The 105,728-nt window shown below is 58.5% G+C and carries 107 protein-coding genes and 2 pseudogenes (1 of these 109 running past the window's edge); 53 read left to right on the top strand and 56 right to left on the bottom strand.

The annotated features are described in order from the left end of the window. Positions 1–256 (bottom strand): hypothetical protein (locus tag GV827_RS23360; protein WP_204325768.1); only part of this gene is annotated, 256 nt, incomplete at its 3' end. A 214-nt stretch (positions 257–470) separates the two neighbouring features. Between GV827_RS23360 and GV827_RS07710 the strand changes: the two genes are divergently transcribed. Next, positions 471–2,183 (top strand): adenylate/guanylate cyclase domain-containing protein, encoded by a 1,713-nt coding sequence (locus GV827_RS07710; RefSeq protein WP_164353202.1) that lies wholly within the window; start codon positions 471–473, stop codon positions 2,181–2,183. Between the two features lie 76 nt (positions 2,184–2,259). On the opposite strand, the gene GV827_RS07705 is transcribed toward GV827_RS07710, so the two are convergent. Further along, positions 2,260–2,673: a cupin domain-containing protein gene (locus tag GV827_RS07705; RefSeq protein ID WP_164353201.1), complete on the bottom strand. Its 414-nt coding sequence runs from the start codon at positions 2,671–2,673 to the stop codon at positions 2,260–2,262. A 234-nt stretch (positions 2,674–2,907) separates the two neighbouring features. On the opposite strand from GV827_RS07705, the gene GV827_RS07700 reads away from it, so the two are divergent. The 4 genes and pseudogenes from GV827_RS07700 to GV827_RS07685 all read left to right on the top strand — a co-directional run bounded on the left by GV827_RS07700 (position 2,908) and on the right by GV827_RS07685 (position 5,100). Beyond that, positions 2,908–3,291, top strand: coding sequence for a cupin domain-containing protein (locus GV827_RS07700; protein ID WP_235930270.1), 384 nt, complete (start codon positions 2,908–2,910; stop codon positions 3,289–3,291). Between the two features lie 171 nt (positions 3,292–3,462). Further along, the gene (locus GV827_RS07695) at positions 3,463–4,305 is read left to right on the top strand and encodes a cation transporter (protein WP_164353200.1); all 843 of its coding nucleotides are present in this window, start codon (positions 3,463–3,465) and stop codon (positions 4,303–4,305) included. A 307-nt stretch (positions 4,306–4,612) separates the two neighbouring features. Continuing rightward, positions 4,613–4,777: pseudogene (locus GV827_RS07690) on the top strand (IS256 family transposase); the annotation flags it as partial. Between the two features lie 32 nt (positions 4,778–4,809). Next, positions 4,810–5,100 (top strand): adenylate/guanylate cyclase domain-containing protein, encoded by a 291-nt coding sequence (locus GV827_RS07685; protein WP_164353199.1) that lies wholly within the window; start codon positions 4,810–4,812, stop codon positions 5,098–5,100. Positions 5,101–5,141: 41 nt separating this feature from the next. Here GV827_RS07685 and GV827_RS24090 read toward each other — a convergent pair whose 3' ends face one another. Both GV827_RS24090 and GV827_RS07680 read right to left on the bottom strand, forming a co-directional pair. After that, positions 5,142–5,375, bottom strand: coding sequence for a DUF6455 family protein (locus GV827_RS24090; RefSeq protein ID WP_386334109.1), 234 nt, complete (start codon positions 5,373–5,375; stop codon positions 5,142–5,144). A gap of 882 nt (positions 5,376–6,257) precedes the next feature. Further along, the gene (locus GV827_RS07680; RefSeq protein ID WP_164353198.1) at positions 6,258–7,544 is read right to left on the bottom strand and encodes a tyrosine-type recombinase/integrase; all 1,287 of its coding nucleotides are present in this window, start codon (positions 7,542–7,544) and stop codon (positions 6,258–6,260) included. A 339-nt stretch (positions 7,545–7,883) separates the two neighbouring features. On the opposite strand from GV827_RS07680, the gene GV827_RS07675 reads away from it, so the two are divergent. Then, the gene (locus GV827_RS07675) at positions 7,884–8,429 is read left to right on the top strand and encodes a CIA30 family protein (RefSeq protein ID WP_164353197.1); all 546 of its coding nucleotides are present in this window, start codon (positions 7,884–7,886) and stop codon (positions 8,427–8,429) included. 80 nt (positions 8,430–8,509) lie between these two features. On the opposite strand, the gene GV827_RS07670 is transcribed toward GV827_RS07675, so the two are convergent. Beyond that, complete coding sequence (locus GV827_RS07670) at positions 8,510–9,079, bottom strand: calcium-binding protein (RefSeq protein ID WP_164353196.1); 570 nt, start codon at positions 9,077–9,079, stop codon at positions 8,510–8,512. Between the two features lie 569 nt (positions 9,080–9,648). Then, positions 9,649–11,268, bottom strand: a complete 1,620-nt coding sequence (locus tag GV827_RS07665; RefSeq protein ID WP_164353195.1) for a long-chain-fatty-acid--CoA ligase — start codon at positions 11,266–11,268, stop codon at positions 9,649–9,651. Between the two features lie 108 nt (positions 11,269–11,376). Between GV827_RS07665 and GV827_RS07660 the strand changes: the two genes are divergently transcribed. Together GV827_RS07660 and GV827_RS07655 are read left to right on the top strand one after the other, a co-directional pair. After that, positions 11,377–11,859, top strand: coding sequence for an acyl-CoA thioesterase (locus tag GV827_RS07660; RefSeq protein ID WP_164353194.1), 483 nt, complete (start codon positions 11,377–11,379; stop codon positions 11,857–11,859). Positions 11,860–11,863: 4 nt separating this feature from the next. Next, entirely contained in the window at positions 11,864–12,310 is a 447-nt protein-coding gene (locus GV827_RS07655) for a GNAT family N-acetyltransferase (RefSeq protein ID WP_164353193.1), read from the top strand. A gap of 41 nt (positions 12,311–12,351) precedes the next feature. Here GV827_RS07655 and pgi read toward each other — a convergent pair whose 3' ends face one another. Genes pgi through zwf form a run of 3 tightly spaced genes read right to left on the bottom strand, consistent with a single transcriptional unit; the run spans position 12,352 to position 16,078 of the window. Beyond that, entirely contained in the window at positions 12,352–13,947 is a 1,596-nt protein-coding gene (gene pgi / locus GV827_RS07650) for a glucose-6-phosphate isomerase (protein WP_164353192.1), read from the bottom strand. After that, positions 13,944–14,615, bottom strand: a complete 672-nt coding sequence (gene pgl / locus GV827_RS07645) for a 6-phosphogluconolactonase (protein WP_164353191.1) — start codon at positions 14,613–14,615, stop codon at positions 13,944–13,946. The genes pgi and pgl overlap by 4 nt, the downstream gene beginning before the upstream one ends. Beyond that, positions 14,612–16,078, bottom strand: coding sequence for a glucose-6-phosphate dehydrogenase (gene zwf / locus GV827_RS07640; protein ID WP_164353227.1), 1,467 nt, complete (start codon positions 16,076–16,078; stop codon positions 14,612–14,614). Before zwf ends, pgl begins: the two co-directional genes overlap by 4 nt. Before the next feature lie 195 nt (positions 16,079–16,273). On the opposite strand from zwf, the gene GV827_RS07635 reads away from it, so the two are divergent. Next, a complete protein-coding gene (locus GV827_RS07635) occupies positions 16,274–17,233 on the top strand; it encodes a radical SAM protein (protein ID WP_164353190.1) in 960 nt (319 codons plus the stop codon). Here the strand turns inward: GV827_RS07635 and GV827_RS07630 are convergent. The 3 genes from GV827_RS07630 to GV827_RS07625 form a co-directional block, all read right to left on the bottom strand. Continuing rightward, positions 17,230–18,072 carry a DUF2855 family protein gene (locus GV827_RS07630; protein ID WP_328823121.1) on the bottom strand — a complete coding sequence of 281 codons (843 nt, stop codon included), beginning with the start codon at positions 18,070–18,072 and terminating at the stop codon, positions 17,230–17,232. The genes GV827_RS07635 and GV827_RS07630 overlap by 4 nt on opposite strands. An 11-nt stretch (positions 18,073–18,083) precedes the next feature. Next, the gene (locus GV827_RS23575; protein ID WP_235930268.1) at positions 18,084–18,296 is read right to left on the bottom strand and encodes a DUF2855 family protein; all 213 of its coding nucleotides are present in this window, start codon (positions 18,294–18,296) and stop codon (positions 18,084–18,086) included. Positions 18,297–18,376: 80 nt separating this feature from the next. Next, positions 18,377–18,646, bottom strand: coding sequence for an usg protein (locus GV827_RS07625; protein ID WP_164353189.1), 270 nt, complete (start codon positions 18,644–18,646; stop codon positions 18,377–18,379). Positions 18,647–18,885: 239 nt separating this feature from the next. Between GV827_RS07625 and gyrA the strand changes: the two genes are divergently transcribed. Next, complete coding sequence (gyrA, locus tag GV827_RS07620) at positions 18,886–21,591, top strand: DNA gyrase subunit A (RefSeq protein WP_204325789.1); 2,706 nt, start codon at positions 18,886–18,888, stop codon at positions 21,589–21,591. A gap of 103 nt (positions 21,592–21,694) precedes the next feature. On the opposite strand, the gene GV827_RS07615 is transcribed toward gyrA, so the two are convergent. The 4 genes from GV827_RS07615 to GV827_RS07600 all read right to left on the bottom strand — a co-directional run bounded on the left by GV827_RS07615 (position 21,695) and on the right by GV827_RS07600 (position 25,702). Further along, positions 21,695–22,000: a hypothetical protein gene (locus GV827_RS07615; protein WP_164353187.1), complete on the bottom strand. Its 306-nt coding sequence runs from the start codon at positions 21,998–22,000 to the stop codon at positions 21,695–21,697. 158 nt (positions 22,001–22,158) lie between these two features. After that, the gene (locus GV827_RS07610; protein WP_164353186.1) at positions 22,159–23,634 is read right to left on the bottom strand and encodes a carboxypeptidase M32; all 1,476 of its coding nucleotides are present in this window, start codon (positions 23,632–23,634) and stop codon (positions 22,159–22,161) included. Next, a complete protein-coding gene (ctaA, locus tag GV827_RS07605; RefSeq protein WP_164353185.1) occupies positions 23,634–24,785 on the bottom strand; it encodes a heme A synthase in 1,152 nt (383 codons plus the stop codon). The genes GV827_RS07610 and ctaA overlap by 1 nt, the downstream gene beginning before the upstream one ends. 164 nt (positions 24,786–24,949) lie before the next feature. After that, positions 24,950–25,702, bottom strand: coding sequence for an RNA methyltransferase (locus tag GV827_RS07600; protein ID WP_164353184.1), 753 nt, complete (start codon positions 25,700–25,702; stop codon positions 24,950–24,952). Positions 25,703–25,806: 104 nt separating this feature from the next. On the opposite strand from GV827_RS07600, the gene GV827_RS07595 reads away from it, so the two are divergent. After that, positions 25,807–26,427 carry a thiamine phosphate synthase gene (locus GV827_RS07595; RefSeq protein WP_164353183.1) on the top strand — a complete coding sequence of 207 codons (621 nt, stop codon included), beginning with the start codon at positions 25,807–25,809 and terminating at the stop codon, positions 26,425–26,427. Between the two features lie 13 nt (positions 26,428–26,440). Here GV827_RS07595 and GV827_RS07590 read toward each other — a convergent pair whose 3' ends face one another. Next, positions 26,441–27,631 (bottom strand): HupE/UreJ family protein, encoded by a 1,191-nt coding sequence (locus GV827_RS07590; RefSeq protein WP_164353182.1) that lies wholly within the window; start codon positions 27,629–27,631, stop codon positions 26,441–26,443. Between GV827_RS07590 and GV827_RS07585 the strand changes: the two genes are divergently transcribed. From GV827_RS07585 to GV827_RS07570, 4 genes are all read left to right on the top strand, one after another. Then, entirely contained in the window at positions 27,630–28,442 is an 813-nt protein-coding gene (locus GV827_RS07585) for a DUF4198 domain-containing protein (protein WP_164353181.1), read from the top strand. The genes GV827_RS07590 and GV827_RS07585 overlap by 2 nt on opposite strands. A gap of 42 nt (positions 28,443–28,484) precedes the next feature. After that, complete coding sequence (locus tag GV827_RS07580) at positions 28,485–29,369, top strand: PfkB family carbohydrate kinase (protein ID WP_164353180.1); 885 nt, start codon at positions 28,485–28,487, stop codon at positions 29,367–29,369. Continuing rightward, on the top strand, positions 29,366–30,286 hold the full coding sequence (locus GV827_RS07575; protein ID WP_164353179.1) for a pseudouridine-5'-phosphate glycosidase: 921 nt from the start codon (positions 29,366–29,368) through the stop codon (positions 30,284–30,286). Before GV827_RS07580 ends, GV827_RS07575 begins: the two co-directional genes overlap by 4 nt. A gap of 106 nt (positions 30,287–30,392) precedes the next feature. Continuing rightward, entirely contained in the window at positions 30,393–31,160 is a 768-nt protein-coding gene (locus tag GV827_RS07570; protein ID WP_164353178.1) for a DUF502 domain-containing protein, read from the top strand. Between the two features lie 14 nt (positions 31,161–31,174). On the opposite strand, the gene GV827_RS07565 is transcribed toward GV827_RS07570, so the two are convergent. Both GV827_RS07565 and GV827_RS07560 read right to left on the bottom strand, forming a co-directional pair. Continuing rightward, entirely contained in the window at positions 31,175–32,209 is a 1,035-nt protein-coding gene (locus tag GV827_RS07565) for a patatin-like phospholipase family protein (RefSeq protein WP_164353177.1), read from the bottom strand. An 11-nt stretch (positions 32,210–32,220) separates the two neighbouring features. Continuing rightward, positions 32,221–32,994 carry a 3-hydroxybutyrate dehydrogenase gene (locus GV827_RS07560; RefSeq protein ID WP_328823122.1) on the bottom strand — a complete coding sequence of 258 codons (774 nt, stop codon included), beginning with the start codon at positions 32,992–32,994 and terminating at the stop codon, positions 32,221–32,223. Between the two features lie 307 nt (positions 32,995–33,301). Here GV827_RS07560 and GV827_RS07555 point away from each other — a divergent pair, with 307 nt between their 5' ends. The 3 genes from GV827_RS07555 to GV827_RS07545 are packed head-to-tail and all read left to right on the top strand — an operon-like array spanning position 33,302 to position 36,286. After that, a complete protein-coding gene (locus GV827_RS07555) occupies positions 33,302–35,125 on the top strand; it encodes an extracellular solute-binding protein (RefSeq protein ID WP_204325767.1) in 1,824 nt (607 codons plus the stop codon). Between the two features lie 25 nt (positions 35,126–35,150). Continuing rightward, complete coding sequence (locus GV827_RS07550) at positions 35,151–35,627, top strand: arsenate reductase ArsC (protein WP_164353175.1); 477 nt, start codon at positions 35,151–35,153, stop codon at positions 35,625–35,627. Next, positions 35,624–36,286, top strand: a complete 663-nt coding sequence (locus tag GV827_RS07545) for an aquaporin (protein WP_164353174.1) — start codon at positions 35,624–35,626, stop codon at positions 36,284–36,286. Before GV827_RS07550 ends, GV827_RS07545 begins: the two co-directional genes overlap by 4 nt. 8 nt (positions 36,287–36,294) lie before the next feature. On the opposite strand, the gene GV827_RS07540 is transcribed toward GV827_RS07545, so the two are convergent. Then, positions 36,295–36,918, bottom strand: a complete 624-nt coding sequence (locus GV827_RS07540) for a helix-turn-helix domain-containing protein (RefSeq protein WP_164353173.1) — start codon at positions 36,916–36,918, stop codon at positions 36,295–36,297. Between the two features lie 65 nt (positions 36,919–36,983). On the opposite strand from GV827_RS07540, the gene GV827_RS07535 reads away from it, so the two are divergent. From GV827_RS07535 to GV827_RS07515, 5 genes are all read left to right on the top strand, one after another. Continuing rightward, positions 36,984–38,483, top strand: a complete 1,500-nt coding sequence (locus tag GV827_RS07535) for a class I adenylate-forming enzyme family protein (RefSeq protein WP_164353172.1) — start codon at positions 36,984–36,986, stop codon at positions 38,481–38,483. Further along, positions 38,480–39,115, top strand: coding sequence for a DsbA family oxidoreductase (locus tag GV827_RS07530; RefSeq protein WP_164353171.1), 636 nt, complete (start codon positions 38,480–38,482; stop codon positions 39,113–39,115). The genes GV827_RS07535 and GV827_RS07530 overlap by 4 nt, the downstream gene beginning before the upstream one ends. A gap of 123 nt (positions 39,116–39,238) precedes the next feature. Beyond that, positions 39,239–39,430 carry a hypothetical protein gene (locus GV827_RS07525; protein WP_164353170.1) on the top strand — a complete coding sequence of 64 codons (192 nt, stop codon included), beginning with the start codon at positions 39,239–39,241 and terminating at the stop codon, positions 39,428–39,430. Then, on the top strand, positions 39,430–39,852 hold the full coding sequence (locus GV827_RS07520; protein WP_164353169.1) for an adenylyltransferase/cytidyltransferase family protein: 423 nt from the start codon (positions 39,430–39,432) through the stop codon (positions 39,850–39,852). Before GV827_RS07525 ends, GV827_RS07520 begins: the two co-directional genes overlap by 1 nt. Positions 39,853–39,977: 125 nt before the next feature. Beyond that, complete coding sequence (locus tag GV827_RS07515) at positions 39,978–41,180, top strand: MFS transporter (protein WP_164353168.1); 1,203 nt, start codon at positions 39,978–39,980, stop codon at positions 41,178–41,180. A 79-nt stretch (positions 41,181–41,259) separates the two neighbouring features. Here the strand turns inward: GV827_RS07515 and mfd are convergent, their stop codons facing one another. Next, positions 41,260–44,736, bottom strand: coding sequence for a transcription-repair coupling factor (gene mfd / locus GV827_RS07510; RefSeq protein WP_164353167.1), 3,477 nt, complete (start codon positions 44,734–44,736; stop codon positions 41,260–41,262). Positions 44,737–44,767: 31 nt separating this feature from the next. Next, on the bottom strand, positions 44,768–45,295 hold the full coding sequence (locus tag GV827_RS07505; RefSeq protein WP_164353166.1) for a component of SufBCD complex: 528 nt from the start codon (positions 45,293–45,295) through the stop codon (positions 44,768–44,770). A 119-nt stretch (positions 45,296–45,414) separates the two neighbouring features. Here GV827_RS07505 and hemB point away from each other — a divergent pair, with 119 nt between their 5' ends. Both hemB and GV827_RS07495 read left to right on the top strand, forming a co-directional pair. After that, the gene (gene hemB / locus GV827_RS07500) at positions 45,415–46,413 is read left to right on the top strand and encodes a porphobilinogen synthase (protein WP_164353165.1); all 999 of its coding nucleotides are present in this window, start codon (positions 45,415–45,417) and stop codon (positions 46,411–46,413) included. A 134-nt stretch (positions 46,414–46,547) separates the two neighbouring features. Then, the gene (locus GV827_RS07495; protein ID WP_164353164.1) at positions 46,548–47,114 is read left to right on the top strand and encodes a lipid-binding SYLF domain-containing protein; all 567 of its coding nucleotides are present in this window, start codon (positions 46,548–46,550) and stop codon (positions 47,112–47,114) included. Positions 47,115–47,238: 124 nt separating this feature from the next. On the opposite strand, the gene GV827_RS07490 is transcribed toward GV827_RS07495, so the two are convergent. Next, on the bottom strand, positions 47,239–48,111 hold the full coding sequence (locus GV827_RS07490) for an NAD(P)-dependent oxidoreductase (protein ID WP_164353163.1): 873 nt from the start codon (positions 48,109–48,111) through the stop codon (positions 47,239–47,241). A 104-nt stretch (positions 48,112–48,215) separates the two neighbouring features. Between GV827_RS07490 and GV827_RS07485 the strand changes: the two genes are divergently transcribed. Beyond that, positions 48,216–50,684, top strand: coding sequence for a penicillin acylase family protein (locus GV827_RS07485; protein ID WP_164353162.1), 2,469 nt, complete (start codon positions 48,216–48,218; stop codon positions 50,682–50,684). After that, positions 50,681–51,244, top strand: coding sequence for a pseudouridine synthase (locus GV827_RS07480; RefSeq protein ID WP_164353161.1), 564 nt, complete (start codon positions 50,681–50,683; stop codon positions 51,242–51,244). Before GV827_RS07485 ends, GV827_RS07480 begins: the two co-directional genes overlap by 4 nt. 8 nt (positions 51,245–51,252) lie before the next feature. Here GV827_RS07480 and GV827_RS07475 read toward each other — a convergent pair whose 3' ends face one another. The 5 genes from GV827_RS07475 to trkA all read right to left on the bottom strand — a co-directional run bounded on the left by GV827_RS07475 (position 51,253) and on the right by trkA (position 56,371). After that, a complete protein-coding gene (locus GV827_RS07475; RefSeq protein WP_164353160.1) occupies positions 51,253–51,654 on the bottom strand; it encodes a DUF2177 family protein in 402 nt (133 codons plus the stop codon). Positions 51,655–51,749: 95 nt separating this feature from the next. Next, entirely contained in the window at positions 51,750–53,048 is a 1,299-nt protein-coding gene (gene hflX, locus GV827_RS07470; RefSeq protein WP_164353159.1) for a GTPase HflX, read from the bottom strand. Then, positions 53,045–53,284 (bottom strand): RNA chaperone Hfq, encoded by a 240-nt coding sequence (gene hfq / locus GV827_RS07465; protein WP_007119530.1) that lies wholly within the window; start codon positions 53,282–53,284, stop codon positions 53,045–53,047. The genes hflX and hfq overlap by 4 nt, the downstream gene beginning before the upstream one ends. A gap of 156 nt (positions 53,285–53,440) precedes the next feature. Continuing rightward, positions 53,441–54,979, bottom strand: a complete 1,539-nt coding sequence (locus GV827_RS07460; protein WP_164353158.1) for a TrkH family potassium uptake protein — start codon at positions 54,977–54,979, stop codon at positions 53,441–53,443. A gap of 15 nt (positions 54,980–54,994) precedes the next feature. Next, the gene (gene trkA / locus GV827_RS07455; RefSeq protein ID WP_164353157.1) at positions 54,995–56,371 is read right to left on the bottom strand and encodes a Trk system potassium transporter TrkA; all 1,377 of its coding nucleotides are present in this window, start codon (positions 56,369–56,371) and stop codon (positions 54,995–54,997) included. Positions 56,372–56,513: 142 nt separating this feature from the next. On the opposite strand from trkA, the gene GV827_RS07450 reads away from it, so the two are divergent. After that, complete coding sequence (locus GV827_RS07450) at positions 56,514–56,987, top strand: hypothetical protein (RefSeq protein WP_164353156.1); 474 nt, start codon at positions 56,514–56,516, stop codon at positions 56,985–56,987. A gap of 87 nt (positions 56,988–57,074) precedes the next feature. On the opposite strand, the gene ntrX is transcribed toward GV827_RS07450, so the two are convergent. From ntrX to dusB, 5 genes are all read right to left on the bottom strand, one after another. Next, the gene (ntrX, locus tag GV827_RS07445) at positions 57,075–58,490 is read right to left on the bottom strand and encodes a nitrogen assimilation response regulator NtrX (RefSeq protein WP_164353155.1); all 1,416 of its coding nucleotides are present in this window, start codon (positions 58,488–58,490) and stop codon (positions 57,075–57,077) included. Next, positions 58,483–60,732: a sensor histidine kinase NtrY-like gene (locus GV827_RS07440; RefSeq protein WP_328823120.1), complete on the bottom strand. Its 2,250-nt coding sequence runs from the start codon at positions 60,730–60,732 to the stop codon at positions 58,483–58,485. Before GV827_RS07440 ends, ntrX begins: the two co-directional genes overlap by 8 nt. Positions 60,733–60,844: 112 nt before the next feature. Further along, complete coding sequence (locus GV827_RS07435) at positions 60,845–62,218, bottom strand: response regulator (RefSeq protein ID WP_164353154.1); 1,374 nt, start codon at positions 62,216–62,218, stop codon at positions 60,845–60,847. A gap of 3 nt (positions 62,219–62,221) precedes the next feature. Beyond that, the gene (locus tag GV827_RS07430) at positions 62,222–63,307 is read right to left on the bottom strand and encodes a two-component system sensor histidine kinase NtrB (protein WP_164353153.1); all 1,086 of its coding nucleotides are present in this window, start codon (positions 63,305–63,307) and stop codon (positions 62,222–62,224) included. After that, positions 63,304–64,290 (bottom strand): tRNA dihydrouridine synthase DusB, encoded by a 987-nt coding sequence (gene dusB, locus GV827_RS07425; RefSeq protein WP_386332634.1) that lies wholly within the window; start codon positions 64,288–64,290, stop codon positions 63,304–63,306. The genes GV827_RS07430 and dusB overlap by 4 nt, the downstream gene beginning before the upstream one ends. 194 nt (positions 64,291–64,484) lie before the next feature. On the opposite strand from dusB, the pseudogene ispF reads away from it, so the two are divergent. The 4 genes and pseudogenes from ispF to GV827_RS07405 all read left to right on the top strand — a co-directional run. After that, positions 64,485–64,967: pseudogene (gene ispF, locus GV827_RS07420) on the top strand (2-C-methyl-D-erythritol 2,4-cyclodiphosphate synthase); the annotation flags it as partial. Beyond that, positions 64,964–65,455, top strand: a complete 492-nt coding sequence (locus GV827_RS07415) for a phosphatidylglycerophosphatase A family protein (RefSeq protein WP_164353150.1) — start codon at positions 64,964–64,966, stop codon at positions 65,453–65,455. The pseudogene ispF and the gene GV827_RS07415, both read left to right, overlap by 4 nt. Next, positions 65,456–65,938 (top strand): CinA family protein, encoded by a 483-nt coding sequence (locus GV827_RS07410; RefSeq protein WP_164353149.1) that lies wholly within the window; start codon positions 65,456–65,458, stop codon positions 65,936–65,938. Between the two features lie 137 nt (positions 65,939–66,075). Then, positions 66,076–67,257, top strand: coding sequence for an ammonium transporter (locus GV827_RS07405; RefSeq protein WP_164353148.1), 1,182 nt, complete (start codon positions 66,076–66,078; stop codon positions 67,255–67,257). Here the strand turns inward: GV827_RS07405 and GV827_RS07400 are convergent. Beyond that, positions 67,239–68,522, bottom strand: a complete 1,284-nt coding sequence (locus GV827_RS07400) for an MmgE/PrpD family protein (RefSeq protein WP_164353147.1) — start codon at positions 68,520–68,522, stop codon at positions 67,239–67,241. The two genes, GV827_RS07405 and GV827_RS07400, sit on opposite strands and share 19 nt — an antisense overlap. A 5-nt stretch (positions 68,523–68,527) precedes the next feature. Next, the gene (locus tag GV827_RS07395; protein ID WP_164353224.1) at positions 68,528–68,980 is read right to left on the bottom strand and encodes a type II toxin-antitoxin system RatA family toxin; all 453 of its coding nucleotides are present in this window, start codon (positions 68,978–68,980) and stop codon (positions 68,528–68,530) included. Between the two features lie 78 nt (positions 68,981–69,058). Here GV827_RS07395 and hpt point away from each other — a divergent pair, with 78 nt between their 5' ends. From hpt to GV827_RS07380, 4 genes are all read left to right on the top strand, one after another. Continuing rightward, entirely contained in the window at positions 69,059–69,595 is a 537-nt protein-coding gene (gene hpt, locus GV827_RS07390) for a hypoxanthine phosphoribosyltransferase (protein WP_164353146.1), read from the top strand. Next, positions 69,592–69,765, top strand: a complete 174-nt coding sequence (locus GV827_RS23355) for a hypothetical protein (protein ID WP_204325765.1) — start codon at positions 69,592–69,594, stop codon at positions 69,763–69,765. Before hpt ends, GV827_RS23355 begins: the two co-directional genes overlap by 4 nt. 116 nt (positions 69,766–69,881) lie before the next feature. Beyond that, entirely contained in the window at positions 69,882–70,349 is a 468-nt protein-coding gene (locus GV827_RS07385; protein WP_204325764.1) for a c-type cytochrome, read from the top strand. A 3-nt stretch (positions 70,350–70,352) separates the two neighbouring features. Further along, positions 70,353–71,234 (top strand): cytochrome c, encoded by an 882-nt coding sequence (locus GV827_RS07380; RefSeq protein WP_164353144.1) that lies wholly within the window; start codon positions 70,353–70,355, stop codon positions 71,232–71,234. On the opposite strand, the gene lipA is transcribed toward GV827_RS07380, so the two are convergent. The 3 genes from lipA to GV827_RS07365 all read right to left on the bottom strand — a co-directional run bounded on the left by lipA (position 71,231) and on the right by GV827_RS07365 (position 74,241). Next, on the bottom strand, positions 71,231–72,184 hold the full coding sequence (gene lipA, locus GV827_RS07375; protein ID WP_164353143.1) for a lipoyl synthase: 954 nt from the start codon (positions 72,182–72,184) through the stop codon (positions 71,231–71,233). The genes GV827_RS07380 and lipA overlap by 4 nt on opposite strands. 114 nt (positions 72,185–72,298) lie before the next feature. After that, positions 72,299–72,907, bottom strand: coding sequence for a hypothetical protein (locus tag GV827_RS07370; protein ID WP_164353142.1), 609 nt, complete (start codon positions 72,905–72,907; stop codon positions 72,299–72,301). A gap of 206 nt (positions 72,908–73,113) precedes the next feature. After that, a complete protein-coding gene (locus GV827_RS07365) occupies positions 73,114–74,241 on the bottom strand; it encodes a DUF6456 domain-containing protein (RefSeq protein WP_235930267.1) in 1,128 nt (375 codons plus the stop codon). Positions 74,242–74,491: 250 nt separating this feature from the next. Here GV827_RS07365 and GV827_RS07360 point away from each other — a divergent pair, with 250 nt between their 5' ends. Beyond that, the gene (locus GV827_RS07360; RefSeq protein ID WP_164353141.1) at positions 74,492–74,785 is read left to right on the top strand and encodes a DUF6477 family protein; all 294 of its coding nucleotides are present in this window, start codon (positions 74,492–74,494) and stop codon (positions 74,783–74,785) included. Between the two features lie 2 nt (positions 74,786–74,787). Here GV827_RS07360 and GV827_RS07355 read toward each other — a convergent pair whose 3' ends face one another. Continuing rightward, positions 74,788–76,326 (bottom strand): trimethylamine methyltransferase family protein, encoded by a 1,539-nt coding sequence (locus GV827_RS07355; protein ID WP_164353140.1) that lies wholly within the window; start codon positions 76,324–76,326, stop codon positions 74,788–74,790. 229 nt (positions 76,327–76,555) lie between these two features. Here GV827_RS07355 and guaA point away from each other — a divergent pair, with 229 nt between their 5' ends. The 9 genes from guaA (at position 76,556) to GV827_RS07310 (ending at position 84,611) form a co-directional block, all read left to right on the top strand. Beyond that, a complete protein-coding gene (gene guaA, locus GV827_RS07350; protein WP_164353139.1) occupies positions 76,556–78,130 on the top strand; it encodes a glutamine-hydrolyzing GMP synthase in 1,575 nt (524 codons plus the stop codon). Continuing rightward, positions 78,121–78,399, top strand: a complete 279-nt coding sequence (locus GV827_RS07345; RefSeq protein WP_164353138.1) for a putative quinol monooxygenase — start codon at positions 78,121–78,123, stop codon at positions 78,397–78,399. The genes guaA and GV827_RS07345 overlap by 10 nt, the downstream gene beginning before the upstream one ends. Next, positions 78,396–79,259 carry a DMT family transporter gene (locus GV827_RS07340; RefSeq protein ID WP_164353137.1) on the top strand — a complete coding sequence of 288 codons (864 nt, stop codon included), beginning with the start codon at positions 78,396–78,398 and terminating at the stop codon, positions 79,257–79,259. The genes GV827_RS07345 and GV827_RS07340 overlap by 4 nt, the downstream gene beginning before the upstream one ends. Positions 79,260–79,301: 42 nt before the next feature. Continuing rightward, the gene (locus GV827_RS07335; RefSeq protein WP_235930266.1) at positions 79,302–80,213 is read left to right on the top strand and encodes a DMT family transporter; all 912 of its coding nucleotides are present in this window, start codon (positions 79,302–79,304) and stop codon (positions 80,211–80,213) included. 32 nt (positions 80,214–80,245) lie between these two features. Further along, complete coding sequence (locus GV827_RS07330; protein WP_164353136.1) at positions 80,246–81,100, top strand: ATPase; 855 nt, start codon at positions 80,246–80,248, stop codon at positions 81,098–81,100. 87 nt (positions 81,101–81,187) lie between these two features. Then, on the top strand, positions 81,188–82,108 hold the full coding sequence (gene metA / locus GV827_RS07325; protein ID WP_164353135.1) for a homoserine O-acetyltransferase MetA: 921 nt from the start codon (positions 81,188–81,190) through the stop codon (positions 82,106–82,108). Positions 82,109–82,121: 13 nt separating this feature from the next. Then, positions 82,122–83,081: an alpha/beta fold hydrolase gene (locus GV827_RS07320; RefSeq protein WP_164353134.1), complete on the top strand. Its 960-nt coding sequence runs from the start codon at positions 82,122–82,124 to the stop codon at positions 83,079–83,081. 50 nt (positions 83,082–83,131) lie between these two features. Continuing rightward, positions 83,132–84,001: a polyphosphate kinase 2 gene (gene ppk2, locus GV827_RS07315; protein ID WP_164353133.1), complete on the top strand. Its 870-nt coding sequence runs from the start codon at positions 83,132–83,134 to the stop codon at positions 83,999–84,001. Then, entirely contained in the window at positions 83,994–84,611 is a 618-nt protein-coding gene (locus GV827_RS07310; RefSeq protein WP_164353132.1) for a TetR/AcrR family transcriptional regulator, read from the top strand. The genes ppk2 and GV827_RS07310 overlap by 8 nt, the downstream gene beginning before the upstream one ends. Before the next feature lie 3 nt (positions 84,612–84,614). On the opposite strand, the gene GV827_RS07305 is transcribed toward GV827_RS07310, so the two are convergent. The 4 genes from GV827_RS07305 to GV827_RS07290 all read right to left on the bottom strand — a co-directional run bounded on the left by GV827_RS07305 (position 84,615) and on the right by GV827_RS07290 (position 88,422). Continuing rightward, positions 84,615–85,607: an LLM class flavin-dependent oxidoreductase gene (locus tag GV827_RS07305; RefSeq protein ID WP_164353131.1), complete on the bottom strand. Its 993-nt coding sequence runs from the start codon at positions 85,605–85,607 to the stop codon at positions 84,615–84,617. 257 nt (positions 85,608–85,864) lie between these two features. Next, positions 85,865–86,368: a 30S ribosomal protein S9 gene (rpsI, locus tag GV827_RS07300; protein WP_164353130.1), complete on the bottom strand. Its 504-nt coding sequence runs from the start codon at positions 86,366–86,368 to the stop codon at positions 85,865–85,867. Between the two features lie 2 nt (positions 86,369–86,370). Further along, complete coding sequence (rplM, locus tag GV827_RS07295; protein ID WP_164353129.1) at positions 86,371–86,832, bottom strand: 50S ribosomal protein L13; 462 nt, start codon at positions 86,830–86,832, stop codon at positions 86,371–86,373. A 159-nt stretch (positions 86,833–86,991) separates the two neighbouring features. Continuing rightward, positions 86,992–88,422 carry an aminotransferase-like domain-containing protein gene (locus GV827_RS07290; RefSeq protein WP_164353128.1) on the bottom strand — a complete coding sequence of 477 codons (1,431 nt, stop codon included), beginning with the start codon at positions 88,420–88,422 and terminating at the stop codon, positions 86,992–86,994. Positions 88,423–88,520: 98 nt separating this feature from the next. Here GV827_RS07290 and GV827_RS07285 point away from each other — a divergent pair, with 98 nt between their 5' ends. Further along, complete coding sequence (locus tag GV827_RS07285) at positions 88,521–88,751, top strand: DUF1127 domain-containing protein (RefSeq protein ID WP_164353127.1); 231 nt, start codon at positions 88,521–88,523, stop codon at positions 88,749–88,751. A gap of 63 nt (positions 88,752–88,814) precedes the next feature. On the opposite strand, the gene GV827_RS07280 is transcribed toward GV827_RS07285, so the two are convergent. Then, entirely contained in the window at positions 88,815–89,243 is a 429-nt protein-coding gene (locus tag GV827_RS07280; protein WP_164353126.1) for a PaaI family thioesterase, read from the bottom strand. Positions 89,244–89,302: 59 nt separating this feature from the next. Here GV827_RS07280 and GV827_RS07275 point away from each other — a divergent pair, with 59 nt between their 5' ends. The 4 genes from GV827_RS07275 (at position 89,303) to gluQRS (ending at position 93,154) form a co-directional block, all read left to right on the top strand. After that, positions 89,303–90,088, top strand: a complete 786-nt coding sequence (locus GV827_RS07275) for an enoyl-CoA hydratase (RefSeq protein ID WP_164353125.1) — start codon at positions 89,303–89,305, stop codon at positions 90,086–90,088. Between the two features lie 250 nt (positions 90,089–90,338). After that, the gene (gene trmFO, locus GV827_RS07270; protein WP_164353124.1) at positions 90,339–91,691 is read left to right on the top strand and encodes a methylenetetrahydrofolate--tRNA-(uracil(54)-C(5))-methyltransferase (FADH(2)-oxidizing) TrmFO; all 1,353 of its coding nucleotides are present in this window, start codon (positions 90,339–90,341) and stop codon (positions 91,689–91,691) included. A 9-nt stretch (positions 91,692–91,700) separates the two neighbouring features. Further along, entirely contained in the window at positions 91,701–92,309 is a 609-nt protein-coding gene (locus GV827_RS07265) for a class I SAM-dependent DNA methyltransferase (RefSeq protein WP_164353123.1), read from the top strand. Then, on the top strand, positions 92,306–93,154 hold the full coding sequence (gene gluQRS / locus GV827_RS07260; RefSeq protein ID WP_164353122.1) for a tRNA glutamyl-Q(34) synthetase GluQRS: 849 nt from the start codon (positions 92,306–92,308) through the stop codon (positions 93,152–93,154). Before GV827_RS07265 ends, gluQRS begins: the two co-directional genes overlap by 4 nt. A gap of 27 nt (positions 93,155–93,181) precedes the next feature. On the opposite strand, the gene hisI is transcribed toward gluQRS, so the two are convergent. Continuing rightward, positions 93,182–93,538, bottom strand: a complete 357-nt coding sequence (gene hisI / locus GV827_RS07255; protein ID WP_164353121.1) for a phosphoribosyl-AMP cyclohydrolase — start codon at positions 93,536–93,538, stop codon at positions 93,182–93,184. Between the two features lie 79 nt (positions 93,539–93,617). Between hisI and GV827_RS07250 the strand changes: the two genes are divergently transcribed. Further along, a complete protein-coding gene (locus tag GV827_RS07250; protein ID WP_164353120.1) occupies positions 93,618–94,079 on the top strand; it encodes an iron-sulfur cluster assembly scaffold protein in 462 nt (153 codons plus the stop codon). 215 nt (positions 94,080–94,294) lie between these two features. On the opposite strand, the gene GV827_RS23860 is transcribed toward GV827_RS07250, so the two are convergent. The 5 genes from GV827_RS23860 to sciP form a co-directional block, all read right to left on the bottom strand. Further along, positions 94,295–94,423: a hypothetical protein gene (locus GV827_RS23860; protein ID WP_268895725.1), complete on the bottom strand. Its 129-nt coding sequence runs from the start codon at positions 94,421–94,423 to the stop codon at positions 94,295–94,297. A 97-nt stretch (positions 94,424–94,520) separates the two neighbouring features. Further along, positions 94,521–96,611, bottom strand: coding sequence for an ATP-dependent DNA helicase RecG (recG, locus tag GV827_RS07245; RefSeq protein WP_164353119.1), 2,091 nt, complete (start codon positions 96,609–96,611; stop codon positions 94,521–94,523). Beyond that, the gene (gene ligA, locus GV827_RS07240) at positions 96,608–98,893 is read right to left on the bottom strand and encodes an NAD-dependent DNA ligase LigA (RefSeq protein ID WP_164353118.1); all 2,286 of its coding nucleotides are present in this window, start codon (positions 98,891–98,893) and stop codon (positions 96,608–96,610) included. Before ligA ends, recG begins: the two co-directional genes overlap by 4 nt. A gap of 92 nt (positions 98,894–98,985) precedes the next feature. Beyond that, entirely contained in the window at positions 98,986–99,693 is a 708-nt protein-coding gene (gene ctrA, locus GV827_RS07235; RefSeq protein ID WP_164353117.1) for a response regulator transcription factor CtrA, read from the bottom strand. Between the two features lie 96 nt (positions 99,694–99,789). Continuing rightward, the gene (sciP, locus tag GV827_RS07230) at positions 99,790–100,068 is read right to left on the bottom strand and encodes a CtrA inhibitor SciP (RefSeq protein WP_164353221.1); all 279 of its coding nucleotides are present in this window, start codon (positions 100,066–100,068) and stop codon (positions 99,790–99,792) included. A 124-nt stretch (positions 100,069–100,192) separates the two neighbouring features. Here sciP and mnmA point away from each other — a divergent pair, with 124 nt between their 5' ends. After that, positions 100,193–101,335, top strand: a complete 1,143-nt coding sequence (gene mnmA / locus GV827_RS07225) for a tRNA 2-thiouridine(34) synthase MnmA (protein WP_164353116.1) — start codon at positions 100,193–100,195, stop codon at positions 101,333–101,335. Positions 101,336–101,421: 86 nt separating this feature from the next. Here the strand turns inward: mnmA and lpxB are convergent, their stop codons facing one another. From lpxB to bamA, 6 genes are all read right to left on the bottom strand, one after another. Then, entirely contained in the window at positions 101,422–102,573 is a 1,152-nt protein-coding gene (gene lpxB / locus GV827_RS07220) for a lipid-A-disaccharide synthase (RefSeq protein ID WP_164353115.1), read from the bottom strand. Continuing rightward, the gene (locus tag GV827_RS07215) at positions 102,570–103,370 is read right to left on the bottom strand and encodes an LpxI family protein (protein WP_164353114.1); all 801 of its coding nucleotides are present in this window, start codon (positions 103,368–103,370) and stop codon (positions 102,570–102,572) included. The genes lpxB and GV827_RS07215 overlap by 4 nt, the downstream gene beginning before the upstream one ends. Next, the gene (gene lpxA / locus GV827_RS07210; protein WP_164353113.1) at positions 103,367–104,149 is read right to left on the bottom strand and encodes an acyl-ACP--UDP-N-acetylglucosamine O-acyltransferase; all 783 of its coding nucleotides are present in this window, start codon (positions 104,147–104,149) and stop codon (positions 103,367–103,369) included. The genes GV827_RS07215 and lpxA overlap by 4 nt, the downstream gene beginning before the upstream one ends. Then, the gene (gene fabZ, locus GV827_RS07205) at positions 104,146–104,607 is read right to left on the bottom strand and encodes a 3-hydroxyacyl-ACP dehydratase FabZ (RefSeq protein WP_164353112.1); all 462 of its coding nucleotides are present in this window, start codon (positions 104,605–104,607) and stop codon (positions 104,146–104,148) included. The genes lpxA and fabZ overlap by 4 nt, the downstream gene beginning before the upstream one ends. A 68-nt stretch (positions 104,608–104,675) precedes the next feature. After that, positions 104,676–105,326 carry an OmpH family outer membrane protein gene (locus tag GV827_RS07200; RefSeq protein WP_164353111.1) on the bottom strand — a complete coding sequence of 217 codons (651 nt, stop codon included), beginning with the start codon at positions 105,324–105,326 and terminating at the stop codon, positions 104,676–104,678. 18 nt (positions 105,327–105,344) lie between these two features. Then, positions 105,345–105,728 carry the 3' end of an outer membrane protein assembly factor BamA gene (gene bamA / locus GV827_RS07195; RefSeq protein ID WP_204325786.1) on the bottom strand. The gene runs 1,965 nt beyond the window's last position, so the window shows 384 of its 2,349 coding nt (coding positions 1,966–2,349); the start codon falls outside the window, past its right edge — the gene reads right to left on this strand; its stop codon occupies positions 105,345–105,347.

Below are 105,728 nucleotides of genomic sequence, written 5' to 3'. Positions count from 1 at the left end.
TTGCAGCGATTTTTCGCACCCCCCTGGCCACAAGATCGGGATTTCCGGCACTGGAACATGTCACGAAGGCCCGCAAACCGTATCCGGTCTGAACAAGAAACTTCCGGGTGGCATCCGGGGGCGCAGGTTCCTCAACCGAAAAAGCCAGCGCTCGCACATCTGCACCTGAATCAATCAGCTCTGACTGCTCTTTCAATTGAGACAGAAGATGAAATTGATTGTGCTGAGTGCCCATATCGAGGCCAAAACTTTTCAACGATCAGATCCTAGCATGGCGCCGTTCTCCAAACACGTTATCAGGTGAAACCCGAACCTGCCATAGACTGAACCCGAATGATCCACGGCGAGGAAACATCACCGCTCGTTTCTGCTGAAATGTGCTTTCTGCTTATCCACGCTTTTCAAAATCCGTCTAACGAGCTGACAGACCTAACACACAAAGCTAACATTGCAGAGATCAGGAGAGGTGCATGGAACGAAGGCTTACCACGGTAATGGCGGCTGATATTGTCGGCTACTCAGCCCTCATGGATCATGATCGAATTGGGACAATCGCCGCGCTCAAGGTGTTCCGCGAAGAAACTCTTCTCCCGATACTGGCAGAGCACAATGGTTCATTGATTAAAAGCATGGGGGACGGTTGGATTGCCGAGTTTCCCTCAACATCTGAAGCGGCGGAATGCGCAATCGCAGTTCAGTCCTCTCAGAAACCCGGTCAAATTAAGCTACGCATTGGGGTTCACACAGGGGAAGTCGTTACCGATGGCGATGACATATTTGGCGATGGCATCAATGTTGCCTCGCGTCTCGAGGCCCTCGCCCAACCAGATCAGGTGCTCATCTCGGATACATCGCATAACAGTCTTGATCGAGGTGATGCAGCATCTTTCGACGGCGGGGAGCAAACAGAACTAAAAAACATCACGCGCCGCATCGGAGTTTGGCGCTGGCCAAAAGGAACGACAGCCGGTTTTGCCGAAAACAAGGATGTCAGGCCGGGAATTGCGGTGCTTCCATTCGACAACATGTCCGGTGATCCGGATCAGGAATTCTTTGCGGATGGCATCACCGAAGATATTATTACAGAGTTGTCGCGGTTCCGATGGCTCATGGTCGTCGCGCGGAATTCGTCCTTTACCTTCAAGGGAAAAAGTACTGACATCCGCGAAGTTGGCCGCGCCCTTGGAGTCCGGTATGTTCTCGAAGGCTCTGTACGGCGCGCTGGCCAGCGCGTTCGCATCACTGGACAGCTCATTGATGCTGAAAATGGCAGCCATTTGTGGGCGGACCGTTTCGACGGTGTGTTAGACGATATTTTCGATCTTCAAGACCAGGTCACGCTGGACGTGGTGACGGCCATTGAACCGTCTTTGCGGCACGCTGAAACGATCCGCGCGCGCGCCAAACCCACGGAGGATTTGCAAGCTTACGAACTTTACCTAAGGGCGGTCTCGCATTTTCACCTGCTGACCGACGAAGACAACAAAGAGGCGATACGGTTAACAAAGCTGGCTTTGGATCGAGATCCGGAATATGCCGCCGCGGCAGGTTTGCTAGCATGGCTTCACATCCAACGTCTCGTGCAAGGCCTGGAACCTGTCGATGAAGGCCCAGGATCAGCCGTAGCGGCGGCAGAGCGGGTTCTTCGGAATGATCGCGCGGATGGCATCGCAAAGGCATATGCCGCGCACTCTATCTCTATGTTGGCACGAGACTTGTCCCGCGCAAGGGCAGCCTTCAAGGAAGCTTTGTCGGAAAATCCCAACGCAGCGACGGTTCACATGCTGGCATCTATCAATCTCTTTCTTCTGGATCGTCCAGAGAAAGCGTTGGAGCATGCGACCCGGTCGGTAGAACTCAGTCCGCGTGATCCTTTGCGCCACGCCGCTTTCCTGGCGCAGGGCAGCGCTTTGTTTCACCTGGGGCGCTATCAAGAGGCCGTGCAGGCCTTTCGCCAAGCATTGTCAGTGCGTTCAGCCTTCCTGATCAGCCACCTGATGCTTATTGCTTCGCTCGCCGAACTTGGCGACATAGATGCAGCAAAAGTAGCAGTCGCTGATTTGAGAGCAACCGCTCCGGACGAGACTTCTATTGCCGAGACCACCCGGTTGCCCATTTTCTCAATTCCAACCTGTGCTGACCGCTGGCGCGACGGGTGGTCAAAAGTTGGGTTGGCAGTGTGAGCGCAAAAAGTGCCAGGCCGCTTGAAATCTCGTGCCCATCCAACTGTCGGTCTGTGCAAAGGCTTGGTTCGAAGGATCAGTCGCCAACCAAAATCCTGCCGGGTTCCCCCGCCTCATGAACCCGGAACACCAAGATGGTTGCTCCTTCTTTTCCTGATCGGGCTGTATGAACTTTTTTCAGCGGTACGACGCCCACGTCGCCCGCAAAGGCTTCGTGCTCACCTTCTTCCTCTAAGATGAGGGTCACACTTCCTTGCAATATGTAGGCAAATTCTTCTCCGGGATGCCAATGCATGGGCAAGGTTACATCGGCCGGTAGGGCGACATGGCTTACGATCACCTCGAGACCCTCGGCGCTTTCCAACGCAGTCGATAGCAAGTCCCGTATGTTCGGTTTTTGGAGCGTCGCCGGGTCCTGCACATCGTGCGACAACGCTGTTGCGACGCTGCCTGCGACAAATACACAAGCCACTACAAATGGTTTCCACATCAGCTATCCTCCCTCGTTTAGAGGATTATGACATTTGTACTTTCTCTCAATCAACGCTGGAGTAGATTGAGTTTAAAATGGTGCGCAATAATCGCCAGTTGCCCCCTCCATGCCAAGAGCTGGAAAGTCCGCAAAACTGGCGGTCAACTCAAGCTGGCGGATGACCGCTGCGCGCCCTAGTTGCGCATTCGCGCAACCGGGCTTTCGATGATACAAAGCCCGAAGGTTCCGCAGATGGAGGCAAAAATGATAACCTCGGATCGTGAAGTCATTACTCCCATCGATGTTGCGCTGGAGGACCATTGGTTTCCCCGTGTCGTGGGTCAGGTGAATGACCAACTCATTAAGGTGGCCATTTTGGAGGGCGAGAATGTTTGGCACAAGCACGACGATGAAGACGAGATGTTTCTGATTGTCTCCGGCAGTTTGAGAATGGAGTACGAAGATCGCACGGTTGGCCTGAAAGCAGGCGATATTCATGTTGTCCCGCGCGGGGTCATGCATAATCCAGTCGCTGATGAGGAATGTCGCATCGTCTTGATCGAACCTGCATCAACGAAACACACCGGCGATGTCATCTCGGAAAGAACCAGAAGCCTTGAAGAGCAAATGAGATAGATCTTGGATGCTGGCGAGGTCCGTTTTGTCCGCATGGCCGTCGTTCGCAGCCTTTCAAAGCGTGATGCACCGCCGCGAGACTGCTCTGGGCCCATACCTACCGGAGCTACGCTCGCGACCAAAGGTCGCTCACATATTGGCTGTCGACTGCGCCGTGTCTAACTTCCCTCTATGACGAACAATCAGGTCTCTGACGATATACCCATTCGCTACCGTGTCTCGGGCATGGACTGCGCCAAGGATGCTGCGCGGATCGAACGTGCAGCCCAGACCACAGGAATTGCGCCAGACGCGGTGAAGGTGTCGGCAGCTACGCATATCATGACCCTCAAAGTACCTGAGGCACGGCTTCGGGCGATTGAAAAAGCAGTCGCGACAACGGGCTACGGATTTGATCGCATCAAGGGCGACTCGGACACTCAGCCTGGTGCAGCGCACCAAGACCCGGCCTACCGTCTGGCTCTCTGGATCGTCGTCCTTCTCAATGTTAGCTACGGCCTGTTAGAGATGGTCGGTGGTTTTCTTGCAGGGTCTCAGGCCGTCAAGGCGGACGCACTCGACTTTATTGGCGACGGCCTCATCACGTTTCTTGGACTTCTCGCAATCGGTTGGAGCCTTGCGTGGCGGGCACGCTCTGCATTGATCCAAGGCTTCTTCCTCAGCTTGCTTGGTCTTTGTGTGCTTGCAACAACGGTCTGGAGAGTATTCACCCAGACTATGCCAGACGCGAGCCTGATGGGGGTGTTCGGGATCGTCGCTCTTATCGTGAATGTTCTCGCCGTACTGCCACTCATGAAGTTCCGTAAAGGGGATGCCAATATGCGGGCTGTTTGGCTGTTCTCCCGCAACGACGCTATCGGCAATGCCGCCGTCGTTGTGGCGGCTGGTCTTGTCGCGTGGCTCGGCAGTGGTTGGCCGGATTTGCTCGTTGCCTTCGGGATTGCCGGACTATTCCTACACTCCTCTTGGTCGATCATCCGCGATGCGAAGGCTGATCTGACAATTGCTAACTAAAGCGCGCTCCAAAGTGGACGTTCAGTTTGTGTTGGCCAAAGCCAGCTTTGTCGCGCAAGCGGTCGCCCTCCCTCTCAGTGATGCCTGTAACTCGGTGAGTTCAACATATCGAGTGAGCACAGTCCGGGTGCAGCTGCAATCACGTCTGGGATGCGATTTACGAGCGTCGAACAGGTCGTGAAGCGGTAGTTCGCGTCTTCGCAATTGAGTTGAAGATTTGGTTCTCCGCGCACCTTCCAGAGAGTGTCCGATCTTCTGTGTATGAGTAATTTGGCCGATGCTTCACCAACGAAGGAGCATGACGACAATGACGATTTCCAAGGAACTTTTAGACGAGCTGCTTAACGGCGTTAAGAACGCGGATGATTTGCTGGGCGATCAGGGCTTGATGAAGGAGCTCAAGGTTCGCCTGATGGAGCGGATGTTGGGCGCGGAACTGACCGAACATCTCGGCTATGAGTTGGACACCCAATGGCTCTCGACATGCAAAGGACTGTGGCTGAAATGGCAGACGAATTCCCGGACGGGCTTGAGGTAAGGATTGGCCTTCATGCAGGGCCCGCAGTCGCAGGCGTCATAGGCAACAAAAAACTATTCTACGATGTTTGGGGTGAGACGGTTAACACAGCCAGCCGGATGGAGAGCCATGGGGAGCCGGGACGTAAACAGGTGACAGGGCCCGCCCATGAGGAATTGGCAGAAGACTACCTCTTCGAGCCTCGGGGCACGGTGGAGGTGAAAGGCATGGGGGAAGTCGAGACTTGGTGGCTTGTGGGGAAGAGGACCTCTGCATAACCTCATAAGTACCCATACCCTTTGGATACATTAGGAAGGCTCTAATGGACGCTAGCCATTTCTGAAAGCCGTATGAACCTCTCTCGGTTCGGGCAAAAGAATGGTGGTGGTGTGCCCTGAGCTGCGTCTGCCAGCCACAGTCTACAGGCCCTGGTAGCAGAACATTCATGGCAAGTGATGATGCCCTTCCGAATGTCCTCCTGTACGTCTTTCGAGTGACGGCCATAGGGTAACTCTGCACCTGTCACACTTCGCATACTGCGCCAAAGTGCCATCCGTTCGTCGAACCCTCTAATCCAATCTTCGGACATACTCATTCCCGTCACATACTGCCTTGCTGCCTCGAGGCCTTGAAATAGCGAAGTATGCCATTGCTTCCTTGATCTAGCACAATCTCAGCAACTCCGGTTTGGCTCCACATCGGGCTTTAGGAGTGACTTACTGCGCTGCCTTCGCAGAGTGAATACGGTATGAGCGTGCTTCTGCATCACAACCGTCACAACCCCTCATCCCCCCACACCCGTTCCACCCGTTCTAAGCCTCCCGGGTAGGGTCTCCCTTCCTTCCTGGTACCTTCTACTGCTTCCATTACCTATACCTAATTCCTGGGTATGACCTTCCCGTCCTTACCCCTAAGAGAGACCCTCTCAGCCACTCCCGTAGGACCCGTATGGCTTCTGTCACTGCGACAGCCTGATATCGGACACGGGTCCGACATCCCTGAGTGAAACTGTTAGATGACGGCTGTGAGCGAGATATAGCTAAAAGTTGGTGATGGCCCCTGAGGGGCGGCATATCATGGCGTTGTTCACGCGCCTCTTGAATATAGGCTTCAACGGTCCTCACTCCGACGCCAAATTCTTTAGCGGTATCTTGCTTTGCCGCAAGCGTTCGGCGGGGTCCGTATTCATTTACCAGTCGCTCATAATGCGCAACAATTCTGACAGCCTCGGAGTGGCCGGGGCCTCTTCGCGTCGGCCTACCTTTGGGCATTCGCATTTGACCTGTGACGAGTTCCGCAAGCAAATCTCGCTCGTTTTCCCCAATTTCACCGCCACTTCTCAGCCAGTCTGCAAGTTCTTTCCCCTCAATCTCAGGGTTCTTACCCTTTGCCGCGACAAATGCCCTTCCAGCCTTGTAGACAATGTCTGTAATACTCATCTTGCGGCCTCCATCTTCAACACCTTCGCACCGCCTTCGCCGCGCAAAAACCGCCCCCATGCTGCCATCATCGCCCGTCGTTTTTCAATCATGTCCGAACGGTCGTAAGCCTGCCTAACCTTGCTCCCCACCTTGTGCGCCAAGGCTATTTCGGCCATGTCACCATCAAATTCCGTGCGTTCTGTAACCCACACGCGAAAGCAGCTTCGCAGACCATGTGGCACAGCTTGCACCTTGGTTCTGGCGTCCAGATAGCCCGCGTTGCCGCGCTCAATATCAGCCTCATGCATTGATCGCATCACCTTCCCCAAGGTCGCATCAGACAAGACGCCGCCACGCGGGGAAGTGAACAGCAGATCACCCATGCGGGGTAAATTCGTTAGTAACTCAATCATCGTGTCAGTGAGTGGGACGCGGTGCGGTTTGCCCGTTGGTGAAATTTTACTTGCTGCGCGTCCCGGCTGGATTGTCCAGAGCCGCGCATCTAAGTCGATTTCATCCCATGTAGCGAAACGAACGGCCCCTGAACGTGAAGCAGTCAAAGCTTGAAAGGCCAAAGCCGTTGCCCCAATTCCTTCGCGCGATTGCAAGTCAATCCACCATCGCTCAACATCATCAAGTTGCAACGCAGGAAAATTCTCTTTTGGCGCAATCTTATTCGGTGCAGAAAGCTCCAGCTCAAGATTTCCGCGCCATGCAGCCGGATTGTCGCCAACTCGATGCCCCGCGGCTTTGGCATAATCCAGCGTTTTTTCCACTCGCTGGCGTACTTTGGTGGCCGTTTCAGTTTTGTTATTCCAAATAGGATGCAGAACACGAAGAATATCTTCGCGCGTAATGTCGTGTACCATCATTTCCCCTAGTTCGGGAAAAGCATACTTTTCAACGGTCGCACGCCACTGCGCACGGTATCGGTCAGTTCTGAGTTCTGGCAGCTTCTTCGCAGCGTATTTTTCAAAAGCCTTGATAAAAGTCAGCCCTTGCCGTTGTGACGTCAATAGAGCCGATCTAGCGGCCTTGCGCGCCTCTACTGGGTCAACCCCCATGCGGATCGCTTCCTTCGTTTCTCCGGCCTTCTCACGTGCCTTTGCAAGGCTCACCTCCGGAAATGCGCCTAGCCCAATCTCACGCCGCTTATCGCCTACCCTCACCCGTAACAGCCAAGATCGCGCCCCGCTGTCAGTAACCTGTAGCAACAGGCCAGCTACTCCACCTACATTGTGAACGCCCCTGCCTAACCGTCTAACCTCAATTGCTGAAAGCTCCTTAGCTCGCTTAGGCATGCAAACCCCACATACAACCCGCCCAAAATATCGTTAACTATTGTTACTGCTAGTTGCACCATGAAACAATCGTTCTTGCAAAATCACATATTTATTAGGTAAATTGATCTGAGACGGGGTTGGATGATACTAGGGAATGGAGTTCGTTACCCGCTCCAACATCCGACGATTTTACGGTGCGATCTGTGCTGTAGAATGGAAAAAAGCCCTATGGGACAGACTGGTCATGTCCGTTTTCGACCATGACCGGCAAGGAGGCCGTTATGGTAGTCTTTCGCGGGCTTGCGAAATACCGTGTCCCATTTATCCTCACCTTTCCGGCCTATGGAGTTTGTTGTCATGCGACGCCTTCTTGTCCTGCTATTTTTTCTTGTCGCGCCGATAAGGGCGCTTGCCGGTGACATGGTGATCGAGAACTTTGAGCTTCAGCCAGAAACCAGGTGGCGTTTTTTCACCGATAGCGTGATGGGGGGCGTTTCCTCTGGTCAAGTCGCCTTCGTTCAAGAGAACGATCAGGCTCATGCGCGCATGACAGGTAGTGTCAGTACAAAAAATAATGGCGGCTTCATCCAGATGCGGATGGAGCTTCCCGATGGAACTGCTGAGAACGTGACCGGCGTCCGTTTGATCGTTCGAGGTAATGACCAACGATATTTCGTGCATCTTCGCACCAGTGGAACAATGCTGCCGTGGCAGTACTATCAGGCCAGTTTTGAGGTCACCGGAGACTGGGCAGAGGTGCGAGTGCCGTTAGACAGATTTAAGCGGTCTGGCGGCTTGTTAAGAGCCGTCCCCATTGCCGACAGACTCAGGTCCATTGCTGTCGTTGCCTATGGTCGGGACCATGAGGCAGCAATTGATGTGCGCGAGATAGGGTTCTACTAGCCATCCGTATTACTACGGAGACGTTTTCAGGCGATTTTAAAACTTCGTTATTCAGTAGCAGGCAGTTCAGCCAACACCCGTTACCCCGGTTCGGCCACTATGACGCCCGAGACTTGCTCATCAGTCAGTGTCGCCAGACCATTGAAGGTGAGAACGTCGAACTCGCCGTTCTGAAAGATGCTTGCACCCGTTTCAAAGGTCAGCTTCTCGAGATTGCTGACTGTATCGGTGCCTTCTCCGTTTGTGGCCCGATCTTCCACGACGGCGCTGCCATCGCTCAAGAACTGAACTGTGAAACGGCTCACCGCCGCCTCAGAATGCGCGAGATCCTCGTCGCCCTCACCACCATTGATTGTGTCATTGCCAGCTCCGCCAATGATGACGTCCTTTTCCGAGCCCCCATTCAGGCTGTCGTTTCCTCCCATCCCGAAGAGAACTTCCATGGCAATGCCACCATCGAAAGTGTCACCTTCATCGGACAGGAAAAACCAATCGCCGTGCTCAGAGCCTGAAATAGCGCTTCCTTGAGCGACAACGAAACTTGGGTCAGAATTTGGGGAACCGATTATCAAGTCGTCAAACGCGCCGTTGAAGCCGCTAACCGAATTCTCAAGGAAGCTCAGGGTTTCCGACCAGACAGAGCTGTCCAATGGAGTGTCCGGCGCGTTCTCGTCGGTCTCTTGTGCCCCTATCCGTTGTAGGGTCTCGAAGACAGTCGGTGCGCGCGATGAAGCTATGAAGGGCGGCGTCGAAATCCGCCTCTGTCGCCCCGGTTGCTTCGTTTATGCGAAATACCGGGGAGTTATGGACGCCATCAGAACCGTTCCAAAGCAAAGAACCAAGCTGGGTTTCATAGTTGGACAGACTGGTCTCTATCGACGCAATGATCTCTGTTGCCGTTGGTGCGCCGCCCGTGTCACCGCCGCCTTTGAAACTTTCCGGCAACGTACCAACAGCCAGTTCTCCACCGTCCTGAGCGTGATACCTGCAAGCCCAACCAAATCGACCTCTGCTTTCACTCGACGCAAAAGCGGCAAAGTCACGCTCCGGGCTGAAGGCGTTGAAACCATCTCGCTATTTCGACGTCACAATAGTGCGCGAGTTGTTTGGCCTTTCCAAACAACTTGATCTCTTGTGCTCAAGCCGAAACGCAATTGAACATGCGACACTCACAGATATGCGAAACAACTGATCCCGTTCAGTATCTGCAAGCCCCGCTTCAGCCAATCAGGACCTCGCCGAATTCGTCCCGCAGGTTCCGCTTCAGCACTTTGCCGGTCGCGTTACGGGGCAGAACGTCGGTGAACACGACACGGTCTGGCACCTGCCACTTCGCGATCTTGCCCTCAAATATCTGCAGGATGTCCTCTTCGGAGGGGTTCTGCCCCTCGGCCTTGACCGCCACCAGCACGGGCCGTTCGTCCCATTTCTCGTGACGTGCGCCAATCACGGCGGCATCGGCCAATTGCGGATGAGCGATCGCGATGTTCTCAAGCTCGACCGAGCTGATCCATTCGCCACCGGATTTGATGATATCCTTGGAGCGGTCCTTGATCGTCACATAGCCGTCCGGGTCCATGGTGGCGACGTCCCCTGTGTCGAACCAGCCGTTCGTCAGGGTTTCCTCGCGGGTTGTCTTGAAATAGCTGTCAAGTATCCAGTGACCACGGGTCACCAGATCACCCTGCGCCTTGCCATCGTGCGGCAATGGATTGCCTTCGTCATCAAGGATCTCGAGTTCCACGCCAAAGACCGGCCGTCCCTGATTTTCGCGCAGGCGTTGCTGCTCCTCAATCGGAAGATCCCGGTGTTTTGCCAGTGGCTTGTTCACCGATCCCAGCGGTGACATCTCGGTCATGCCCCATGCGTGAACAGTATCCACGCCATATTCCTCGCGGAAGGCTGTAATCATCGACGGTGGACAGGCAGAGCCGCCCACGACCGTGCGCTTGAGGCTTTCAAGCTTGCTGCCGATCTTTTTAGCCTCGCCCAGCAGGCCCAGCCAGATGGTCGGAACGCCAAGCGCGATTGTCACCTTGTAAGTGTCGATCAGCTTGACCAGCGACGGTCCATCAAGGCCCGGCCCCGGCATCACCATGCGCGCCCCGCTCATTGCGCAGGCATAGGGAGAACCCCAAGCATTTACATGGAACATCGGCACAACGGGCAGCACGACGTCTGCGGCCGAAATGCCGACGCTATCGGTCATGTTCACCCCAAATGAATGCAGCACGGTTGAGCGGTGGGAATAGAGGACGCCCTTGGGATTGCCCGTTGTCCCGGAGGTGTAGCAAAGGCTCGACGCCGTGAACTCATCGAACTCGGGCCAGTCATAGTTTTCATTACCTGTGGCAATCAGATCATCGTAGGCGACAATGCCCGGCAGCGTGTCTGCTGCATCGCCAACCTCGGCCTCCATCAGGACCAGATGCTCCAGATGTTCCAGCTTGTCGCGGATCGCGGCAATCAACGGCACGAAGGTCTTGTCAATGAACAGAACCTTATCCTCGGCATGGTTCAGGATATAAACCAGCTGTTCGGGAAACAGGCGCGGGTTGATGGTATGGCAAACGAACCCGCCGCCCGAGACGCCAAAGTAAATCTCAAGGTGCCGCCGGTTGTTCCAGGCAATCGTGCCGCAGCGGGCCTGCGGCTCAAGGCCCAATTTGGTCAATGCAGAGGCCAGCCGGCGTGAGTTCTCACCCACCTGCCCCCATGTTGTTTCCTCGACGCCGCCACCGGTGTTGACCGAATAGATTTCGGCGCTGGAATGATACCGTTCGGCATGCACGATCATGGTGGAAATCAGCAGGGGTTGCGACATCATCTGGCCAAGCATCGGGGGTCCTCCTCAGAACTGTTCGCGCCAATTTGGACAAAGCCGCCCGGTCTTGCAAGCGCGCCGTGATGGACCTAACGTCACTGTTCGATTGCAAGGAAAGCTTTGATGAAATTGGTCTACCACACGCCGCTGAGTGCTGCACAACAGGCGGTTGCCGGCATTGATCCGGTGCAACCTCTGGCCATGGCCGACAAGGTACGGTTTTCCGAACTGGACGTGCTGAATCACGTCAACAACGCGGTCTACATGGAGTGGTTCGAGCGCCTGCGGATCAGGTATTGTCAGGACTGGGGTATCTCGGATTACAGCAAGGAACAGGACAATCCCCGGATCGTGATCCGTTCAGGCACGATACACTACCGCCAGGAAATGCGCATGGACGAAGATTACATCGTCACCTGTGCCTGCACCGCGTTCCGCACCAGTTCCTATTCGCTCGCTCAGCAGCTTTGGTCTAGCGGCATCTTGCGGGCGACCTTTGACTGCGTGATGGTCCATCTTGAACCCGACGCCAGCGCCAAGCGTCCGCTGTCCGACATTTTGCGGGCGCGGTTCCTGTCGGTCGATGGCGCAAACGAAGAAGGATAAGAGCATGAGCATCAAAATTCGGCCGGTTCAGGCGTCCGACCGCAGCGCATGGGATAAACTGTATCAAGGCTATGCCAAGTTCTACAAAGTCGACCAAACGCCGGAGATGCGCGACACGGTCTTTGGCTGGCTGATGGATGAGACCCACGAAAGCAATGGTCTGGTGGCCGAAAATGCTCTTGGCGTCTTGGTTGGTCTTACCCACTACCGCCCTTTCGCAAGCCCGCTGCGCGCAGTGACGAATTGCTTTCTGGATGACCTGTTCGTTGACCCTGATGCACGTGGATCTGGTGCGGCTGATGCCCTGATCAACGGCGTGGCAGAGGTCGCCCGGCAGAACGGCTGGCCCGTGGTGCGCTGGATTACCGCCGATGACAATTACCGCGGGCGCGGCGTCTATGACAAGCTGGCCACGCGCACGATGTGGATCACCTACGATTTGAAGGTCTAGCGCCGCACGGGGTGCAGACTTTTGCGTTGCGCCGTCATCGCTCAGCGATCGCGGTGCCGAATGAGATAGTCCACCAAGGCCGCTGTTGAGCTATCCTTGCCCTCGGCAGAGGCTTCTCCCTCCACAACCGGCTGCAGGGATGTCGCAAGCTCCTTGCCCAGTTCCACGCCCCACTGATCATAGGAATTGATACCCAACATCACGCCTTCCACGAACACGCGGTGTTCGTACAGCGCGATGATCTGGCCCAGTGTGAAAGGATCAAGGCGCTCATAGACCAAGGTCGTTGATGGCCGGTTCCCCGGAAATACCCGGTGCTTCGCCTGCCGTTCAAGCTCATCGCCCTCCAGCCCCTTTTCTTCCATCAGCCGCCGTGCCTGCATCAGGGATCGACCCCGCATCAGCGCCTCGGATTGCGCCAGACAATTCGCGACGAGCAATTGATGATGGTGCGCCAACTCAGGCTCGTGTCCGTTTGCCGCCACCATGAATTCGCAGGGGATGACGCGCGTGCCTTGATGGATCAGCTGGTAGAACGCGTGCTGACCGTTGGTGCCCGCAGCCCCCCAGACAACCGGCCCCGTGTGGTGCGCCGCGTCCGAGCCATCCATCTGCACCCGCTTGCCGTTGGATTCCATCTCAAGCTGCTGGAGATAATCAGGCAACAGCGACAGACGCTGATCATAGGGCAGCACCGCCCGCGTCGCAAAATCGCAAATCTGGTTGTGCCAAATGCCCGTCAGGGCCAGCATCATCGGCATGTTCTCAAGCGGCTCTGCCGCGCAGAAATGCAGGTCCATCGCCTGTGCGCCACGCAGGAACGCGTCAAAGCCATCGGGGCCGATGGCGATCATCAGTGACAGACCAATTGGCCCCCAAACAGAATAGCGACCGCCGACCCAGTCCTCAAAACCAAAGACCCGTTCAGGAGTGATCCCGAAAGCGGTCGTCTTGTCCTCGGCGGTGCTGAGCGCCACAAACTGTGTTTCCGGGTCGCCGCCGTGATCAACCATCCAAGCCCGCGCGGTGCGGGCATTGGTCATGGTTTCAATGGTGGTGAAGGTCTTGGAGGCAACGATCACCAGCGTGGTCTTGGCGTCCAGCCCGCGCAGCGTGTCCGCGATATGCGCACCATCTACATTTGACACGAAATGGCAACGCGGCCCGTCGTGGTACGGCGCAAGTGCCGCCACCGCCATCGCTGGCCCGAGGTCTGATCCTCCGATGCCAATATTGACCACATCCGTGATCCCGCTTTGCCGCACTTCATTTGCAAACTGGCGCATCCGTTTGAGGCTTACACGGACGCCGGGCATGACGTCCTGACCATCCACCTCAACAGACCCAGCATCGAGATTGCGAAGGGCAGTGTGCAAGACCGCGCGGCCCTCGGTCTCGTTGATCTTTTCGCCCCTGAACATCGCATCGCGTTTCGCGGCCACGCCTGTCGCTTCAAGCAACGCAATCAGGTCAGCGCGTGTATCCCGATCAATGTTGGTCTTGGAATAATCAAGCCGCATATCCTGTGTCTGTACGCTGAAATCATCAGCCCGCATCTCGTCTTCGAAAAGCGCCAGAATTGGACGCTCCGCGATGGCTGCGTGGCGCGACTTAAGGCTCTGCCAAATCTCCATCATGCGGCCCAATGCACGGTTCCAGACCCGATGACAGCAGCAATCGGTGCGTCTTCTGGTGGCAGGGAAAGCGCTTTCTCAAGGGCGGCGCGTTTCTCATCGCCATAGATCACCAGATGCGTGGACATCGCACCGCGAAGCGCATGGGCAGGCAACGTCACCCGTTCCATATCCTGATTTTGAGGCTTTATCGGGCAAAGCAGAGGAGCGTGATTGGCCATTGCCGCTTTAAGGCCATCGGCTCCAGGAAACAGCGAGGCGGCGTGCATGTCAGCACCCATGCCCAATAGCAACAACGAAATTGGCAGCTCACCGGTCAGCGTTTCGGCCACTTCTGCACAGCCTTCTGCTGCGGTCTTGCCCTCACGATAGTATGGAATGAACTGTGCCGCTGCTGCATGCCCGGTTAACAAATGCTGCTTCACCAGACGGGCGTTGGAATGTGAATTGTCCTCGCTGACCCAGCGTTCATCGGTCAGCATCACGTGGACGCGATCCCAGTGCAGTTCGGTGTCGCTCATCATCTCAAAGATCGGCCCCGGCGTCGTGCCGCCTGGCACGGCGAAGGACGCAAAATCGTGGTTTAGCAAACACTTGCGCAGCTCACTGGCCAGCGCATCGGCGACCCTGATCGACAACATTTCCCGGTCCGGGTATTCAACGATGTTCATGGGGAAACCTCTCGCCACTTGCGGCCATCACGCCGCATCAGTTCATGTGAATCCGTGGTGCCGTCTGTACCGCTTTCATAAGGTTTGGGGACCTCGCCGCGTTCTTCCCAGCCGTGAATGATCGGATCGGTCCATGCCCAGGCGGCCTCAACCTCGTCTCCGCGCATGAACAGTGTCTGGTTGCCACGTATCACGTCCATGATCAGCCGTTCATAGGCATCTACGTGTTCGCTGTCTGCACCCAGCGCTTCGGCAAAGGTCATGTCAAGCGGCACGTCAATCAGACGCATGCCGCCTGGCCCCGGTTCCTTGATCGTTACACCCAGCGTAATGCCCTCGTTTGGCTGTAACCGGATGGACAGGACATTACGGTGCCGCCCTGCGTCTTCGCCAAAAATCGAATGCGGGGTTTCCTTGAACACAACAGTGATCTCTGAACTGCGCGCCGACATGCGTTTGCCGGTCCGCAGGTAGAACGGCGTCCCCGCCCACCGCCAGTTGCTGATATGGGTCTTGAGCGCAATAAAGCTCTCGGTCTTGGAGCGCGGATCCTCAACTGCCTCTCGGTAGCTCGGATGCGCCTTTTCATCGCTGTGATCAGCCTCGTACTGACCGCGCATCAGATGATGCGGCAGTACCGGATCAAGAGCGCGGATCACCTTGAGTTTTTCGTCGCGCACCGCGTCCGGGTCAAAGCGCGCGGGCGGCTCCATCGCGATCAAGCACAACAGCTGCATCAGGTGGTTCTGTACCATGTCACGCATGGCCCCGGCCTTGTCGTAGTATTCGCCGCGCCCGCCGACGCCCACTGTCTCGGCTACGGTGATCTGAATGTGATCCACGTATTGGGCGTTCCACAAAGGTTCGAACAACATGTTGCCGAAACGTACGGCCATCAGGTTCTGGACTGTCTCTTTGCCAAGATAATGGTCAATGCGGTAAATCTGATGTTCGTCAAAATGCGCCGCCAGAGTGGCGTTCAAATTCTTGGCAGTGGCAAGGTTCCTGCCAAATGGTTTTTCAACAACAATCCGGGAATCTGGCCCGGCCATACCCCAGTAATGCAGACGCTCTGCCAGATCGCCGAACAATGCGGGCGTGACAGAAAAGTAATAGGCCTCTACCCGGTTCTTTTCCTTACAAAGCTCTTGAAGTTCTTCCCAGCCGTCATCCCCAAGCGCGTCGATTGCGACATAATAGACGGTATCGAGAAAGGCATTCAGCTTGTCGGAGTTTGCGGCGGTGGTGCCGCCGAATTCCTTGATCGCCTCGCTTGCCATCTCTCGATAACCAGCGTGATCAAGTTCAGTGCGCGCCGCGCCGACGATGCGCGCTGAGGGGGGCATCTGTCCTGCACAAAAACGTCGGAACAGGCCCGGCAGAATTTTGCGGCGCGCCAGATCACCTGTGCCGCCGAAAATGACAAGATCAAACGGATCAACTGGAATGACCCGCGACGTCAGGCGCGGCATGCCTTCCTGAACTTTGTTCATGTCACCCTCACTTCAATTCAATGTTAGCGCTACCATAGCTATAATAGCGCCCATCACAAGCCCGTGCATGCGCCCTTTCCGGGTCTTTTCACGGACCGCGCAATAACGTAGCACACTGGACATTATGCACAGCAATCGAACAAGCATCAATTACCGGGAGCGCAGATGAAAGACCTTGAGGCGCGCAATACCGACGCAAATGTGGGCAAGTTTGAAGATCCTCGTCTGACCGCAAATGGCGAAGAACGCGCGACGGTTTCGCTGAGCAATCCACAGACGCTGTGGTTCAACACAGGGACTCTGTGCAACATCGAATGCGTCAACTGCTATATCGCGTCCAGCCCCACCAATGACGCGCTGGTCTATATCACGGCAGAGGAGGTTCGCGAATATCTTGGCCAATTGGAACAGCGCAACTGGGGCGTACGCGAGATTGCCTTTACAGGGGGTGAACCGTTCATGAACCCTGAAATGATTGCCGTGACCGAAGCATCGCTGGAGCGCGGTTACGACGTATTGATCCTGACCAATGCCATGCGCCCAATGATGCGTAAACCGGTGCAGGCAGGGCTTAAGCGGCTTAACGCCGCCTACCCCGGCAAGCTGACCCTGCGGATTTCAGTCGATCATTATCGACCCGAATTGCACGATGCCGAACGCGGTGAAGGGTCATTTGTCAGAACGCTCGAAGGGATGGAATGGCTGCGCGACAACGGGTTCACGATGGCAGTGGCAGGTAGATCCATCTTTGGAGATAGTGATGCCGACAGCCGTGCAGGATATGCTGAATTCTTCGAACGCCACAACTTTGACATCGACCCGCAAAACCCTGCAATGACAGTACTTTTCCCGGAGATGGATGAAAGCGTTGAAGTCCCCGAGATTACCACAGCCTGCTGGGGTACCCTTGATAAATCGCCATCGGCCGTGATGTGTTCGTCCTCGCGCATGGTTGTCAAACGCAAGGGCGCTGCAAAGCCTGCCGTGCTTTCCTGCACGCTGCTGCCCTACTCAGCCGAATTTGAACTGGGCAGCACACTGGAAGAGGCCGAGCGTGATGTTGCGCTTAACCATCCCCATTGCGCCAAGTTCTGCGTGCTGGGCGGGGCCAGTTGTTCGGCCTAGGTCAGCCGGATGACATGCCCCTCTTGCGGGTTGGCACGACCTGCGGCCAAATCGGCGTAGACCTCTGGCGCGGCGTCAAGGCCATGATGAACCTCAACGGACATCCAGCTTGATGCCTCGGACGCCAGACGCATGAAAGCCTCACCGATCCGGCGATCAATTTCGCCCGGCCCCCAATCCACGCGGCGCTTGGCAATCTGTGCAGGAGCAAAGAAGAATTCAGGTTTCACGCCCTCCAATTCCACGGCCGGATTGAACTGATCCCAGTGGCTGATCCCCACGGCAGCCGAATGTTTCATCTGATCTTTCAGGTGCGCATGCAACGCCGCTTTGACCTGTGCATTGCCAGCCATATCGACATAGACCGAGGGGAGCTTTTCGATCTGTTCGATCTCATCGTAGGTCAGGACAGAGTCGCAGGCACCCAGCCCTTCGACGAACGCTTTGTTCCGGTCCGAGGTCAAACCCACGATCCTGTATTTCCGATCTTTGTTCTCGGCCAAGTATTTGCACAGCCCCAATCCCGTCTTTGAGGATGCGCTGCCGATAATGATCTGTCCTGCGCCAAAGTGATCATTGTCCTCCAGCCAGTCCGCAAGCAGATAGGATGTTGCCAGAAGCGGCTGCAAAAGCGCGCGCAGATGGTCCTGATGTGGGTCTGTCTCGCCGACCGGCACATAGGAATTGTACACCGCTGGCAAGTCTCTGCGGTGCGGTGCCACATCCGTCACGTTCCCGCGTGACGATACTTCAGGCTGGATAACCAGTCGTTCTGCCATCGGATAGAAACCATAAAGCCGGGTGCCTTCGGGCAGGTTGTCTGCGCGGCTCTCAACCACCTTGGCAATGCTCAGACCGGCACCAGCCCCTGTCCCTCAACGCCTGTTAGGAAGAACTTCCAGTAACCAATGGCAAAACCGGAAGCGGCATAGGTCACGTTGTTCGCGGTAAGTGCAAAACTTTCCAGTTGAAGCCGCGCCTCGCCCGGTGCCAGCACCGGGTCGGCGATATCGTCAGTCTGGGTTTGCGTGATTTTCTTTTGATCAACCAGAATTCTGTGCATGTGCTCTCTCCCAAGGTTAAGCACAGCCTATCCCGCAACGCGTTACAGCGCGTAGCGAAAAAGATGCGACGTGGCGTCTCTTAGTGGAGTGTGAACTCACCTACTTGGTTCTGCCATTCACCCGGAGAAATCATCTTGCGGTGCGTAAAGCGAACGGAATGAAGCGGCCCTTCGATCTTGGCCTGCCAGAATTCAACGAACTCGAACAGCTTCGGATGGTCAGGCGCCAGATCGTATTCCTGCCAGATATAGCTGTTCAAAACATGGGTATAGTCCGGCATGCGATAGAAAATCTCTGCCGTGGTCAGCCCATAACCCTTGAGCATCAGCTCAGTCTCAGATGGGGTCATTCAGACCTCCTTTCTTGTTGCTGCCCATTCAGCCTGCCACAAATCATTTACATTTCAATTACTTTTCAATGAAAACAGCATCTTGTGATTGGCACCCCCAAGAAACCGATGCAGGGCGGCCACAGCCATTGCACCTTATATGCGCAGGGTGCTATAAATCGCCCCAAGATATAGAGTGCGAACTTATCTAGGCAGAGAACGTGAACGACACGCCAGAAACACCTGAAAACGAAGACGAAATGCCGCCCGCACGCCCCGTGTATGACGGCCCGACGGTCTCTATCGAAGATGAGATGCGGACGTCCTATCTGGACTATGCGATGTCGGTCATCGTTAGCCGTGCGATTCCGGACCTGCGCGACGGTCTAAAGCCGGTCCATCGGCGTATTCTGTTCGCCATGCATGAGACCGGCAACACGCACGACAAGGCCTACCGCAAATCGGCACGGCCCGTCGGTGACGTAATGGGCCAGTACCACCCGCATGGCGACTCCGCGATCTACGATGCGCTTGTCCGCATGGCGCAGGATTTCTCGATGTCTCTGCCGCTGCTGGATGGTCAGGGCAACTTTGGCTCCATGGACGGCGATAATGCCGCCGCGATGCGCTATACCGAAGTACGCATGGACAAACCCGCAGCCTATCTGCTGGCTGACATCGACAAGGAAACGGTCGATTTTCAGGACAACTACGATGGCAAGCAGAAGGAGCCGACAGTGCTCCCTGCCCGCTTTCCCAACATGCTGGTCAACGGCGCAGGCGGTATCGCGGTCGGCATGGCCACGAACATCCCGCCCCATAACCTTGGCGAAGTCATCGACGCCTGCCTAGCGCTGATCGAAGAACCCGACCTGACGTCCGAGCAACTGATTGAATACGTCCCCGGCCCCGATTTTCCGACTGGCGGCATCATGTTGGGCCGGTCCGGCGCGCGAAAAGCGTACCTTGAAGGGCGCGGCAGCGTTGTCATCCGTGCGAAAACACGGGTCGAGGAGATCCGCAAGGACCGCTGGGCCATCGTCATCGATGAGATCCCCTATCAGGTGAACAAGGCCACGATGATCGAACGCATCGCCGAACAGGCACGCGAGAAAAAGATCGAAGGCATCGCCCATGTTCAGGACGAATCCGACCGCAACGGCGTCCGCGTCGTGGTGGAGCTGAAGCGTGACGCAACCGCAGAGGTGGTGCTGAATCAGCTTTTCCGCTTCACGCCGCTGCAGACGTACTTTGGCTGCAACATGTTGGCGTTGAATGGTGGCCGCCCGGAAACGCTGACACTACGCCGGTTCCTTACAGCCTTCCTCGATTTCCGCGAAGAGGTCGTCGCCCGACGTACGGCGCACCTGCTGCGCAAAGCACGCGACCGCAGTCACATCTTGTGTGGCTTGGCCGTTGCCGTCACCAACATTGATGAAATCGTCGCCACCATCCGATCTTCTGCAGATGCAGGTGAGGCGCGTGAAAAACTGATGACCCGCCGCTGGCCGGCCAAAGACATCCTGCCCTACATCGCATTGATTGATGATCCGACCCATACAGCCAACGACGATGGGACCTATAACCTGTCCGAAGCACAGGCACGTGCCATTCTGGAATTGCGCCTGCAGCGCCTGACACAGATCGGTGTAAAAGAAGTCACTGACGAGCTGGAAGAGCTGGCAGGTAAGATCAAGGAATACCTCGAAATTCTGGGCTCGCGCGAACGGATCATGGGCATCATCTCGGATGAGATGAAAGAGGTCCGTGAACTCTTTGCCGTGCCGCGCCGCACCGAGATCGTCGACTGGTCCGGCGACATGGAAGATGAAGATCTGATCGCGCGTGAGGATATGGTCGTGACCGTCACTTCGGCTGGCTATATCAAGCGGACACCGTTGGCCGATTTCCGAAGTCAGCGGCGCGGCGGCAAGGGTGTGTCCGGCATGGCGACCAAGGAAGAGGATGTTGTTACCACCCTCTTTGTTGCCAATACCCATACCCAACTGCTGTTCTTCACCACAGATGGCATGGTCTACAAGCTCAAGACCTGGCGTCTGCCGCAAGGGGGACGCACGGCCAAAGGCAAGGCGATCGTGAACATCTTGCCGATCCCGACGGGCGTTTCCATCGCGGCGATCATGCCGGTGGACCGGGATGAGGAAGAATGGGATGATCTGCAGGTGGTCTTTGCCACCTCCGCTGGCACGGTCCGCCGCAATAAGCTGTCGGATTTCACCAATGTCATGCGAAACGGCAAGATCGCGATGAAGTTCGAGGATGAACATGCCGACACGACGCTGATCAACGCACGCATCGCCTCGAATGACGACGATGTGATGCTGGTCACCAATTCCGGTCGCGCAATCCGTTTTCCGGCAACCGATGTACGCGTGTTCAACTCGCGTTCTTCGGTCGGTGTGCGGGGTATTAAACTGGGCGGCGATGACAAGGTTGTCTCAATGTCGATCATTCGCCACTTCGATGCCACTTCAGAGGAACGTACCGCGTACCTGAAGATGCGCCGCGCAATGGCCGGTATTGCGGACGACGGCACAGAGGATGAAGATGAAGAAGTCGATCCAAACGCGACAATTGATCAGGCACGCTATGCCGAGATGTCGGCGGCGGAAAACCTGATTCTGACAATCACCGCCAAAGGCTCCGGTAAACTCAGCTCAAGCCACGACTACCCTGTGCGCGGGCGCGGCGGCCTGGGTGTGACCGCGATGGACAAGGCCATGCGGGGCGGCAATATCGTGGCCAGCTTCCCGGTCGAGATGGACGATCAGATCATGCTCGCCACATCCAAGGGACAGTCGATCCGCGTGCCGGTCGAAGGCATCTCCTTCAGATCACGTAGCGCTGGTGGTGTGAAGGTCTTCGATACAGGCAAGGGCGAAGAAGTCGTCAGCGTCGCATGGATCGCAGATCAGGGCGATGAAGAGGAAACCGAGGCAGAATAATCAGCCTTGTTATCCCGTCGCACGCGTAAGTCTTGCTGCATCAATAAACAAAAAAGGCTCCCACAACCGGGGAGCCTTTTCTAATATCTGAACCAACTTGGGTTTAGTTGGTGCCGTTCGTTGTATCGTCGTCATCGTCAAGTGCGACGCCGACAAAAATAATGCTCAGAATTCCCAGACCCACGGCGCCGAAACCGCCAAGGCCAAGCGCAAACAGACCACCGCCCGCTTCGCTGGAGCCGCCAGCCGTGACGCACTTGCGGGACTGGACGCCATCAACAACAACCAGATCGGATGCGCAGTTGTAAACAACGCCGTCTTTTGTCACTTCAACGGGGTAATTCGGATTTGCGAAAGTCGCGGATGCAGCCACAGAGAGCGCTGCGGCGATGGTAAGTACTTTTTTCATTTTGTTTCTCCTGTAGGCCGAAAAATCTTGAATTTCTTATGCCATGTGACCTTGCTCACGAAAAGCAATTACTTCTATTTCACAGGTTTTCGTTACGAATTACGGTATTTTAGTATGGTTTGGTCAGAAATACCGCAGTTGAAAGCGGTATCAGCCCATCAAATCGCATACAATTCGCTGAATTTACCTTTAAGATAACTCAACAACGGCGACTCGCTCGGAGGTTGACCGCTGGCCTTTTCGATTACCTCTTTGGGTTCGTATAGCCCCCCGTGTTTCTGCACATTTTGGTTAAGCCAGCCCGTCGCAGCCGTGGTATCGCCCTGCGCCAGCTGTGCATCCAGTTCCGGAACATCACGCCGCAAGGCATCGTGCAGACATCCGGCGTAGACATTACCAAGGCTGTATGTCGGGAAATACCCAATCAGTCCAACGGACCAATGAACGTCCTGAAGCACACCGTTTGACGCCTTATCAACGGGATAACCAAAATCCGCCTCGAAACGATCGTTCCAGGCGGCCTCTAGGTCATTCACCTGAAGGTCATGCGCCACCAGCGCCCGTTCAAGATCGAAACGCATCAAAACATGCAGATTATATTGCAATTCATCTGCTTCGGTACGAATGAACCCGTCAGACACCCGGTTGACAATCCGGTAGAATGTCTCGGCGTCCGACACCCCGAAATCGCCAAAAGCATCCTTCATCTGACCAAAGAGCCAGCCAGTAAAGGCGCGGCTGCGGCCAATTTGATTCTCGTAGATCCGGCTCTGGCTTTCGTGAACACCCATCGACACACCCTGGCCCAGTGGCGTCAGCAGGTAATTGCGGTCTATGCCCTGTTCATAAGCAGCATGTCCGACTTCATGGATCGTGGAATAGAAACAATTGAAGGGATCGGTCTCATTCGTGCGGGTGGTGATCCGCACATCCAGTCCCGAACCGGAAGAGAACGGATGCACGGCCTTATCCACACGCCCATGGCTCATGTCATAGCCAAAGCTGCGGGCCAGTTGGCGCGTCAGTTTCATCTGCGCATTTTCATCAAATGTTCCGGTCAATCGTGGCGGCGCTTCCGCCTCACGCACAGCAGCACGCAAGGTGCTTAGCTCGGGCCGCAAGGCACCGAACATCGCTTCAAGTTCCGCGCCCGTGGTGCCCGGCTCATAGTCATCCAGCATTGCGTCATAGACATCGCCGCCCATGGCCAACGCCTGCCCTTCCTCACGTTTCAGAGATAGCACCTCGCTCAGCGTCGGCACAAAGGACTTGAAATCATCATTGGCTCTTGCTTCTGCCCAGATGCCCTGCGCTTCGGACGTCACCCGCGCGATCCGAGCAGCCAGAGCGGCCGGCACTTTGCTGGCCCGGTCAAAACTTCGGCGAATGTGACGTAGGTTCGCCCGGCCGGCCTCGTCCAACTTTGGTTCGTTAATTGCGCCCAACCAGTCTGCGATCCTTGGATCGGTCCGGCGTGCGTGCAACACACTTTCCAGCGCCGCCATTTCCTCGCCCCGCTGAGGCGCCGCACCGCGCGGCATCATGGTTTCCTGATCCCACCCCAGTCGCCCCATCACCTGCGCAAGTGCCTGAGTTTCGCGCTGGTGCGCCATTAGGTCATCATAAGCTGTCATCAGGCAGGTCCTCTGAGGGATGTGGCAATCGGGTATGCGCTCAAGAACCGTGCCCGAAGGATCAGCACCCACAGAACCACGGCCAGTGCCTGATGCACAAGTGCGATATGAACCGGTGCCGCATAGAGAACCGTTGTGATGCCCCATACGATCTGCAGGCTCAGCACCGCCATCACCGCGTTGAAAGCAAAGCGGGTCGCGGGATGCGCCGATTTGCGCCCTCTCAGCCAGACGACGACACCAAAGATGAACAACAGATACCCGCTCATCCGGTGCATGAACTGCACCAATCCTGCGTTTTCAAAGAAATTGCGCCATGCGGGCGTCAGGTCAAAAGCATCGGGGGGAAAGAACTGCCCCTGCATCAGCGGCCAGTCCACGAAATATCGGCCCGCATCAATGCCGGCCACCAGCGCGCCCAGCAAAATTTGCAGAAAGCTGAAGTGCAAAAGCCCGGTCGCGAGGCTGAACTGCTTGGCCTCCTTGGCCCGCCGCGCCTGCATTAAATCGCGCTCTTCGCGGCCCAGCATCAGCATGTACCAGGTGATAAACCCAAGTATCACAAAGGCCAGACCAAGGTGTGTCGCCAACCGGTAGCTGGCAACATCCAGCATGCCTTCGCCGCTGGTCACGCCAGACGCCACCATCCACCAGCCGATGGCACCCTGAAGGCCGCCAAGACCGCCCAGCAACAAAAGCCGCCCCGTCCAGCCTGCCGGGATCTGCCGGCGCAGCAGGAACCACAAAAACCCAATCGCCCAGACCAGACCGATCACACGCCCCAATTGGCGATGGCCCCATTCCCACCAGTAGATGACTTTAAAGTCCGCCAGCGTCATCCAGGCGTTCTGCAACTGGAATTCATCGATCGCTTTGTATTTCTCGAATTCCGACGCCCAATCGGCATCGTTCAGTGGCGGTATGGCCCCTGTCAGCGGACGCCATTCGGTGATCGACAGACCAGAGTCCGTCAGCCGCGTCATACCGCCAACCGCAATCATCACAAAGACCAGCGCAAAAAGGATCATAAGCCAGACGCGGATCGCCCCGCGCGCGCTGCGTCTGCCCCGATCAATAACACCAGTCTGTGCCACCGGTTTTGCAGCCTCAGCGCTGCCGACTTCTTCAAAAAGCTTGCGTTTCTCAGCCATGTTTCGCCTCTAAATCGCTGTCGAAGGAGAGGTAAGGCAAGCAGTCCCGAACGTCTAGAGCAGCCAGCCGTCCCGTCACATTTGTCGCAACGCCAAAGCATGAATGTTCACGAAAACTTCAAAGCATTGTCCGCCTGCACAAGTCCTGGCGGGCAAACCATACGTTACTTCCGGTCTTTCCAGCGCACCATCTGCCGCATCATGCCGTGCAACATCTGCACGTCGGCCCGTGTCAGCGGCATGCGGGACCACATGTTGCGCAGGTTCACCTTCATCGAAGACGCCTTGTGTTCGGGGAAGAAGAACCCCGCCTCTTCCATGCGCTCTTCATAATGCGCTGCCAGATGTTCAACCTCGGCGCCCGATGCCCAGTCGGTTCCCGCCATCGCGTCTTCGCGCGCAGTCACATCTCCGGTCTGACGCATCCACTCGTAACCCATCAGCAAAACGCATTGGGCCAGATTCAGAGACGGAAAGGCCGGGTTCACCGGCACCGACACAATCGCATTGGCCCGTGCAATATCCTCGTTCTCCAACCCTGCCCGCTCCGGTCCAAACAGCACCGCCACACGCTGTCCTGCCTCAATACGGCTGGCGGCCTCGGCCATTGCAGCTTCAGGGCTGAATACCGGCTTGGTCAGATCGCGATCCCGCGCTGTCGTGGCAAAGACGAAATCTGCATCGGCCAGCGCCTCTGGCAGGTCGGCGCACAGGCGCGCCTCGTCCAGCAGCCGCCCCGCGCCCGATGCCATGGCAACAGCAGCCGGGTTGGGCCAGCCGTCACGCGGTGCGACCACCCGCATATGGTCCAGCCCGAAATTCCACATGGCCCGCGCGGCGGCGCCTATATTCTCGCCCATCTGGGGCCGCACCAGTACGATTGAGGGAATAGAAGGCTTTTGCACGGGATCAGACATGCTGCGCCTCTTATCCGTCACCCCGCACCGCCGCAAGCTGGAGGGAGTTTTCTTTTCCGAAACCTTGGGCTAGTCAGGCGTTCAACACAGTAAAGGACGTCGCCATGGAAACGCCGGAACAGCCGCAGATTTATCTGATCACGCCACCGGAGATCGAGCTGAGCAGCTTTTCCAACGATCTGGCCTCTGTCCTGGACGCGCATGAGGTCGCTTGTGTGCGTCTGGCGCTTGCAACCAAAGACGAAGACCGCCTGTCGCGCGCCGGTGACGCGCTGCGCGAGATCACGCATGCCCGCGATGTGGCCCTTGTCATTTCCGACCACCTTATTCTGGCCGAACGCCTTGGCCTTGACGGGGTGCACCTCTCTGACGGGGCCCGCACCGTACGCCATGCGCGCAAGGAACTGGGCGAAGACGCGATTGTCGGCTGTTTCTGCGGCACCTCACGACATGACGGCATGTCAGCAGGTGAAGCCGGAGCTGACTACGTCAGCTTTGGCCCTGTCCAAGCCGGAGCCTTGGGCGATGGGTCATTCGCGGAGCTTGATCTCTTTCAGTGGTGGTCCGAGGTGATCGAAGTTCCCATCGTAGCCGAAGGCGGATTGGACGAGGTGATGATCCGCACGCTCACCCCCTTCACCGACTTTTTCGGCATCAGTGAAGAGATTTGGGCACAGGACGATCCAAAATCAGCGCTCGAAAAGATGATCAACGCGATGGGATGAGCTTGGCGGAGGTTTACAGAAACACCCGTTCAATCACCCACCAGACGCCGATGATCGCAATGATGAGCGACCCGGTGACCGATACCGCCCGGAACATCACCGGATAGTCGCGCACGGCACCTTCGTCCCCTTCCAGCTTTGCCAGCAGCGCCGCGCGCACGGCCAGCCAGATCAGCAGTGCTGCCATGGCAATGACCGTCAGTTGGCCCAGCTCAACGCCTACGTTGAACCCAATTAACGCCGGAATGAATTGCGCTTCGGGCAACCCGAATTCTCCCAGAACGGACGCGAATCCAAGGCCATGCAACAGGCCAAAGCCGAAGACGACCAAGGGACGCCAGCGGCTTAGCCCTGAGACAAAGATGTTTTCGACCGCGACATAGACGATAGACGCCGCAATCAGTGGCTCAACGATCTCGCCGGGGATGTTGACCAAGCCCAAAGCCCCCAGCGCCAAAGTGACCGTATGGGCCAGCGTAAAGGCGGATACCTGCCAAAGCAGTGGTCCCAAGTGCGTGGACAGGAAAAACAGCCCAAGCACAAAAAGGATGTGATCCAATCCCTGCGGCAGAATATGATCGAACCCCACGGGAATGTAGCTGGTAAAGGCGCCAAGGCCGCTTTGCGCATCACCCCCTGCCAGCGCGATCTCCGGGCTGGTTTCGCTGCCATTCAGGTATCCGGTGAAGGGTTCATCGACGCCCTGCTGGCGCAACACCATTGCGCCCGCGCCGTCTGGCCATGTCACGGTCACGGTTTGCGCGTCCTCTGGCACAAGGCCCGTCAACGTCCACTCTGATACCCGAGCGAGTTCGATATCGATGTCCTCTGGTACCTGCACTTCGGTGCTCGACAGGGGCACCGGTTGCCCATCCACGACCAGCAGTGGCAGCGCGTTCCAGCCTTCGATCAGCTCTGGTGCGCGCGCGGCGATCTCAGACGCCGACAACGCGCGCAGGCTGTCGTAATCGCCCGCGTTCTCCGCGTCATTGGTATCATCGACGGCATCAAGGTCGATCCCGGCCAGAAACGCCTCAAGATTGATCCGCAGCACAAGTTCCGCCTGACCGTCCGCAACCGTCAGATCTCCGATCGTTGGCTGGACTTCATGTGCACGCAAGCCGCTTGCAAAGCCCATGACCAGCGTTGACAATGTCGCCAGCAGCACCAGCTTCCAGTGGGTAAAAACAAGAGAGTCGCGCATGTATCTGTCCCGTCTGTTTGCCGTTTTGATTGCAGCCTTGCCAATTTCCGCTGCTGCCCATGAATTCTGGATCGAACCAGAGCTTTATCAAGTAGATGCCGGAGAAAGACTAGAAGCCAAGTTCAAGAACGGTCAGGAATTCGAAGGCAGCACCCTGTCCTTCTTCGACCGCAGCTCAGCCCGGTTCGAGATGATGGCGGATGGCAAGACCAAAACCATCACGCCGCGCGCAGGCGACTCGCCAGCACTGAACGTGGAGGCACCCACAAAAGATGGGCTGGTCGTCGTCGTACACGAGACCACACCCTCTTTCGTCACATACCGCGAATGGGAGAAATTCCTGAAATTCGTCGCCCACAAGGATTTCAGGACTGCTGAACAAGACCATATCACCGCAGGCTGGCCTCAAGAGAAATTCCGCGAACGCTATACCCGACATGCCAAGGCGCTCATCGCGGTAGGTAGCGGGGCCGGTGCGGACGCTGCGATGGGCCTCAAGACCGAATTCGTCGCTTTGACAAACCCTTACGATCCATCATTCGCCAATAACATGAATGTCGAAGTGCTCTATGACGGGGCACCGCGCCCGGATGCACAGGTCGAGGTCTTTGACCGTGCACCAGATGGCACCGTCACCGTGACGCTTCACCGGACCGATGCACAGGGTCAGGCATCCATCCCGGTGCAACGCGGACATGAGTATCTTTTCGATGCCGTGGTCCTGCGCCCCGCCGATGATGAGCGCACAGCAGAGCTGCCGATACTCTGGGAAACCTACTGGGCGGCGCTTACCTTCAAGGTGCCAGAATAACCCTGCTTGCCTCCCGGCGGACCAAGCGGCTACACCGCGACCATGGCAAGAGCACCTGACATCCTTTGCATCGGCTCCGTCCTCTGGGACGTGATTGGCCGATCCGAAAACCAAATGCGGCAAGGCTCTGACATGCCGGGACGTATTACGCAGCTTCCGGGCGGTGTGGCGATGAACATCGGGATGGCGCTGGCGCGGTTTGGTTTGACGCCTGCATTGCTCAGCGCCGTGGGGCGCGATGCCGAAGGGGACGAATTGATCAAGGCCTGCGAGGCGCGTGGCCTGATCACCGATCACATCTACCGTTCTGAAGATCTGCCAACGGATAAATACATGGCTGTCGAGGGCGCGAACGGTCTGATCGCTGCCATCGCGGATGCCCATTCGCTTGAGGCGGCTGGCGACAAGATCCTTCTGCCGTTTACGAATGGCAGCCTGCCGGCACCCTATTCCGGTGCCGTCGCACTCGATGGAAATCTCACCCTCGATCTGCTGGCCGAGATGGCACACAGCCCGCTTCTCGCCTCTGCCGATCTGCGCGTCGCTCCTGCGTCTCCCGGCAAGGCACTGCGCCTCAGCCCGTTTATTCAGGCGCGGCGCGGGACTGTCTACGTCAACCTCGAAGAAGCGGGCCTGCTGTGCCAGACCTCTTTCACCACTTCGGCCCAGGCTGCAGAAGGCCTCCTTGTCCGGGGGGCCGTGCGTGCCGTTGTCACGCATGGCGGTGACCCGGCAACCGTCGGTTCCGACGCGGGCCTCATAACCCTCACACCGCCCGAGGTTCACGTCGCCCGCGTAACCGGTGCCGGAGACACTTTCATGGCCGCCCACATCTCAGCCGAACTCAAAGGGCGCAGCCCGCAAGAAGCACTGTCGGACGCCCTTGAAGCCGCAGCCCTCTATGTCTCTGGAGAGACCAAGATATGACCGATTTTCCCCTCACCTTCAGCGCCGAAGTGGCCGAGGCCCGCCGCGCTGGTACGCCCGTCGTTGCGCTGGAAAGCACCATCATCACCCATGGGATGCCCTACCCTCAAAATCTTGAGGTTGCCCAGCAGGTCGAGGCGGATGTACGCGCTTGCGGTGCCACGCCTGCAACAATCGCCGTTATCAACGGCACGCTGCACATTGGCCTAGATGCCGATCAGCTTAGCGCACTTGCACAGGCCAAGAACGTCGCCAAGTTAAGCCGGGCAGACATGGCGGTTTGCATTGCCGCTGGCCGCACCGGTGCCACAACTGTCGCGGCGACGATGATTGCCGCCCACCTCGCCGGTATCTCGGTTTTTGCCACCGGCGGCATCGGCGGCGTGCACAAAGGGGCCGAGAACAGTTTTGACATCTCCGCCGATCTGATGGAGCTGTCCCAAACCCCCATCACGGTTGTGGCCGCAGGGGCCAAGGCCATTCTGGACGTCGCCAAAACGCTTGAAGTGCTTGAAACCCAAGGCGTCCCAGTCATTGCCGTGGGGCAAGACAGCTTCCCCGCATTCTGGTCGGCCACTTCGCCGCTCAGGGCCCCGCTGCGCCTTGATGATCCGGCTCAGATTGCGCTCGCACATCGCACCCGCGCGGCGATGGGGCTGCCCGGTGGCCAGCTTGTCGCCAATCCGATCCCGGCAGAGGACGAAATCCCTGCCGTCGATCTGGCCCCGATCATCGTACAGGCGCAACGCGATGCGGATGCCCATGGCATCTCCGGCAAGGCCGTGACACCCTATCTGCTGCAACGTATATTCGAGCTGACAGGGGGACGCTCCCTGACAGCAAATATCGCATTGGTGCGCAACAATGCCCGCCTTGCAGCCCGGATTGCAGCGGCCCTTGAGACAGCGGTTGATTAAATGCTCATCACTTGCCCGGATTTTGTGCCCAGAGCACCTTGAAGCCATTGTCGCCGCTTCGCAAAGCACATAGCTAAGAACGGTCTATGACCGGATCCGACAGAAAATGAACACACCCTTTGACATAGAACCCCCGCAGCCAAGGCGCAGCCTTGTGGGGTCACTACGCGCGTCCTTTCTGACCGGCTTGGTCGTGATTGCCCCGGTGGGGCTGACGATCTGGCTGATCTGGTCGGTGGTCGGCTGGATTGACGGGTTTGTTTTGCCGCTGGTGCCGCAGGCTTATCATCCGGACCGGATGATCCAGGACTTCTTTGGCCTTGATCCATCCGTCCAAATCAACGTGCGCGGCCTTGGCGTGGTTATTTTCCTGATGTTCACGATCTTCGTGGGCTGGTTGGCCAAAGGTTTTATTGGACGGTCTCTGATCCACTTTGCAGAGAACCTGGTTGAACGCACACCCGTGGTGCGTACGATCTACTCTGGAATAAAACAGATTTCCGAAACCATATTTGCCCAATCCGAGCGCAGCTTCGAAAAGGCCTGCCTGATCGAATACCCGCGCAAAGGGATTTGGGCGCTTGGCTTTATCTCAACAGATGCCAAGGGTGAGGTCACCGCGAAAGCCGGAGACCCGAATGAGGCGATGGTATCGATCTTCTTGCCGACGACACCCAACCCCACGTCCGGATTTTTGCTGTTCTTTCCCAAAAAGGATGTGATTGAGCTGGATATGTCGGTTGAAGACGCGGCCAAACTGGTGATCTCTGCCGGTCTGGTCTACCCGCCGGAACGCGCCAAATCCGAGAATAGCGACCTGCTGGAACTCGCTGACAACGTGGCAGAGGCCGAAAAAGAGCGCCTCGAGGGCTGAGTCCCCATCACGGCCTATGCGAACATCTCGCGCAGATCGACACTGCTTTCCTTGCCAATCTTTGATTTGTGATCGTTGAGGAACTGCTCTGCCGCACGCTGCCCGGCGTCCTTGAGCGTCGCAATAACCACGGGGTTTGGCACCATCTTGGTGGCAACCGAAAGCTGCTCCATAAGCGCATCGTCAGCAATCATATGCACGCGGACCCGGCTCATCCGGCCCTCTTCCAGGGCGCCCTGATCCAGCAGACGTTGTACGAACTCAATCGCACGCAATTCGCGCAACAGGCTTGAGTTAAAGCTGATTTCATTAATCCGGTTCTGGATCTGTTTTGGGGTGATCGGCAGATCGTCGCGCTCCAGTGGGTTGATGTTGATGATCACCAGATCATCAGGCAGCTCTTGGTTGAAAAGCGGAAAAAGCGCGGGGTTGCCTGTGTAACCGCCGTCCCAGAACGCCTCGGCCCGCCCGGTTTCAGGATCGTGCAATTCGACCGCCTTGAAGATCGTCGGCAAACAGGCCGAGGCCATGATTGCATCGGGTGAAATCTCGTTTCCTGAAAAGATCTTGATTTTACCGTTTCGAACCCGCGTCGCACAAATGTAGAGCAACGGTGCCACACCGTTGCAAACCCGGTCATAGTCGAACTTGTCAACGATATCAGTCAGCGGATTGCGATAGAACGGACCGAAATTATAAGGCGAGGTCACATTAGAAACGGCGTCAGCAAAGGCGACAGGCCAGCTGTACTCAATCGCCTGGCTTAACGCACCAATGCCAAATGGTGCCATCCATGCCGACATCCGCAGATCACTGACCCCCGCGATCTGTTCCCAAAGCCAATCCAGATTCTGACGGGCACCTTCGGCCCCGCCCGTCACCCATCCTGCCTTGAGGGCAGCGCCATTCAGCGCCCCTGCCGAGGTCCCGGAAATGCCGCAGACCTCAATGTCATCCTCTTGCAGCAGACGGTCCAGCACGCCCCAGGTAAACGCGCCATGTGCACCGCCACCCTGCAAGGCGAGGTTGATCTTCTTTTTCTTCCCCATCGCCCCGCGCCTCAAAGCGCGGTCCAGCCGCCATCGACGCTGATCGTGGTGCCGGTGATCTGGGCTGCCGCATCAGAGCATAGGAAAGTCGTCGTGCCGCCAATCTGTTCAACGGTTGCAAATTCCTTGGACGGCTGCCGCGTGAGCATGACGTTCTCAATGACTTCCTCACGGCTCATATCGTATTCCTTCATCGTGTCGGGGATCTGCTTTTCCACAATTGGCGTCAGCACGTAACCCGGACAAATGGCATTGCACGTGATGTCCTCTTTGGCGGTTTCCAGCGCCGTTGTTTTGGTCAGCCCGACAACCCCGTGCTTTGCCGCGATATAGGCCGCTTTGAAGGGCGACGCGGTCAAACCATGCGCGGAAGAGATATTGATCACCCGTCCCCAGCCTGTCTTGCGCATCATCGGCAAGGCAACAGCTGTCGTATGAAATGCCGAAGACATATTGATCGCAATGATCGCATCCCATTTTTCAACCGGGAACTCCGGAATGGCGGCGACATGCTGAATGCCCGCATTATTGACCAGAATATCGCAGCGTCCCGCGTCCTTGATCAACTGGCGACACTCATCGCCCTTGGACATGTCCGCCTTGATGTAGCGGGCGTTGGTTCCCGTCTCATCCGCGATTTCCTTGGCCAGCGCGTGGTCTTCGTCGTCATCGGTGAATGAGTTCAACACCACATCCGCGCCCGCGCGCGCCAGCTCCCATGCGATCCCAAGGCCAATGCCCGAGTTTGATCCGGTGATGATGGCTGTCTTGCCTGAAAGATCGATCGTGAAAGCCATGTCTGTCTCCTCTGGGTATTTGCTGCAGGCGCATCATGCCGTGCTGCTTTGCAGAAGGGAACGCATGAAACGCAGCATTGGTTGCAAGACCATGCCACGCGGGCAAAAAAAAACGCCAGCACGAAGCTGGCGTTAAGTTATTGAGGCAGGTTTCATACAGGCAAGAAACCTATCGAGCAGTGACACCTTTATAAGAGATCAACGGCCAAACGCCAAGTATAAAGTTTGAACTGGACGCTAACCCCAATTAACCATAGGCCCAACAAAACAAGGGCGGTGCAGGACTGTTGCGGAAATGGCGATAGATTTTTTCCAGAGACTGCGGGGCGTTGCGGCGACTTCTTCACTGATTCTCTCAGCCGCCGCCGCGCTGGCAGAGCCGATGCATGGGCTATCTATGTATGGGGAACCTGCTTTGCCACCGGATTTTGTGTCCCTGCCCTATGTGAACCCGGACGCGCCGAAAGGCGGGCAGATCACGTTGGGCAACACTGGCGGCTATGACAGTCTTAATCCATTCGTGCGCAAAGGCACCGTTCCCTGGCAGCTCAGGCACTTTACCCACGAAAGCCTGATGGGCCGTTCCTGGGACGAACCCTTCACCCTTTACGGTCTATTGGCCGAATCGGTTGAGCTTCCCGAGGACCGCGCCTGGGTTGCGTTCACCCTCAGGCCAGAGGCACGATTTTCCGACGGAACACCCGTCACGGTCGACGACGCTATCTTTTCGTTTGAACTGTTGGGCACCGAAGGCCACCCGCGCTACCACGGACTTTACAACCAGATTGAGCGTATTGAGGCCACCGGTCCGCGCACTGTTAGGTTCACATTCAACACCGAGAATCGTGAGCTGGCCCTGCTCGCGGGCATGCGCCCAATCCTCAGCAAATCGCAATGGGAAGGCCGCGATTTCGCCAACGCCGCGCTTGCAGACATCCCGCTCGGGACCGGCCCTTACGTGATCTCGGATTTCGATGCGGGCCGGCAGGTGACGCTGACACGCAACTCCGATTACTGGGGGGCCAATGTGCCCTTCCGCAGGGGCACGCATAACTTCGATCAGATCAAGATCGACTTTTACGGCGATGGAAACGTTCTGTTTGAAGCCTTCAAGGCAGGCGAGATTTCAGCCGTGCGCGAATTCAACGCCGAAACCTGGGCCACACAATACGACTTTCCGGCCATCACCCGTGGCGAGATCGTGAAATCATCCTTCCCGCATCAGAAACCATCCGGCATGACGGGCTTTGTGATGAACACCCGGCGGGCGCCGTTCGATGATTGGCGCGTGCGCGATGCGCTGATCCACGCCTTCAACTTCGAATATATCAACGAGACGCTGACCGGCGGCGCCCTGCCCCGTATCACATCGTATTTTTCCAACTCCATTCTTGCCATGGACCACGGGCCCGCCCCCGCCCCTGTGGCGGCCTTGCTTGAGCCCTTTGCCGATACCCTGCCGCCCGGCGCGCTGGATGGATACGATCTGCCTGTCGCGGATGGCTCGGCCCGAAACCGGGCTGGCATCCGGGGGGCAATGAAGCAATTTCAAGCCGCAGGCTTTTCCGCCGAAGGCGGTGCCATGCGGGATGCAGATGGCAAGCCTGTTGCGTTTTCCATCCTCCTGTCCAAAGGCAACGCCGAACACGGCAAGATAGCAGAGATTTACGTCCAGGCCCTGACTCGTCTGGGGATCGATGCGCGGGTCGAGACGGTGGACGAGGCGCAGTTGACGGAACGCATCAACTCATTCGATTTCGACATCGCCCATTTCCGGCGCGCGCTGTCTCTGTCTCCGGGCAATGAACAGCGCTTCTACTGGGGGTCAGAGGCCGCGACGCAGCAAGGATCCCGCAACCTCATGGGCGTTCAAAGCCCGGCTGTGGATTCGATGATCAATGCGATGCTCGCCGCCAAAACTTCAGAAGATTTCACTGCCGCGACCCGCGCACTTGACCGCATCTTGACCGCCGGGCGCTACGTGATCCCCTTCTGGCAATTCAACGAGGGCCTGATCGCCCACCGGGCCGAGATGAAATACCCCGACACCCTGCCAATCTATGGCGACGGGCCGAACTTCATGCCCGAAGTCTGGTGGTGGGACGCGTCACAAAACTGAAACAGAAACGCAATATCGCGATCCCATGAATATTCTTGTCCTCTGCACCGGTAACTCCGCCCGCTCGATCCTGCTGGAATCCCTCCTCAACCATCTCGGGGACGGGCGTGTCACTGCCTATTCCGCTGGCAGCCAGCCTGCGGGCAAGGTGAACCCGCATTCTATCGCGCTGCTGTCGGCCAAAGGCCATGACACCAGCGGCTTCCGCTCCAAAAGCTGGGATGAATTTGCCGGACCGGACGCGCCGCAAATGGCCGCCGTGATCACGGTCTGCGGCTCTGCCGCTGAGGAAACCTGCCCGATCTGGCCCGGTGCGCCTGTGCGCGCCCATTGGGGCGTCGAAGACCCCGCTGCGGTCTCTGAGGCGGATCCGCCAGCCGCCTTTGCCGAAGCCTATGCCATTCTGGAACGACGGGCCCAATCCTTTCTGGCCGCGCCTGTTGAAACCATGGACGATGCGGCGCTCACAGCCCACCTCAACTCCTGCGCGGCCGTCCAATGATCCGCCAACTCTTTGCCGAAGCGCTTGGCACCGCGCTCTTGCTGATCTCGGTCATCGGCTCTGGCATCATGGCGGTGAACCTTGCAGACGGGAATGTCGCATTGGCGCTTCTGGCCAACGCCATCGCAACGGGCTGTATGCTCTACGTGATCATCACGACCCTTGGGCCGATTTCGGGCGCGCATTTCAATCCAGCCGTCAGCCTCGCGTTCTTTCTGCGCGGCGACCTGCCCGCCTCACTTTTGCTGGCATACCCGGTCGCGCAGGTCATCGGCGGTGTCCTTGGCGTCTGGGCCTGCCATGCCATGTTCGACCTGCCTATTCTGCAATGGTCCACAACCATGCACCGCACCGGCGGCGCACAGTGGTTCTCCGAAGGCATTGCCACATTCGGTCTGCTGTTCGTGATCTTCGGCGGCATCCGCTCGCGCCCCGAGGTCGTGCCGACACTTGTCGCACTCTACATCACCGGGGCGTATTGGTTCACGGCATCCACAAGCTTTGCCAACCCGGCCGTCACCATCGCGCGCGGCTTTTCCGATACCTTTGCGGGCATCAATCCGGGACATATCCCGATGTTTATACTCGCGCAGATCGTCGCGGTAGCGGTCGCACATCCGATCCTGAAAGGGCTTTTTTCAGACACGCCGCGCATCTGAACAGAGGATCACACCAGCGAGGTCACCCACAGGATCGTGGCGTCCTCCGCGCTGACGGACACCACGTTGTGACCCATCGTGGCGTCGTAATAGGCGCTGTCGCCCCGCCGCAGCTCAACCGGTTCGTAGAATTCGGTATACAGCATGATAACCCCGGTCAGCACATAGAGAAACTCTTCGCCGTCGTGCCGGACCCAGCCATCAAACTCTTCCATCGACCGCGCCCTGATCCGGGCACGATAGGGCAGCATCTGTTTTTTGCGCAGACTGTCGCCCAGCAATTCATGCTCGTAGGTCGTCGTCGCCTTGGCCTTGCCCTCGCCCGACTTGGTCACCGCCATGCGCCCGTTGATCTTTTCCGCCGCCGGCGGCGTAAACAGCTGCGGGACTGAGATTTCCAACCCCACAGCCAGTTTTTTCAACGCGTCATAGGTGGGGGACATCTGTCCGTTCTCGATCTTGGACAACGTCGAACGAGCCAGCCCGGCCTGTTTTGCAGCCTGTTCCAGCGTCCACTTGCGGCCCTTGCGCAACTCGCGCACCCGTGCGCCCAGATCGACGGGCGGTGCCACGTCGGTTTCACCGCTTTCGCGGGCGATCTGGATCATGCTCGGTGCCGCATCCTTGTTCATTCTGTTCGTATATCCATCTGGTCCGCACCTTGCAACGCGGCCCGCACTGGGCTAGCGGAGGCAGCATGGATGTCACTGCCCCCTGTCCCGATCCATTCAACTTGGCCGCCTATGTTCTACAGGCCGGTGCCGCGACCCCTGACAAGGTCGCGCTGTCCCTGCTGTTTGAGGATCACGCCGAAGACTGGACCTATGCCCAACTGATCCAGGCCGTGCGCGGAACGGCCACGGGATTGCTGAATGAAGGGCTGGTGCCGGGCGATATCGTTCTGATGCGCCTTGGCAATACGCCCGACTTTCCGCTTGCCTATCTGGGCGCGCTTGCCGCTGGTCTGGTTCCCGTGCCGACCGCTGCGGCCCTCACCGAACCCGAAGTCGCAAAAATCATCGCAACCATCGACCCCAAGCTGATCCTGCGCGATCCCGGGGTGCCCTGCCCCGAGGCAGAAAACACCATCAACCTTGAACGTCTGCGCGCCATGCGCGACCTCACACCTGCCGACTATCACATGGGTGATCCGAACCGCCTTGGCTATATCATCTATACCTCTGGCACCTCCGGCAAACCCTCTGCCGTGATGCACGCGCATCGTGCAATCTGGGCGCGACGGATGATGTTTGACGGCTGGTACGGACTGCGGTCTGACGACCGGATGCTGCACGCAGGCGCCTTTAACTGGACCTACACGCTGGGCACCGGCCTGATGGACCCCTGGACCATCGGGGCCACCGCCCTGATCCCTGCCCCCGGCACAGCGGCAAGCGATCTGCCCGGCCTGATCGCCAGGCACAAAGCTACGCTTTTTGCAGCAGCACCCGGCGTCTTTCGACAAATGCTCAAGGGCCTCGACCCGGTGTATCTGCCGCATCTTCGCCATGGCCTCAGTGCCGGTGAAAAGATGGCGGCCGCCGTGCGCGACGCGTGGAACGAGGCCACGGACACCCCCGTCTATGAAGCGTTTGGCATGTCCGAATGCTCCACGTTCATCTCCGGCTCGCCCAACACCCCCGCCACGGATGGTGCTATTGGCACCGCACAGCCGGGCCGAAATCTCGAGATCCTCACGCCCAAAGGCGCCGCGCGCCCCAATACCCCCGGTGTGATTGCGGTACATCAGTCCGATCCGGGGCTGGCGATGGGTTATCTCAACGCGCCGGATCAATGGAAAGCAAAGTTTGACGGCGAATGGTTCCTTACAGGTGATCAGGGCATGATGGATGAAGACGGCCAGATCACCTATCTGGGCCGCAGCGACGACATGATGAACGCAGGCGGGTTCCGGGTCTCACCGCTTGAGGTTGAGGAAACCATGCTGCATGCGCCCGGCGTCACCGGCATCGGCGTGACCGAAGTCGAGGTCAAAAAGGGCACGACAGTGATCGCCGCGTTCTACACCGCCGACGCGCCGATCAAGGAATACACGCTCACCGACTATGCCCAGGACAATCTCGCGCGGTACAAGCAACCGCGCCTATACGTCCACGTTGATGCGCTACCCACCAGCGCCAACGGAAAACTCATGCGCGCCCGGCTGCGCGCCGACTACGAGGCCTCCAGAAAATGACCGTAAAACTCGACATTATCTCCGATCCGATCTGCCCGTGGTGCTACATCGGCAAGGCCCATCTGGACAAGGCTCTGGCCGATCACCCAGACCATCCCTTCGTGATCGAATGGCATCCCTTTCAACTCAATCCCGACATGCCCCGCGAAGGCATGGACCGCCGCGCCTATCTTGAGGGCAAGTTCGGCGGCAAGGAAGGCGCGGTGCGCGCCTATGCCCCCGTGGTGGAACATGCGGAAAAAGCGGGTCTCACCATCAATTTCGAAGCAATGCAGCGCACCCCGAACACGCTGGACGCCCATCGCCTAATCCACTGGGCAGGCATTGAGGGTCGGCAAACCGCTGCCGTCTCGGCCCTGTTCAAAGCCTATTTCATCGACGCCCGCGATATCGGAGATGCCGAAGTGCTTGCCGACATTGCCGACAGCATTGAAATGGACGCCTCTGTGGTGGCACGCCTGCTGCAAACGGATGAAGATACGCAGATGATCCGTGATCGGGATGCGCACAGCCGCCAGATGGGTGTGACATCGGTTCCGACCTTCATCTTGGCCAACCAGCACGCCATCCCCGGTGCCCAACCGCCCGAGCTCTGGGCCAAGGTCATCGCTGATCTTTCAGCGGCTGCCTGACTATGGCAGATGCGCCACATAGCGTGACCTAGCGACAACATTGCTTTGCCAACCGGGCCGCGCTTGCTTACGACTCTCGTTCAAGAGGCAAAGACCTCAACAAAAACAAGAATGAGCGGGCAAATGGCAGACAACAAGACACCCCCAAAGCGGATTCATTCCGCGGGCAATACCAGCATTCAATACGACTTGGTTGCAGGTAGCCTGCGCTGCGTGCCGCGACTTTTTGTTGCGGATCCGACCCGCGACATCAAAGCGATCTGGCGCAATGAGATCGGGAAGGCAACCGTAACAGGCCCAAGGGCGGCATCGTGATGCGGATCAGGCCCGAAGCACCCCGAGTGATACTGACCTATGGTCGCTTCGATTTGTTTCATCAGGGACACGTCGGTTTCCTGCGGCAGGCCTCGCAACTTGGGGGCGAGTTAATCGTGGGCTGCGCTACGGATGATTATGCCGCAGCTTTGGGACAGCCCTGCACAATGGATTATGACGCCCGTCGCGCGCTTTTGGAAAGCTGTCGATTTGTCAGCCGCGTTATCCCGCATAGCAATGGCAACCAAAAGCGCACCGATATCGTCAATTACAACGTCTGCACACTTGCCATGGGGATGGAACACGCTGGCGCAATGGACGATGTGCAAGATATTGCACAAGTTCTCTATCTGTCCCGCGAAACGCTGATGCCAAAAGATCACCGTAGGCTGAAACCTATCCAACAGATTGCTTTTGGCTAACATTTTTGACGCTAGAGCATTGTAGCCTCCACAACCTTCGGTTACCAATTGACGCTATCGGGCGTCAATAAATGGGCGCTGTACTACCGGAGCATTGAGTGTCGTCTAACAATCCAGCCTTCTCCATGAGCCGGACCGAATTTGTAGCGCTGATTGCAATGATGTTTGCAACCATCGCCTTTTCCATTGATGCGATGTTGCCCGCGCTGCCAGAGATCGCGAATGAATTGTCCCCCGAGACTGCACACCGTGCGCCGCTGATCCTGACGTCTTTTGTACTGGGGATGGGAATAGGCACGTTCATCGCCGGACCATTATCGGATGCCTTTGGCCGCAGACGCATCATTTTCATTGGTGCAGCGCTCTACATCGCCGCTGCTGCTGTCGCCTGGGCCAGTTCCTCACTGGAATTGATGCTGGTGGCCCGTGTCATTCAGGGCCTTGGCGCATCCGGGCCGCGCATCGTTTCGGTTGCTGTTGTGCGTGATCTTTTTTCGGGCCGGGAAATGGCCAAGATCACCTCAATCGTCATGATGATCTTCGCGCTCATCCCAGCAGTGGCCCCTCTGATGGGATCGTTTATCATCGCAGGCTTTGGCTGGCGTGGCATATTCATCGCCTTCATCCTGTTTGCCATTTTTACCGTCTCTTGGATGGGGTTACGTCTGCCTGAAACACTCTTGCCAAAAGATCGCCGCCCGTTGCGCTTTGCCCTGATGCTGGCTGCCTTAAAAGAAATCTTCGCGCACCCTTCCGTGCGCATCTCCATCCTTGTGCAATCCCTTGCCATGGCGATGCTGTTTTGCATGCTCATGCTGGTGCAACAGGTCTATTACGAGATCTATGACCGGGCCGAAACGTTTCCCTATTGGTTTGGTGCCGTTGCGATCCTGGCAGGCAGTGCCAGCCTGTTGAACGCGGCTATCGTAGGACGATTTGGGATGCGTTTGCTGGTTACCGTGACCCTTGCGGTGCAAATCCTGCTTTCATCCGCGATGCTGATCTTTGACTTGGGGGGCCTAAGCGAACCGTATGGCTTTGCCGCATTCGTCATCTTTCAGACCTGTCTGTTCTTTCAGGCCGGTCTGACCCTCGGCAACCTCAACGCCATCGCGATGGAGCCTATGGGCCATATCGCCGGTATGGCTGCCTCTGTGGTCAGCGCCGTATCAACCGTTCTGGCCGCTGCCATCGCCTCGCCTGTGGGCATGCTGTTTGACGGCACCATCCGGCCACTGGTCGCGTCGATCCTGATCATGGCAACTGTCGGTTTCTTCCTGATGCGGTATCTGTCGCGGGTGGAACAACGCATCGCGCTTGCGCAATAGGCGTTCAGCTCCGGATGACTGCAATCAGATAAAGGACCGGTTGCTTCAACCATCTGCGAGGCAACCCAATCCACTGGTATCACGACGCTAATTTCTTGCGCTTCTCTTTTTCCTTGGCAATCACATGCTCCGCCAGATCCCGGGCAATGGCAAAGGCCCCCTTGATCTTGTCCGCGTCGCTCTTCCAGTCCCGGCGCACGACGATCTTGTTGTCCTTTACCTTGGCCAGCCCACGCTGGTCCTGAATGAACTGCACAAGCCCTTCGGGTGAGGCGAATTTGTCGTTGTGGAATTGGATCGTGGCCCCCTTGGGCCCGCCGTCCAGCTTGGCGATGCCAGCGCGTTTACACATCGCCTTGATCCGCACGACCAACATCAGCGTGTTCACCTCTTTCGGCAGCTTGCCAAACCTGTCGATCAGTTCGGCCGCAAAGCCTTCCAACTCGACCTTGGTGCTCAGACCCGACAGCCTGCGGTATAGCCCCAGCCGAACATCAAGGTCCGGCACATAGTCTTCGGGGATCAGCACGGGCACGCCCAGATTGATCTGCGGTGCCCATTGATCGTCCGCCTCTGACAGACCTTCCATCTCGCCAGCCTTGATCTTGGCAATCGCCTCTTCCAGCATCGACTGATAAAGTTCAAAGCCCACATCACGCATCTGGCCCGACTGCTCTTCGCCCAGCAGGTTCCCTGCCCCGCGAATATCCAGATCCTGAGAGGCCAGCGTAAAGCCCGCACCGAGCGTGTCGAGTGACCCCAGCACGCGCAGCCGTTTTTCAGCCAATGGCGTCAGTTTCGCGCGTGGTTTGGTTGTCAGATAGGCATAGGCCCGCGTCTTGCTACGCCCGACCCGTCCCCTGATCTGATAAAGCTGTGCCAATCCAAACATGTCAGCACGGTGCACTATCATCGTGTTGGCCGTGGGAATATCCAGACCGGATTCCACGATCGTCGTGGCCAGCAGGACATCGAACTTGCCATCGTAAAAGGCGTTCATCCGGTCATCCAGCTCTCCTGCCGGCATCTGCCCGTGAGCCACAACATAGGTTAGCTCTGGCAGTTGGTCTTTCAGAAACGCCTCGATCTCTGGCAGGTCACTGATGCGCGGTACCACATAAAACGACTGTCCACCCCGGTAATGCTCTCGCAAAAGCGCCTCGCGCAGGGTCACGGTGTCGAATTCGCTCACGTAGGTGCGGATCGAAAGGCGGTCAACGGGCGGGGTGCCGATGATCGACAGGTCACGCACACCGGTCAGGCTCAATTGCAATGTCCGGGGAATTGGCGTGGCCGTCAGGGTCAGCACGTGGATGTCTGTGCGCAGCGCTTTCAGGCGTTCCTTGTGTTGCACGCCGAAATGCTGCTCTTCGTCAATGACCAGCAGCCCAAGGTTCTGAAACCTGATCCCCTTGGCCAGTAGCGCATGGGTGCCAATGACAATATCCACTGTGCCCTTGGCCATCCCGTCCTTGGTCAGGGCGGCATCCTTTGAGCTGACAAAGCGGCTAAGCTGGCGGACATTGATCGGAAAGCCTCTGAAGCGCTCAGCAAAGCTTTTGTAGTGCTGCCGCGCCAGCAGTGTCGTGGGTGCGATCACCGCCACCTGCACGCCTGACATGGCCGCGATAAAGGCCGCCCGCATCGCGACCTCGGTCTTGCCAAAGCCGACGTCGCCGCAGATCAGACGATCCATCGGGTTGCCGGAGGTCATATCGTCGATCACGTCCGAAATCGCACGCAGCTGATCATCAGTCTCCTGATAAGGAAAGCGCGCTGAAAACGCGTCCCACATCCCCGGTGGCGGCTCAAGCACAGGTGCCTTGCGCAAGGCGCGTTCCGCCGCGATGCGGATAAGCTTGTCCGCTATCTCGCGGATGCGCTCTTTCAGCTTGGCTTTCTTGGACTGCCACGCGCCACCGCCCAGCTTGTCCAGCAGCCCTTCCTCGTGGCCGTATCTCGACAGCAGTTCGATATTCTCGACCGGCAGATACAGCTTGGCGTTCTCGGCATACTCCAGCACCAGACATTCATGCGCGGCCCCGGCGGCGGTCACGACCTCCATGCCGTGATACCGCCCGATGCCGTGATCCACATGCACCACCAGATCGCCGGGCGTCAGGCTTTGGGTTTCGGTGAGGAAATTCTCCGCCCGGCGCTTGCGCTTGGGTGCCCGGATCAACCGGTCGCCCAGCACGTCCTGCTCGGATATAACCGTCAGACGCCCCTCGCCGTAAGGTGCCTCGAACCCGTGCTCCAGCGCCCAGACCGCCAGATGCAGCCCGCGCTTGCCAATGCGTTTCGCATTGGGCACCGGTATCGCCTCGGCCAGCCCCTCGTCCTCGATCAGCCCCGTCAGCCGCTCTCGCGCCCCTTCGGAATAGCTCGCGATCAGGACGGGCCCCTCTTCAAGCTTTGCTTTCACATGTGATGCCAACGCACCGAAAAGACTTATGGATTCCTGCTGGCGCTCCGGCGCGAAGTTGCGCCCGATCCGCGCGCCCGCATCCAGCACCCCCGGCCCGGTCGGCTGCGGCAATAGCGTGAACTGCACAACGCGCTTCTCCGCCGTTGCCAGCAACCACGCCTCGTCATCCAGATATTTGCCTTCGGGCGGCGCAGGCTTGTAGACGCTGTCCATCTTGGACCGGTTCGCCATGGCGATCTTGCGCGTCTCGTATTGATCGACGATGCTGTCCCACCGGGCCAGCCGCGCCGGGGTCAACTGATCGTCTAATGTGACCGTCGCCTTGGGAAGATAATCAAACAGCGTTTCCATCTCTTCATGGAAAAACGCGATCCAGTGTTCCGCCCCTTGATGCTTGCGCCCTGCACTAATGGCTTCATATAGCGGATCATCCGTACCTGCCGCGCCAAACTCAATCCGGTAATTCTGCCGGAACCGCGTGATCGACGCCTCGTCGAGAATGATCTCGGACACCGGCGCCAGTTCCACCATGTCCAGCTTTTCCGTCGTGCGCTGGGTGACAGGATCAAAGCGGCGTGCCCCGTCCAGCACATCACCGAACAGATCCAGCCGCACAGGGCCCAGATCGCCCGGCGGATAGATGTCGATGATCCCGCCGCGGATCGCATAGTCGCCCGGTTCCATCACTGTGGGGCTTTGCACAAAGCCCATGCGCACCAGAAAAGCCCGCAAGGCGGCCTCATCGATCCTGTTGCCGACCTTGGCGACAAAGGCCGCGTCCTTCAGGACCGAGCGTGCCGGAACCCGCTGAGTGGCCGCATTCAGCGTGGTCAGCAGAACAAACTTCTCTGGCATCCCGTGGACAAGTGCGGCCAGTGTTGCCATGCGCTGTGCGGAAATATCGGCATTCGGCGATACACGGTCATACGGCAGGCAATCCCACCCCGGAAAGGTGACCACAGGCATATCGGGGGCAAAGAAGGCAAGGGCGGCCTGCATCGCCGCCATGCGCTTGTCATCGCGGGCCACGTGGCACACCGGCCCACCGCGCGCGACCTCGTCCAGTATCGCGCGGGCGTCGTATCCCTCAGGAACGCCGGAAAGGGTAATCTTGCTCTGCTCTACCATGAGGCCTCAATTGGGGCTTCAACCTGCGCTGTCAACCACCAAGCGGCCCAAGGGTGACGTTCTGGTACATCCCCCAAAGCGCCGTCACAAAGATCGACACCATGCCGATCAGCTGCGTGTAGAGCCTTTGCCGGTTCAACCGCTTGTAAAGAAGCTCGCCTGTTGCCCCCTCTGCCTGGATCAGACGGGCGGTTGACAGGCCCAGCATGCCCACCAGCGACAAGGGGAAAGCCAGCAAAAACACTGCCTGGGCAAATTCCATGCCGTAGACAAATCCGGTGAGCCCCAGCAAGGTCAGGAAAAAGCAAGCGAAGCCGGCCAGCCAAAGGCCAGAAACCTGACCGATGTACAACAACCGGTTCACGTTGATCCGTACCATGTCTTCCAGATCAACCTCGGCCTGACCGCCCTGTCGCTTGGCCCGCAGCACCATGTCGTAAGGAACGCCCAGCACCCAATGACTTGCCGTGGACCACACCACCGCCAGCACGATCCAGAACCACAGGTTCGAAAAGGATCGCATGTCGATCAGTTCAAAAAGCGTCTGATACCAGTCCAACGTGATGCCTTGCCGTGTGGTTTGCGCTGCACATACCCAAGGTAGCGCAGAATTCCTACCCTTGAGCGCATAGATTTTTCATGGGAAGACAAGGGCGTTCGCTAGTGAGGTATTTTTGCATGAATCCGGTCCAAGCCCCCTATCCCGCCACCCGTCTGCGCCGCACGCGGGTCACACCTGCGGTCCGCGCCCTTGTGCGCGAAAACGCGCTCGAGGTTGGTGATCTGATCTGGCCCGTTTTCGTACGCTCCGGCGAGGGCATCGAGGAGCCGGTCCCGTCCATGCCAGGCGTCATGCGCCGCTCCGTGGACAAGGTGGTCGAGGCCGCGACTGAGGCCCATGCGCTGGGGCTGCAGGCCATGTGCATCTTTCCCTACACCGGCATCGAAGAACGTACCGAGGATTGCGCCGGGGCCTGGGACCCCAAGAACCACGCCAATCGCGCGATTGCGGCGATCAAGGCCAAGTTTCCCGATATGGCGGTGATGAGCGACGTGGCCCTTGATACCTATAACATCAACGGCCACGACGGGTTCGTCGAGGACGGGATCATCGTGAATGACCGTACGGTCGAGGCCTTGGTCAAGATGGCGCTGGCACAGGCCGAGAACGGATGTGACATCATCGGCCCCTCCGACATGATGGACGGGCGCATCGGGGCCATTCGGGCAGGTCTTGAGGGCGCGGGGCATCAGGACGTGATGATCCTCAGCTATGCGGCAAAATACGCATCGGCCTTCTACGGCCCCTTCCGCGACGCGGTGGGCGCATCCGGTGCGCTGACCGGGGACAAGAAGACCTACCAGATGGACCCGGCCAATTCGGACGAGGCACTGCGGCTGGTGGCCCGTGATCTGTCTGAAGGAGCGGATATGGTCATGGTCAAACCCGGCCTGCCCTACCTCGACATCTGCCGCCGCGTCAAAGACGCCTTTGGCGCACCGACCTTTGCCTATCAGGTGTCAGGCGAATTCGCGATGATCAAGGCCGCCGCCCAGAACGGCTGGATCGACGAAGAACGCGTGATGCTGGAAAGCCTGATGGCGTTCAAGCGGGCGAGTTGTGATGGTGTACTGACGTATTTCGCGCCGGATGTTGCGCGGCTGATGAACGGGTAGCCGCGCGGTCTCAGGCCCAGTCCAAGCACAATTTCGCCCAAGCGTTCAATCCTCATGACAAGACGCGAGAAACCGCCTATGCTGACGCGCAAGTCGGGCAAACCGGCATCAGGCAACTTTGACGGGCAGAAACCATGAAAACCTCAATACTCTCTCGCCGGGCCTTTGGCCTCGGTGCCTTGGCTGCAACATCAACCCTTGCCGCATGTGGCAACGGAGTCGGCGGGCGCGGCTCTCAACTTATCGATGCGCGGGTCAACGCGACCTTGAACGAGATGTACCGTAGCTATCCCAACACGGTACAACTGGCGCAGAAGTCCAACGGCATGCTTGTCATGCCGCTGGTGACCGAAGCGGGCCTTGGCTTTGGCGGTGCCTACGGGCGCGGCGCGCTGTTGGTCAACGACATCACGGTCGATTACTACTCTGTCACCAAGGCATCGGGCGGATTGCAGATCGGCGCGCAGCAATATGCGCATGTGCTGTTTTTCATGACCGAAGACGCATTGATGGATTTCCGGCGCTCTCCGGGATGGGCCGCAGGTGCGGACCTTGAATACGTGATCTCGGACCGGGGCGACAGCGTCGCTGCGGATACGACAACTGTGCTGGCCCCGGTTCTGGCAGCGGTCTTTGGGCGTGCGGGCTTGCGGGTGGGCGCCACACTGGAAGGCACGAAATACACCCGGATCATCCCCTGATCTGGTAATCTTTCATTAACCGCCGAAAGTGAAGAACGCGCCACATCTATCTGATATGGCGCGTTTAATTTTTGGTAAATGGCTGTCCCCGCGGGGACAAAAGCTCGGTCCTTGCCAAAAAGGCCTAGCCCATGGCACGCAAACGCTTGATCAGGCTCGACGTGTCCCAACGCCCGCCACCCAGCTTCTGCACATCCTTGTAGAACTGATCGACCAGCGCCGTGACCGGCAGGCTCGCCCCGATCTCATCGCTGGTGCCAAGGCAAATACCCAGATCCTTGCGCATCCAGTCGACCGCAAAACCGTGGTCGAATTCATCGTCCAACATTGTCTCATACCGATTGGCCATCTGCCAGGAGCCTGCCGCACCCTGACTGATCACCTCGACGACCGCGCGGCCATCAAGGCCTGCCTTCTCGGCGAAATGCAATGCCTCGGACAGGCCCTGCACCAGCCCGGCAATCGCGATCTGGTTGCACATCTTGGTCATCTGGCCTGCGCCGCTGTCTCCGATCCGGCGGCAGATCTTTGAATAAACCTCCATCACTGGCAGCGCGCGGTCAAAGGCGCCCTGATCCCCGCCGCACATGATCGACAGCTGGGCATTTTCAGCCCCCGCCTGACCACCTGAAATCGGCGCATCGACAAAGCTGATCTGCGCATGATCTGCAGCGGCATAAAGCTCGCGAGTCACGGCGGCAGACACCGTGGTGTGGTCCACGAATATCGCACCCGCCTGCATGCCGGCAAAAGCGCCATCATCGCCCAGACAGACCGAACGTAAATCATCGTCGTTGCCGACGCAGGCCATCACGAAATCGGCACCCTCAGAGGCGGCGCGGGGCGTGCTTGCCGATGCACCACCGTAGGCCTTGACCCAATCCTCGGCCTTCAACGCCGTGCGGTTATAGACCGTGACCTCATGACCCGACTTTTGCAGATGCCCTGCCATCGGTCCGCCCATCACCCCTAGTCCCAAAAATGCGAGCTTTGCCATCTGCTTTTCCTTGCTGCTGAGTTACGCTATGCCCGATTTAACTAACATCCTTCACCGGGCGGTCAAACTGGCGCTGCAGGTTGCGGGACCGTCCGGAGCGCCCTATGGCCCTGATTTTTCGCTGGCTTATCCGCATTGCCGCCGCGCTGATTGTCCTCATCGTGGTGACCGTGAGCACCGTCTATTGGCTCGCGTCGCGTTCATTGCCTGATTACACCGACGACGTGACCGTGCGCGGCATCACAGCCCCGGTCGAGATCGTCCGCGACAATGCGAACGTGCCGCATATCTTCGGGCAATCGGACCGCGATGTCTATTTCGGACTGGGCTTTGCCCATGCGCAAGACCGGATGTGGCAGATGATCATGCTGCGCCGCACCGCCCAAGGCAGGCTGAGCGAAGTATTTGGCGCCCCGACCCTGAACATCGACAAGGTCATGCGCCGGTTTGATATCTACACGCTGTCTGTCCAATCCGCCGAAGCCCTTGATCCCAAGACCAAGCTTGCGCTTGAGGCCTATGCCGCAGGCGTGAACGCACGGCTTGCGCAGATCAATACAGAGGCGCTGGGTCGTGGCGCTCCTGAGATGCTGTTGTTCAACGCGCCCATGGCACCATGGCGGCCCGCGGATTCAATTGCGATCACCAAGCTGATGGGCGTGCAACTGTCCGGTCATCTGGAGGCCGAGGTGATCCGTGCCCGTACTTCGCTTGCGCTGACCGATCAGGCGCGGCTGCTGGATATCCTGCCTGACAGTCCGGGCAGTGGCGTGGCTGCACTACCGGAGTATGCGGCTTTGGCACCGGGGGTCCGGCGCCATGCACAGAACATGCCGCTTGACCCGCACCCCTTGTCACCCTTCAAACCAACCGCGCTGGCAGGTGCCTCCAACGCATGGGCCGCTGCCCCGTCCCGTTCCGCGTCCGGTGGCACGCTTCTGGCCAATGATCCGCATCTGGGCTTCACCGCTCCCGCGATCTGGTATCTGGCCCGGCTTGAACTGCAGACCGGCGGCGTGATCGGCGGCACAATCCCCGGCATGCCGGTTGTCCTGACAGGGCGCAGCGCGGCCCTTGGTTGGGGGCTGACGTCGGCCTACCTTGACGATCAGGACCTGTTTATCGAAGAGATTAACCCGGAAAACTCCGAGGAATACCGCACGCCTGACGGGTTCAAAGCATTTGAAACGCGCGCCTCTATCATCACGGTGAAGGACGCCGATCCTGTAACACTGACCCTGCGTTGGACAGACAATGGCCCCGTGCTTCCCGGCAGCCACTACAATCTTGCCAGCATCACCCCGCCTGGGCATGTGACCACACTCAGTTGGACCAACCTCAGCGCCCGTGACACCTCAATTGCTGCCGCGATGCGTCTGATGGAGGCAAAATCCGTCCAAGAAGGGCTGGCTGCGGCAGAGGCTTATATTGCGCCTGCGCAAAACCTGACGCTGGTGGACCGCGAGAACATCGCGATGACGACGATTGGCGCGATGCCCCGCCGGGACGCCGGACACCAAAGTCAGGGGCGACTACCGTCGCCGGGCTGGATCGCCGCGAACCGCTGGCAAGGCACCCTGCCCTATGCGGCAAATCCATCGTTCGTCGCGCCGACAGGTGGCATCCTTGGAAATACCAACAACAAGACCGTGGATCGCCCGTTCCCAAACCACGTGTCGTTCCTTTGGGGTGACACCCAGCGGGTTCAGCGTTGGCAGCGTCTTATGCAGAACCGCGAGGTCCATACCCGCGACAGTTTCATCGAAGCACAGCTTGATACCGTCAGCTTTACCGCACGGTCGCTGCTCCCGCTGATCGGGGCAGAGCTTTGGTTTACCGGTGAGGCCGCGCCGGACGGGACGCCTGAGCGGCAACGGCAACGCGCGCTGATCCTGCTGGCGGGCTGGTCGGGGGAGATGAACGAACATCTGCCGGAACCTTTGATCTATGCGGCTTGGCTGCGCAGTTTGCAGGCCCGGCTTATTCAGGACGAACTGGGGCCGTTGGCAGACGAGTTTGACCATGTCCAACCCTTGTTCATCGAGCGGGTGTTCCGCGACGTGGACGGTGCTGGCATCTGGTGTGACGTGCTCCAATCCACACGGGTCGAGACCTGCCCCGAGATGGCCCGTCTGGCGCTGGATGACGCGATTTTGTGGATCAACGAGACCTGGGGCGACCAGCTGGAGTCGCTGCGCTGGGGCGACGCGCATCAGGCAACGCACGATCATCAGGTATTGGGTGAAGTGCCGGTGCTGCGTTATTTCGTTAACATCAGGCAATCGACGTCAGGCGGCGACAACACGCTTCAGCGCGGCAAAACCAAGGGAGCGATGCCCGATCCGTTCCACAATGTGCACGGTGCCGGATATCGCGGTGTCTATGACTTTGCGGACCCGGATTCCTCGGTCTTTGTGACATCGACCGGCCAGTCTGGGCATTTCCTGTCGCGTCATTATGACGACATGGCACAGCTGTGGCGGCGCGGCGAGTATATCCCGATGTCGCTGGATGCCGACCTTGCCCGCGCGGCCTCCGTGGGCGTGACAACTTTGACGCCTGCGTCGGAATGAACCGGGTCATCCTGTTCAACAAGCCTTACGGCGTATTGTCGCAATTCACCGACAAGGGCACCGAAGGGTCAGCCCGGCCGACACTGTCGGCCTATATCGATCAGCCGGGGTTCTACCCGGCCGGGCGGCTCGACAAGGATAGCGAAGGGCTGATGGTATTGACCGACAACGGCGCGCTGCAGGCGCGCATCGCGCATCCGAAATACAAGCGCCCCAAGACCTATCTTGTGCAGGTCGAAGGAACGCCCGATCCCGCCGCTCTTGAGGCATTGCGAAAGGGCGTCGATCTTAAGGATGGTCCGACCAAACCGGCGGAAGTCTCACAGGTCGATCCGCCCACGAACCTTTGGGAACGCGACCCGCCGGTCAGGTTTCGCAAGACGGTACCCGATGCATGGTTGCGCATCACGATCCGAGAGGGCCGTAACAGACAGGTCCGCCGCATGACGGCCCATGTCGGGCTGCCCACACTGCGCCTGATCCGCGAGAGTATCGGCGACTGGCACCTGAACGACCTGCGCCCCGGCGCGTGGCGGTGGGCATCCGAGACGGGGGCATAGGACGAAACCTACGTCAAAGCGCGGGTGATCAGAACACCACCTGTCGCCGCAACGGCAGTCAGGCAGGTCCCCCAGACGAAATCCGTCAATGCCATGCCCCATGACCAGTCTTTCATGATCGCAAGGGACGTAAACTCATAGGTGCCATATCCTGCCGCACCAATAAGGGCAGCGTTGCCCAGCACCCACCATACGCTCTTGTCGTGTTGCAGCGCAGGCCATGACACAAACCACAGGATTATCCCGACCAGAAAGGCATAAAAAGCAAAGGCAGGCAGCACGCGGAACTCTTCCAGCATCAGGTGGCCAATATTGGCCTCAAAGATCGGCTTGATGATGTAGCTGAGACCGACATAGTCGATCGCAAGGAAGATGACGAAGGTCGCAACGTAGAGGATGATCAAGGTCATGGAAGGCTCCGGCGCTTGTTGGGTGACACAACAGATGTAGCGCCGAACCGAAAAAGCGAATTATTCAGCGCTTTGACGCTTGCTTGCGCTGCCAATCACAGCCGTTGGAACTGCGCTTCCTGCTTGGCCGACCAGCGAACGGTCAGATCAAAGCCGTCCTCCGTCTGGTTTTCGCGCACAACGACATCCTGATCATAGAGCCACGCGCGTTTCTTGCCGTCTGCATATCCAAGATGCAGATCCGCTTCACGCACCGCACCCTGAAGCGCTTCTGCGATCACCTTCTGGAGATGGTCCAGCCCTTCGCCCGTGATGGCCGAAATGGCCAGAACATCATCGCCACGTTCGGCGCGGGCGCGGACCGCGTCAGCGGCCTCCGCCGGCAACAGGTCAATCTTGTTCCAAACCTCAAAGGTGCGGGTATCTTCGAGCACGCCCAGCGACACGAGGATGTCGCGCACATCCGCTGCCTGTTCTTCAGTCTCCGCATGAGAGATGTCGCGCACATGCAGAATGATATCTGCGGCCAGTACTTCTTCGAGGGTGGCGCGGAATGCGGCGACCAATTCGGTTGGCAGGTCGGAAATGAAACCCACCGTGTCTGACAGGATGATCTCGGGGCCGTCAGGCAGCGCAAGACTGCGCATTGTGGGGTCGAGCGTGGCAAAGAGCATATCCTTTGCCATCACTTCGGCCCCCGTCAACCGATTGAAAAGCGTGGATTTCCCGGCGTTCGTGTAGCCCACGAGGGCAACAATCGGATAGGGAACCTTGGCCCGTGCGGCGCGGTGCAGGGCACGGGTTTTCACCACCTTTTCCAACTGGCGGCGCAGGCGCACCAATTGTTCGTCAATCGCACGCCGGTCGGCCTCGATCTGTGTTTCACCCGGGCCACCGACGAACCCCAGACCACCACGTTGCCGTTCAAGGTGGGTCCAGGCGCGGACAAGGCGGGTGCGCTGGTAATTCAGCGCGGCCATTTCGACCTGCAATACACCCTCGCGGGTCGCGGCACGATCCGAGAATATTTCAAGGATCAACCCGGTCCGATCGAGCAGTTTGACGCCCCAGGCCTTCTCAAGATTGCGTTGCTGAACTGGCGTGACGGGGCCATCGACCAGGACGAGTTCAATTTCGTTCTGTTCCAACCTCTCATGCAGATCAGCGATCTTGCCCTTGCCAAAGAGCTTACCCGCATCGACGCTGCGCAGTTGCACAACTTCGGACCCGATGACCTCAAGCGCAGGCAGCGCACGGGCAAGTGCCACCGCTTCTTCAAGCGCAGGTCCGGGGTCGCGGCGGTCAGGATTGGAACGGATGTCAGGATGCAGCACCCACGCGCGCGTCACGCGGGGGCCTTCGGTGTCATCAATTTGGAATGGCGCTTTGCTCAAGAAGCGTCTTCGCCCTCATAAAGGCTGATCGGCTGGCTTGGCATGATGGTCGAAATGGCATGCTTGTAGACAAGCTGTGATTGTCCATCGCGGCGCAGCAGGACGCAGAAGTTGTCAAACCAGGTGATCACACCTTGAAGTTTGACGCCGTTGATCAGGAAGATTGTGACCGGTACCTTGGTCTTGCGTACATGGTTCAGGAACGCATCCTGAAGGTTCTGTCTGTCAGACGCCATCGGTGTTCTCACTTCATTTATTCTTGCTGGCGTCCGCGTATCGGACCCCCCCGTCGGGCTAACTATGTCTTGGAGTGCTGCGAGTTTCCAGCCCAAATATTGGGCGCTCCGTGATAATTGACGCTAATCAGTGACAGGTACGCAACAGCGCGTTTCCTATGAACGCCAAAGATCGGGTGTGACAAGGGCTATAATCGCCAGTGTTTCAAGGCGTCCCAGCACCATTGCGCCACATAGGATCAGCTTGGCCATGGGGGTGAGTTCGATAAGACGAATAGGAGCATCGGCGCCGAATTCGGTCAGCGGACCCGTGGTCGACAGGCTTGCCACCGACAGCACCATTGCCTGATCAAAGCTGCTGCCGGTAAGGGTCAGGGCCAATGTGATTCCTGCCAGCGAGATGGCGAAAAGCATGAAGAAAATCCATGCGATAAATGCACCGTTGCTTTGCAGGCGGCGGCCCACTGCGCCCGCCCCACTGACCGAACTTGGGTGGACCAGACGTTCCATCTCGCGGGTGCCGTTCTGGTACAGCGCAAAGACCCGCAGCAATTTGACACCACCTGCTGTTGTCGCGACCCCGCCCCCGACCAATGCGAGCCCCATCAGGGTCAGCCCCGGCGTGCCAAGCCCCGACCAGTCCTGTGCATCGACCCAGTGTTCGGACACGAAACCGGTGGTCGTCAGAAAGGACATAACGGTAAAGACTGACCCCCAAAGAGCGTAGCCTGCATCCGAAAGACGCTCCATCGCGGCGACGTCATAGGCGCCCAGAAAATGCCTGCCAAAGATCAAAAGTGGCACCGCAATGACGATGAAGACCCCGATGCGAAATTCCGGGTCGGTCATCAGACCGCCTTGAGTGGCGGTGACCGTATCCTTTGAAAACGTCAGCCGGGACAGCGCGAAAAGCATGAACAGGACCATCACCGCTTCTCCGGTGATGCCGATGCTTGATTCCTGCACCCCTCCGATTGGCGATATGCCAGAGGTCGCGAGGATTGACATGGCGTGACACAGGGCCACCAGCGGCACTTCACCACCGCCCAACAGCAGCAACCATAAAAGCAGCGTCAGGCCCCCGTAGATCGGAAAGAGCGCATTGAAGGACCGCAGCAGTTTTTGCCGGGGATCAACAGCGGCGCTGCGGCTGGCGACCCCTGTATCCCGCCTGCCCGGTTCTGCCTGTGCCGTGACTTCGAAACCGCCCAGATGCAACGGGGCCAGAATGGCCGATGCCGCCACCCACATCAGAAGACCACCCATCCAGCCCACTTGTGCGCGCCACAAATGCAACGTGCCGCTGAGGCGCTCGGGGTCCTGAAACATCGCGGCCCCGGTGGTGGTCAGCGCGCTGACCATCTCAAAATACGCATTCAGAAAGCGGGTGGTCGGAAGCGTTTCGACAAAGGGGATGGCAAAGAAAACCGGCAGGATAATAAACGCCGAAAAAAGAGACAGCAGTGGTCCCAGTGCGCCTTGCTGCGATCTGCGGCCATGATGCACGACCGCCAGCATCAGAAAAAAGATGCCGCCCAGGAGCCCGGCGTAGAAAAAGGCGCGTGCGGCCTCGTGATCGCGCACGATCAGCCCGTGCAGCGCCGGGACCAGCATCGAGAGCGAAGAGATGCCGAACAGCAACAGGAACAGCGGCAGCTGCACAAGTTCTGCACGGATGTAGCTTTTGCGCCTCAACCCCGGCCCCTTCGCTTAGAAAAAGTCGATGGAGACCTGCAAAAGCTGCTCCACCTCCGGCACGTCCTCGGCCAGTGCAAAAACGGCGATGACATCGCCCTCGTCGATGCGGGTCTTGCCCATGGGGCGGATGACCTTGTCGCCCTTGCGGATCATTCCGATCAGCGCACCTTCGGGAAAGTCGATCTCAGAGACCATCTTGCCCGCGATGGGCGAGGTCGAGAGCACCTCGGCCTCGATCACCTCGGCCTCGGCATCGCCAATGGAATAGACCGCGCGCACGCGGCCGTGCCGGATGTGGCGCAAGATGGAGGACACGGTGGTGGCACGCGGGTTGATATAGGCGTCAATGCCAAGCGGCGTCATCAAGGGCACCAGTGTCGGATCGTTGATCAGCGCAATGACATAGGGGCAGCCTTCAGCCTTGGCACGGACGCAGGCCAGCATGTTGGTTTTGTCGTCGTCGGTGATGGCCAGCATCGCGTCGGCGCGGGCGATCCCCGCCTCCGCCAGAAGGGCCGCGTCAAGACCGTCACCGTTCAGAACAATTGTGCGCTCCAGCGCTTCGGCGGCGCGTTCGGCACATTTGCGGTTTTTCTCGATCACCTTGGTTCGGATACGGCGGGCGTCGCTTTCCAGATGTTTCGCCACGGCAAGGCCCACGTTGCCGCCCCCCACCAAGACAACACGTTCCTGTTTCGACGCTTTCTTGCCAAAGATTTCCATGGTGCGGGCGATATCGTCGCGGTGGGTAAAGACATAGCAGTCATCACCGACGAAAAGCTGGTCCTTTGCTTCGGGGGCAAACAGCGTACCGTCGCGGCGGACGCCAACAACAACCGCGCGCAGGGTTGAGAAAAGGTCGGTCAGCTGCCGCAATGGTGTGTTCACCACCGGGCATTCGTCTTCGATGGTGATGCCCAGCAGGTGTGCCTTGCCTTCCATGAAGACTTCGGTGTCGAAGGACGCCGGTGCCGAAAGCCGTTGCAGTGCAGCGGCGGCGACCTCTTTTTCAGGGCTGATCACCACATCGATGGGCATGTGATCGCGGCGGTAGAGGTCTGAATAAATCGCGTCGAGATAGGACTGGCTGCGCAACCGCGCGATCTTGCGGTTGATGCCAAAGACCGAATGCGCGACCTGACAGGTCACCATGTTGACCTCGTCCGAATAGGTCGCGGCGATGATCATCTCGGCATCGCGCGCCCCTGCCCTTTCAAGGACATCGGGATAGCTGGCAAAGCCCGCAATACCCTGCACATCCAGTGTTTCGGTCGCAGAACGCACCAGATCGGCGTTGCTGTCCACGACGGTCACGTCGTTACGCTCACCGCTCAGGTGCCGGGCGATTTGCCAGCCCACCTGTCCTGCACCACAAATGATTACTTTCATCCGCGCCCCTTCACGCAGCCTTTCGCGGGCGTTCAGGCCAAGGGCCGACCCCGCAGGTCAAGCATGGTTAGAGGCCATGATGCGGCCCAAGGCAAGGGTGAAATGCGTTGCCTCGACGTCTGATTGGGGGCAAGATCGGGATATGAAACGCGCGTCCTACGCCTTATTCGCCGCGATCGTACTGCTTGCGGCCTGCGCTCCGCTTGAGACCTACTACAAGCCCGGTGTACCCGTTGCGCAGCTCAACCGCGACACCACCGCCTGTGAGGTGAAGGCCTTGCGCGACGTGCCGGTGACAACGCTGATGCGGCGCAGGCCACCGATTTATGTGCCGGGCAATCGCACCTGCGATGCTGAGGGCAATTGCGTCGGCCACTACGGTTATTACGTTCCCGGCGGTTTCGAGACCTATGATCCCAATGTCGGTCTGCGGCTGCGGGTAGAGCGGCAGTGCATGGCGGACAAGGGCTATGCCCCGGTGTCGATACCGGTCTGCCCCGATAGTGTGGCCAGAGCCGCACATGCCCGCGCCACCACGCGGATGCCTGATCTGACAGAGCGGTCCTGCGTGATCCGGAATCCAGACGGCACCTTCCAGATCGTCACGCGGGGGTAAGGGGCAAAAGCCGCCGGGATTGAAACCAGAATTGGCACGCCAGCGCCCCATGACGGGGAACACAGTCGGCGTTGGCCTATGCCGCCTTTAGCCTTCGGCCGCCTCCGCCTCTTCATCCACATGTGCGACGCGCACGCCAGCCTTGGCCGACGTCACAACGCCCAATGACTTGAGTTTGCGGTGCAACGCGGAGCGTTCCATTCCGACAAAGTTTGCCGTGCGGGAAATGTTGCCGCCGAAACGGTTGATCTGGGTCAGCAAATATTCGCGCTCAAACGCCTCACGCGCTTCGCGCAGGGGCAGCGTGGCCAGCGCCGAGGACAGGACCACGCGGCCGTCCTCTTCGGCGCGGTCTTCTTCGCCGGGCAATTCGCGGGCCTCAATCGGGTCGCTGCCATCGCCAAGGATCAGCACACGCTCTACCAGGTTTTTCAACTGTCGCACGTTGCCAGGCCAGATCATCGTTTGCATGAGGGCAATAGCATCATCTGTCAATTCACGCTGGGGCAGACCCTGAGAGGTGTTGAATTCCGAAATGAAATATTCCGCCAGCAGCGGAATATCCTCGCGCCGGTCCTCAAGGGACGGGACTGCGATGGGGACGACATTGAGACGGTGGTAGAGTTCCTGCCGAAATGTTTCGGCCTCGATCGCTTCTTCGAGGTTCTTGTTGGTGGATGAGATCACCCGCAGATCGACGCGCACCTTGTCATTGCCGCCCACGCGGGTGAATTGCTGATCGACAAGCACGCGCAGGATCTTTGATTGGGTCCCAAGGGGCATGTCCGCCACCTCGTCGAAATAGACAACACCCCCATGCGCCTGTTCCAGCAGACCCGGCTCTATCCCCCGGTCTGCGCTTTCGCGGCCAAAGAGGACCTCTTCCATCCGGTCAGGTTCGACTCCTGCGCAATTCACGGTGATGAATGGAGCGGAGGACCGGCTGGAGTTGGCGTGGATGTAACGTGCGGCGACTTCCTTGCCCGAACCGGCAGGGCCTGTCAGCATGACGCGGCCGTTGGATTTGGTAACTTTGTCAAGCTGCCCCACAAGCGCGCGGAACGCGGCGGACTGGCCCAGCATCTCAGCGCTGGTCACGTCGCGGCGCTTGAGGCTTTGGTTCTCGCGGCGCAGGCGCGAGGTTTCCATGGCGCGGCGGATCACAACCAGCAGCTGGTCGATGTTAAAGGGTTTCTCGATAAAGTCGTAGGCGCCCTGTTTGATGGCCGCGACGGCGATTTCGATATTGCCATGGCCGGAAATGATGACCACGGGAACGTCTGGGTTGTCACGTTTGGTCGCCTTGAGAATATCGATGCCATCCATCCGGCTGTCTTTCAGCCAGATATCTAGGATCATCAGCGCCGGTGGTTCGGCGTTGATCGCGGCCATGGCATCATCAGAATTGCCCGCCAGCCGCGTTGAAAACCCCTCGTCTTTCAGAATGTCCGAAATCAATTCCCGAATATCACGTTCGTCATCTACAATCAGAATATCACTCATGTACTGTCTCCACTCGCTTTTCTGTTTTTGTTGCAGGGGTGATGGGCAGCGTCATGACTGCCATCGCCCCGTAATGGTCTTGGCCCTCGAACACGGGCGCGTTGTCGAGGCTGAGGCTGCCGCCATGTTCCTCGATAATCTTCTTCACAATGGGCAGCCCAAGGCCGGTGCCTTCGCTGCGGGTTGTCACGTAAGGTTCAAACAGGCGTGCACGGTCTTCGGGCAGGCCAATGCCGTTGTCCGCGATGGTGATCGTGACCTGCGTGTCATTCGGCTGCATCGTGATCACGATCTTTGGCTCAAGGTTGTCGGGGGGGTCTTTTTGCTTCAGGCTTTCAATGGCTTCGCCGGCGTTCTTGATCAGATTTGTGAGCGCCTGAGAGATCATCGTGGCGTCGATATCCGCCATCAGAGGGGCATCAGGCAGGTCGGCTTTTATTTTCACGTCCGGTTGCCCGGTCTGCTGCAAAAGGACTGCATCATGGACCAGTTGGGTAAGGTCCTGTTGCGAGGTTTCGGGCTCCGGCATCCGGGCGAATTTCGAGAATTCATCGACGATGCGGCGCAGGTCGCCGGTCTGGCGGATGATCACACCGGTCATCTGCTCAAGGCTGTCACTGTCATCGCCCACCTTCGGCGCGAATTTGCGTCTGATACGTTCCGCGCTGAGTTGGATTGGGGTCAGCGGGTTCTTGATTTCATGCGCGATACGGCGGGCGACGTCACCCCAGGCGGCCATCCGTTGGGCGCTGACCAGATCGGTGACGTCATCAAAGGCAACAACGTAGCCTTCAAGCCTGCCGTCCTCTGCGCGGCGGGTGGCCATTCGGACCAGCAGATTTTCCATCGCCCCCTGGCGCGACACCTTAACCTCGCCCTGTGCGACCTCTCCGGGACCGGAGGAGACGGTTTCGAACAAGGGGCCAAATTCCGGGATTGCGACCGCCAGCGCCACCGATTGCTGGTCCTCGGACCAGTCCAGCAGGCGCATCGCGGAGCGATTGACAAAGGTCACGCGGCCTTCGGGGTCGAGCCCCACGACGCCTGAGGTGACGGAGCTGAGCACGGAGTCAAACAGCCGGCGGCGGCGTTCGATCTGGCGGGTGTTGTCGAGCAGGGTTTCGCGCTGTCCCTGCAACTGTTTGGTCATCTGGTTGAAATACCGGCTGAGCATGGCGATTTCATCGTCGCCTTCCTCTTCGCGGACCTGCACGTTGAGGTTGCCTGCCCCCACTTGCTGCGCGGCGCCGGTCAGTCGCCCGACAGGGCCAGAAAGCCGTTCAGCGAACCAAAGGCCCAGCCACACAGCGGCAAGGATCAGGATCACGGCAAAGCCCAGATAAAGCAGTCCGAATTCGAACAAGAGCCTGCCGCGTTCGGATTCCAGTTGTTGATAAAGCCGCACCGTTTCTGTCGTTTCGTCCAGCAGGGACAGGATATCCCCGTCCACATCACGGCTGACGTAGAGATACCGATCCACGAAAGACTGCATCGGCACCAAGGCGCGGAATTCGTTGTTAGGCCAATCCTCGATTACCATCAGACCGTCGATGTTGGACTGGTCGATTTGTTCGGCGGTCGGTTTTTCGAAGTCAAACAGATAGGACCGGTCACCTCGCGCGCGGATTTGGCCCGTGCCATCAATCAGATAAGCTTCGCGCAAGCCGCGCTGGATCTGGCGCTGGCCTTCGCCAAGAAGTTCGCTGTCTGACAGAACGATACCCTGATTGCGGGCATTGTCGATGCTGCGGGCAAGGGTACGGGCATCCGAGATCAGGTCCGTGCGTTGTTCTGCTTCATAGGCTTGTGCGGCGGCAAGGGAGGTACCGACAACGCTGCGCACCCTGTCCGAAAACCAGCCTTCAAGCCCCACATTCACGGTAAGGCCCGCGAAGACGGCAACCGTTACAGTGGGGATCAGGGCCATGAGAGCAAAGACACCCGTCAAGCGCAGGTGCAGCCGCGAGCCTGCGGATTTGGCGCGGCGGGCAGATATCAGCCGCGCGACTTCGCTGAGCACGAGCGCTGCCACCAGCAGCACGTAGACCAGATCGGTCAACAGGATCAGACGGAGCGAAAAGGTATCAGCGCCCTGCCCCAGCGGGCCCAGCACTAGATAGGTTGCCATGGCCAGCACGGGGCCGAGGACAACAAGGCTGAGCGTAGCCAGATTGCGGACACGTTTAATGCGCCGCAGACGGCCCAATCGCTCCAAGCTAAAACTGCGTGACAGGGTTGCCACCCGCTGTCCTCACCGATGATGTGATGCCCGCACGCATCAACCGCCATATTGTGTGGTCCTAATCAGGCTCAGCGCTTGGCTGATACATGATGGCCACGGTTATGTGGCGCTTTTACATCATTTTGCGACCCCTTGTCACCTCAATATCAAGATCGGTGATTTTCTTGCGCAATGTATTCCGGTTGATGCCCAGCAAATCGGCGCATTTTGCCTGATTCCCCGAAGTTGCAGCGAGCGAAATTTCGATCAGCGGTGCCTCGATCTCGCGCAGGATGCGGCCATAAAGGCCCGGTGGTGGCAGCATGGATCCGTGCTGGTCGAAATAGCGCCGCAGATGCCGTTCGACCGATGCGCCAAGGCGTTCGGTATTGGCCTGCGCGTGTACGGGTTCGGGTGCGGGCTGTGCGCCCAGCACCTGTTCGGCTTCAGCCTGGCTGATTTCCGGCGCGCGGCTGGTCAGGGCCAGCTGGCGCATCGCGTGCTCAAGCTGGCGGACGTTACCGGGCCAGGAGTAGTTCGCGAAGACCTTGCTGGCCCCTTCGGACAGGCGGCGTGCCGGGCCATTGCCGTTATCGGCCCGTTCAAGGAAATGATACGCGAGCAGTTCGATATCCTCGACCCTGTCGCGCAACGATGGCACATGCACTGTCGCCCCAGAGAGGCGGTAGAAGAGATCGCGGCGCAGCGCCCCCTTTTTCATCGCTTCGGCCAGATCGGATTGGCTGGTGGCAAGAAAACGCGGTGTGTAGTCCCCCGGCGCGTCCATCATACGGGCGATCCGGGCCTGAACCTCAAGCGAAATGTCCGCGATTTCGTCAATCAGCAGCGTGCCGCCGCGCACACGGGCGAGCACGCGTGCAGGGCCTTCGATGTCCTGAAGATCAGCGCCCGTTACGGTGACAAACGGCAATGTGCGGCGGTCAGAGAAGTCATGAATGGCCTTGCCGATGAGGGACTTGCCGGTCCCGCTTTCGCCCCAGATCAGCACCGGCAGATCTGTATTCATCACCCGTGCCACAAGCCGGTACAGCGCCTGCATGACCGGGGTCCGGCCTACAAGCGGCAGATCATCCCGGTCGGCATCGCTGGTCGGTGTCGCAGGTGCGGCCCGGGCAGCGGTTTCCTTGCGGTTGAGGGCGCGTGCGGTGCGCTTCATCAGGTCCGGCAGATCGAACGGCTTGGGCAAATAGTCGAACGCGTCAGCCTCGGCCGCCTTGATCGCGGTCATGATGGTGTTCTGTGCGGAAATGACGATCACGGGCAGATCGGGCCGGTCTTGCGAAATTTTGGGCAGCATTTCCAGACCGTTCCCGTCGGGCATGGCAACGTCCGTGATGACCGCGTCCCCTCGCCCTTCCCCCACCCAACGCATCAAGGTCGTCAGACTGGAAGTCGCGTGAACCTTGCAGCCTGCACGCGTCAGCGCCTGGGTCAGGACAGTGCGAATTGTGCGGTCATCGTCTGCAACAAGAACGGTGCCATCCATGGATCAGTTCTCCTTTGTAGGGGTTGGTTTGGCCTCTGGTGCGCGGGGCAAAGAAATGCGGAAAACAGTGTGGCCGGGTGTGCTGTCCACCGAGATCCAGCCGTCATGTTCGGAAATGATTTTGGAGACGAGTGCCAGGCCGAGACCTGTGCCGTTCTCGCGACCGGACACAAAGGGATCGAAAATGTCCCCCTTGATGTTTTCGGGCAGGCCGGGGCCGTCGTCGATAATCTCGATCTGCAACGGCAGCGATTGGCCAGAGCCATCGGCGCGGCGCATACGGAAGGAATGTTCGAAATAGGTGTGCAGACGGATCGTGCCGCCGCCTTCGCCCGCGGCCTCGGAGGCGTTCTTGAGCAGGTTCAGGACAACCTGCAGCAGCTGGTCCTTGTCGCCGAGGGCATAGGGCAGCGATGGGTCGTAATCTTCGGATATCTTCATTTGCGCGCCAAAGCCCAAAAGTGCAGACCGTCGGGCGCGGTCCAGAACATCATGCAGATTGACCGCGTTTCGGACTGGTTCGGTCAGATTGCCAAACTGTTCGACCTGTTCGAGCAATTTCACAATGCGGCGGGATTCGGCGACGATCAGATCGGTGAGTTCAAGTTCTTCGGCGCCAAGGTTCATGGACAAAAGCTGGGCCGCACCTGTGATGCCCGCGAGCGGGTTCTTGATCTCATGCGCCAGCATTTCGGCCATGCCAATGGCGGATTTCGCTGCTGATTTAACCGAATGATTCTGGGTCATGCGACCAGACAGTTCGCGGGCAGAGATCATCATCAGCATGTGACCGGGCATGCCAGACAGCGGGGCGATCTGCAGCGCAGATTTTTGCGGGGCGCGTTGGCCAGAGCCCACGTCGACGTCATTCACGAACAGCGCGGTTTCGCTGTCGCGGGCGCGAATAAAGGCATCTTCCAGTGGATAATCGACCGCGACCATGTCCCAGACAGGCACACCGATGACGGATTTGGCGGAGGCGTTAAAGAAGCCTTCGGCGGCCGGATTTGCATCCTCGATCGTGTCGTCCGGGGCGATCAGGAGGGTCGGGATGGGCAGCGAGGCCCAGATGCGCCGGTCAGATTTCATGCGGCCACCCGGTCAGCGCCGAGGTGCATGGCATGTGCGATCAGACGGCGTGCATCCTGCGGTGTGGGCGCGGTCAAGAGCGCCTTGCGGACATCGGACGGGGTTCCCGCAGTGTCCATGTACCAGCCAAGGTGTTTGCGCGCGACGCGCGCGCCAAGCGCGGTCCCGTAAAAGCGCAACATACCTTCGTAGTGTTCCAACACCATCTCTGCAAAGGCCGCGCCATGTGGGATTGTCGGTACAGACGTGCCGTAAAGAGACGCAGAGATCTCGGCCAGCAACCAGGGTTTGCCCTGCGCACCGCGCCCGATCATCACGCCATCCGCACCTGAGTGGGCCAGTGCCGTGCGTGCGCCACCAGCGGAAACGATATCGCCGTTTGCGATCACGGGGATCTGCACGGCTGATTTCACCCGCGCGATGGCACGCCAGTTGGCACGCCCCTTGTAGAATTGACAGCGGGTGCGTCCGTGGATGGTGATCATCTTGATCCCCGCCGCCTCTGCACGTTTGGCGATCATTGGCGCGTTGAGCATTTCATCGTCCCAGCCCAGACGGGTTTTTAGCGTCACCGGAACATCGACCGCATTCACCACCGCCTCAATCAGGCGCAGCGCGTGGTCGGGGGTTTTCATCAGGGCAGAACCGGAAGCGCCATTTGTCACCTTCTTGGCAGGGCAACCCATGTTGATATCGATGATCCGCGCGCCCTGATCCGCGATGATCCGGGCGGCTTCGGCCATGGGTGCGGCCTCGCGTCCGGCGATCTGAACCGCTGTCCCTTCGACCCCCAGACCCAGTTCCGCCTTTTCGCGGGTGCCGGGCCGGCGGGAGAGCAACTCCTGGCTGGCAACCATCTCGGACACCACGAGCCCCGCTCCGAACCTCGCCACCAGAGAGCGGTAAGGCAGATCGGTGATTCCGGCCATGGGGGCCAGCAGGACCGGTGGTTTCAGATCATTTGGCAGGGCCAATGGGCTCACATGCTTAATCCTTGTGCGTTGTGACTTGGTGTAGTCAGGCTGTTGTGAAGCTACAACAATATAACGGTAAAGTCCCTGTGACCCAATGCTGTGATGCCTATTTTTTGTGCATTTGGGTCGGACGATTGCGCGCAGGGGCCGCATTGCCTAGACAGAGGCAGACTGGCGCAGCTGCGTCTTGGGTGAAGGAGAACCACATGGACGTCCGCACTGGCAATGGCTTTGATGTCCATGCATTTGGCCCCGGTGATCACGTGGTTCTGTGCGGCGTGCAGGTGCCTCATGATCAAGGGCTGGTGGGGCATTCAGATGCCGACGTCGCAATGCACACGGTGACCGACGCCATCTATGGCGCATTGGCGCGCGGCGATATCGGTCAACATTTCCCGCCCTCCGATCTACAATGGAAAGGGGCCGCAAGTGAGGTTTTCCTGCGCCATGCGGTCAACATGGCCAAGGACATGGGCTTTGGCATCTCGAACGTGGATTGCACGTTGATTTGCGAGCACCCCAAGATCGGGCCGCACGCACCGGCCATGCGGAAAAAGATGGCGGAATTGATGGGGCTGGAGGTGGACCGGGTGTCTGTCAAAGCAACGACGTCGGAGCGGCTGGGCTTTACCGGGCGCGGCGAGGGCATCGCCTGCATCGCCACAGCGACATTGGTGAAACCATGACCCTTGCCAAGCTGATCGGAACCGTACTGGGCGTTGGATACATCCGCCCTGCCCCCGGCACATGGGGATCACTGGTGGCCTTGCCCTGGGCGTGGCTTTTGCATGTGATCGGGGGGCTGCCACTTTTGTTGATCGGGATCGTGGCCGCGTTCCTCAAGGGCTGGTGGGCGACCTCGAAAATGACCAGCGGATCGGATGATCACGACCCGTCAGAGATCGTAGTGGATGAACTTGTCGGTCAATGGATCGCGCTTTTGCCGCTTAGCTATGCGGCGTGGACGATGGACATCTCAATCCTTGTTATGTGGCCCGGCTGGATCGCGGCGTTTGTGCTGTTTCGGTTTTTTGACATCACCAAGCTGGGCCCGGTGGGCTGGGCTGACAGGCGCGGCGACCCGTTGGGGGTAATGCTTGACGATGTGATTGCCGGCGTTTTTGCAGCCCTCGGCGTCTTGGCACTGGCCGCGCTCTATCATGGAGTGCTTTAGATGAGCCTTGCGGCGGAACTCCTTGAGCTGACGGCGCAAAAGGGGGTCATGGTGGCCACTGCTGAAAGCTGTACAGGGGGCATGGTGGCCGCGGCGCTGACGGATGTGCCCGGATCATCGGCCATGATGGAGCGTGGGTTTGTCACCTATACCAATCAGGCCAAGATAGACATGCTCGGCGTTCTGCCTGCGACGCTTGAGGCGCATGGCGCGGTTTCCGAAGAGGTAGCCCGCGAGATGGCAGTAGGCGCCTTGACGCATTCTGCTGCGCAGGTCGCTGTTGCCATTACAGGCATTGCCGGGCCCGGCGGGTCCGAACACAAGCCTGAGGGACGTGTGTGTTTTGGCGTGGCTGTTGGCGATGGCGCTTGGGTTGAGACGCAGGAGTTTGGCGCTTTGGGTCGGGACAAGGTGCGGCTTAGTGCGCGGGACCATGCGCTGCGTCTGCTGCGCGATGCTGTCCAAAAAATGCCCTCAAAATAGGCACGATACCGTCAGGGACGCCCATTTTTTGGTCTCTTTCACAAATGCACACTGAATTGGCAGGCCGCCCCTTTCCTATGCGGCGCTTGTGACCAATGTGCCAAGACCTTTTGACTGCCTGACTGGAGAAACCTTCAATGAATGCCGCCGATACCGCGTGGATCATGACCGCCACCGCCCTTGTCTTGCTGATGACCCTGCCGGGTCTGGCATTGTTCTACGGGGGCCTTGTGCGCGCCCGCAACGTCTTGAGCGTCTTCATGCATTGCTACGCAATTGCGTGCCTGATGTCGCTGCTGTGGTTCATGGTTGGCTACTCAATTGCCTTTGGCCCCGGTGAAAGCGGATTGTGGGGCGGCCTGGGCAAGATGGGATTGAATGGCGTCTCCGCTGATACGCTGAGCGGCACGTTGCCCGAAATCCTGTTTTTCGCCTTCCAGATGACCTTTGCAATCATCACCCCTGCGCTGATTGTTGGTGCATACGTGGAACGGATCAGCTTTGGGTTCATGCTGTTGTTCTCGGGGCTTTGGATGCTGCTGTGCTATGCGCCCGTGGTGCATTGGGTCTGGGGCGGCGGAATGCTGGCTGATGGCGGTATTTTTGGTGAGACAGGCGTCAAGGATTTCGCGGGCGGCATCGTGGTGCACGAGACAGCCGGGATCGCCGCGCTGGTCCTGGCGGTGATGCTGGGCGCGCGCAGGAACAACACGACACCCCCGCACAGTCCGGGACTTGTGATGATCGGTGCGGCGCTGCTTTGGGTGGGCTGGTTTGGCTTTAACGGTGGCTCCCAGCTGGCCGCAGACGGCGGCGCGGCCATGGCGATAACCGTGACCCATATTTCTGCTGCGACCGCCTCACTGACATGGGCGCTTTGGGAAAAGATCAAGTTCGGCAAGGCGTCCCTTGTCGGCATCGTGACAGGCACAATTGCCGGTCTGGCGTCGATTACCCCGGCATCGGGCTTTGTCGGTCCGTGGGCCGCGCTGCTGATCGGTGCGGTTGCCGGTATCCTGTGTCAGGAAGCTGTGGTGATGGTGCGCAACAAACTCCGAATTGACGATACGCTGGACGTTTTCGCCGTACACGGCGTGGGCGGTATCTTTGGCACGATCATGATCGCAGCACTCGGTGCTGGGTCATGGGCGGCGCAGTTGGGATCGCTGGCGATTGTCGGCGTGTTCACCTTGGTGGTGACGGTCGTTCTGACCATCGTCTGCCGGGCAATCATTCCGATGCGCGTAGATGTAGAGACCGAGACCAACGGTCTGGACCTGACCGTGCATGGTGAGCGTGCTTACGACATCACAAGCTGAGTGGTGAAGCCGCGCAGGGCACTGCCTTGCGCGGCCTCCCACAGGGCGGTCGCGCGCTCTTCTGTCAGGAGCGCGGCCGCCTTGCGCCGCAGCTTGTTGGCACGCACATCCAATGTCATCGGCGCCAGCAAATCGTGCTTGAGACGCTCTATGTCACCATTTCTCAGCGTGACGGACACTTCTGCCTCTGTTTCACTCAAACGGTCTTCGGCACTGACACTGACCTTCTCCCGCAACGCCTTGATCGCGGCATCGCGTGTGATGCTGTCGGTGAAGTTCCCGATACCCCCGGTATCGTGGCCCAAGAGGGCCATGGCGGCCGTTTGGCGGTAGCTGAACTTCGCGGCCAGTCCGGTTTGCGGATCTGGGATGTTACAGACCGACATCCAGCGCGGATGGGTACGAATGTGCAGCCTGTCGATGTCATCTGCATTCAGGTCGTTTGCCTGACCCAGCGCCTCCAGCATGGCATGCAGGCCGTGGCAGCAGGCGTGAAACTTGTGGCTGATGCTGAGGATGTGCCAATCGCCTTTCGGCAGGCTGACCGGGGCATCCATGCCGTGGTGCGTCGGCCCAAACCCCAATGGCCCGGCAAGCCCGTCCCGCGCCGCCGTCATACCGGCCTGCGCCCAAAGGCTTGCCTCGACCCCGGTCCGTGCGGCCAGTCCGGCGTTGAGCGGCTTGGCCATGGTCCCGAACTGCGCCTTGATGCCAGAGGCCATGCTGGCACAGAGCCCCAGAGCGTTGCGGGTGGTATCCTTATCAAGGCTTAACAGGCGGCAGGCGGCAAGTGTCGCGCCGAATGCACCGGCTGTCGCGGTCTGGTGATACCCAACCTGATAGTGATCGCGGCCAAGCCATAGGCCAACCATCACAGAGGCTTCCACCCCCAGGGTCGCCGCGTCATTCAGGGTCTCAAGATCAGACCCGATTTCTTCCGCCAGGGCCAGAACGGCGGGGATAACGGCGACAGAAGGGTGTCCGATGTGGGCAAAATGGGTGTCGTCATAATCAAGTGCGTGGCTCAGCGTGCCGTTGATCAGTGCCGCGCTTGCGGCAGAAGACGTGCCGCCCCCAAGAACAGAGTTCGCCCCTTTGCTGCGCGCCATCTGCATCTGTGCGAAGCCTGCAAATTCCGTTTCGCGCGCGCCGGCGATGCCGCAGGCGGCCCAGTCAAATAGTGAAAGTCGCATCATTTGCGCGGCGTCGTCTGGCACATCCGCATCCAGAAACCGCAGTAAGAGGTCAGTAATCGTGTCAGCCATAGGTTTCAGGCCCCCGTTCCATAGAGCGCGTGGGCGCGATTTTCGAAGGCGCGCACCACGCGCTGCATTGCCTCGTTGAACACGACGCCGATAATGCCTTGCAGAATGGCATTCTTGAATTCGAAATCGACATGGAAATGCACCTTGCACCCTCCATCGATGTCCTCAAAGTGCCAGTCCGATTTCATATATTTAAAAGGACCATCAAGGTATTCAGTGTCGATCTTTTTCCGTTCGGGCCACAATACAACGCGGCTGGTGAACCGTTCGCGGAATACTTTGAAACTGATGACCAAGTCGGCATCCATGATCCGGTGATCGCCCATGTCATCGTCGCGCCGGATACGGGCGGCGGCGGTCCATGGCAGGAATTCGGGATACTTGCCCACATCCGCGACCAGATCGTACATCTGATCTGCGGTATAGGGCAGTTCTTTGGTTTCGGAATGGGTCGGCATTGCTTTCCAGGTGCGCTCAGGGTAGCCCTGTGTCACCGTTTGGACACGCGAATTCAAGGGCTAAGGGCGGGTAGTTTCATGACAGATCGTCGCTACGTGATAGACGAAATGATCTCGGCCAAGTCGATTGCCGCGCGCATCGAGGACTTGTGCCGTGAGATCCGGCGCGAATTCGCGGGCACCGATAAACTTGTGGTTGTCGGGCTCTTGCGTGGGTCCTTCGTATTCATCGCCGATCTGGTCCGCGAACTGGACATGCCGATCGAGGTCGATTTCCTTGAGGCCTCAAGCTATGGTGACGGGATGGAAAGCAGCCGGGAAGTGCGCATTCTCAAGGACTTGCGCGGCGCTATTGAAGGGCGCGATGTGCTGGTTGTGGAAGATATCGTGGATACCGGCCATACGCTGCACCACGTGACAGCGCTGCTGAAATCCCGTGAGCCCGCCAAGCTGCGGACCATTGCCCTGCTGGACAAGCCCTCGCGCCGTGAGGTGGATATGAAAGCGGACTGGACCGGGTTCGAAATCCCGGACGAGTTCGTCGTAGGCTACGGCATCGACTTTGCGCAGCGCAATCGCAACCTGCCCTACATTGGCAAGGTCCGCTTCGAATGAACCCGATCTGGTTGCTTAGAATGTCGAAATGGGCGCGTCATCCGCCTTCGGCGGCGCGGGTCAAACTGGTGTTCGGAATCATCGCCGTGGCTGCAGTAATCTGGGGGATCGAATGGATGGGCTGGTGGCCGGAGTGGGCCACTGCAGAACGTATCCCGCGCAAATTCTGAGGCAGGCCGCCGCCTGTTCACACAAATGTGAGTGCGGTTTTTTTGGTCTGGTGTAGGCTGAGGTGTAGCCAACGTTGATCCTACGTGAACATTTGGAGAACACTATGAATTTGTTTATGAAATCAACCATGGCCCTGGGCCTTGGGGTTGCGGTCATCGCAACGGCCAGCATTGCTGGCAGCCATTCATCGGAAAAACTGAATCCCGCTGTCGCGGCGCGCCAACACCAGATGCAAATCGTGGGCTACAGCATCGGCATACTTGGCGCGGTCGCCAAGGGTGAGATGGAATATGATGCCGCGATGGTGTCATCGGCCGCCAAGAACCTGAACGCACTGGCGCAGCTGGATCGGGCGTCTTTGTGGATTGAAGGAACGGAACAGGGTGCAACCGCCGGTACGCGCGCCAAGGCGGAAATCTGGAGCGATCCAGATGGCTTTGCTGAAAAGTTTGAGGCGCTGGCTGATGCCTCGGCTGCGCTGATTGATGCGTCCGATGCGGCGGCCGTGGGTGCCGGTATGGGTGACCTTGGCGGATCCTGCAAAGGCTGCCATGAGAAGTATCGCGGTCCCAAGAACGAATAGGCCTTGAAAACACCGGTTCGCATTCTTGCTATCTGCGTCATCGTTGGCGCAGTCGGGGCATGGGTTCTGACGGCCCCTGCCCCGCTTGAGGACGATTTCGCTGCAGGCCACACGGCTGATGTCGAGAATGGCGCACTGGTCTTTGCCGCTGCGGGATGTGCGTCCTGCCACACGGCACCGGGTGCGGAAGACAAGCAGATGTTGTCGGGCGGCCATAGCTTTGCCAGCGATTTCGGAACGTTCTATGCCCCCAATATCTCACCGGGGGTGCAAGGCATCGGCGGATGGAGCCTTGCGGAGTTTGCCCGTGCCGTCACCAAGGGCGTATCGCCTGATGGAGACCACTATTACCCTGCGTTTCCCTACACGTCCTACCAGCGGATGACGGCACCAGACGTTAGCGATCTTTACGCCTATATGCAGACCTTGCCTGTCTCGGACGTACCGAGCAAAGCCCATGACGTAGGCTTTCCTTTCAACATCCGTCGGGGTCTGGGCCTTTGGAAGCAAATGTACATGACAGACGATCCTGTGCTGACCGGAGATCGGTCCGAGCAATTGGAACGCGGGCGGTATCTGGTCGAGGCGTTAGGCCATTGCGGCGAGTGTCATACGCCGCGGAACGCATTGGGCGGACTGGACCGCGACATGTGGCTGGCAGGTGCGCCCAACCCGTCCGGGAAGGGTGAGATCCCCAACATCACGCCCGGCAAGCTGGATTGGGCGGAAAGCGATCTGGTCTATTATTTCGAAAGCGGTTTCACACCAGACTACGACAGCGTGGGCGGGTCGATGGCGGCCGTTGTGACGAACCTGTCAAAGCTGCCCAAAAGCGACCGCGCCGCGATTGCGGCCTATCTCAAGGCGGTGCCAGCCGTCCCTTAAGCCAAACCCAGCTTCTTGTTCCGCGCCTCTCGCAAGCGGGCAAAATCATCGCCGGCATGGTAGGATGACCGGGTGAGTGGCGTTGCGGAGACCATCAGGAACCCCTTGCCATAAGCAGCCTTTTCGTAGGCAGCAAACTCATCAGGATGCACAAAGCGGTCGACGCGGTGATGCTTGGGCGTGGGCTGCAGGTACTGGCCGATGGTCAGGAAATCGATGTCAGCGGCGCGCATGTCCTCCATCACCTGAATGACCGCCTGACGGTCCTCGCCCAGACCCACCATGATGCCGGATTTGGTGAACATCGAAGGGTCGAGTTCCTTGACCCGCTGCAGCAAGCGCAAAGAGTGGAAATAACGCGCGCCGGGGCGGACCTCTGGATAGAGACCGGGGACGGTTTCGAGGTTGTGGTTAAAGACATCGGGACGGGCCTCGACCACCATTTCAAGCGCTTCGGGGCCACAGCGGATGAAGTCGGGCGTCAGGATTTCAATCGTTGTCTCGGGACTGCGGTGGCGCACGGCGCGGATGGTCTGGGCAAAATGCTCTGCCCCACCGTCTTCTATATCGTCGCGATCCACTGAGGTGATGACAACGTGGTTCAACCCCAGTTTTGCGACCGCGTCAGCGACACGACCCGGCTCGAAAACGTCCAGTGCCTCTGGCGGCTTGCCAGTGGCGATGTTGCAGAAGGTACAGGCGCGGGTACAGACCTCGCCCATGATCATCATGGTGGCGTGGCCCTGTGACCAGCATTCGCCGACATTGGGACAGCCTGCTTCCTCGCAGACCGTGACCAACTTGTTCTCGCGCATGATCTTGGCGGTATCGGCATAGCCCTTCCCGCCCGGTGCCTTGACCCTGATCCAAGAGGGTTTCTTGGGCTGGGCGTTGTCGGGCTTGCGCGCCTTTTCCGGGTGGCGCTGTTCGGGTATTTTCAGATCACGCATGATGGGTCTCCGATTGGCTGTGCCTTATCTAACACATTAGTCAGCCAACAAAACCCCGGGCGGCGCAATGCCGCTATGCGGCGATGCGGACGCGGGTCTGTTCTACGCTGTCAATCAGAACGGCACGCGCCAGCCAAAGGCAAGCGCGGTTGATCCGCCGTTCGCCTCAAACCCGCCATAGGCGTCTGACCGGTGGTGTAGCCGGAAAAACATGCTGTTGTCTGAACGCGGCAGCGACACTTCGACTTCGGCCAGCCAATAGGCAAACGTGCGCTGCGATTCCCCTGTTCTGTCCAATTCAACTTGGGGCACCTTGGTGGCATGGGATAATCCCAACCCGAATGACGCGCTCTTGAGCCAGCGCGGCACCGGACGGGGCGGCACATAGCGCAGAACCACCGGCAGATTGAATTCCAGATGATCCTGTCGGCCTGCGTGGGCCACTGCCTGGAATTGGAGACCAAGATGAAAGCGGCTGTCTGATATCTGCCGCTCCCATCCGATCCCAACGCCCAGCAAACCAGAGCTTGCAAGTTTGAGTTCTGACGGGTCGAAGACTTCGTAAAAGCGGTTTTCGGTCAAGACGCCGGCAAAAGTATCAAAATAGAAGCGATGCCGCGATTCAGCCGAGGCTGCGCTCACGTTGAGCAGTATCGCGATTGCACTGATCTGCATGATCCAGAAGGCACGCATATAGCGACCAAAGCAAAAAGGTTGGACCATTTTGACCTTCTCCAGAATAGCGCACAGAACACGGCACCCACTACTCTGCAATACAATCCAAAGCGGCACCTATTTCCAACACTATTCTACATGTGCCGATCCAAGTTTATTGATAAATCTCAGTCGTTGACCAGAAATGTGAAACCATCGTCCGCAAGCAAAGAACTGGCCATGACCAATGGCAAAGCTTTCACCTCTGCCCACGGTTACCCGATCAGCGGCCCGCCTGGTCCCACCGTTTCATCATAATGACGCTTAAGCCGTATCAATGCGATGCGCAGGACGATCTTGCCGGAGCGCGCGGACCAACCCAGACGTTTCTCCGCTGTTTCCAGTCCTTCAAGATAGCAGCAGCAGCGCAACACCACGTCGGAAAGCCCAGGACCAAGGTTCTGTAGTGCCGCCTGTACGCGTCCGCGCGCCGCAGCCGGTGCGCCGGTGCAGGTGCCGCCATTGGTTGAACCTGATTGGATGCCTGCCGTCAGGAAATGGTCCCAGTTCTGAGTGACGCTGCCATCCATTTGGGCCAGCTCAAAATCTTCGCGCAGACGCTCGCCCGCATGGACAAGTTGTTCTGCCAGAAACGGGGTGCCATCCCTGTCGCGACGCCGTGCAAGCGCGCTGAGCGGGCTTTCCCCCAAAGCGTAGCGGGCACGCGCGTTTGTCGCGCCATCACCAAGAAGACGATCGGCCGCATCGGCCTCGCCCGGTTGAACAGCCTTGCTGGCGGCGTCTTGTGGCACGCCGAAGCGGTCAAGAAACCCGGTCAGGGCGCTGCGTCCAGACGATGTGATATGATAGCGTATGATCCGTCCCGTGTTCGCTGGCGTAATCCAGTCCTTCAGCGCCATGGCCTGAGCAATTGGTGCGTCAACAACTGCTGTGCGTGCAGATGTACCGCCGGGCATATCACGCACGACGACAGCCTTGTCGAGTTCTGCCGCCACCGCCAGCACCGCCCCCGTCTCACACAGACGCCGCAAAACGCGCGCAGCTTCGCGTGCCAACGTTTCTTCATCCGGCATGGTGATCTGTGGCTTGGATGTCATCGGTTTGGTGATCTCCTGTTTGGGCTCTGTTTTCTGTGGTTTAGACGGCGTGCTGGCAGCGCCCAGCTTGCGCAGGGCGGCATCTACCAGTGGATCGTCGCGGCGCATTTCAACTTTTCGGATCTGGCGCAGGATCGTTGAGGCATGGCAGCCCGCCTGACGCGCCAAGGCGCGGATAGGCTGTCCTTTCTCAGTATGCGCAATGTAGTGGAGCGCCCCTGCAGGCACCCAGCCTGGCATTCCACCGGGTCCTTCAAAACCCATCATGTCGCGCGTTGTCGTCATTCCCGTTCCCCTTGATAAGTGCCCATTTGCGCAATTTGTCCACAGACTTTTCCACACAACCCAAAGATGCATTTATTACCTGTTGGTTAAAATGCGGCAGTTTCTTAATCATTGTTTCTAAAACATAAAAAGTTTTAAAACCGCCGTGCGCCCGTATTCAGCGCCACGCAACACCCTTACAGGTTGTGTCATGCTGTGTGGAAACCGAGGCCCTCGTGGCTTTTTTATCCACACAGGAAGGACCATTGCCATGCAAGATATTCTCACCATGCTCAACGCCCTGCACCGCCCGCGCCTGATGATGCGGGCTGCACGGATCGGAGCGCAGGAGTACCGACGCAGCGCGCATCTGCCCCGGCTGCTTGGTTACGGTGTGCTCCCACGTCAGGGCGAAGCGCTGATGAAACTGATGGAGATGGAGGCGATGCTGGAAGACCAGCGCACATGTTCGGATGCAAGCTACAGCCTGATCCGGCATCTGGATGTTCTGATCGCCATGGTGGCAGAGGCCCGCGTGCTCAAGGCGGCGCAGGCCTCTGACTAAGGTCACATGAAGCTGTCGGGTTCCGCCAGCTTCTTTTGCGCCACGAAGGCATCGAGTGCCTCGCGGATGGCGGGGTCCATGGGGGGCTGCTGGTAATCGCCCAGCATTTTCTCGACCCGGATCGAAGCCAACGCTTGCGTGTCGCGCGCGCCTTCGTCTTCCCATGTCTCGAAGGGCTTGTAGTCCAACAGGTCGGATTTCCAGAAGGCCGCTTTGAAGTTTGCTTGCGTATGTGCGCACCCAAGATAATGGCCGCCCGGTCCGACCTCTCGGATGGCATCCATCGCTTGGGCGTTCTCATCAATCTCTACGCCGCGTGCGAGATGGTGCAATGTGCCCAGCTGATCGGCGTCCATCACGAACTTTTCAAAAGAGCTGACAAGACCGCCTTCAAGCCAGCCGCAGGCATGCAGCATGAAGTTGACGCCGGAGAGCAGCCCCATGTTGAGGCTGTTCGCTGTTTCATAGGCGGCCTGCGCGTCGGGCAGTTTCGATCCACAGAACGACCCCGCCGACCGGAAGGGCAATTTCAGCCTGCGCGCCAACTGGCCAGCACCGTAGGTGATATGGGCAGCTTCGGGCGTGCCGAAGGTCGGTGCGCCGGAGTTCATGTCGATCGAGGTCACAAAGGCCCCCATGATGACCGGTGCGCCGGGCTTGCAAAGCTGTGAATAGGCGATGCCCGCGAGGGTTTCGGCCAACACCTGTGTCAACGTACCCGCCACCGACACCGGCGCCATCGCACCACCGACGATAAAGGGGGAAATGATGCAGGCCTGATTGTTCTGCGCATAGACTTCCAATGCGCCCATCATCACATCGTCGAAAGTCATCGGCGAGTTAATGTTGATGAGCGAGGTCATCACCGTGTTTTCCTGAACAAACTGATCCCCAAAGAGGATCTTGCACATATCCACGGAATCCTGCGCCCGAGATGGCTCTGTCACCGATCCCATGAAAGGCTTGTCGCTCAACGTCATATGCGCATGGAGCATATCAAGGTGACGCTTGTTAACCGGAAGGTCGGTTGGCTCGCAAACCGTACCGCCCGAATGGTGCAGCCATTTGGACATGTAGGCGAGCTTCACGAACTTGTTGAAGTCCTCCATCGTGGCATAACGCCGCCCACCGGTCGCGTCCCGCACGAAAGGCGGACCATATACCGGTGCCAGGACAAGGTTCTTGCCGCCCACCACGACATTGCGGTCGGGATTGCGCGCGTGCTGGATATATTCGGACGGGGCCGTGGCACAGAGTTTACGGGCCAGCCCGCGTGGAATGCGCACACGTTCCCCGTCAATGTCGGCGCCGGCATCGCGCCAGCGTTGAATGGCTGCCGGGTTGTCCGGAAAGTTGACTCCGATCTCCTCCAGCACCGTCTCTGCGTTGTGCTCAATGATCTCAAGCGCCTCTTCGGTCAGCACCTCGAAGTTCGGAATGTTCCGTTCAATAAACTTGGCCGTCTCGAAGGACACCGCACTGCGCTCCGCGCGCCGTGCTGCACCACCGCCACCCCGTCCGCGCCGTGCTCTTTCCGCCATTGTCGTTCCCCTGAAAGTCAGAATTTGCCTTCTGCTATCCTATTCCATGACCAACGCTGCAGCAGATACCGTCCTATAAGGGTGAAAAGCGACATCGCCCCGCGTGCTTGTCTTTTTGGCCTGAAATCGTTCCAGCATTTGCGGGATGGCCCCCAATGTCCGGTCTGTTTGGGGGCTGTCAGCCAATCACGCTCTTGCCACCTGCCGCAACGCCACCTAATCAGGCGATATGACAGAAATCCTCACCCCCTCCGACCATGACCGCCTGCTGATCATTGATTTCGGCAGCCAGGTGACCCAGCTGATCGCGCGGCGTCTTCGCGAACTGCATGTGTTTTGCGAAATTCACCCGTTCAATACGGTCGATGACGCCTTTCTGGATGAATTCAAACCCAAGGCCGTGGTCTTTTCCGGCGGTCCGGCATCGGTGTTTTCCGAAGGTGCACCGCGTCCGCCGGCAAAAGTGTTTGAGATTGGCGTTCCGATATTGGGCATCTGTTACGGTCAGCAGGTCATGATGGATATGCTGGGCGGCAAGGTGGAGCGCGGACATAAGACCGCTGAGTTCGGTCGCGCCTACGTGACGCCAGAGGCTGAAAAGCTTGATCTTCTGCAGGGGTGGTTTGCCACTGACAAGGAACAGGTCTGGATGAGCCACGGCGATCATGTGAGTAAAATCGCGCCGGGCTTTAAGGTCTATGGCACGTCGCCGAATGCGCCTTTCGCCATCACGGCCGATAAGGACCGGCATTTCTACGCGGTGCAGTTCCATCCAGAGGTCCACCACACGCCAAACGGCGCAAAGCTTTACGAGAATTTCGTTCGGTTGGCCGGATTTAAGGGCGACTGGACGATGAGCGCCTACCGTGAGGAGGCGGTCACGGCCATCCGCGAGCAGGTCGGTGACAAGCAGGTGATTTGCGCGCTGTCCGGCGGTGTCGATTCGTCCGTGGCGGCCGCGCTTATTCACGAAGCCGTGGGCGACCAGCTGACCTGCGTGTTCGTGGATCACGGTTTGCTGCGCAAGAACGAGGCCGAAGAAGTCGTCGGCATGTTCTGCGACCATATGAACCTGCATGTGATCCATGCGGATGAAACAGAACTTTTCCTTGGCAAGCTTGAAGGTCAGTCGGATCCCGAGACCAAGCGCAAGATCATCGGCGGGCTTTTCATCGACGTCTTCCAGAAATACGCCGATCAGATCGACGGGGCGGAATTCCTTGCGCAAGGCACGCTCTATCCTGATGTGATCGAATCCGTCAGCTTCTCAGGCGGACCGTCAGTCACGATCAAAAGCCACCACAACGTCGGCGGCCTGCCTGAAAAAATGGGTCTGAAGCTGGTGGAGCCGCTGCGCGAGCTGTTCAAGGATGAGGTTCGTGCGCTGGGTGCCGAACTTGGCCTGCCGCCTTCGTTCATTGGCCGACACCCCTTTCCCGGCCCTGGCCTGGCGATCCGTTGCCCCGGTGAAATCACCCGCGAGAAGCTGGATATCCTGCGCGAGGCGGATGCGGTCTATATTGATCAGATCCGCAAGCACGGGTTGTACGATGAAATCTGGCAGGCGTTCTGTGCCATCCTCCCGGTACGTACGGTTGGTGTGATGGGCGACGGGCGGACGTATGATTTTGCCTGTGCTCTGCGCGCTGTCACAAGCGTCGACGGCATGACAGCGGATTACTACCCTTTCAGCCACGAATTTCTGGGCGAGACCGCAACGCGGATCATCAACGAGGTGCCGGGGATTAACCGGGTGACCTACGATATCACGTCAAAACCGCCGGGTACCATCGAATGGGAGTGACCCTTTGCGGCTATCTGCGCTGTGCAAACGAGGATGAAGCATCACGGGTGCGCGCGGCGCTGGATGAACACATCCGCCTGACACGTGCCGAACCCGGCTGCGTGTCTTTTGAGGTCAAGGCGACGGACGATCCTTTGATCTGGTCCGTGGCCGAGGAGTTTACCGACGCTGGCGCCTTCAAGGCGCATCAGGAACGCGCATCAAATTCAGATTGGGCCGCCGAAACCAAAGGCATTGCACGGGAATACAGCGTAAAAGGCTTAGAATGAGCCCAACGATCCGCGCTGCGTCCTGGATGCTGGGGGCCATCATCAGCTTCACAGCGATGGCGATCGCCGGGCGCGAACTGGGCGACACGTTCGATACTTTCGAGATCATGATGTGGCGGTCGGCCTTTGGCTTTTTGATCGTACTGATCTTTGCCACCGTCACCGGCACCCGGCATGAGATCGGGCGTCAGGCCATCGGAACGCATCTGATCCGAAACGTTTTTCACTTCACCGGTCAGAATTTATGGTTTTTTGCCGTGACGACAGTTCCGTTGGCACAGGTTTTTGCGCTTGAGTTTACAACACCCCTTTGGGTAATCGTGTTGTCTGTTTTCCTACTGGGCGAGCGGTTGACACTGGTACGCGGCACGGTGGCGGTGATGGGTTTCATCGGTATTCTGATCGTCTCCCGCCCCGACATGGCGGCGATCAATGGTGGAATACTTGCAGCGGCGTCCTGCGCCATCTTCTTTGCGCTGACATATGTGTTTACGAAACGGTTGACGCGCAGTGAAAGCATCACCGCGATCATGTTCTATCTGACGTTCTTTCAGCTTGTTTTCGGTTTAATCACAGCCGGATATGATGGCGATATTGCTGTTCCGACGGTGCCGGATCTGCCATGGCTTCTGCTGGTGGGTATCTGTGGATTGCTTGCCCATTTCTGCATCACCAAGGCGCTTTCATTGGCCCCTGCTGCCGTGGTCGCCCCGGTCGATTTCGCCCGCCTGCCGATCATCGCGATCGTCGCGATGCTGGTGTATGGCGAGGCTTTGGATCCTTGGGTCTTTGTTGGCGCAATCATAATTTTTGCGGGCAACTATCTGAATATTTGGTCCGAGACGCGCAAAACCGCATGAAACGGGTCGGCGTTTTTTTGCCAGCCGTCCTAGGCCATTGTCATGACACAGAAATCCATCTCTACCCGTGCATGGACCGAGATGCTGCTGTTGGCAGCGATATGGGGCGCGTCCTTTGTATCCATTCGCGTCGCTTTGGACGAAGTCGGGCCGATGACTGCAGTGGTGCACCGCGTAGGCTGGGCTGCCATCGTATTATGGGGCGTTGTTCTGTTGATCCGCTTGCCAATACCGCGCGATCCAAGGATCTGGGGCGCTTTTCTGGGTATGGGCCTTTTGAACAATGTCATCCCATTTGGCCTGATGGCATGGGGTCAGCTCTATATCGAGAGCGGTCTGACGTCGATTTTGAATGCGGCCACGGCGATTTTCGGCGTGATCACCGCCGCGATTTTCTTTGCCGATGAAAAGATTACCTCGCGCAAGGCGCTTGGCGTCTTGCTGGGCTTTGCCGGTGTCGCCACGGCGATCGGACTGGAGAACCTGCGAAATTTCGACATCCGGTCGCTGGCGCAGCTTGCCGTCATCGGCGGCACGATCTCATACGCGCTAGCATCCGTTTGGGCTCGCAAAACGCTTTCAGGCCAGCCGCCACAGGTCGCAGCAGCAGGCATGGTGACGGGTGCAACCTTGGTTATCTTGCCACTGGCGTGGTGGATCGAGGGGCCGGTCACGCTTGATCTTCAGCCTCGCACGATGGCCGCCATCGGCTATTACGCGATCCTCGGCACTGCCTTGGCGTATCTGTTGTATTACCGTGTCCTTGCCATGGCGGGCAGCGGCAATCTGATGCTTGTGACACTGCTCATCCCACCCTTTGGAATTGTGCTGGGCGCGCTTTTGCTGGACGAGGCGTTGCGCCCGGCTGCCTATGGCGGATTTGCACTGCTTGCCCTTGGTCTTTCGGTGCTGGACGGGCGCATCTGGCGTCTGTTGGGGCTTCGCGCTAGGTAGGTCGAAACCAATCTGCAACCGGATCCTGCCCCATGCTGTATTCCTCTGCCCAAGACTGGCGCGATGCGCCGCGCCGCAAAGTGCTGGTGTTCGGAATGTCAGGGCTTGGCAAAACGCATCTCAGCGGACTTTTGCGCGCATCTGGTGACTGGTTCCACTACTCAATCGATTACCGGATCGGCACGCGATATCTGGGCGAATTGATCGCCGACAATGCCAAGGCAGAGGCGATGAAGGTCCCGTTCCTACGCGATCTTCTTTTGTCGGACAGCATCTATATCGGCTCGAACATTACCTTTGAAAACCTGTCGCCTGTCGCCACGTGGCTTGGTAAACCGGGCAATCCGGAAAAGGGCGGTCTGCCGATGGCGGAATACCAGCGGCGGCAAGAAGCCTTCCGACAGGGGGAGATCGCGGCTTTGCGCGATACGGGACATTTCGCAGAGCGGGCCCAACGGCTTTATGGCTATGATCATTTCATTTGTGATACCGGCGGGTCAATCTGCGAGTGGGTCGATGCAGAGGATCCGAACGATCCCCTGATGCAGGAGCTTTCACATGAATGCCTGCTGGTCTGGATCAAAGGCGACGAGGCTCACACACAAGAGTTGATCCGCCGCTTTGACCGGGCGCCCAAGCCCATGGCCTATCAGCCAGAATTTCTGACCAAGGTTTGGGATGATTATCTAAGCAAAAACAACTGCTCGGAGGCCGAAGTTGATCCCGATGACTTCATCCGCTGGACCTATGCACAGGCGCTGTCACACAGGCAGCCTCGCTATGCGGCAATGTCTAAATGGGGCGTAACGGTCACCGCAGATCAGATCAGCGCCTTGACCTCCGAAGCCGACTTTGTCGATCTGATCGCTGATTGCCTCAGCGGCTAACCGCGCTCTCCCGCTTGTGACTGCCCGCCACTTGGCAGGTTTGGTCTTGCGGACTATCTAACCAAGTCAACCACGGAATATCTTAACATGCCTATCAAGCTTCCCTCCAACCTGCCCGCCTTCGACGTGCTGACGCGCGAAGGTGTAATGGTGATGGACGAGGATGCGGCAGGGCGTCAGGACATCCGGCCCTTGCGCATCGCGCTTTTGAACCTGATGCCCAAGAAAATCCAGACCGAGAACCAGTTCGCGCGATTGATCGGGGCGACGCCGCTGCAGATCGAGTTGAGCCTGCTGCGCATGTCGGATCACCAGACCCGTAATACTGCGGCCGAGCATATGGAGAGTTTCTACCGTCCGGTCAGCGAAGTCTGGGACGAGAAGTTCGACGGCTTGATCATCACGGGCGCGCCGATTGAGCATTTGCCGTTCAACGAAGTGACCTATTGGGCGGAACTCACACGAGTCATGGACTGGACGCAGACCAACGTGCATTCCACTTTTGGTGTTTGCTGGGGTGGCATGGCAATGATCAACCATTTCCACGGGGTCAAGAAACACATCCTTGACCACAAAGCATTTGGCTGCTTCCGACACAAGAACCTCGTGCCCTCCTCGCCCTATCTGCGCGGGTTTTCTGACGAATGCGTCATGCCGGTATCCCGGTGGACCGAGATGCGGCAAGAGGAAGTGGACCAGCATCCCGACCTGATCACCCTGCTTGGCAGTGACGAGGTCGGCCCTTGCCTGATCGAAGACCCCAAGCACCGCGCACTCTATGTATTCAACCACTTCGAATACGACAGTGACACGCTCAAGCAGGAATACGACCGCGACGTCGCCGCAGGCACGCCGATCAAAGTGCCGTGCAATTACTATCCCGACGACGACCCATCGCGCCCGCCTACCAACCGCTGGCGCAGCCATGCACACCTTCTTTATGGCAACTGGATCAACGAGATATACCAATCCACGCCCTTTGATCTGGACCAGATTGGACAGGCGTAACATGAGGAGCGGCATGCTCTATTCCCTGATTCTTGTCCTTGGCGTTATGGCGGTGACGCAATGGCGCGCGGGCGTGCGCGAGGCACAGGCGGTGCGTGACAATCCACCGGCGAACGAGATCATCGAGGTCGATGGCGTCCCAGTCCATTACAAAGTCATGGGGTCCGGCCCTGATCTGGTGCTGATCCACGGGGCAAGCGGCAACCTTAACGACTTCACGCTGGGGTTTACCGACCGGCTGACGGACCGGTACCGCCTGATCCTGTTTGACCGTCCCGGCCTCGGCTGGACCGGTCGTTTGCCCGGGTATGGCGGCGCATGGAACAACACCGAGGAAACACCGCTGGAACAGGCCGGACTGCTGCAAAAGGCAGCCGATCAGATCGGGGTGAAGAACCCCATCGTGCTGGGCCATTCCTTTGGCGGGATCGTCGCGCTGGCGTGGGGGCTGTCGCGGCCCGAAGACACAGCAGCGCTGGTCCTTGTTTCAGCCGTGGCAGAGCCGTGGCCCGGTGAACTGGGCTGGACGTACACTGTCAACGGCTCGACGCTGGGTGGTGCGCTGTTTGTCCCGCTGATCACCGCCTTTGTCCCGCAAAGCTATGTCTCTTCCAGCATCGAGAGTATCTTTGCGCCACAGGAAGCACCGGAAGGATATGCAGATCATATCGGTGTAGGACTGACGCTGCGCCGCGAAAGCACCCGCGCGAATGCGCAGCAGGTGAACGCGTTGCGCCCGCATGTGGTTGAAATGCGAAAGAGCTATGGCACTCTGGAGATGCCCATTGAGGCGATACACGGCGATGCCGATACGATTGTGCCGCTTGAGATCCACGCTGAGGTCCTGATGGGCGACGTGCCGAATGGAAACCTGACCGTTCTGCCGGGAGAAGGGCACATGCCGCAGCATACGTCACCTGAGAAGGTCGTGACTGCAATTGACCGCGCGGCAGCCCGTGCAGGTTTGCGTTAATCCGATTAACATCCCATATAGAGATAAACGTTACCCCTATCGGAGGCCCAATGGACCTGCCCTTTGACGGCGCGATCAGCGCCTATTTCGAGACTGAAGCACCCGCAGACATCCGCGCAGCGGTCAAACGTGCAGACAAAAGCGATATTCTGACGGCCAGCTATCCGCATTCTGAACGGATGGCGCGCAAGGTCTATGAAAAAGAGATGGAGCGGTTGCAGATCGAACTGGTCAAGCTGCAGGCTTGGGCACGCGAGTCTGGCACGCGGATTGCCTGCGTGTTCGAAGGGCGCGACGCAGCGGGCAAAGGCGGGACGATCAGCCGGTTCCGGTCCAACCTTAACCCCCGTGCGGCCCGTGTCGTGGCCTTGTCAAAACCGACAGAGACCGAACAGACCGAGTGGTACTTTCAACGCTACGTCAAACACTTACCCTCCGCAGGAGAGATCGTGTTCTTTGACCGTTCATGGTACAATCGTGGTGTCGTGGAGCATGTTTTCGGCTTTTGCACCCCGGAACAGCGCGAACATTTCTTTACGCAGGTCAGCCCCTTTGAAAAAATGCTGGTGGATGAAGGCATCCATCTGTTCAAGTTCTGGCTCAACGTTGGTCGGGCAGAACAACTGCGTCGGATGCTGGCGCGGGAAAGCGATCCGCTCAAGCAGTGGAAGCTGAGCAGCATCGACGTGAAGGGGCTTGCGAAATGGGATGCCTATTCGGACGCCATTCAGGAAACCCTGAGCCGCAGTCATTCAAGGCATGCCTCGTGGACCGTCGTACGGTCGGATGACAAGCGGCGTGCGCGGCTGAACGCGATCAAAACGGTGCTGCACGCCTTTGACTATACCCGCAAGGACGCCAAGGCTATCGGCCATATCGATAGTGGTATCTGCGGCGGACCGGACATCTGGGATGCCTAAGAAGGGCTATCATCACGGCAATCTGCGTGCGGCATTGGTCGCCGCAGCGCTTGAGCTGATTGAGGCGCGTGGACCAATGGGCTTTACCCTGTCGGAGGCGGCCAAGCAGGCGGGTGTCACGCCAGCGGCAGTCTATCGACATTTCGATGGGCGCGAGTCGCTGATCGCGGAGGCAGCCCAGCAAGGCTACGAGGTTTTTGCGGACCTGATGGAATACGCCTATCAGTCCGGGCAACCCTCCGCGCTCAAGGCTTTTGAGGCAACGGGCCGCGCCTACCTTGCCTTTGCGCGCAAGTACCCCGGTCACTACATCGCGATGTTTGAGAGCGGCATATCTGTGAACCGAACGCCGGAACTGGCACTGGTCGCGAACCGCGCCAATGGCGTACTGGAAAAGGCAGCCGCCGACCTAAGCCAGCATATCCCCGAGGACAAGCGCCCGCCCGCTTCCATGTTCAGCGCACACATCTGGGCGATGAGCCATGGTGTTGTTGAACTTTTCGCCCGCAATTCTCCGGGCCGCGCCTCGCCCTTCCCGCCCGAAGACCTGCTGGAAACGGGAATTGGGATTTATCTTCGTGGATTGGGGCTGGTTTCCCCGGATGAGTAAAGCTCAGGCCAAGGCAGGTTCTGCATTCATCAGTACATCAGCCGCAATAGTCAAAGACCGCTTGCGCGCCGCATGATCGTGAATCTGGCTGGTCAGAATGATCTCGTCTGGGGCATAGCGCGCGATGAATTCCTGCATCTGAGCACGGATGCTGGCAGGGCTGCCCGCCGCTGAAATCCGCAACATCTGATCCACGCTGCGCCGCACGCCCGCACCGATCACCGCGTCGATATCCTCCACGGGGCGCGGCAGCTTGCCCCGCGTTCCGGTCCGCATCCGTGCGAAAGCCTGCTGCATCGACGTGCGCAGATAGGCCCCCTTTTCGTCAGTGTCGGCTGCGAAAACATTTACCGCCAACATGAAGCGCGGCGCATCCAGATGCTCGGAGGGCCGGAATGTCCTGCGATAGACGTCAATCGCCTGTTCGAGCGCGTCTGGTGCGAAATGGGACGCAAAGGCATAAGGAAGCCCGAAATGCGCAGCAAGCTGAGCGCCATAGAGCGACGAGCCTAGGATCCAGAGCGGTACGTGACTGCCTTCGCCCGGTAACGCGCGGACCTGCGCGTTCGCCTTCGCGTCGCCCAAATAGCCCAGTAGTTCCATTACATCGCCCGGAAAGTCGTCACTGCCCGCGCGGCGCAGCGCATGATAGACGGCGTGATCCCCGCCCGGTGCGCGCCCCAGACCAAGGTCGATGCGGTCGCCGTAAAGGGCGGACAGCGTCCCGAACTGTTCGGCGATCGCAAGCGGTGCGTGGTTGGGCAGCATGATGCCGCCCGCGCCCACGCGAATGTTTTTGGTATGCGCCGCCACGTGACCAATCAGCACAGAGGTCGCCGCGCTGGCAATACCCGGCATGTTGTGGTGTTCCGCCATCCAGTAGCGGTGAAAGCCCAGCCTCTCCGCCGTCTGCGCCAGATCGGTTGTGTTGCGAAGGGCCTGCGGGATGTCGCTGCCTTCGGGCACCGGTGCCAGATCGAGAACGGAGTATTGCATCGGAAGCCTTTCCTGTTTGCCCCAGTCTAGGCACGACCATCGACAAAGAAAACCATTTGCGGGCCCATCCGCATCGACAATCCTCTCGGCCGGGTGCATTTCCCGCAATCTACTCTTTTCTCGGTAATTAATCCTGCGGGGCTATCCGCCTTCCTCATCCGGGCTGATCCCTCTGTCCGTTCGCGGCACAGCGTGCCGTGAAACCAAAAAGGGCCGCACCAATCGGTACGGCCCTTTCCGAAACATATACGAACAGCTTAACGCTTGGAGAACTGGAAGCTCTTACGCGCTTTCGCTTTACCGTACTTCTTACGCTCAACCACACGGCTGTCGCGGGTCAGGAAGCCTGCCGCTTTCAGTGCGCCGCGCAGGCTGGGATCATACAGCTGCAGCGCCTTGGAAATACCGTGCTTGACCGCACCGGCCTGACCAGACAGACCACCGCCCTTGACGGTGGCGAAGACGTCGAACTGGCCTTCGGTGTTGGTGATGCCAAAAGGCTGCGCCAGGATCATCTGAAGAACCGGACGGGCAAAGTAGGTGTTCTGCTCTTTGCCGTTCACGGTGACCTTGCCGGAACCAGGCTTGATCCAGACGCGGGCAATCGCGTCCTTCCGCTTGCCTGTTGCATAGGAACGACCCAGTTCATCGCGAACGGGCTCACGGGTGATTTCCTGCGTCTCAGGTGTGCCCTGAACCGCGCCGATGTCCTCGGTCACGACCTCTGCGAGGTCTTCGAGTGTTTTGATTTCGTCAGCCATCTTTATGCGCTCCGGGTGTTTTTCTTGTTCATGGCCTCAACGTCCAGAACCTCGGGGCTTTGCGCCTCATGGGGGTGATCCGCGCCGGCGTATACACGCAGGTTGGTCATGATCTGGCGGCTCAGGCGGTTGCCGGGCAGCATGCGCTTGACCGCTTGGGTCACGATACGCTCTGGGTGCGCGCCTTCAAGGATCTGTGCCTTGGTGCGCGACTTGATGCCGCCGGGGTGGCCTGTGTGCCAGTAGAAGTTTTCTTCGCGCTTCTTGCCGGTCATCTGGATTTTCTCGGCGTTGATGACGATTACGTTGTCACCACAATCCATGTGAGGCGTGAAGGACGGCTTGTGCTTGCCGCGCAGGCGCATGGCAACGATCGATGCAAGACGGCCCAGCACGACACCTTCGGCGTCGATGATGATCCATTTCTTGTCGATGTCTGCCGGTGTAGCAGTAAAGGTTTTCATCGGATGTTCCTGTTTAACGGTGATCGGGGCCGCCCAAAGACGACACGCATCAGTGATGGGCGGTTTATAAGGGTTGCGCAGGCAGCGTCAAGCGGCGTAAATCTGAAAAAATATAGCCAAAACAACATCTTAAAAATTAGGTATAATAATACCCCAAAATTAGACACTGATTTGCTCTGCCGGATTTTCCAGCAGGTCACGCAGGCATTCCATCGCTTTCTCAAACCGGCCAAAGGACACGCCTCCGTTCACCGCCATGCGGACAGCGTGCGGTGTCTGGGCATCGCGGCTGGCAAATTCCTCGGCTGCCCTGATCTGGATACCCTGCTTTTCCGCCGCCTGACAAAAGGCCGAGGCCCGCCAGCCCTGTGGCAGATGCAGCCAAAGGAACGGCACATCCTTGCGCCAGCGCAAATCAAAGCCCCCCAGGGCGTTGACAGCGATTTTGACGTATTCCTCTACCCCAAGCCGGGACCGCTTCATGAATTCCGGCAGTTGCGGATGCGACAAAAGCGCGGCGGCTAGATCAATCATGGGGGTGGCAAGGCCGAAAAAGCCATGCTCTGCAGATCGGTGCAGGGCCCCTGACATACCACGCGGGCCGATGGCACAGCCGATCCGCAGCGCAGGCGTGATCGATTTGGACAATGAACTCAGGTACCAGCCCCGCTCTGGTGCCAACAAGCGATAGCCCTCGCCCTCGGCGCGGCCCATACGGTAGCAATCATCCTCAACGATTTGCAGGTCAGCCTTTCGGGCGACCTCGACAAGCGCATGTCGCCGCTCCATCGGGGTGAAACCGCAGGTCGGGCTGTGCACTTCGGGCGATGTACAGAGGATTTGTGCTTCCGGGTGGCGCTCAGCCGCCTCGGCCAGCGCTTCGGGGATGATTCCATCCCGGTCGCAGGCCACCGACACAACGTCGGCCCGGACCAATTCCGCCGCACGGCGAAATCCGGGATAGGCGAGTTCTTCAACGAAGACGGTGGGCCGCCTGCCCTTCAGTATCGTTTGGAACACCAGCAAAATTGCGTTTTGCCCCCCATGCGAAAGGACAATGTCGCCTTCATCGATCGGTCCGATTGGCGCGCCCTGAAGCCATTGGACCATCGCCTCGCGTGCAGGTTTGGCACTAGGGCGTGACGGGTAGTGCATGATCCCCGATGGCGGATCGAGCGCAATTTCGCCCAAAAGTTTGCGGATCAGTTCAGCCTGGCCACCATTTGGCAGATGCGGTGAGAACAGATTGACCGTATTGCCCTCGCCGCTGGAATTGTGAGGCACTGAATCGACTTCGATCAGGTTCAACGGGACGGATGGCAAGTTGTCTTCCATGACATGGTGAGGATCTGCAACGAAAGTGCCGCGTCCCACTTCGGCCTGCAGCACACCACTGTCGGTCAAGACCGTATAGGCCCGCGCAACCGTGCCAGGGGTGATCTTGAGCTGCCAGGCCAATTCGCGCACAGGCGGCAGCTTTTCTCCGATCTGGATGCTCCCCAGCGCAATCTGATCGCGGATCATTGTAACAACTGCTTTGTACTTAGGTTTTGCCCCATCCAATGCATCAGGCGACCAAATTGTATCCATTACAATGTTTTCCTAGCAGCTTTGTATCAATATTTATATCGTGTGATTGTAGCAATTGGCTACATTGTGTCAATACAATTAAGGCAAGGAGATTTCCCATGGCACACGCAAGATCGATCCCCCTTGATGCTCTTAGCATCCTGTCACAGCCCGGCACGCCTATTGCCGCGCGTATGGCGGTGAAATTCGCGGTCTTGGTGACGAAATGGGCCACTCGCCGCCGTACACGGCTCGCTCTCTCCCGGTTGGAGCCGTGGCAGCTGCGCGATGTGGGGCTGACACCGAAGGAGGCTGATTTTGAGTCTCGTCGTGTGTTCTGGCGCTCGTAACATCCCCGTTTGCGACCGTCAGACCTCTTCCACTTGGGCCGGGATTTCCCGGCCCATTTTTATTCAGCCCATGCTGCGTGGTGGAATCGCATAGGTCAGGCTGGCTCTGGCGACTGGCGCATCCATCCCTTCCGAGTACAGCAGTACATCGGTAACAGACAGTTGCTTGCCCAGTTTCAAAAGACGTGCCTTCGCAATCAGGGGCACATTCGCAACCGGCTTGCGCATGAAATCAATCGAGCAGTTTGTAGTTACCGCCAACGCCTTTGGGCCAATTTGCGACAGCGTGACAACATAGGCCGCCACATCCGCGAGGCCGAACATTGAGGGGCCAGAAACCGTGCCGCCCGGCCGTAAGTGTTTTTCCTGCGTCAGCAGGCGCATGGTCACCTCGCCCTCACCTACGTGATCGACATTGAAGTCATCGGCGACTTGCTGAAAAACCTCGCGCATGAATTCGTTGAGCTCTTCTGCGGTCATTACAGGCGTCATGCTTGTCCTCTCCTAATGCGTTGGCTTAGGATTGGCGCGAAACAAGGGGGAGAGGCAAGATGGCAATTTTGGACGTGACGCAACGGGGCGCGATAAGCCATCTGACAATGAACGCGCCTGAACGGCTGAATGCGTTGTCGGATGAGATGTTGGCGGCCTTGCAGGAAACGTTGGATGCCCTTGCCAAAGACAGCAGCACCCGCGTCATCACGCTTGCAGGGACGGGCAAGGCGTTTTGCGCAGGCCACGACCTGAGACAGATGACTGCCATGCGGCAGGCAGAGGATGGCGGTGCCGCTGCTTTCAAGGATCTGTTCGACCGCTGCGCCAGCGTCATGGCGCGGGTGCAGTCGATGCCGCAGCCGATGATCGCGCAGGTTCACGGCATTGCCACTGCGGCTGGCTGCCAATTGGTTGCAACATGCGACATGGCGGTTGCGGCAGAAGGCACCAAATTCGGGGTGAACGGGGTAAACATAGGGCTTTTTTGCTCGACCCCGATGGTGGCACTCAGCCGTAACATTCCGCGCAAGCAAGCCTTCGAGATGCTGACAACAGGTGAATTCATTTCAGCAGAGCGCGCGCAGGCGCTGGGGTTGGTTAACCGTGTAGTTCCCGAAAGCGCCCTGGCCGAGGAGACCACGAGGCTTGCTGATCTGGTAGCATCGAAACTGGGCGCCGCAGTGAAGATCGGCAAAGAAGCATTTTACAATCAGATCGCTATGAATACGGCTGATGCTTATGCTTATACGGGTGACGTGATGGTACAGAATATGCTGCGCGCTGACACGCGCGAGGGGATCGACGCTTTCCTCGAAAAACGCAATCCAGATTGGGATCAGTGATTGTTTCCACTAATCGTCAGGATTGTTGAAAACATAGCTATATAAATTCTGGCACAATTAGGGCATGTTTATGTCAGGGCAGTTGCCCGACCGAATATTTGGGTCGCCGTCGGCGGAAGGTCCCTCCAGATCAGCCTCTCACTGATCGGCCATTCCCGCAGCGGCGACCCCAAAAGTTTCCCCAAATTACCATAGACCCTGCGTCACCAAGGCTGTTGCGTCGCACAGCGCCCTGCCCTACATCGCCGCTATGACACAGGAACTTCATATCATAGGCGGCGGAATGGCCGGGTCCGAAGCTGCATGGCAAGCGGCCAATGCGGGCGTTCAGGTTGTGCTGCATGAAATGCGGCCCAAAGTCGGCACCTTTGCGCATCAAACGGGCCTTTTGGGCGAAATGGTCTGCTCAAATTCCTTCCGTTCGGACGATTCGGAACAGAATGCGGTGGGGCTGCTGCACTGGGAAATGCGCGCGGCCAACGGGCTGATCATGCAAACGGCTGACAAGCACCGTTTGCCCGCAGGTGGCGCATTGGCCGTGGACCGCGATCCCTTTGCGCAATCGGTGACCGACGCGTTGATGTCGCATTCCAATGTGCGCGTAGAATACGGCGAGATCACTGAACTTCCCACAGATGGCCATTGGATCATTGCGACCGGCCCCTTGACCTCAGGCGCTCTGGCCGAGGCGATCGCAGCTGAGACGGGTGCCGAGGCGCTGGCGTTTTTCGACGCCATTGCGCCGATCGTCTATTTCGACAGCATCAACATGGACCGCGCCTGGATGCAGTCCCGCTATGACAAGGGCGAGACCGAGGAAGAGCGCACCGCCTACCTCAACTGTCCGATGACGAAGGACGAATACGAGGCTTTCATCGACGCGCTTCTGGCTGCCGACAAGACAGTGTTCCGCGAGGGAGAGACCGCCGGATATTTCGATGGCTGCCTTCCCATCGAAGTGATGGCCGAACGGGGCCGCGAAACATTGCGCTTTGGTCCGATGAAACCGGTCGGCCTGACCAACCCACATGAGCCGGACAAAAAGCCCTACGCCGTGGTGCAGCTGCGCCGCGACAACAAGCTGGGCACGCTATACAACATGGTCGGTTTTCAGACCAAAATGAAGTACGGCGCACAGACCGATGTGTTCAAGATGATACCGGGCCTTGAAGACGCGTCCTTTGCCCGGCTTGGCGGTATCCATCGGAATTCATTCATAAACTCACCGACGCTTCTGGATGATCAGATGCGTCTGCGCTCGCGCCCAAACATCCGGTTCGCAGGCCAGATCACAGGGGTAGAAGGCTACGTCGAGAGTGCCGCAATGGGGCTGCTCGCGGGTCGGATGGCGACGGCAGAAATCATCGGCACCCCGATGTCCGCACCACCGAACACGACTGCCACGGGCGCGTTGATCACGCACATCACCGGCGGGGCCGATGCCAAAACCTTCCAGCCGATGAACGTGAACTTCGGCCTGTTTCCACCAGTTGAGGGCCTCAAGGGCGGGCGGCGCGGCCGCAAAGACCGATACAAGGCCTACACCGACCGGGCCAAGGTCGACTGGCAGACGTGGCTGGACAGGGACACTGTGCCTGCCTAAGCTTTAGGCATGACAGATAATTTTCTCGACAAGGTCTACGCCGCACGTGGCGAGGATGAGACACGTGAAATCTATGACGCCTGGGCCGAAAGCTACGAGGCCGAAGTCGCCAAGAATGGCTACGTCACGCCTGGCCGATGTGCCGCGGCGCTTGCCCAGTTCACCAATGACAAGACAGCACCGGTGCTGGATTTTGGTTGTGGTACAGGGCTTTCCGGGCTGGCGTTAAAGCTGGCGGGGTTTACAACCATCGACGGGGTGGATTTGTCACCGGAAATGTTGGCGAAGGCAAAAGACAAGAACGTCTATCGCAACCTTAGCCAAGTGGCCGGAGACGACGGCTTGGCCAAAGGGGCTTATCCATCGATTGCTGCCATCGGTGTGATCGGGTCAGGCGCGGCACCCATTTCGGTTCTGGATACGTTGATGCATGCGCTGGACAGCGATGGACGTTTGGTGTTCTCATTCAATGATCACACGCTGCAGGACCCCATCCACGAAGCGCGGATCAGTGAATGGACTGACTGTGGTGCAGCGCGTCTGCTCTTTCGGGAGCGCGGCGACCATTTGCCCGGTCTCAACATGAAGTCCAACGTCTATATTCTTGAAAAAACGTGAGTTTCCGCACACGATTTGCCCCGTCACCGACAGGGCCGCTACACCTTGGACATGCCTTTTCAGCCCTGTTGGCCTATGACATGGCGATGGCCGCCGACGGTGTGTTCCTGTTGCGCATAGAGGACATTGATCAAAGCCGTGCCCGCCCCGAATGGGAGGCACAGATCTACGATGATCTGCACTGGCTGGGGATCGACTGGCCGGAACCGGTGATGCGGCAATCTGAACGCCAAGATGCGTATGATGCGGCACTCGATAGGCTTTGGGCGGAAGGGTTGCTGTACCCCTGCACCTGCAGCCGCGCAGATATTGCCGCCGCCACCTCAGCACCGCAAGAAGGTACGCCGCTCCTGGGTCCTGACGGGATTGTGTATCCCGGAACGTGCCGCGAAAAATCAGACAGACTTGGATCGCGGCCCAGGGGAATGACGCTGAGGCTGGACATGAGAAAGGCGGTCGCGGGGGTCTCTGACCTCCGTTTCACTGAAACCGGGACAGAACCCGCTGCGGTGACGGTGTCTTCCGCTGAACTGATTACGCAGGTCGGTGACGCGGTGCTTGCGCGCCGGGACATGGGCACGTCCTATCATTTGTCCGTCGTGCTGGATGACGCCGCGCAGGACATCAGCCATGTGGTGAGAGGGGCGGATCTGTTCGAGGCCACGCAAATTCACGTTCTGCTTCAACGGCTGCTGGGACTGCCCACGCCGATCTATCATCATCACCGCCTGATCCGCGACGAGAACGGCAAGCGGCTGGCCAAGAGAGATGATGCGCGGGCTATATCGCTGTACAGGTCCGAAGGTTTAACTCCGGATGAAATCCGTTCTAAACTAAGTATTTAGATGGCCGTCTTCATGTGCTTTATGATCTCAAATCGGTTGTGACAACTCGACAATTTCGCCGTCGCGCACCGCCCGGTAAAAGCAGTCGCGCCGCCCGGTATGGCAGGCTGGTCCGGTTTGGTTCACCAGCACCAGTAGACAGTCCTGATCGCAATCAAATCGCAGATCGATCAGCTCTTGCGTATTCCCGCTTGTCTCTCCCTTCACCCAGAATTCCTTCCGGGATCGGCTCCAATAGGTGACGCGCCCCGTCTCCAGCGTGCGCCGAATGCTGTCGACGTTCATCCAGGCCAGCATCAGTACCTCTTTGGTCTGAGCGTCCTGCGCAATCGCCGGGATCAGACCTGCGTCATTGAATGTCAGCGTCTCGGGATCAAAGGCCATGTTGTCGCCCCCTGCTCAAAAGTTTTTGCATCTCGCTTGCGGGGGTTTATGTAAGCATTGAACGACAAAGGAAACAGCCATGTCGGGCGATACGGACCTGATCAAATTATATTCATCGCGCATTCTGGCGTTGGCAGCGGATATCCCGCATCTGGGACGGCTGGATGCGCCTGATGCGACGGTCAAGCGCCGCTCGCCGCTCTGCGGCTCAACCGTGACAGTGGATGTGAGAGTGGAAGGTGAGCGTCTGACCGATCTGGGACAGGACGTCAAAGCCTGCGCCCTTGGCCAGGCCGCAGCGGCGGTTGCAGGTGCAGGTGCAGTTGGCGCCAAGCTTGAAGATATCATCCGCGGGCGCGATCAGCTTCGCGCGATGCTCAAGGGCAAGGGCGATGTTCCTGATGCGCCCTTTGACGGGTTCGAAGTGCTGAAGCCCGCCGTGGAGTACAAGAACCGACATGCGTCCATCATGTTGAGCATGGAGGCTATCGTAGAAGCGATGGAGCAGGCCATGGCACCGGCAAATGAGGGCGAACTATAGGCTTAGCGACCCGTTTTCATAATTATATCATATACCGGTAAAAAAAACGCCGCACATCCGGAGCGGATGGCGGCGTAAGGAAAGCGTTTCTCATGTGGGACCCGTTAAGGACCATGGGTGGGAACCCGAAACCGATCAAGGACAGGCAGTGTCAGTCGGCTGCATCTATTGGGACGGATGCAAGGGCCAAAACGGCATGAGAGCGCAGGCAGAAATCAAACAAAAGCAGGCAAGTGCAGGGCAACGACAAGCATCACAACCAAAGCCGCCGCACCGATGGCATCCTGCAGAAGCGTGTCCTGAGAGCGTGTCGCGATGGTCTTAAGTGTTCTGAGCGTTGTCATCTGATCCTCCGTCTTTGTTGCCTCTTTGTTCTCATTTTATTAATCCGCTGTAAAGAACTTTTTAAGAACATTTGCGAACAAATTGGAACGAAATGGGTTAACCGACTGAAATCAAAAGAATTGCTTCGTCCTGCCGCATCAACCAAAGCAACATGCGGGCGGCTTGACCCCGGTCGCTGGTCAACTCAGGATCCTCGGCCAACAGCTTGCGCGCATCCGATTGCGCCGTGGCCATCAGCCCGGATTGCCGTTCAAGGTCGGCGACCTTGAACCGGGGGACACCCGATTGCGCCGTTCCGATCAGGTCGCCGGTCCCGCGCATCTTGAGGTCAGTTTCGGCAATCACGAATCCGTCTTCGGTTTCGCGTAGCACCTCAAGTCTCTGCTGTCCTGTTTCGCTGAGCGGTTGCTGGTACATCAACAGGCAGGTGGAGGCGCCCTGCCCCCGTCCGACACGTCCGCGCAACTGGTGGAGTTGCGCCAGTCCAAAGGTTTCTGCGCGCTCAATCACCATGATCGTCGCGTTGGGGACGTCCACGCCAACCTCAATGACCGTGGTGGCCACCAGCACCTGGGTCTGGCCTTCCTGGAACGCCTTCATCGCCGCGTCTTTTTCCGCCGGGGGCATCTGACCATGAACCAGCCCGACAATCCCTTCTCCCAAGGCAGCACGAAGCCGTTTGAAACGTTCCTCCGCCGCGATCAGGTCACTGACCTCGCTTTCTTCAACCAGCGGGCAGACCCAATAACACTGGCGCCCTTCAGCGATGGCCGCGCGAAGACGGTCAATCACCTGATCCAGCCTGTCCGTGCTCACCAGCGCTGTCTTGATCGGCTGCCGACCGGGTGGTTTCTCATCCAGTACCGAAACGTCCATGTCACCGTATTGGGCAAGCGCCAGTGACCGGGGGATCGGCGTCGCCGTCATGACCAGTACATCGGCGCGGTCGCCTTTCTGCCCCAGCTCCAACCGTTGACGCACTCCGAAACGGTGCTGTTCATCCACGACTGCGAGCCTCAGATCGGCAAACTCGACATCTGCCTGAAAGACCGCATGGGTGCCGATCAGAACCTGAATATCGCCCCGCGCCAAGGCCGCCAGTTTGGCCTGCCTTTCGCCTCCTTTGTCCCTGCCTGTCAGAATTTCAAGAACGACCCCGGCTTCTTCGGCCAGCGGGCGCAGGCCTTGTAAATGCTGTCTTGCGAGGATTTCCGTAGGGGCCATCAGCACACCCTGACCGCCGCCCTCAACCGCACGCAAAAGAGCGAGGAAGGCCACCAGTGTTTTGCCAGCACCCACATCCCCCTGCAAAAGCCGGTTCATCCGTTGCGCACTGGCCATATCCTGAGTGATTTCAGCCACGGCGCGCTCTTGTGCAGCCGTGGGTTTGTAGGGCAGCGCCGCCAATACGCGGGCCTGCAGCTTACCGTCGCCGGTTGTGGTGCGGCCCTTTTTGCGTCTCTCCCGCTGCCGCGCGAGGGCAAGCGTGATCTGATGTGCGAAAAGTTCATCATAGGCCAGCCTTTCGCGGGCCGGTGCAGTGGAGGATAGATCAGCTAGCGTTTCGGGTTCGTGCGCCTTGTGCACAGCATCGATGAAGTCGGGCCAGCCGGCCTGAAGCTTCTGTGCCGGGTCAATCCATTCCGCCATCTGGGGCACACGGGAAAGCGCACCGCGCGTGGCCTTGTACATCAGCTTCTGCGTCACGCCGCTGGTCAGCGGATATACCGGCTCAAATGCGGGAATGTCGCTGGCGGCATCCTCTGGCACCGCGAAATCGGGATGCACCATCTGCGCGATACCATCGAACAGCTCAACCCGGCCCGACACGATGCGTCGCGATCCTGGCGGCAGTTGGCGTTCAAGATAATCACCGCGCGCGTGGAAATAGACCAGTTGAAAGCTCGTCTCGGCGTCTTCCACGTGAATGCGGTAAGCACCGCCCCGGTTGCGTGCGGGCCGGTGCGACCCGACAGTCACTGCCACGGTCAAGGTGGCGGGCAGAACAGCGTCCTTGAGCGTATCGCGACGGCTCCGGTCGATGCCTGTATGGGGTAAGGTAAAGAGCAGATCGCGCGGTGCCTGTACGCCCAGATGGGCGAAATGTTGTGCGGTCTTTGGGCCAACGCCTTCAAGCGTTTCAAGACCGGCAAAGAGCGGAAACAGGGGCTCCGGTCGCTGGCTCATGCGTTGCCGATCAGGCGCAGCCAGCCCTCTTCGTCCAATGTTTCAATGCCAAGCTCTGCCGCCTTCTTCGCTTTTGATCCGGCACCGGGACCGGCCACCAGAATGTCCGTCTTGGCACTGACCGAGCCTGAGACCTTGGCACCCAAGCGTTCTGCACGTGCTTTGGCCTCGGCCCGGGTCATCTGTTCCAGCGTGCCGGTGAAGACAACCGTCTTGCCCGCCACCGGGCTGCCCGTGGTATCGGCGCGTTTGACCTCTTGTACGTCCAACTCAGAGATTAAACGGTCGATCGAGGCGCGCTCACGCTCTTGGGCAAAAGCATTGACCAGCGATCCGGCCATGACAGTGCCTACCCCATCGATGCTGATCAAGTCTTCCCACGCAGAACCCTGTTGGCTTTCGGCCTCAGTCATAGCTGCCTCGAAGGCATGCCAAGTGCCATAATGCAACGCGATCAAATTTGAAGCGGCCTCCCCCACATGTCTGATCCCAAGCGCGAAAATGACACGGTCCAAGGGGATTTGGCGTTTCTCCTCAATTGCCTGAAAAAGATTGGTCGCAGATTTTTCGCCCCAGCCCTTCACCTGTGCCAAGGGTTTCTGGGCGAGGTACCGGATCGCCTGATCAAGGGCGCCGTCATCAGTCTCTTCCACGGGAATTTCGACGCCGCGCAACAGCTCCCCATATTTCTGGCGGGTTTCTTGTGCGCGGTCGGACAGACTGAATTGCTGCTCCAAGAACGCGCTTAGATTATCCTTCAGCTTGCTGGCCGCCGCATCCCTCGCCTTTAACGTGAAAATGTCGGCAGGCTCCTTGATCCAGTGGAGGAAATAGAAGAGCTCCACCTGCTTCGCCCCTAGACCTTCTATGTCAAATGCAGCCCGTGAGACGAAGTGTTTCAGCTTTTCCACCGCCTGCGCCGGGCAGATCATCCCACCCGTACAGCGCCGCACCGCGTCTCCTGGCTCGCGCACGGCGTCACTTCCGCATTCCGGACAGATGTGCGGAAACTCGAACGGTTCCGCATCGGCTGGGCGTTTCGACAGATCTACATCCGCAACCTTGGGAATCACATCTCCTGCGCGGTAGACCTGCACCCAGTCCCCGACGCGGATGTCCTTGCCGCCGCGAATTTCCGCCCCCTTGCTGTCAAGGCCCTTGATGTAGTCTTCATTGTGGAGCGTCGCATTGGAGACGACCACGCCGCCCACTGTCACCGGCTGCAAACGGGCCACAGGAGATAACGCTCCGGTACGGCCCACCTGAATGTCGATACCGTGAAGCCAGGTCCATGCCAGTTCTGCCGCGAATTTATGCGCGATCGCCCAGCGTGGCGTGGTTGAACGAAAGCCCAACCGGTCCTGAAGCGCCAGATCGTTCACCTTGTAGACAACGCCATCAATGTCGTATCCCAAGGTCGCACGTTGTTCTTCAATCTGCCTGTAGTGCGCCAACAAATCCTTCGGCCCGTCACAAAGCGTGGTGAGCGGATTGGTGGAGAACCCAAGATCCGCAAGCCGTTCCATCGCGCCAAACTGGGTGGTTGATAAAGGATTGGACAGTTCGCCCCACGCATATGCAAAAAAGCGCAACGGGCGGGATTTTGTGATCTGGCTGTCAAGCTGGCGTAAAGAACCTGCTGCGGCATTGCGCGGATTGGCAAATGATTTGCCACCTGATCGCGCTTGCCTTTCGTTTAGTGCTTCGAAATCGGCGTGGCTCATGTAAACCTCGCCGCGCACCTCCAGTACGTCTGGTGCACCCAATATGCGCTCTGGAATATCGCCAATTGTACGCGCATTTGCGGTGACGTTCTCGCCCACCGCCCCGTCGCCGCGCGTCGCCGCATGGATCAGAATCCCGTCTTCGTATCTGAGCGATAGAGATAGCCCGTCGATCTTTGGCTCGGCAGTGTAGGACAGGGACGCATCGGCACTGAGCCCCAGATATTTACGAACGCGGCCGTCGAATTCAGTGACATCTTCAGGATCAAATGCGTTGGCCAGCGACAGCATCGCAACCGCATGTGTGATTTTCGAAAAGCCATCAGCCGGTACCGCCCCAACTTGCTCAGTTGGGCTGTCTTTTCGTTTCAGGTCGGGAAAGCGGTCTTCTATCGCCGCATTGCGCAGTTTTAGCGCATCATAGGTGGCATCATCCAGTTTCGGATCGTCCGACACGTAGTAGTCGGCATTGGCCTGCCCAAGAACCTTCGCCAGCCGTGCCAGTTCTTCTGCCGCCTGTTCCTGTGTCAGCGCTGCTACTGCGATCTTTGCCGTCATTTGCTCCTGCCCCTTCGCCAGCTCTTGGCTTATGGGACAAGAGATAGGTCGCAGGACAAAGCAGGTCTAGGTCGATTTCACCCGTAAGGCCCTCAGGCGGAGGCGGCCATGTTCATTACTGCGGGTTCCGGATCGCGAAGGACATATCCACGGCCCCAGACCGTTTCGATGTAATTTTCGCCGCCGGTTGCCGTGCTCAGCTTCTTACGCAGTTTGCAGATGAAAACATCGATGATTTTCAATTCAGGCTCATCCATGCCGCCGTACAGATGGTTCAGAAACATCTCTTTGGTCAGCGTCGTACCCTTGCGCAGGGACAGCAGTTCCAGCATCTGATATTCCTTACCTGTCAGATGCACGTTCTGGTTGTCCACGCTGACAGTTTTGGCATCAAGATTGACAGCAATCTGACCAGTTTCGATGATGGATTGGGAGTGCCCTTTGGACCGCCTGATGATGGCATGAATGCGTGCCACCAGCTCTTCCCGGTGGAACGGTTTGGTCAGATAATCATCCGCGCCAAACCCAAATCCCTTGATCTTGTTCTCAGTGTCATCAGACCCTGACAGGATCAAGATGGGTGTCTCAATCCGACTTAGACGCAGCTGTCGCAGCACCTCGTGCCCGTTCATGTCTGGCAGGTCACGGTCCAGCAAAATAAGTTTATAATCGTATAGCTTGGCCAGATCGATCCCTTCCTCGCCAAGGTCTGTGGCATAGACATTCAGATTGGCATGGGTCAGCATCAATTCGATGCTTCGAGAGGTCGTGGGATCGTCTTCAACAAGCAGCACACGCATTCACATTCTCCGATTAGTCATCATCTTCTTGGAATGGATCGTGAACAAAAAAGGTTAACCACCCGTTACCGATAGTTGAGAATCTATCTTTGCAACTTAAGGTTGTATATACTTTTGTAGTGCCGTCGCTTTCAAAGCTGCTTCGCCGTGCTCTGTGACCGCGCGGACCCACTCCAAAAACTCTTCTTCGCTGATCTGATATCGCTGCAACGCGTCGGCCTGAGAGATCAAACCATAGACCACACCGCGCACTACCGCTGCCTTGCGCGAGGCAACCCAGCGCCGCGTGCTGGCGGGCGGTAAATCGGCCTGGCTCATGACGCTGCCATCTGCAAGCGTCACCGATCGGGGACCATCCACTTTTTTCAGATACATAGGTACCTTCCACAACTTCGCTTGCGCCGACATTGACGAAAGCCCCTTAACGCTGCATGAAGCCGCCCCTTGTGAGTAATTAGGATTTTCCTATATTCCCCCCTAACACCTCCCGGAGAGAATGATGGCCCTTGATCAGACCCCACCACTGAATTCGCTTGGCTTTGCCAAGGCGCCCGCCGACACGCGGGTTGTTGTGGCAATGTCTGGTGGCGTGGACAGTTCTGTCGTGGCAGCCATGCTGGCCGAAGAAGGCTATGATGTCGTTGGCGTCACGCTGCAGCTCTACGACCACGGTGCGGCGCTTGCGAAAAAAGGCGCCTGCTGTGCCGGGATCGATATTCACGACGCACGCCGCGTGGCCGAAGAGATGGGCTTTCCACATTATGTGCTGGATTACGAGAACATCTTTCAGGACGCTGTGATCGACGAATTTGCCGACAGTTATCTGGGCGGGGCCACTCCTGTCCCCTGCATTCGGTGCAACGAGCGGGTGAAATTCAAGGATCTGTTGGAGACGGCAAAGGATCTTGAGGCGGATTGCATGGCCACCGGCCACTACATCCAGCGCAAGATGGGCCCTGACGGCCCCGAGCTGCACTGCGCCGCCGACGCCAGCCGGGACCAAAGCTATTTCCTTTTCTCCACCACGCCGGAACAACTGGATTATCTGCGCTTCCCACTGGGCCATCTTCCTTCCAAGGATGACACCCGCGCGCTCGCCGCCAAATACGGGCTCAGCGTGGCGATGAAGCCCGACAGTCAGGACATCTGCTTTGTCCCAAACGGTGACTATGCCGCCGTCATCCGCAAACTGCGCCCCGAGGCTGCGGACCCCGGCAATATCGTGGACACCGATGGGAACGTGCTGGGCCAACACGACGGCATCATCCACTACACCATCGGCCAGCGCCGGAGGCTGGGCATTGGCGGGCTCGCCGACCCGCTTTACGTGGTCAAACTCGACGCCGACCGCAAGGAGGTCGTTGTCGGCCCCAAAACCATGCTCGCCACCCGCACCATCCCGGTGAAAGAGATCAACTGGCTGGGCGACGCCCCGCTCACCTCACGCGCCGAATGGCCCATCGCGGTCAAGGTCCGCTCCACCCGCCCCCCGCGCGACGCCATTCTGCGCCCCCTCTCAGACACCACTGCCGAGGTCGAACTCCTCACGCCGGAAGAGGGTGTCTCTCCGGGTCAGGCCTGCGTATTCTACGATCCCGAAAGCAGCCGCATCTTCGGCGGCGGTTGGATTCACAGAGGCTGACCCCGGACTTCATCTTTCCAATACAATTCCGGGGTTTGGGGCAGAGCCCCAATAGACCACTTGCGCGCCACGGGCGCGGCTTCGGATCAGAGCCCGTCCAGCACCGCCCGCGCAGCCCTGAGCCCCGGCGCCTCGCCCCCGCGGCCTAATCGGTCCATCGTAAGCTCCATGGCGGCTTGTTGGGCATCCGGGGCAACCAGCACCTTCAACACGCCATCTGCAATGGGGCCCGGCCGACAATTTGCACCGATGAACTCTGGCACCGCGCGGGTTTCTGACACCAGATTGACCAAGGTCACGGTATCCACTTTCACCATCCGTCCGATGATCTGGCGGCTCAGCCAATTCATGTCGTAGGCAATCACCATCGGGGTCTTGCTGGCAGCCAATTCCAGCGACACCGTTCCGGACGCGGCCAAGGCCACGTTCGCGGCGCGAAAGGCGGCGCTCTTTTCGGCCACGGGGTCCGCAACGTCCTGCGCAAGCGGATTAAGGATCAATGGCTGAGGTCCCCAGTTCTGTGTCAGTCGTCTGACTGCCCCTACAACAGGCGCCGCAGCCGGGATCACCACACGCAGTTCGGGACGCACCAGTTGCAGCCTTGCGACCACCTGCTGAAAGACCGGTCCCAACCGTGCGACCTCGCTCTGACGGGAGCCTGGCAGAACTAGAAGAAGTGGCGCGTCGCCGAGACCATGTCTGTCGCGAAATGCCTGCGCCTCGGCTTCTGAGGCAACCGGTTCGGCAACGACCGGATGACCGACAAAGTCACAGCGCATGCCAGCCGCCTCCATATACGGCGGTTCGAACGGGAACAGCGCCAGCACATGATCAACATAGCGCGCCATCTTTTCGGCCCGCCCCGGCCGCCACGCCCAGACCGTTGGCGCCACATAATGGACTGTTCTTATGTCACTTTTTGCCTTCACACGGCGCGCGACACGCAGCGAGAAATCCGGGCTGTCGATGGTGATCAGCACATCAGGCTGTAAATCCAGAACGGCCTGCGCTGTCTCATTTATCCGTGCCATCAGAGCACGGTATTTCGGCAAAATCTCGGCCAACCCCATGACGCTCAACTCTGACATGTCAAAGCGGCTTTCCAGTCCCTGCGCCATCATCTCTGGCCCGCCAATGCCATCAAATGTCACGTCAGGGTGCAGTTCTTTCAATCCCGCCATCAGCGCGCCACCCAGCCTGTCACCGGATGGCTCACCCGCAAGGATGAAGACTTTCATTCCTCGCCCCCGCGACGGACCCACAGGACAAGACCGTAGCGGTCCGCCAGTTCGGCGCAGCGGTCAGCCTCAAGAATGATGACATCGCCTGCATCGACCACGACACCCGCCAGACCTGCCTGATACGCTGCCTCGATCGTTGCCGGGCCGATCGTGGGCATATCGATTTCCCTGATCTGACCTTGTTTCGGACCTTTGCACAGGATCGCCCGCATGTCGCGCGTGTTGGCAGGCAAGGTGGCCAACAGGTGATCCGTCCCGCCCATGGCCTCGACACCAAGCACCTGCTCAGCTCCGATCACGCACGCCTGCCCGATATCGAGCGGCGCCATACCCGCCAGCACCGCCTCTCCGCGTATCGCATCCCTGCGCATCTGCGCGTCCGGCCATGCCTCGGACAAAACCCCCTGATTCGCGATAAGATCAGGCAGCAACTCATCTGCCCCCAGCACCTCGAAACCAGTTTGTTCGAATATCTCCTTGAGGATCTGTAGTGCACCGTTATCGCCCGCGGCGAGGGCTTTCTGGAACAGGGGGACCAGCGCCATTGTCTCTGCATCCAGCTTTGAAGGGTCAAGCTGTGGACGATCTATTCCTCCGCAAAAACAGACCCTTGTGACACCTTTCTCACCCAGTTGAACCAGCAAAGTGCCAAGTGTTTCCAGCCGGAATGTCAGGTCCACGTCCAACCCTTCGGGCGGGGTTCCCTCATAGCCGCAAACAAGCGGTGGCACATCCTGCGCTGCTGCGACTTCAGCGGGCAGTCGCCCGCGTCCTGCGATCAGCGCCAGGGTCATTTCGGCGTCAGGAAATGTCGGCCGGTATCGGCCATGACAAAATCGACGATCTGGCGCACATAGTCACTTTCGGTTTCATCCCCGAGCCGCTGCGCGCGGTCCTGAAACGTGCCTTCGCCCTGTGCCAGCATCTGGAACGCGGCCCTGAGCGCGGTGATATCGCTGCGTGCCACGCCTCTGCGTTTGAGGCCGACGAGGTTCAGCCCGTCCAACTCGCCCCGGGGGGCCTGGACAAGGCCAAAGGGGATCACATCATTGGTCACCATCGTCACGGCGCCGACAATCGCCCCCTGACCGATCCGAACGAACTGGTGGATGCCCGACAAGCCACCGATGATCACGTCATCCTCAATAATGCAGTGACCAGCTACGGCCGCCGAATTCACGACGATCACCCTGTCACCCAAGTGCGCATCATGGGCGATGTGACATCCCGCCATAAACAACCCGTCATCACCGACTTTTGTAAGGCCTCCGCCGCCTTCGGTGCCGCAGTTCATCGTCACATGCTCGCGAATGCGATTGCGTTTGCCGATTTTCAGGCGGCTGGCCTCGCCCTTGAATTTCAGGTCCTGCGGGATCTCTCCGATCACCGCGAAAGAGAAGATCACCGTATCTTCACCGACCTCGGTCTGTCCTGTGACGATGGCGTGGGATTTCAGTTCAACCCCGGCATGCAGAATGACCTCAGGGCCGACCACGCAAAATGGACCCACCTTGGCTGAGGGATCAATCTGTGCACCCTTTTCAATCACCGCTGAGGGGTGAATGTTGCTCATTTCGGCAGATCCAGCATGGCCATGAATTCGGCCTCGGCAGCCATCTCGCCTTCGACAGTGGCCACACCGGAAAAGCGCCATACCTTTCCGCCTGCCTTGCCCCGCAGGGTCTTGAGGTCCATGCGAAGCACATCACCCGGAATGACCTTGCGGCGGAATTTGCATTTGTCGATAGACATGAAATAGATCAACATTTCCTTGTCCAACTGGTCCAAAGCGACGCCGATCATCACACCAGCGGTCTGGGCCATCGCCTCGACAATCGTCACGCCGGGCATGATCGGCGTGCCGGGAAAATGCCCCTGAAAATGGGGTTCGTTCATCGTCACGTTCTTGTAACCGACAGCCGATTCAGTCCCGGTGATCTCTTCCACCTTGTCCACCAGCAAGAAAGGATAGCGATGTGGCAGAATCCGCTGGATGGTTTGAATGTCAGCGCGTTTGGTCTCTTGGCTCATGCGGGTTCCTCTGGCTGCAAGTGCGTCTTACACGGCTATCAACTTCCCGCTGGTCGGGCAAGCAGCGCTCAATCGGAACCGCTGCCCAGTGTTTCATCCAGCAGCTCAATCGCGTCCTCGGTGATCTCAATCGCGTTGGCACTGACAAATACTGATCGCCGCTCAAGGATCACTGCAGCATCCGCGTCCCGCATCAAGCGTTCCAGAACAGGGGCAGCCGCTGTCAGGAACACCTCACGCTCCTGGTCCAACAGATCGTTGAGAGCGCGCCCCTTGGCCGTCTGTGCCTGCCGAATTTGCTGGACTTTCTGGTCAAAGGCATCAGCCAGTTCGCGAAAATCTTCGGGGCTCATGGTGGCGCGCATGTCGGTCAGCTCACGCTCTTCCGCTTCAAGGTCCGCTTCTATTCGGCGGTTCTCCTTGGCAAGTTCCGCACCTTGCGCTTCGATCTCCTCCGCCACACGGCGGCCAAAGGCGCTTTCCAGAAATAGCCTTTCTGAGTCTATTGTGAGAACAGGACTGATCACCGTGCCACGTCCCAGCCCCGCACCACTATCAGATTGTTGTGCACCCACCGGGGCGCTCCATCCTGCAAGGGTCAGCGCGCAGACGCTGCACAAAAGCGTCAGAAACTGCTGAAGTCCTAATCTCACATTTGCAACCCGCGCAAAGCCGCGCCTTCCTTTGGTCAGACGCGCTTTGCGGTGAAATGTGCTCATGACAGGTGCAAGATGCCTTTAGAACTGAGTGCGCAGCGTGATTTCAAACGTTTGCTCTTCATCGAAATCTTCGCTTTTCAGGGCCTTAGAGACGTTGAACTGCAGCGGACCCACCGGCGTTTCCCAGAAAATCGACAGCCCGACCACATGGCGGAACGAACCACCTTCGCCGACGATGTTGCCGCCGTTGAAATTCACGTCGTCCAGATCCCAAAGGTTGCCCACGTCATAGAATACGCCGCCGGAAATGCCATATTCTTCGGGCAAACCAATCGGGAACTCCGCCTCAAAGCGGGCCGCGACATATAGGTTCCCACCAAGGGGATCATTACTCGTGCCGCTGATGTCACGTGGCCCGATACCGCCAGGCTCAAAACCGCGAATGATATTTGGCCCCAAAAG

It is taken from the genome of Sulfitobacter sediminilitoris (genome assembly GCF_010667575.1).
Lineage (GTDB): Bacteria > Pseudomonadota > Alphaproteobacteria > Rhodobacterales > Rhodobacteraceae > Sulfitobacter > Sulfitobacter sediminilitoris.
The sequence above is the reverse complement of the archived record's forward strand: the minus strand, read 5'-3'. Positions and strand labels throughout refer to the sequence as shown.

Excerpts from the sequence above, each read along its gene's own strand:
- GV827_RS07710 (WP_164353202.1), top strand. The coding sequence starts at position 471 with ATGGAACGAAGGCTTACCACGGTAATGGCGGCTGATATTGTCGGCTAC.
- GV827_RS07705 (WP_164353201.1), bottom strand. The coding sequence starts at position 2,673 with ATGTGGAAACCATTTGTAGTGGCTTGTGTATTTGTCGCAGGCAGCGTC.
- GV827_RS07700 (WP_235930270.1), top strand. The coding sequence starts at position 2,908 with ATGGAGGCAAAAATGATAACCTCGGATCGTGAAGTCATTACTCCCATC.
- GV827_RS07695 (WP_164353200.1), top strand. The coding sequence starts at position 3,463 with ATGACGAACAATCAGGTCTCTGACGATATACCCATTCGCTACCGTGTC.
- GV827_RS07685 (WP_164353199.1), top strand. The coding sequence starts at position 4,810 with ATGGCAGACGAATTCCCGGACGGGCTTGAGGTAAGGATTGGCCTTCAT.
- GV827_RS24090 (WP_386334109.1), bottom strand. The coding sequence starts at position 5,375 with ATGGCACTTTGGCGCAGTATGCGAAGTGTGACAGGTGCAGAGTTACCC.
- GV827_RS07680 (WP_164353198.1), bottom strand. The coding sequence starts at position 7,544 with ATGCCTAAGCGAGCTAAGGAGCTTTCAGCAATTGAGGTTAGACGGTTA.
- GV827_RS07675 (WP_164353197.1), top strand. The coding sequence starts at position 7,884 with ATGCGACGCCTTCTTGTCCTGCTATTTTTTCTTGTCGCGCCGATAAGG.
- GV827_RS07665 (WP_164353195.1), bottom strand. The coding sequence starts at position 11,268 with ATGCTTGGCCAGATGATGTCGCAACCCCTGCTGATTTCCACCATGATC.
- GV827_RS07660 (WP_164353194.1), top strand. The coding sequence starts at position 11,377 with ATGAAATTGGTCTACCACACGCCGCTGAGTGCTGCACAACAGGCGGTT.
- GV827_RS07655 (WP_164353193.1), top strand. The coding sequence starts at position 11,864 with ATGAGCATCAAAATTCGGCCGGTTCAGGCGTCCGACCGCAGCGCATGG.
- pgi (WP_164353192.1), bottom strand. The coding sequence starts at position 13,947 with ATGATGGAGATTTGGCAGAGCCTTAAGTCGCGCCACGCAGCCATCGCG.
- pgl (WP_164353191.1), bottom strand. The coding sequence starts at position 14,615 with ATGAACATCGTTGAATACCCGGACCGGGAAATGTTGTCGATCAGGGTC.
- GV827_RS07635 (WP_164353190.1), top strand. The coding sequence starts at position 16,274 with ATGAAAGACCTTGAGGCGCGCAATACCGACGCAAATGTGGGCAAGTTT.
- GV827_RS23575 (WP_235930268.1), bottom strand. The coding sequence starts at position 18,296 with ATGCACAGAATTCTGGTTGATCAAAAGAAAATCACGCAAACCCAGACT.
- GV827_RS07625 (WP_164353189.1), bottom strand. The coding sequence starts at position 18,646 with ATGACCCCATCTGAGACTGAGCTGATGCTCAAGGGTTATGGGCTGACC.
- gyrA (WP_204325789.1), top strand. The coding sequence starts at position 18,886 with ATGCCGCCCGCACGCCCCGTGTATGACGGCCCGACGGTCTCTATCGAA.
- GV827_RS07615 (WP_164353187.1), bottom strand. The coding sequence starts at position 22,000 with ATGAAAAAAGTACTTACCATCGCCGCAGCGCTCTCTGTGGCTGCATCC.
- GV827_RS07610 (WP_164353186.1), bottom strand. The coding sequence starts at position 23,634 with ATGACAGCTTATGATGACCTAATGGCGCACCAGCGCGAAACTCAGGCA.
- ctaA (WP_164353185.1), bottom strand. The coding sequence starts at position 24,785 with ATGGCTGAGAAACGCAAGCTTTTTGAAGAAGTCGGCAGCGCTGAGGCT.
- GV827_RS07600 (WP_164353184.1), bottom strand. The coding sequence starts at position 25,702 with ATGTCTGATCCCGTGCAAAAGCCTTCTATTCCCTCAATCGTACTGGTG.
- GV827_RS07595 (WP_164353183.1), top strand. The coding sequence starts at position 25,807 with ATGGAAACGCCGGAACAGCCGCAGATTTATCTGATCACGCCACCGGAG.
- GV827_RS07585 (WP_164353181.1), top strand. The coding sequence starts at position 27,630 with ATGTATCTGTCCCGTCTGTTTGCCGTTTTGATTGCAGCCTTGCCAATT.
- GV827_RS07590 (WP_164353182.1), bottom strand. The coding sequence starts at position 27,631 with ATGCGCGACTCTCTTGTTTTTACCCACTGGAAGCTGGTGCTGCTGGCG.
- GV827_RS07580 (WP_164353180.1), top strand. The coding sequence starts at position 28,485 with ATGGCAAGAGCACCTGACATCCTTTGCATCGGCTCCGTCCTCTGGGAC.
- GV827_RS07575 (WP_164353179.1), top strand. The coding sequence starts at position 29,366 with ATGACCGATTTTCCCCTCACCTTCAGCGCCGAAGTGGCCGAGGCCCGC.
- GV827_RS07570 (WP_164353178.1), top strand. The coding sequence starts at position 30,393 with ATGAACACACCCTTTGACATAGAACCCCCGCAGCCAAGGCGCAGCCTT.
- GV827_RS07565 (WP_164353177.1), bottom strand. The coding sequence starts at position 32,209 with ATGGGGAAGAAAAAGAAGATCAACCTCGCCTTGCAGGGTGGCGGTGCA.
- GV827_RS07555 (WP_204325767.1), top strand. The coding sequence starts at position 33,302 with ATGGCGATAGATTTTTTCCAGAGACTGCGGGGCGTTGCGGCGACTTCT.
- GV827_RS07550 (WP_164353175.1), top strand. The coding sequence starts at position 35,151 with ATGAATATTCTTGTCCTCTGCACCGGTAACTCCGCCCGCTCGATCCTG.
- GV827_RS07545 (WP_164353174.1), top strand. The coding sequence starts at position 35,624 with ATGATCCGCCAACTCTTTGCCGAAGCGCTTGGCACCGCGCTCTTGCTG.
- GV827_RS07540 (WP_164353173.1), bottom strand. The coding sequence starts at position 36,918 with ATGAACAAGGATGCGGCACCGAGCATGATCCAGATCGCCCGCGAAAGC.
- GV827_RS07535 (WP_164353172.1), top strand. The coding sequence starts at position 36,984 with ATGGATGTCACTGCCCCCTGTCCCGATCCATTCAACTTGGCCGCCTAT.
- GV827_RS07530 (WP_164353171.1), top strand. The coding sequence starts at position 38,480 with ATGACCGTAAAACTCGACATTATCTCCGATCCGATCTGCCCGTGGTGC.
- GV827_RS07525 (WP_164353170.1), top strand. The coding sequence starts at position 39,239 with ATGGCAGACAACAAGACACCCCCAAAGCGGATTCATTCCGCGGGCAAT.
- GV827_RS07520 (WP_164353169.1), top strand. The coding sequence starts at position 39,430 with ATGCGGATCAGGCCCGAAGCACCCCGAGTGATACTGACCTATGGTCGC.
- GV827_RS07515 (WP_164353168.1), top strand. The coding sequence starts at position 39,978 with ATGAGCCGGACCGAATTTGTAGCGCTGATTGCAATGATGTTTGCAACC.
- mfd (WP_164353167.1), bottom strand. The coding sequence starts at position 44,736 with ATGGTAGAGCAGAGCAAGATTACCCTTTCCGGCGTTCCTGAGGGATAC.
- hemB (WP_164353165.1), top strand. The coding sequence starts at position 45,415 with ATGAATCCGGTCCAAGCCCCCTATCCCGCCACCCGTCTGCGCCGCACG.
- GV827_RS07495 (WP_164353164.1), top strand. The coding sequence starts at position 46,548 with ATGAAAACCTCAATACTCTCTCGCCGGGCCTTTGGCCTCGGTGCCTTG.
- GV827_RS07490 (WP_164353163.1), bottom strand. The coding sequence starts at position 48,111 with ATGGCAAAGCTCGCATTTTTGGGACTAGGGGTGATGGGCGGACCGATG.
- GV827_RS07485 (WP_164353162.1), top strand. The coding sequence starts at position 48,216 with ATGGCCCTGATTTTTCGCTGGCTTATCCGCATTGCCGCCGCGCTGATT.
- GV827_RS07480 (WP_164353161.1), top strand. The coding sequence starts at position 50,681 with ATGAACCGGGTCATCCTGTTCAACAAGCCTTACGGCGTATTGTCGCAA.
- GV827_RS07475 (WP_164353160.1), bottom strand. The coding sequence starts at position 51,654 with ATGACCTTGATCATCCTCTACGTTGCGACCTTCGTCATCTTCCTTGCG.
- hfq (WP_007119530.1), bottom strand. The coding sequence starts at position 53,284 with ATGGCGTCTGACAGACAGAACCTTCAGGATGCGTTCCTGAACCATGTA.
- trkA (WP_164353157.1), bottom strand. The coding sequence starts at position 56,371 with ATGAAAGTAATCATTTGTGGTGCAGGACAGGTGGGCTGGCAAATCGCC.
- GV827_RS07450 (WP_164353156.1), top strand. The coding sequence starts at position 56,514 with ATGAAACGCGCGTCCTACGCCTTATTCGCCGCGATCGTACTGCTTGCG.
- ntrX (WP_164353155.1), bottom strand. The coding sequence starts at position 58,490 with ATGAGTGATATTCTGATTGTAGATGACGAACGTGATATTCGGGAATTG.
- GV827_RS07435 (WP_164353154.1), bottom strand. The coding sequence starts at position 62,218 with ATGGATGGCACCGTTCTTGTTGCAGACGATGACCGCACAATTCGCACT.
- GV827_RS07430 (WP_164353153.1), bottom strand. The coding sequence starts at position 63,307 with ATGAAATCTGACCGGCGCATCTGGGCCTCGCTGCCCATCCCGACCCTC.
- GV827_RS07415 (WP_164353150.1), top strand. The coding sequence starts at position 64,964 with ATGACCCTTGCCAAGCTGATCGGAACCGTACTGGGCGTTGGATACATC.
- GV827_RS07410 (WP_164353149.1), top strand. The coding sequence starts at position 65,456 with ATGAGCCTTGCGGCGGAACTCCTTGAGCTGACGGCGCAAAAGGGGGTC.
- GV827_RS07405 (WP_164353148.1), top strand. The coding sequence starts at position 66,076 with ATGAATGCCGCCGATACCGCGTGGATCATGACCGCCACCGCCCTTGTC.
- GV827_RS07400 (WP_164353147.1), bottom strand. The coding sequence starts at position 68,522 with ATGGCTGACACGATTACTGACCTCTTACTGCGGTTTCTGGATGCGGAT.
- GV827_RS07395 (WP_164353224.1), bottom strand. The coding sequence starts at position 68,980 with ATGCCGACCCATTCCGAAACCAAAGAACTGCCCTATACCGCAGATCAG.
- hpt (WP_164353146.1), top strand. The coding sequence starts at position 69,059 with ATGACAGATCGTCGCTACGTGATAGACGAAATGATCTCGGCCAAGTCG.
- GV827_RS23355 (WP_204325765.1), top strand. The coding sequence starts at position 69,592 with ATGAACCCGATCTGGTTGCTTAGAATGTCGAAATGGGCGCGTCATCCG.
- GV827_RS07385 (WP_204325764.1), top strand. The coding sequence starts at position 69,882 with ATGAAATCAACCATGGCCCTGGGCCTTGGGGTTGCGGTCATCGCAACG.
- lipA (WP_164353143.1), bottom strand. The coding sequence starts at position 72,184 with ATGCGTGATCTGAAAATACCCGAACAGCGCCACCCGGAAAAGGCGCGC.
- GV827_RS07370 (WP_164353142.1), bottom strand. The coding sequence starts at position 72,907 with ATGGTCCAACCTTTTTGCTTTGGTCGCTATATGCGTGCCTTCTGGATC.
- GV827_RS07365 (WP_235930267.1), bottom strand. The coding sequence starts at position 74,241 with ATGACGACAACGCGCGACATGATGGGTTTTGAAGGACCCGGTGGAATG.
- GV827_RS07360 (WP_164353141.1), top strand. The coding sequence starts at position 74,492 with ATGCAAGATATTCTCACCATGCTCAACGCCCTGCACCGCCCGCGCCTG.
- GV827_RS07355 (WP_164353140.1), bottom strand. The coding sequence starts at position 76,326 with ATGGCGGAAAGAGCACGGCGCGGACGGGGTGGCGGTGGTGCAGCACGG.
- guaA (WP_164353139.1), top strand. The coding sequence starts at position 76,556 with ATGACAGAAATCCTCACCCCCTCCGACCATGACCGCCTGCTGATCATT.
- GV827_RS07345 (WP_164353138.1), top strand. The coding sequence starts at position 78,121 with ATGGGAGTGACCCTTTGCGGCTATCTGCGCTGTGCAAACGAGGATGAA.
- GV827_RS07340 (WP_164353137.1), top strand. The coding sequence starts at position 78,396 with ATGAGCCCAACGATCCGCGCTGCGTCCTGGATGCTGGGGGCCATCATC.
- GV827_RS07335 (WP_235930266.1), top strand. The coding sequence starts at position 79,302 with ATGACACAGAAATCCATCTCTACCCGTGCATGGACCGAGATGCTGCTG.
- GV827_RS07330 (WP_164353136.1), top strand. The coding sequence starts at position 80,246 with ATGCTGTATTCCTCTGCCCAAGACTGGCGCGATGCGCCGCGCCGCAAA.
- metA (WP_164353135.1), top strand. The coding sequence starts at position 81,188 with ATGCCTATCAAGCTTCCCTCCAACCTGCCCGCCTTCGACGTGCTGACG.
- GV827_RS07320 (WP_164353134.1), top strand. The coding sequence starts at position 82,122 with ATGCTCTATTCCCTGATTCTTGTCCTTGGCGTTATGGCGGTGACGCAA.
- ppk2 (WP_164353133.1), top strand. The coding sequence starts at position 83,132 with ATGGACCTGCCCTTTGACGGCGCGATCAGCGCCTATTTCGAGACTGAA.
- GV827_RS07310 (WP_164353132.1), top strand. The coding sequence starts at position 83,994 with ATGCCTAAGAAGGGCTATCATCACGGCAATCTGCGTGCGGCATTGGTC.
- GV827_RS07305 (WP_164353131.1), bottom strand. The coding sequence starts at position 85,607 with ATGCAATACTCCGTTCTCGATCTGGCACCGGTGCCCGAAGGCAGCGAC.
- rpsI (WP_164353130.1), bottom strand. The coding sequence starts at position 86,368 with ATGGCTGACGAAATCAAAACACTCGAAGACCTCGCAGAGGTCGTGACC.
- rplM (WP_164353129.1), bottom strand. The coding sequence starts at position 86,832 with ATGAAAACCTTTACTGCTACACCGGCAGACATCGACAAGAAATGGATC.
- GV827_RS07290 (WP_164353128.1), bottom strand. The coding sequence starts at position 88,422 with ATGGATACAATTTGGTCGCCTGATGCATTGGATGGGGCAAAACCTAAG.
- GV827_RS07285 (WP_164353127.1), top strand. The coding sequence starts at position 88,521 with ATGGCACACGCAAGATCGATCCCCCTTGATGCTCTTAGCATCCTGTCA.
- GV827_RS07280 (WP_164353126.1), bottom strand. The coding sequence starts at position 89,243 with ATGACGCCTGTAATGACCGCAGAAGAGCTCAACGAATTCATGCGCGAG.
- GV827_RS07275 (WP_164353125.1), top strand. The coding sequence starts at position 89,303 with ATGGCAATTTTGGACGTGACGCAACGGGGCGCGATAAGCCATCTGACA.
- trmFO (WP_164353124.1), top strand. The coding sequence starts at position 90,339 with ATGACACAGGAACTTCATATCATAGGCGGCGGAATGGCCGGGTCCGAA.
- GV827_RS07265 (WP_164353123.1), top strand. The coding sequence starts at position 91,701 with ATGACAGATAATTTTCTCGACAAGGTCTACGCCGCACGTGGCGAGGAT.
- hisI (WP_164353121.1), bottom strand. The coding sequence starts at position 93,538 with ATGGCCTTTGATCCCGAGACGCTGACATTCAATGACGCAGGTCTGATC.
- GV827_RS07250 (WP_164353120.1), top strand. The coding sequence starts at position 93,618 with ATGTCGGGCGATACGGACCTGATCAAATTATATTCATCGCGCATTCTG.
- GV827_RS23860 (WP_268895725.1), bottom strand. The coding sequence starts at position 94,423 with ATGACAACGCTCAGAACACTTAAGACCATCGCGACACGCTCTCAGGAC.
- recG (WP_164353119.1), bottom strand. The coding sequence starts at position 96,611 with ATGAGCCAGCGACCGGAGCCCCTGTTTCCGCTCTTTGCCGGTCTTGAA.
- ligA (WP_164353118.1), bottom strand. The coding sequence starts at position 98,893 with ATGACGGCAAAGATCGCAGTAGCAGCGCTGACACAGGAACAGGCGGCA.
- ctrA (WP_164353117.1), bottom strand. The coding sequence starts at position 99,693 with ATGCGTGTGCTGCTTGTTGAAGACGATCCCACGACCTCTCGAAGCATC.
- sciP (WP_164353221.1), bottom strand. The coding sequence starts at position 100,068 with ATGTATCTGAAAAAAGTGGATGGTCCCCGATCGGTGACGCTTGCAGAT.
- mnmA (WP_164353116.1), top strand. The coding sequence starts at position 100,193 with ATGGCCCTTGATCAGACCCCACCACTGAATTCGCTTGGCTTTGCCAAG.
- lpxB (WP_164353115.1), bottom strand. The coding sequence starts at position 102,573 with ATGAAAGTCTTCATCCTTGCGGGTGAGCCATCCGGTGACAGGCTGGGT.
- GV827_RS07215 (WP_164353114.1), bottom strand. The coding sequence starts at position 103,370 with ATGACCCTGGCGCTGATCGCAGGACGCGGGCGACTGCCCGCTGAAGTC.
- lpxA (WP_164353113.1), bottom strand. The coding sequence starts at position 104,149 with ATGAGCAACATTCACCCCTCAGCGGTGATTGAAAAGGGTGCACAGATT.
- fabZ (WP_164353112.1), bottom strand. The coding sequence starts at position 104,607 with ATGAGCCAAGAGACCAAACGCGCTGACATTCAAACCATCCAGCGGATT.
- GV827_RS07200 (WP_164353111.1), bottom strand. The coding sequence starts at position 105,326 with ATGAGCACATTTCACCGCAAAGCGCGTCTGACCAAAGGAAGGCGCGGC.